This window comes from Paraburkholderia sp. GW821-FHT02A12, from assembly GCF_059422005.1.
Genome location: NZ_JBWKWA010000001.1, coordinates 2,876,469 through 2,991,811 on the forward strand (window position 1 = coordinate 2,876,469; position 115,343 = coordinate 2,991,811).

Here is a 115,343-nt window from a genome sequence, read left to right on the forward strand (position 1 = left end):
TGCAAGGACTGGTCGCCGACTTTCAGCACCGGCAAATCGGCGGCATACGCGGACACCGGCGAGGACGCGGCGCACACGGCCAGCAGCGCGGCAACGACTGGTCTGAACCACAACGCGCGGCGCACGCATCGCACGGCGGATGAGACTGCAAAAGAAAAGCGGGTGATCGTCATATCGGCGCTTACGCGATGCATACGGTGAAAGTTTGAAGCGACGATAAGGCACGCATCTGCATAAGGCAAACGCATTATTCTTCTAAGCAAATATGCGAATTTTCCTGGCACCCGCTTCGTGCGCGCAGACCTGTTCAGGTATCGTCGTGCCCACGAAATGCCCGCGTCAGATCACATGAAAACCGTGCGTGCCGTCGCGCCTGAGTTGCGCGACGAGGCCGTATTCCCACTCCAGATACGCGTTCATCGCTTCACGCCCGTTATCGGTGCCTTCATACGGACGCCGGTAACGGTCGATGCGCGGCGAAGCGAGCCTCGTCTCGCCGCTTTCGACCGGCAAGCCCGCTTCGATCCATGCGCTCGTGCCGCCGCTCAGCACCTGCACCGGTTTGCCCGTCAAGGCGGCGACCTCGGGCGCGGCGAAACGCGCCAGCAAACTGCTGCCGCAGGTCACCACATAGCGTTGCGCGGCGGGCAGCTTGCGCACGGCGGCGTCGAGCAGCGCGCGAATCGCGTACCACGCGCCCGGAATATGGCGCTTCACATAGTTCGCGCTCGTCGTGAAATCGAGCACGGCGGTGCCGGGCGCTTGCAGCAGCGCCGCCAGTTCGGCGGGCGAAATCTCATCGGCGTCCGGCGGCGTGGGCGCGTTCCGCGCAGCGGGCGCCGCGCCTCGTTCGCTGAAGTCGGCGGCGCTCAGGCCATCCACCACGTACACCTCGACGTTCATCTGCGCGAGCCACGATGCGCTCATGTTCGCGCGCACGCCGTCGTTGTCCGCGAGGATCACGCGCGCGCCGCGCACCGGCGCGAACATGTCGGTCTCCTGCACAAGCTGGCCGCCCGGCGCGCTGCGAAAACCGGGCACGTGGCCCGCTTCATATTCTTCCGGCGTGCGCACGTCGAAGCGATAGACGGTGCGTACCGCTTCGTCGGCCCAACGGCGCGCTTCGTCACGCGACGTGCGGCCCACTTGCGCGCGATCCGCCACCTTGCGCGCGGCGTCGGCGGCGGCCAGACGGACTTCGTCGTCGAGATTCGGATCGAAGCGGCGCGAGCTGCCATGCGCGAGCGGCTGCCCGGCGAGCGTCCAGCCGATTGTGCCGTTGCGCAGCGCCGCAACCGGATTGGGCACGTCCGCATTGATCAGCGACTGCGCGCCGATGATGCTGCGGGTGCGGCCCGCGCAATTGACGATGATGCGCGTGGCCGGATCGGGTGCAAGCTGCCTGGCGCGCAGCACCAGTTCGGCGCCCGGCACGCTGATGCTGCCGGGAATGTTCATGGTCTGGTATTCGTCGAAGCGGCGCGCGTCGAGCACCACCACGCCGGCCTCGCGATCGAGCAGCGCCTGCACGTGCGGCGCGTCGAGCGACGGCGTATGCCGCTCGCTTTCGACCAGTTCGCCGAATGCCTTGCTCGGCACGTTGACATCCTGGAACAGCTCGCCGCCGGCCCTACGCCAGCCTTGCAGGCCGCCTTCGAGCAAGGCGACATTGGTATAGCCCAACTCGCTCAAACGGCGCGCGGCGCGTTCGGCGAGTCCTTCGCCGTCATCGAATACGACGATCGGCACGGTAAGACGCGGCAGGCGCAGCGGCGCGTCCAGTTCGAGCCGCGACAGCGGCAGGTTGGCGGCAAAGAGCGGATGACTGCGTGCGTGCGGATCTTCCTCGCGTACGTCGACGAGCGCGATTTCCTGGCGCTCCAGCAGCGCGCGGCGCACGTCCTTGAATGAAAGGGTACGGAACTCTGTAGTGAAACTCATGGGATCGGGAACTCCTTCGAAACATTCCAGATATTCGGCAACACGTCGTTCGAGTAGCCGGAGATGAAATTTTTACGACCACCGCCGGCCGGGTACACCGAGCGCGTCACCGCACCGATATTTGCACCGTACACGTGAATGCTGATCGATGTACGGTCATCGTATGCATTGCTCACGCGATGAATGTCGCCGATACGCGGCGACACGGCATCCACTGCGCCAGCGGCGAGGCGCCGCGGCGCGCCCTCTTCCGCCAGCGTGCCGGTCGGCGTGACGCGATAGTTCTGAGCAATTTCCGCGCCACGCAGCACACCGATCAAACCCCATACGGTGTGGTCGTGCACCGGCGTCGCTTGCCCCGGTCCCCAGACAAAACTGACAACGGAGAAACGCTGCCGCGCATCCGCGTGCAACAGGAATTGCTGATAGCGCTCGGGATCGGGCTGCGCGAAAGCGTCGGGCAGCCAGTCGTCGTGGGCTACCAGTTCGCGCAGATACGCGCCGCCGGCTTCGAGGCGCTGCGCTTCGGGCACGGCATCGTCGACAAGGGACGCGATCCGGCTGACGAACGTGCGCAGCCGGTCCGCTCTTAAGGCAGCGCTTAAGGTTTGAGTCATCGAAAGTTCAAGGATGGGGTGACGGGAATCCGGAATCGGCTCAGGCGCCGTGGGCGAGCGCAGCGTTGAAGGTGTCGGTCCACAACGGCGCGACGTCGACGCGCCGATCGATCACGGCCGCACGCGCAAAGGTATCGGCAACCTGCTGCTCGCTCGCGATGTCCGCCGCCGTGACGCCGGTGATGCGGCGCGCCTGGCTCTGATTGCGGTACAAGGACAGAATCGCTTCTTCCGGCACGCGCAATTCGGCGGACAACACCTTCGCATACGCATCCTGATGCTGGCTGAACCACGTGCATGCGCGTTGCAGCCTCACCAGCAGATCCGCGGCAGCGGCGCGCCGCAGCGGGTCAGCCAGGGCCGCCGGGTGACCGTAGTACAGATAGTTGCCGGACAGGTAGCCGTTGGCGTTTTTCAGCACGCGCGCGCCCGCCTGCGAGATCGCGAGCGGCACGTTGTAGCCGTAGATCGCCCATGCGTCGAGCGAGCCGGCGTTGAAGGCGGCGAAGCCGTCGCGCGGTGCGAGCGACGTCGCCTGGATATCGCTGAACGACAGCCCCGCTTCTTCGAGCATGCGCAGCAAGTAGTAATGCGTGGTGGTCGCGCGCAGATAGCCGACGCGCTTGCCCTTCAGATCAGCGATCGAGCGGATCGACGAGCCCTTCGGCACCAGCACGACCTGGTTGTTGACGTCGTCCTTGTAGACGGCGATCACGCGTACCTGGGCGTTTTGCAACCGCGCGAAGATCGGCGGAATCTCGCTGCCCGAGGCGATATCGAGCGAGCCGCCGTTCATCGCCTCGACCATCGCGTTGCCGGACTGGAACTCGGACCAGTCGATCGCGTAAGGGGTGTCCGCAAGGCCAGCTGTTTTCAGCAGCGTGGCGTCGCCGCCTTTGTAGGTCGCGACACGCAGATGGACTTTGCTGAGGTCGAGGCGCGGGTCGTTCCGGCCCGCTCCCGCCCATGCTGCCGATGCAGCTTGCGCCGCTGCCGAAACGAGGCTCGTGCCTGCGCCGGCTAGTGTCGCGGCGGCCACGGCCGCAGCGGGCGGCAACGCGGACATGAGCCGGCGGCGCCGGAGCGAAACCGGCGGATCGAAACGTTGGGTCATATCGGGAGTCGCTCAGGTCAGTACGTCGGGCTCGGCTTCGACGAGCCCTTCCAGCAGGCTCTCGAACGCGAACAGCGCGCCGCCGGGACGGCCCACCTGCTGATGCGTGAGCGTGGCGACATCGTGCGGGATGGCTTGTGGCGTGCCGGCGGCTTCGGCGAGCAATTGCGCGTGGCAGGCGCTATCGAGCGCGATGTACCACCATGCGGCGGCCTCGACGCTCGGGCCGGCCGTGAGGATGCCGTGATTCTTCAGGATCACTGCGCGTCGCTCGCCGAGCGCCGCCGCGATGCGCGCGCCTTCGCCGGTGTCGAGCACGACGCCGCGAAAATCGTCGAACAGCGCGTGGTCCTGATAGAACGCGCACGCGTCCTGCGTCAGCGGATCGAGCGTGCGGCCGAGCGTCGACCACGCTTTGCCATAGAGCGAATGCGTGTGCGCCGCCGCGACCACATCGGGGCGCGCCTCGTGAATCGCAGCGTGAATCGCGAAGGCCGCCTGATTCACCGGCCCCTCGCCGACGACGATCTCGCCCTGCGCATTCACCAGCAGCAGATCGGACACGCGAATACGGCTGAAGTGCTTGCCGAACGGATTGACCCAGAAGTGATCGGGCCACTCGGGATCGCGCGCGGTGATGTGTCCGGCGAGCCCCTGGTCGAAACCATAGCGCGCGAACAGACGAAACGCCACGGCGAGGCGTTCTTGCCGATGGCGGCGTTCATCCGCGATGCTTTCACGCGGCGGCACGTCGTCGAACCAGAACTTGCGTAGGGGTTCGTGACGCTGGAGCGCCGTTGCATTGCCCGCAGGCGTGTTCCTGAAGGCGGCAGACAGATCGGTCATTGGGGCTCCGTTCAGGCGGCTACGCGCTCGACGCGCGCGATCCGTTCGCGGGTGGCCGGAATCAGTTCACGGCCGTAGTCGATGGCGTCTTCGAGCGGATCGAAGCCGCGCACGAGGAAGGTCGAGACGCCGAGCGCGTAATAGTCGGCGAGCGTATCGGCGACCTGTTCGGGCGTGCCGACGAGAGCGGTCGAATTCGAGCGCCCGCCGATTTCCCTGGCGATGCCGGTCCACAGGCGTTCGTCGACGCGGTCCGATTCACCGGACGCCGCCAGCAGACGCCGCGCGCCTTCGCTTTGCGCCGGGCCGCCGACGCCGAGCCCTTGAGCCGCGCGCAGCCGGCGGGTTTCTTCGAGGATGCGATCCGCGCGCTCCCAGGCGGCGGCTTCGGTGGCGGCGAGGATGGGCCGGAACGACACCGAGAAGCGCACCGTACGGCCATGTTTGGCTGCTTCGGCGCGCACGCGGGCGACCTGTTCGCGCACTTGCGCCTTCGATTCGCCCCACAGCGCGTAGACATCCGCGTGACGGCCGGCGATTTCGAGCGCGGGCGCCGACGCGCCGCCGAAGTACACCGGGATATGCGGTTGCTGAAGCGGCTTGACTTCGGAGAAACCTTGTTCGAAGCGGTAGTACTGGCCCGCGTGATCGAAGGGTGTGTCTTCGGTCCAGATGCGGCGCAGGACGTGCAGATATTCGTCGGTGCGCGCGTAGCGTTCGTCATGCGAGAGGTAGTCGCCGTCGCGGCGTTGTTCTGCATCGTCGCCGCCGGAGATGATGTGGACTGCCAGGCGGCCACGCGAATAGTGGTCGAGCGTTGCCAGCTGACGCGCGGCCAGCGTGGGTGCGACGAAGCCCGGGCGGTGAGCCAGCATGAAGTGCACGTTTTCTGTGACGCTGGCCGCGTGGGCCACGGTCAGGAGCGCGTCGGGGCTCGTCGAATGATGCGGCACGAGGATGCGGTCGAAGCCCGCGGCTTCGTGGGCGCGGGCGAATTGTCCGATGTAGTCGAGGTCGATGCTCGGGCCTTGCGGCGCGTGAGTTTCAGACACCTTGCGGGTCTGGATCATGCCGATGAATTCGATTGACACGGTGGTGTCTCCCAATCATGTTGGTTTTGCCCGGCGGGGCGGTGGCTCTTCTTTTGCCGCAACGGCGGTTGCTGCCGCGTTCGAGGGGTTTAAGGTAGCAGCGCTACATGCGGTTGTTAAATATTGATCAGCCATATCTATATCGGCTTTGCATGTATTGGGTTTTGGTTTCTTGCCTTTGGCAGCCCCCTTGCCGCAAACCCCCTTCGATGAACGTGGACATCCCCGTGCCGTCAGCAGGAAAACAAAACCTTTGCCACAATGCCCCGTCGCGCGAAAGCGCAAAAAGCAGCCATTGAACAGACAATGATCCCCTTCTCGGTCCTGGACCTATCGCCCGTCACCGCAGGCGCCACCCCGGCACAAGCCTTCAGGAACACGCTGGACCTGGCGCAGCATGCGGAAGCCTGGAACTATCGCCGCTACTGGCTGGCGGAACACCACAACATGACCGGCATCGCCAGCGCCGCCACCTCGGTGGTGATCGGCTACGTCGCCGGCGGCACAACGAAAATTCGCGTCGGCTCGGGCGGCATCATGCTGCCCAACCATGCTCCGCTAGTCATCGCGGAACAATTCGGCACCCTCGCCTCGCTCTATCCGGATCGCATCGACCTGGGCCTCGGCCGCGCACCCGGCACCGATCAAACCACCGCCCGCGCGCTGCGCCGCGATCTGCAAAACAGCGCTGAGTCGTTCCCCGACGATGTCGTCGAGCTGCTACGCTATTTCGCCGATCCCGTGCCGGGCCAGCGCATTCGCGCAGTACCCGGCGCAGGTCTCAATGTGCCGCTGTGGCTGCTCGGCTCGTCGCTCTACAGCGCGCAACTCGCCGCGGCGCTCGGCCTGCCGTTCGCGTTCGCGTCGCACTTCGCGCCCGATCACATGCTCACCGCGCTGCAGCTCTATCGCGCGCAATTCCGGCCGTCGGCGACGCTCGATAAACCCTACGCGATGGTCGGCGTCAATCTGTTCGCCGCCGATACCACCGCCGAAGCGCAGCGTCTCTTCACCTCGCTGCAGCAACAGTTCATCAATCTGCGCCGCGGTACGCCCGGTCAGTTGCAGCCGCCGGTCGAGCGTCTCGAAGCAGCGGAAATGGAGTTGAACAGCGTCGCGCATTCGCTCGCCTGCACCGTGCTCGGCGATCGCGATGCGGTCCGCGAAGGTCTGCTGTCAGTGATCGAACAGACCGGCGCGGACGAGCTGATGCTGACCGCGCAAATCTACGATCACGCGGCGCGCTTGCGATCGTTCGAAATCGCCGCGCAAGTGCGCGAGGAATTGATCGTCGGCAAGTAACAAAAAGGGCGGCTCGCGGCCGCCCTTCTTCTCGCTGACTGTTCGAGCGCGGGTCCGGGCTCAGCGGTTCGCCGGCACCGCCGCCAGGCCGTCGAGCAGCGCCTGATGAAATGCCTGCGGATCCTGCATCTGCGGCGCGTGCCCCAACGCCGCGAATTCGACGAGCGTCGCATGCGGAATCGCCTTGGCCGCGGCCTTGCCTAGTTCCGGGTAACGACCGATCTTCGCGCGCACCTCTGGCGGCGCTGCGTCCTTGCCGATCGCTGTGGTGTCCTTCTGGCCGATCAGCAGCAGCGTCGGCATCGTCAGCTGGCCCAGCTCGTATACCACCGGCTGCGTGTAAATCATGTCGTACAGCAACGCGGAATTCCACGCGACGATCTGTTTGCCGGGACCACGGTACATCCCCGCCAGCATCTGCACCCACGGTTCATAGTCCGCGCGCCACTGGCCCGCGTAGTAGGTCGACTGCTCGTAGCGACGAATGCCGTCGGCGGTGGTCTTCAGCTCGCGCTCATACCATTGGTCGACCGATAGCGACGGCACGCCCTTCGCCTTCCAATCCTCGAGCCCGATCGGGTTGACCAGCACCAGTTGCTGCGTCTCATGCGGATACGTCAGCGCATAGCGGATTGCGAGCATGCCGCCAGTGGAATGGCCGATCAGGGTCGCGTCGGTGACGCCGAGCGACTGGAGCAGCGCGTGGGTATTGCGCGCCAGTTGCTGAAAACTGTACTGATAGTGCTCAGGCTTGCTCGATTTGCAGAAACCGATCTGGTCGGGCGCGATCACGCGATAGCCGGCGTCGCTGAGGCGGCGGATCGTCGTCTCCCACGTCGCCGCGCAGAAGTTCTTGCCGTGCAGCAACACCGCCGTGCGGCCGTTGGCGTGCTCCGGCTTGATATCCATGTACGCCATATGCAGCGCCACGCCTTGCGAGGTGAAGTCGTACCGCTCGACCGGCGCCGGATAGTCGAAGCCCTGCAACTCGGGGCCGAACGCGGGACCGACGTGGTCGGCGGCGCTGGCCACGCCCGGGTTGGCGGCGCTGGCCGGCGAGGCGGTCAAAGCGATGGCAGTGGTGGAAGCGGCGGTTGCAGTGGCGGTTGCAGCGGCGAAGACGGCCGGCGAGGCAGCCAACGCACTGGCGCTCAACATGGCGAGCAAAGAAAAGCGGCGCAAACTCATCGATAGGTTTTCTTGCAAGGAGAGAGCAACGGAAAACGTGCGGCTCACGCACGAGCAATCGCGCTCGAGCCCCGTTCACGAGCCGACGATTCTACGACGCTCCGCCAGACTCCGCCGCCACCCGCGCACGCTCATGGCTGCAGTGGTCGCAGCGGTCGTAGTGGTCGCAGCGGTCGTAGTGGCCGCAGTGGCCGTAGTGGCTGCAGTGGCTGCAGTGGCCGTAGTGGCTGCAGTGGTCGCAGTGGTCGCAGCAGTCGCAGCAGTCGCAGCGGTCGCAGCGGTCGGCATGGCACGCATATTGCGGATAATCACCGCGCACGCTATGTGTCGTGGCGCACGGATGCATCGTGTGCAAGGGTTGATCGTGCAGATCGTGCACAAAGGCGCAGCGCAAGCGGCATCCGCACAATTCAGACTACGCGCCCGCGGCAAATCGGTGCTAGAACTAGCAGACGGAGCCAAAAACACCGAGCCACCCGACAGCACGATCCAGAAGCGGACAGGAAAGCGAACTAAAACCATCCGGGGCAAACGCTCGAAACAATAGTTGGAAGCGAGCGCTTGAACCCATGGCGAGAACACATCCAGCATGGCCATCCGGGGTATACCAACCAGGGAGACAGACATGGAAAGTCCGGCACGCCTGAACGATCTGCAACGCACCACCCTCGCCATCGTCCTTGCGGGCGGACGTGGCACGCGGCTCGGGCCGCTCACCAACAAGCGCGTCAAACCGGCAGTGCACTTCGGCGGCAAATACCGGATCATCGACTTCGCGCTGTCCAATTGTCTGAACTCCGGCATCCGCCGCATCGCGGTAGTCACGCAGTACAAGGCGCACTCGCTGCTGCGCCATTTGCAGCGCGGCTGGGGCTTCCTGCGCGGAGAATTCAGCGAATTCATCGACCTGTGGCCCGCGCAGCAACGCGTGGAAGGCGCACACTGGTACCGCGGCACCGCGGATGCGGTGTTCCAGAACCTCGACATCATCCGCTCGATCCGGCCGAAATACGTGGTGGTGCTCGCGGGCGATCACATCTACAAGATGGATTACACGCGGATGATCGCCGACCACCAGGAAAGCGGCGCGGATTGCACGGTCGGCTGTATCGAGGTGCCGCGCATGGACGCGGTGGCCTTCGGCGTGATGGCGGTGGATGAACACCGCCGCATCACCGGCTTCGTCGAAAAACCGGCCGATCCGCCCGCGATGCCGGGCCGCCCGGATACGGCGCTCGCCAGCATGGGCATTTACGTGTTCAGCGCCGATTATCTGTACACGCTGCTCGAAGAAAACATCTCCAGCGTCGACACCGATCACGACTTCGGCAAGGACATCCTGCCGCGCGTAGTCACGCAAGGTATGGCGATCGCGCATCCGTTCAGCATGTCGTGCGTGTCGTCGGACCCGAATGTGGAGCCGTACTGGCGCGACGTCGGCACGATCGACGCCTACTGGGCCGCCAACCTCGACCTCGCCTCGACGATCCCGACGCTCGACCTGTACGACCGCAACTGGCCGATCTGGACGTATCAGGAGCAGTTGCCGCCGGCCAAGTTCGTACGCGACATGAAAGGTCTGCAAGGCAGCGCCAACAATCTGATCCTGTGCGGCGGCTGTGTGATCTCCGGCTCGCAGATCGCGCGCTCGGTGTTGTCGTCGAATGTGAAAGTGAATTCGTTCTGTAACATCAATGAGGCAGTCTTGTTGCCGCAAGTCACCGTCGGCGCGAGTTGCCGGCTGCAGAAAGTCGTGATCGACCGCGGCTGCACGATTCCGGACGGCACGGTGATCGGCGAGGATCCGGTGAGCGACGCCGAACGTTTCTACCGTACCGACGACGGCGTCGTGCTGGTCACGCCCGAGGCGCTCAGGCAGAAGGCCGGCTGATTCTCGAACCGTTGATGAATGCGCCGCCCGCGCCGCGGCTGAACGACGTCCCGCACTAACAGGAATGAGACAGAGTCTATGACGATTCGCGCCCTGCACGTCGCAAGCGAGCTGTATCCCCTTCTGAAAACGGGCGGTCTCGCCGACGTCGCGGGCGCATTGCCGCCTGCGCTGATCGAGCTCGGCGCCGACGCGCGGGTGCTGCTGCCCGGCTTTCCCGCGGTTGCCGCCGGCTTGACCGACGTGCGCACGGTGGTGCAACTGGGCCGCCGTTTCGACGCGCCCGCGGTCACGCTCGAACAGGGCACGCTGCCCTCGAACGGCCTCACGGTCTATATGATCCGCGCCGCCACGCTGTACGACCGGCCCGGCAATCCTTATCTGAACGACGAACATGTGCCCTACGGCGACAACGCGCAGCGCTTCGCCCTGCTCGGCTGGGTCGCCGCGCAACTGGCGCAGCAACTCGATCCGGCGTGGTCGGCGCAGATCGTCCACGCGCACGACTGGCATGCGGGGCTCGCGCCAGCCTATCTGAAGGCGGCCGAACGCCAGCATGGCCGCTCGTTCGCGCGCAGCATTTTTACGGTGCACAACCTCGCGTATCAGGGCATTTTCCCGGCTCACCAGTTCGGCCTGCTCGGTCTGCCGGACGACTTCTTCAGCATGCACGGCGTCGAGTTCTACGGGCAGTTGTCGTTCCTGAAAGCGGGCCTCTACTACAGCGACCGCATCACCACCGTCAGTCCGACCTACGCACGCGAAATCCAGACGCTCGCCCAGGGCGGCGGCCTCGACGCGCTGCTGCGCCATCGTTCGCACGACCTGAGCGGGATCCTGAACGGTGTCGACTACACGGTGTGGAACCCCGCCACCGATCCGCTGCTCGACAATCACTACACCGCTACGCGCCTGGCCGGCAAACAGGCGTGCAAAGACGCCTTGCAGAAGCGTTTCGGCCTTGCGCAGAAAAGCGATGCGCTGCTGTTCGGCGTGGTGAGCCGGCTGACCGAGCAGAAAGGCCTCGACCTGCTGCTCGCCGCGTTGCCCGAAATCGTCAAGCGCGGCGGCCAGCTGGTGGTGTTCGGCACCGGCGACCCAGCACTCGAAAACGGCTTGAAACGCGCCGCACAGGCGCATCCGGAATCGGTCGCGGTCGAACTGGGCTTCGACGAAGCGCTGGCTCATACGATCGTCGCGGGCAGCGACGTGATCGCGGTGCCGTCGCGCTTCGAGCCGTGCGGGCTCACGCAGATGTATGCGCTGGCGTGTGGCTCGCTGCCGCTCGTGCACCGCGTCGGCGGTCTGGCGGATACGGTGGTCGACGCGTCGCTCGAAAATCTCGCCGACGATCTCGCCACCGGCTTCGTATTCGAACGCTTCGAACCGCAGGGCCTTGCCGCCGCGATCCGCCGCGCGTTTGCGCTCCATGAGCGGCGCACCGAATGGAAAGCGACGCAGCGGCGCGCGATGCGCCAGGACTTCGGCTGGGGCGCATCGGCCGAGCGTTATCTCGCGCTGTATCGCGAACTCGCGTGAGCCGCCAGGCCCCGCTGCCCCGCTGCCGATACGTTTGATGGTTCGGCGCAACAACACGGGGACGGACCAACTCGGGCGCGGCAAACTCATGTATTGTTTCCTGACTACGCAGACGGTACATTTTTCTTGCATAGTCTGAAACAGTCATGCCGCAACAGCCGCCCGGCCAAGGCCGGTGCACCGCCGTCGCGCATCCTCCCCGTTCTCACTTTTCGCGCATCAGGGCTTGCGCGAGCCGACACCATGACGAAAAACGTTCTGAGCATCCAGTCACATGTCGTGTTTGGGCACGCCGGCAACAGCGCGGCCGTGTTCCCGATGCGCCGGCTCGGCGTCAACGTCTGGCCGCTCAATACCGTGCAGTTCTCGAATCACACGCAATACGGCCATTGGAGCGGCAGCGCGATCGATGCATCGCAGATGGAAGACCTCGTCGAAGGGATCGGCGCCATCGGCATGCTGCCGCGCTGCGACGCCGTGCTGTCCGGCTATCTGGGCACGCCCGAGCAAGCGCAATCCGTACTGGAAATCGTCAAGGCCGTGAAGGCCGCCAATCCACGGGCGTGGTATTTCTGCGATCCGGTGATGGGCGCGGCGAGCGGCTACAAGGTCGAGCCGGGCATTCAGGAATTCCTCGTGCGCACGATGCCGGAAATGGCCGACGCAATGGCGCCGAACCATACCGAGTTGCAACGCCTGGTGGGCCGCGAGATCGAGACGCTCGAAGAGGCCGTGACGGCCTGCCGCGAACTCATCGCCCGCGGGCCGAAGCTCGTGCTGGTCAAGCACCTGCTCGACCGCGACAGTCCCGCCGACCGTTTCAACATGCTGGTCGTCACCGAGCGCGAGGCATGGATGAGTCAGCGCCCGCTCTATCCGTTCGCGCGGCAGCCGGTGGGTGTCGGCGATCTGACGAGCGCGGTGTTCGTCGCGCGCACGCTGCTCGGCGACTCGATTCGCGCGGCTTTCGAGCACACGCAGGCCGCCGTGAATGCGGTGGTCAAGGCGACCTGGCAGGCGGGACGCTACGAGCTGGAACTGGTTGCCGCGCAGAACGAAATCGCGCAGCCGCGCGAATGGTTCGACGCGTGGGTGGCCGAGACGGCATAGACCATCGAGATTGCGGTTGCGCCAGTGGCTGGCCAAACCCGCGCCCGGCTGATTGGCCACGTCGGCGGTGCTGGCCGCGTCGGTCGCCTGTAAGAAAATCCCACGCGCGCGGAAGGCACTGTTCCGCGCTGCGTGGGCAATCCACGGCGAGCGCCGTGGGGCATACGGTCCGCGATTGTCATCCGGGCGTCCTATAATGCCTGCCGCGTGGACGAAGCAGCCGCCCGTCCACAGCGCATTTTCAGCATCCGGCATTCAGCATTCAGCATTCAGCAGACGAGGCATCGATGGACGGTTATATCCGCAGCGAGCGGGAAGAATATTTTGAGCAGTTGTGCCTCAGCGTCGACGCTGACGAAACTCACGAGCAGGAAGCGATCGAGTACTTCGAGAACCAGTTCGACGAAGCCGACTTCGATCCGGCGCAGTGGCTCGACATCGCGCTCTACTACTCGCCGGCGGTGGCGCGCGGCATCATCGACATGGTGACGCCCGACGACAAGGCGCGCAGCAACATCGCCGCAGTGATCGCCGACAACCTCGACATCTCCTACGGCGAGGACGAATGCCAGCAATTCGCCGAGACCATCGAGTTCGCGCTCAACAACGGCGTGCCGGTCGATCTCGACCTGGTGCTCGACGGCTGCCAGCGCGCGATCGACGACCTCGACACGTGGGCCGACGAAGACACCAAGGCGCCGCTCCTGCGTCTGCGTGAGGAGTTGCTGCGCCAGCAAGGCGAGCACTGAGGGCCTGGCTTTGACCCGCTGATTTTTCGGCGCAATCGCGGCTTTGCGTCCGTGGGCGCGCTGTTGTGATATAGCCGGCGCGCTCGCGCCGGTTTTCTGAGCTGCCGCGGTCTTCCTTAAGCATGTGCCGCAATCCGCATCTGCGCGTCTGACCTGACAGGCCGCCAGCCAAAGCGCTGTGCGATCTATGCCGAAATGCTCATTCAAAGCGCCGCGAACTGCCAAGACGGCTGCAAATTGGCTTTTTATATTCGCGCCAGATTGACCGACGCGCGCTGGCTACTCCACGTATTCCAGCATTGTTTATGGCGACGGAACATCCGTAGTCTGACGATGCGCGTGAGGCGGGCAGCCGCCGGTTCGCGCGCTTCGATCCAGCGTTACCGCCTTGCTGCTTTCACACCTGAAAACTGTCGATGGAAGGAGAGACCATGAGTCTTCGCAACACGCTGAAACCGCTTGCACTGTTCGTTGGCGCCGTCTTCGCGACGGGGCCGCTGGCCAGTTTCGCCGATGACCTGCCGGTCAAGATCGGCTTTGCTGCGCCGATGACGGGGGCCAACGCCGGCTACGGCAAGGATCTGGAAAACGGCGTACGGCTTGCGATCGAGGAAGCCAACGCGCAGAAGGTCAAGATCGGCGACAAGGTCGCGCAATTCCAGCTTGTCTCCGAGGACGACCAGGCCGACCCGCGCATTGGCGTGCAGGCCGCGCAGAAACTGGTTGACCAGAGCGTGTCGGCGATCGTGGGCCACTTCAATTCGGGCACGACGATTCCGGCCTCGCAGATCTACGAGCAGGCCGGCATTCCGGTGATCGACCCGGCCGCGACCAACCCGATCATTACCGGGCGAGGTTTTGCGAACACCTTCATGGTGATTTCCACCGATGCGCAAAACGCCGGCAATGCGGGGATGTATGCCGTCGAGGTGACGAAGGCCAAACGGATTGCGATCATCGACGACCGCACCGCGTTCGGCCAGGGCGAGGCCGACGAGTTCGAGAAAGCGGTGAAGGCGCACGGCGGCAACATCGTGGCGCGCGAGTACACCGACAATCACGCGGTGGATTTCAGCACGCAGCTCACCAAGATCAAGTCGACGAATGCGGATTTGATTTTCTTCGGCGGGCTCGATACGCAGGCTGCCGGGTTTGCGAAGAAGATGAAGCAATTGGGGATGAACGCGCAGTTGGTGGGCGGCGGTGGCGTGGTGGATCCCGAGTTCATCAAACTGGCCGGCGACGCGGCTGAAGGCGTGATGGCATGGGAATATGGCAGGCCGTTGGCCCAGTTGCCTGGCGGCAAGGATTTTTCTGCCAGGTTCAAGAAACGGTTTGGGGTGGATATCCTGTCGTACGCGCCGTTTGGGTATGACGGAGCCTGGGCGGCGATTCACGCGATGCAGCAGGCTAAATCCAGCTCGCCGACGGTTTATCGTCCTGTGCTGAAGGCGATTGATTTTGAAGGCGTCACCGGAAAGATTTCGTTTGATGGTACCGGCGCGTTGAAGAGCGGTGCTTCCACGCTGTATCAGGTTAAAAGTGGGGGCTGGGTGCCGGTTGTTACCAAGAGCGGGAGTTAAGGTCTTGTTGCGTGCGCGGCGCCAGGTTGCGCCGCGTGCGTATCTACTTCAAAACCTTGACGACAACCACGGCATCCAGATCCCTCTGAATCCGGACCAGATCGGGCTTCAAATCGGCAAACTCATCAGGGGAACACATCTGATGCCCAAATCCGGCCAGAAGGTGCCGCCTGATCTGCAATACCCGCGCCGCGGCATCCAACACATAGTGCGAAGAAAAATCTAAAAACCGATCCTTCACCACCGCATCAGGCGGCACATCCGTCACCTGGCCAAACCCTGGCAGCGTCATCTCCAGAATCTCATCGAACTCCCCGCCGATACACGCCCACGGCTGGGTCCGTAAAGGCTCCGCAAGCCACGCCTGCACCTGACTCTCCATGCCGCCGGACAAGCTGGTCAAAGCCGGCACAGCCGTCGTCCCGTCCTTCCAGACGAAATGCTCCACCCGTCCCTGCATCGAAGTAAAAAATGGCCCATTCGTAGCGGCCACATCGCCCGTGCGCAATTGCGCAGTGCCATGCAATCCCGCCTGCAATAGACGGCTCGCGGCAATCTGCTGGGTCCGCTGCCGCGTCGCCCGGCGAAACATATTGCGCTCCAATTCAGCCGTCGAACCGGCATCCTCCACGCGATAAGCGTAATCAGCTGCCCCGCCGTCATCGATATCGATCTGCAAGCGCGCAGTCCGCTCGCGCATCTGCATGGCCGGCGTGCGCGACAGCACACCCTCGTCGACCAGCAACACGGGCCGGTCCATCACGCTCGGCGGCAAATAGCCAAAACCGACGCCGCCCGCGGTCGTGTCGGCATACAAGGACAACTCAGGAATCCAGACGATCGCATGATTGATCGCGCTCCCGCCATACCCCGGCACATCCGGCAAACTATAGTACGGGCCGAGATTGAGCAGCACGGCTTCACTGCGGATGCCGACCGCGGCCAGCAACGCGCCGTACAACGCAACGTGATCCTTGCAGTCGCCGTAGCGGTTGCGCAGGATGTCGACCGCCTTGTGCGGGATCGCCGCCGTCTCGCCGAGAAACAATGCGACGTAGCGAATATTCAAGCGCATCCAGTCGTACAGCACCTGCGCTTTCGCGCGCGGATCGGCGGCCTGTGCGGTCAGACTCTGCGCGAGCCGCACGATCGCCGGATCGCTCTTCGTCGGGTCGACGGCCGGGCCGCGATAGCGCGCCGCAAAACCCGCGAAGTCGGGCACCGTCGATACCATCAGCCGGTCACCCCAGTTCGCGTAGCCGACCGCGCCCGCTTCGAGCGGTGCATACGGGCCGTGCCGGTAATCGAACTCATAGCGGGTGCGGCCGTTCTCCGTGACCGGCGGCAACGCGACATAGCCACGCGCGTCGGCATGAAACGGCACGTCGGCGGGCAAATCGAAGATCAGGCGCTGCATCTCGACCGGCTCGCGTGTCGGTTCGACCAGGTACGCAAAAGTGCCGGCTTGCAGAGGTTGAGTGCGTGTCTTGCGAAACGACAGATGCACGCGTGAGCCGGGTTCGACGCCCGGAAAGATCACCGTGCGCAATACGGCGTCTTCGAAACTCGGCGCATCCGCCGAGCGCGGCTCCTGCACGTCGCGGATCGCTTCCGGCCCGACCGGGTGCGCCACGCCGTTCGGGTCGATCGTTTCCGCGCCCAGCAATTGCACCTGCTCGATGTCCTTGTTGAACCACACGTAGCGTTGCGCGATATCGTCGACGCCGCTCGTCGTGTTGGCGCGCAAGATCGTATCGTCGTGTTCTTCGACGGAGCCGTCTTTCTGGATCACGAAGAGGTGGACGTCGCGCTCCATCGTCGACGGCGCGAGGTCATCGCCGGAAGGGCCGTCGCCGGCGTGCACGGCGGCGACGGCCGCACCGAGTGCTAACGCGGCGGCCAGCCTCATGAACGAGAAACACCGGGTCATGCGCGGCGCGCCCTGCCCCGCGCGCGCCATGTCCGCGGATTCGAAGCGAACTCCGCGCGAAACGCGTGATTGAAATTCGACAGATCGTTGAAGCCGCAATCCAGCGCCACGTCGACAATCTTCGCGCTGTCGTCGTGAAGACGCAGCGCCGCCGCTCGCAAACGCGCGCGTAGAAGATATTGATGCGGCGTCACGCCGGTCACCCGCTGGAAGGTCCGCAGGAAGTAGAACTCGCTCAGGCCTGCCGCGGCGGCGAGGCTCGCGAGCGTATGCGGCGCGCCAGGCGCGTCGTCGATCAGACGCACGGTCTGCGCCACGCGCGACCATGCCGCGGCGCTGGCCGGCTGCGCTGCACGCGTCAATGCACCGGTCGCATCCAGGGCCGCGACGGCCAGTTCGACAGCGAGTTCATCCCACACCGGTTCGCCCACCTCCGAGGCCCCGGCGCAAGCTAGCGCGATCAACGGCGACAGCGAACGCAGTGACGGCACCCGCGCGCGCCTGAAGTTCAGATTGCCGTTCGAGATGCCTGCATCGGCGGCGATCTGCTCGAAGTAAGCCGGCGCATAACGGAACGCGATGCAGCGATCGCCTGCCCCATGCCGATGCCCGCACTCGAAACAGTCGCCGTTGTTGCCGAGCAGCAGCGCACCCGGCGTCAGCAGCTCGCGCCCCGCCGCTGCCCGGTAGCCGAACGAGCCGGCGACCACCATCGCGATGCACACGCCGCCGTGCCGTTCCTCGAACGGCTGGTCGCGTGGTCCGAACGTGCACAGTATGTCCGCGACGTCCCAGCCCGCGCCCTGCGCCAACGGGCGCGCGGCTGTGCTGCCGCGCGTGCCTTCGCGTGCGCGTTGCGCGAGCGCCTGCTGCAGAGTGACGGCAATTTTCCCCAAGATGCACCTCGGCTGAGTCCGTATTCTGTTTTTAGCACATCGGCGGCGCCCGCGGTTTTCCCGCTTTCGACGCCGCCGACTCGCTATACACCCGAAGGAGGACACGCGATGAACATGCTGGACAACGAGATGGCGCGCGGTTTCCAGGACGCGCTGGGCGCGCCCGCGCGCGCCGCCGACATAGACGCCGCCGACGACGTCTATGGCTGGCTGATCGGCAGTTGGGACATGGATGTGGTGCACTATCGCGTCGACCTCGGCAGCGAACGCCGACGCGGCGAGATTCATTTCGGCTGGGTGCTGGAGGGCCGCGCCGTGCAGGACGTGTGGATCATGCCGCCGCGCGGCGAGCGCCACGCGGGGCTCGCCGCCATCGACAACATGTACGGCACCACGCTGCGCGTGTGGGATCCGGCGCTGCGCGCGTGGCGGGTCACCTATATCAATCCGCTGACTGGCCAGCGGGATGAACTGGTCGGCAGGCGTGTCGGCGACGATCTCGTGCAGATCGGCAGGCATGCCGACGGCACGCCGATTCGATGGAGCTTTACGGATATCACGCGGGATACGTTCCGGTGGCGTGGCGTGGCGCTCGCGGAAGATGGCGTGACCTGGCGGCTGGAGGCGGAGTTCCATGCCCGGCGCCGACGCGCCTGAATACCTGGGGTGTCGGCCGGTTTCAATCCCCGATTTGTCCCAGCAGGGCCTGCAATTTCTCCACATGCCGCAACAACAAATGCCGATGCTTCTCAATCTGCTCGAGCCGCCCGGCAAGATCAGCCTGAATCGGGTCATCCAGATCAGCAGCGGCAATCACCTCTTCCACTTTCGACCGCATCGCCGCCAACTCCACCGGCGCATGGCTCAAATGCCGCTCAAAGCGCCGTACGTCCTGCACCGCCAGGTCGCGGACCTTGCGGAAATGCGCCTGGCGCCGATGCGCTTCGGCGTCGAGCGTCTCCTCTTCCACGCGCCTGGCCGGCCCCGCCTGACCGAAAATCGGTTCGGGCGGACGTAACACCGTTTTCTTGCGCACCGGATGCGCGGTGCCGCGAAACCGCGCGAGCGGCATTTCGTTGTCGATCGCCTCGCGCGCATTGGCCGGTATCTCCTGCTCCGTGTGCGGCGCGTTCATCCAGCCGTTCGGCAGGCCAGTGACCGCCTCGATGCCGCGCACGAATTCCTCGCTGAATTCACGCTGGCCGGACAATATCAATTTCAGGTAGCTCGCGGAGAAGGTCATCATGCGCGCGAGACGGGTCGCCGCGCCAACCTCACGGGTCAGCAGCACCAGGTTCGCTCGCCAGACCGGGAGCAACAATTCGTCGGAATCTTCCATCGCTGGGTCTTCCATCTCGTTTGCCCGAGGTACGGATGATGCGCTCGCACGCTCCATCGTCCTGAAAGGGTAGCCGCTTCACCGCATCGCGCGCAATCGCGGCGCACCCAGTTGGCGGCTGTCGATGTGCCGGGGTAACACGCGCCGGCGTACCGCCGTGCTTCGCCCGCCGGCACTGCCTCGTGCACCACTACCCCATAGACCTAAGGATTTTGTAATAAAAGGTCACCGGCAAATGTTGCGGCGCGCTATCCGGCCCTATACGTTCTGCGCGAAACCGGCGGCATGCAATCACGGACACACGCTGTTACACCTTTGCCGCGTAACTTGCCGCGTAACTTGCCGCGTAACTTGCCGCGTAACTTGCCGCGTAACTTGCCGCGTAACTTGCCGCGTAACTTGCCGCGTAACTTGCCGCGTAACGGCGGTCAGGTGATCAAGGCGGATGCTAGCAAACCGCGGACCAACGTAATCAATGCGCTGGCGGAGATGATACGAACGCTGACGCGGCGCGGGGGTTGGCGCCGCTCGAGGGATACGCGTGTTGTGAGGCGTGTTGTGCGCCGCAGCGTAAATCGTCAGGCCGAGCCGACCCGCTCCAACGCGGTCGTCACCAATTTTTCCAGCAAAGGCTCGACCTTCGCGGCCAGCGCTTCGTCATACGCGTACGGCATCTGTTCTTCCATATACGTAATCTGCGACAACTCGAGCTGCACCGCGTGCACGCCCTGCGCCGGCTGCCCGTACTGGCGCGTGATATAGCCGCCTTTGAAGCGCCCGTTCGCGACCGCCGAATAACCGCCATGCCGCTCGACCACAGCGGCCAACTCCTCGCCCAGTCCCGCCGCCGCACTCGCCCCGTTGGACGTGCCAAAGTTGAAGTCCGGCAGACGTCCCTCGAAAAAGCGCGGCACGTGCGAGCGGATCGAATGCGCTTCCCACAGCAGCACCTTGCCGTGCCTCGCCTTCAACGCGGCAAGTTCGCCTTGCAGCGCCTCGTGATACGGCTTCCAGTACGCATCGCGCCGGCGCGCGACTTCGACTTCGGTCGGCAAATGGCCTTCGCGGTACAACGGTTCCTTGTCGAAGGTATCGACCGGCAGCAAACCGGTGGTGTCCTGGCCCGGATAGAGATTCGCGCCATCGGGCGGACGGTTCAGGTCGATCACATAACGCGCGTACGACGGCGACAGGATCGACGCGCCCATGCGCTTCGCGAACGCATACAGACGGTCGAGATGCCAGTCGCAGTCGTCGGTGCGCTGCGCGACGGGCGTCATCGTTGCGGCAATGTCAGCGGGAATCTGCGTGCCCAGATGCGGGATCGAAATCAGCAGCGGCAGGCTTCCTCGATGCAGCGTGACAACCGGCGCAATAGCCGGAGTAGTTTGAGTAGACGAAGCAGTCATGTCAGTCCGGAATCAATGGGATCGAAGGCTCAATCACTCTGTAACTCATTTCTATAGTTCACTTCTGTAGTTCACTTCTGTAGTTCACTTCTGTAGTTCACTCTTATAACTCGCTTCTATAACTCGCTTCAGCAATTCATCTCAGGAATTCACTTCAGCAAGCCGGCAAGCGCCACGCGATAGCGCGCATAGGCGCCCTCTTCGTCGCGATGCCGGCGGTTATCGACGACCTTGTCGCCGCCCGCGTAGACGTCGCGAATCGGCGTCTCGCCGTGCTCGCAGAATACAACGCCAGAAAACCAGGCGTGGGGGGCGTGCTCGGCGATGCTCGAATGATCCGCGTCGAGCACCAGCCAGTCGGCGCGCCGGCCGGCCCGCAAGGCGCCAACCGCGCGGCCCGTCGCGTGCGCGCCGCCTTCAAGGGCGGCGTCGAACAGGCGGTCGGCCACATGCGAGGCTTGCGCCGACGCCAGCACATTGCGTTGACGGCGCATGAGGCGCTGGCCGTATTCGAGCAACCGCAACTCGGCGCGCCAATCGACGCCGATATGGCTGTCCGAGCCGACGCCGATACGTCCCTGCGCTTCGAGATACTCCTGCGCCGGGAAGATGCCGTCGCCGAGATTAGCTTCGGTAGTCAAACACAATCCGGCGACCGCGCCGCTTTTTGCGAGCGCCGGCGTTTCGTTCGCATCGACGTGCGTGGCATGCACGAGACACCATCGGCTATCGACATCGAAACGATCGAGCAGCCATTGCACCGGCCGCGCGCCTTCGGTTTCCAGACAGGCGTCGACTTCGGCGGTTTGCTCGGCGATATGAATATGAACCGGCGCGCTCGCCTCGATGCCGCCCAGCAGCGCGCGCAACGAATCCTCGGATACCGCGCGCAGCGAATGCGGCGCCACGCCGTAACGCAACGCGGCGCTTTCAGGGCGCGCCGCGCGCAACGTGCCGAGCAGTTCGAGCAGACTGTCGGGCGTATTGATGAAGCGCTGCTGATCTTCACGCGGCGCGCGCGAGCCGAAACCGCTGTACTGATACAGCACCGGCAGCATCGTCATGCCGATGCCGCTCGCCGATGCGGCGTCCACCACACGCTGCGCGAGTTCCGCCTGATTTGCATAGCGGCCGCCATCCGGCGTGTGATGCACGTAGTGAAACTCGCAGACCGACGTATAGCCCGCTTTCAGCATTTCGATGTAGAGCCACTGCGCGACGGACGCAAGCCCTTCCGGCGTGATCTTTGCCGCGAAGCGATACATCAGATCGCGCCAGCTCCAGAAATTGTCGGTAGCCGCGGTGCCGAAAGCAGCGCGATATTCGGTGAGGCCGGCCATCGCGCGCTGGAACGCATGCGAGTGAAGGTTCGGCATGCCAGGCAGTACGGGACCGGCGGCCTTTTGCACGCCGGCAGGCACGGCCGCCGTATCGGGCGTGACCGACGTCAAGGTGCCGGTTGCGTCCCACTCCAGCAGCACGTTGCGGCGCCAGCCATCCGGCAGGTACGCATGGTCGGCGAATAACGATTGCTTCGATTGCGTCATCTTCAAGCCTCAGCTCAATTCACGCCGCGTATAAACCGTCTCGCCCGAGCGCACGACCCGCGCGCACAACGGACGCCCAATCCAGTAAGCCAACTCCGCGAGCGACTCGACCGACCACACCGCGAAGTCCGCTGCGCGCCCCGCTTCCAGCGAGCCGTGCGTATCCGCCTTGCCGAGCGCGCGCGCCGCGAGCGACGTTACGCCCTGCAGCACTTCGGGCACGGTCATGCGGAACAGCGTGGCCGCCATGTTCATCATCAGCAGCAGCGAGGTGGCGGGCGACGTGCCGGGGTTGCTGTCGGTGGCAATCGCGATCGGCACTTGATAGCGCCGCAGCAAGTCGAGCGGCGGCAATTGCGTCTCGCGGATGAAGTAGTACGCGCCGGGCAATAGCACGGCAACCGTGCCCGCTTCTTTCATCGCGGCGACGCCGGCTTCGTCGAGGAATTCGAGGTGATCCGCGGACAGCGCATGGTGACGCGCGGCCAAGGCCGTGCCGCCGCCATTCGACAACTGCTCCGCATGCATCTTCACCGGCAGCTTGTAGCGCCCGGCGGCTTTGAACACGCGCTCGCTTTGTTCAAGCGAAAAACCAATGCGCTCGCAGAACACGTCGACCGCATCGACGAGGCCTTCGTCGGCGAGCGCCGGCAGCATCGTGTCGCAGACTTCGTCGATGTACGCATCGGCGCGGCCTGCAAATTCAGGCGGCAATGCATGCGCGCCGAGAAAGGTCGTGTAGACCGACACCGGATAGTGTTCGCCCAGGCGGCGCGCGACGCGCAGCATCTTGCGTTCGCTCGCGAGGTCGAGGCCGTAGCCGGATTTGATTTCGACAGTGGTCACGCCTTCAGCGAGCAGCGGTTCGAGCCGCGCGGCGGATTGACGGAACAGCGAATCTTCGTCGGCCGCACGCGTGGCGCGCACCGTGGAAACGATGCCGCCGCCCTGCCGCGCAATCTCTTCGTAGCTGACGCCGGCCAGACGCTGCGCGAATTCGTCGGCGCGCTGGCCGCCGTACACCAGATGCGTATGGCAATCGACGAGACCCGGCGTCACCCACGCGCCGTGCAGATCTTCGCGCGGCCACGCGGCGTATTCGGCGGGTAGTCCGGAGGCTGCGCCGAGCCACGCGATCTTGCCGTCTTGCACAGCAATCGCGGCGTCGGGCAACGTGTGTTGGGGATCGCCCTGGGGGCAGAGTTTGAGGTGATGCCAGACGGTTTGCTTCATCGCGTGCTCTTTGCAGCTCGTTGCGTGTCTGTAGTGGTTCGCGGCGCGCTATCTATTCCAGCGTGACCGCGCACCGTCGTCATCGTTGCGCGTAACGCAGGCTGATGGCGAGCAAGGCGCCCGCGCCTTCGACCGTGCATGACAGCGCGTTCGGCGCGTCGATGCGCAGCGTGTCGCCGGTATCGAGCGCGAACGGCTGAACCCCGGCGCCGGGCGAAATTTCAACCGGCCCGCTCGCGCAGAACAGCAGCACGACGTCGGCGGACAAGTCGCGCTGCGTATCGCCGCGCCATACTTCGACCTCGCTCGCCGCCGCACCACGCCGCACCATCAGGTTGAAGTCGCGCGTCGCACCGTCGACCAGACGCGCGTCGATGTGCGCTTCGCCCGCGAACCGCGCGATATCGAGCGGTTGTGTCAACGCATGCGTATTCAGCACGCTCGCGTTATCCCTCGCGTTATCCGATTCATCGAGCAACATGCCTGCGCCGGACAACAGCACGAGCGTGCGGTCGATGCCAGCGAAACGCGAGAACGGCCCGGCCTGAGCCACGTCGGCCACGCTCACGCGCCACACGAACGTGTCGAGCCCGGCGCCTTCGGGAAACGCCGCCACTTCGCGCGTGATGCCGCCGCCGTTCTTCCACGGCGTCGCCACGAGGCCAGCGCCGCGGATCAGCGTGGTGCTGGCCGGCTGCGCCGTCGTGCTGTCACGCGTGCCGTGAAGCGTGCTATGAAGCGTCATGATCAACGGCCCAGCATCGGCAGATTCAAGCCTGCCTCGCGCGCCGTTTCCTGCGCGAGTTCATAGCCCGCATCCGCGTGGCGCATCACGCCGGTCGCCGGGTCGTTGAACAGCACGCGGCCGAGACGCTCTTTTGCCGCATCCGTGCCGTCAGCCACGATCACGACGCCCGAGTGCTGGCTGAAGCCCATGCCGACGCCGCCGCCATGATGCAGCGAAACCCACGATGCGCCGCCTGCCGTGTTCAACAGTGCGTTGAGCAGCGGCCAGTCGCTCACTGCGTCCGAGCCGTCCTTCATCGATTCGGTTTCGCGATTCGGGCTCGCCACCGAACCGGTATCGAGGTGATCGCGGCCGATCACGATCGGCGCCTTCAGCTCGCCGTTCCTGACCATTTCGTTGAACGCCTGGCCCAGACGATAACGATCCTTCACGCCGACCCAGCAGATCCGCGCCGGCAGACCCTGGAACGCGATACGTTCGCGCGCCATGTCGAGCCAGTTGTGCAGATGAGGATCGTCGGGGATTAGTTCCTTGACCTTCGCATCGGTCTTGTAGATGTCCTCCGGATCGCCCGACAGCGCGACCCAGCGGAACGGACCCTTGCCTTCGCAGAACAACGGGCGGATATACGCCGGCACGAAGCCCGGGAAATCGAACGCGTTTTCGACGCCCATTTCCAGCGCCATCTGGCGGATGTTGTTGCCGTAATCGAGCGTGGCCGCGCCGCGTTCCTGCAGCGCCAGCATCGCCTGCACTTGCCTCGCCATCGACTGCCTGGCGGGCGTGACGATCGAATCCGGCGCGGTCTTCTGACGCTCGCGCCAGTCTTCGACGCTCCAGCCTTGCGGCAGATAGCCGTGAATCGGATCGTGCGCGCTGGTCTGGTCGGTCACGCAATCCGGCGTGATGCCGCGTGCGACGCATTCAGCGAACACGTCGGCTGCATTGCCCAGCAGGCCGACCGACACCGGCTTGCCGGCCTGCTTCGCTTCTTCAAGCATGGCGAGCGCTTCGTCGAGCGTCTTCGCCTTCTTGTCGACGTAACGCGTCTTCAGACGGAAATCGATGCGCGTCTCGTCGCATTCGACGGCGATCATCGAGAAGCCTGCCATCGTCGCGGCGAGCGGCTGCGCGCCGCCCATCCCGCCGAGGCCGCCCGTCAGGATCCAGCGGCCTTTCGGGGCGCCGTTGAAATGCTGGTTCGCCACCGCGAAGAACGTCTCGTAGGTGCCCTGCACGATGCCCTGGCTGCCGATGTAGATCCAGCTGCCCGCGGTCATCTGGCCATACATCATCAGGCCCTTGCGATCGAGTTCATGGAAGTGTTCCCATGTCGCCCAATGCGGCACCAGATTCGAATTTGCCAGCAGCACGCGCGGCGCGTCTGCATGCGTGCGGAACACGCCGACCGGCTTGCCCGATTGAATCAGCAGCGTTTCGTCTTCGTTCAGCTCCTTCAGCGACGTGAGGATCTGGTCGAAGCAATCCCAGTTACGCGCGGCACGGCCGATGCCGCCGTACACGACCAGCGCATGCGGATGCTCGGCGACTTCCGGGTCCAGATTGTTTTGGATCATCCGGTACGCGGCTTCCGCGATCCAGGTCTTGCAGGTCCTCTCCGCGCCGCGCGGTGCGCGGATCGTGCGGGTCGGATCCAGACGCGGGTCGATGTGCTTCGGGTTGTTCATGATGGCCCTCGGAATGCTTGAAGATGTTCGGGAAATGTGCGGAAAAGGTCTGGAAAATGCGGCGAAATCAGAAATGTCCGGTGAAGCGATAACGGCTGCCGGGATGCCAGAGATTGGCGACCGAGGCGACCTGGCTTTGCGACCACGTGCGCCGATGCAGTACGAGGCAAGGCTCGGTGTCGTCCATCGTCAGCAACTGGCGCGTATCGGCGTCGGCGGCGAGCGCTTCGATGCGGTACTCCACGCGCTGCAACGGCGCCACTCTCACCAGATACTGATTCGGCGTGGTGTTCGTGAAGTCCTGCAACGCATACTCGGGCGCGACCGCCGGATTGACCCAGCGCTCTTCGAGCTGCACCGGCTCGTCGTTTTCGGAATGCAGCACGCGCGAATGAAACACCGGGCTGCCCTCGCTCACCTGCATTTCTTCGGCGAGCGCTTCGTCCGCGATGGTCGCGCCGATGTGCAGCACCTTCGCCTGATAACGATGACCGCGCGCGACGATTTCGTCGGAAATGCTGCGGATCGCCACCAGCGTCGATTCGTACTTGGGCCGGGCCACGAAGGTGCCCGAGCCCTGCACACGCGTGAGGACCTGCTCCGAGGTCAGCTCGCGCAGCGCGCGGTTGACCGTCATGCGCGCGACGTTGAATTCGCGCGCGAGCTCGTTCTCGGAGGGCACCTGGTCGCCTTCAGCCCATTCGCCCGCATGGATGCGCGCGAGGATGAAGTCCTTGATGCCCTGGTAGGCCGGTGCGTTCATTGGCTTGTTCTGCCTGACTGTGTGCTGGGTGTTCGCTTACTGTTCGGACACGAACGAGAACGGGCTCAGCTTCGCGATGGTGCCGTCCTGCACGAGACGCGCAACGGCCGCGATGTCCGGCGCGAAGTAGTGATCGAGCTCGTAGTGCGCGACGTCCTTGCGCACCGCTTCCATCACCTTCTGCAGGCTCGGGCTGGTCTTGTGCGGCGCGCGCAGATCCACACCTTGCGCGGCGGCGAGCAGTTCGATCGACAGGATGTTCGCGGTGTTCTCAGCGATGTCGCCAAGCTTGCGCGCGGCGAAGGTCGCCATCGACACGTGGTCTTCCTGGTTCGCGGAAGTCGGCAGCGAATCGACCGAAGCCGGATGCGCGAGCGTCTTGTTCTCCGACGCGAGCGCCGCAGCCGTCACGTGAGCGATCATGAAGCCGGAGTTCACACCGCCGTCGCGCACGAGGAACGGCGGCAGGCCCGACAACGTCGCGTCGATCAGCAGCGCGATGCGGCGTTCGGCCAGCGCGCCGATTTCGGCGGCGGCAAGCGCGAGATTGTCCGCTGCGAACGCCACCGGTTCAGCGTGGAAGTTGCCGCCCGACAGCACTTCGCCGGTGTCCGGGAAAATCAGCGGATTGTCCGACACGGCGTTCGCTTCCAGCAGCAGCACGTCGGCCGCATGGCGCATCTGGTCCAGACACGCGCCCATCACTTGCGGCTGGCAGCGCAGGCTGTACGGGTCCTGCACCTTGTCGCAATCGGCGTGCGAGACGTTGATGCCCGAGCCTTGCAGCAGCGAACGGTAAGCGGCTGCCGCTTCGATCTGACCTTGATGGCCGCGCAGTTCGTGAATGCGCGCGTCGAACGGCTTGACCGAACCCTCCGCAGCGTCCACCGACAAGGCGCCCGCCACCAGCGCGGTGCGGTACAGGTCTTCGATCGCGAACATGTTGTAGAGCGCGAGCGCGGTGGAGGCTTGCGTACCGTTCAGCAGCGCGAGACCTTCCTTGGCTTGCAGCGTGAGCGGCTTGAGGCCGACCAGCGCGAGGCCTTCGGTAGCCGGTATGCGCTCGCCCTTCGCGAACACTTCGCCGACGCCGAGCAACGCTGCCGACATATGCGCGAGCGGCGCGAGGTCGCCCGATGCGCCGACCGAGCCCTTGACCGGAATCACTGGCAGCACGTCGGCGTTGTACAGCGAAATCAGCGCTTCCATCACTTCGCGGCGGATGCCCGAATGACCGCGGCCGAGGCTCGACAGCTTCAGCGCGATCAACAGACGCACCACCGGACGCGACATCGGCTCACCCACGCCGACCGCGTGCGACAGCACCAGATTGCGCTGCAGCAGTTCGAGCTGGTCGTGCGGGATGTGCGTGCTGGCGAGGCGCCCGAAGCCCGTGTTGATGCCGTAGGCCGGTTCGCCCTTGGCGGCGATATCGGCCACGGCTTTCGCGCAGGCGTCGATGGCGGCGTGGCTGGCGGGATCGAGTTGCAGCGCGACGTGTTCGCGGGCGATCTGGCGCAGTTGCGGAAGGGTCAGGTAGCCGGGCTTCAGAATCATCATGGTTTTGTGTCCTGTCTATACAATTTGAGAGAAGTCTAGCGGCACCACCTTGTATATACAACTTGTTTTTGCAGGTTTCGGCCCAGGGCTTTCCATTAGGGCGGGATGCTTGCGTGGCGCTTGGGCGGCGCCTGCCTGGCGCTTACTTGACAGCTTGCGTGGCTCTTGCGTAGCTGGAGTCGCCTGAACCCGGATTGCGCGCACCGGGAGCACCCGGCACAGCATTCGGCCCCTCACGAACATCAACTTGTCTATACACGTTACACGTTCAAAATGTCCCCCGGCAAGCGGACAAAAAGATTTCGCGCGCCCGGCGCAACCCGCTCGAACTTCGCCCGCGCCGCCACGAGACAGGGTCCAGGCGCGGTGGCTGGCCCCTTGTGGGACTTCCTTCGGGGCGCCCCCCAAGGGGACTTCCTTCGGGGCGTAAGCTGTGTAAGCGGCGGCGTTGCGAATCCGTAAGCTCGGCTCGTTAGAATCGCGCCCAGTTAATAGTGCGATTCGATCATCCGGGTCGCGCGCGAGCCCGGAATTGATCGATGAACTTGGCGCTGAACTTCGACTGGCTGACCAATCTTCTGGCGATTCTTTTCGTCGTGGCATGCCTGTACGATGCACGCTACGACGAATACGGCACGCTGACACTGTCGGCGGCCGCAATGGGCCTCGCCGTGATGGCGATCGAAGTCTTCCTCAAGCCCGCGTTCGAGATGGCGCTATAAGCATCAAACCGCGACTTCCGGCGGCGCCCGGCGAAAGCCGCGCGTGAGCCAGCCGAGATAGCGGGGTGAATGCGAGAAACGCGCCGGGAGCGGGCAAAAAAGATACGCGGCGCATCGCAGACAAACACTGCAACGCGCCGCGTCAAGGTGGAGAACAACCGACTACACGTTCGAGCAAAGCAGCCGGAGCAGCCGGAGCAGCTGGAGCAGCTGGAAGAGACCGCCCCGCTCTCGCGCGACAGCAAAATTCAGCACACTCAGATCGCCCAGCCGCCGAGATAGAAACCGACCAGCACGATCGCGATCGCGACGGTGCCGACGTTCAGCTTGCGATACTCGCCGCTCACCACGCGGCCGATCACCAGTGTCGCGAAGCCGAGCATGATGCCCGTCACGATATTGGCCGTCAGCACGATGAACACCGCGCACATGAGGCCCGACATCGCGTCGACCATGTCGTCCATATGCAGCTTGCTGACGTTGGACAGCATCAGGAGACCCACGTACATCAGCGCCGGCGCGGTCGCATACGAAGGCACCAGGCCGGCGAGCGGCGAGAAGAACATCACCACCAGAAACAGCAGACCGACCACCGCCGCCGCCATCCCCGTCTTCGCGCCGGCTGCAACGCCAACCGTCGATTCGATGTACGCAGCCGCCGGTGCGCCGCCGAGCAGGCCCGAGAAAATCGAGCTCAGCGAGTCGGCCGTCAAGGCGCGGCCACCGTTGATGATGCGGCCGTTTTCGTCGAGCTGGCCTGCTTGTCCGGCGACGGCGCGGATCGTGCCGGTGGCGTCGAACACCGCGGTCATCACCAGGGCCAGCACGCTGGGCAAAACCGCCATCGACAGCGCGCCCTTGATGTCCATCGCGCCGATCAGCGAAGCATGGCCCGGCGCGCTCAGCGACGGCAGCGCGAATACGCCATGAAACGCCACCGCCGGATCGACCAGCAAGGCGATCGCCGAGATCGCGACGATCACGATCAGGATCGAGCCCGGCACGCGACGGCGCACCAGACCGAAGATCGCGGCCAGACCCGCCACCGACATCAGCGCCGGCAACGCCGTGATATTGCCGAGCGACACCGGCAAACCGGCGCCCGGATTCTTGACGACGAGCCCGACGTCGTTCGCGGCGATCAGCAGCAGGAACAGGCCGATACCGATGCCCGTGCCGTGCGCGATGCCCGACGGCAGATTGCGCAGGATCCACGAACGCACGCCCGTCACCGAAATCGCAGTGAAGACGACGCCCATCAGGAACACCGCGCCGAGCGCGACGTTCGGATGCAGGCCTTTGCCGAGCACGAGACCGAACGCGGTGAACGCGGTCAGCGAGATCGCGCAGCCGATTGCGATCGGCAGACGCGCCCACGCGCCCATCAGCAGCGAGCCGAACGCAGTGGTCAGGCACACGGCGACGAACACCGCGCTGGTATCGAAGCCCGCTTTGCCGAACATGCCCGGCACGACGAACACGGAATAGACCATCGCGAGGAAGGTCGTAATGCCTGCGACGATTTCCTGACGCTGCGAACTGCCGCGCGAGGAGATTTCGAAGTAGCGGTCGAGAAAGCCCTTTCCGTCGAATGATTCGGCGCCGACTTCGGAAATCGGTTGGGCGTGGGGTTCCATCATGATGAGTGCCTCCTTTATCAGCGTACTGAAACGGCCGTCGATCCGGCCGCCATCAGGTTCGTCTCGTTACGTTTGTCTAATCTTCTTTTGCTGTCCCGAAATGTAGGGCAACACAAATATGTCTCCCATCGCATGAATGGCATGCTCGGCATGTCACGATGCTTATATCGTTTAAGCGACGGCAGATCACACGCGCGGTCCGCGCGTTTACACCTACGGTTTGTCATCGAACGGTGAGGCGGGTTTTTTTGGGTTTCTCGCCGTTTTTCTTGCGGTTTTGAGCGGCTGAACGACGTGCAAAGCCACGAACGGCGGCACGGAGCGTGCGTGCAGCGGACCTGCCGGATGGCCTGCAAAACCGGCCGGCCCGGCGTCGCGGGTTACACTCTGGCCCGTAACGGTCTTGATTGCGCGCCTTAACCGCGCGCCTTAATTGCGGCGGTCCACAGCGCCCGTCCGCACTGGTCCATGGAGTCCTTCTTGATGAGTGGCGGTTTCGCACGTCCTGCCTGGCGTCTTCTGATTCTTGCTGTGTTCGCCATGCTCGCGCTGTCCGGTTGCAGCCTGCTGTGGGGTCCGGTGCAGGCGCCGATCGTCGAAGCGACGGTCATGCCCGTCGAACCCGCGAGCGCGCCGGTGGCCGCCTCCGAACCGGAACCGGCCGAGACCGAAGCGGCCGGGCCCGAGCAGCCGAGAAAGCCGAAGAAGCCGGTCGTCAAGCCTCACAAGGCCGAACCTCCGCCGCCGGTCGCCGCGCCCGCGCCGCCGCCTCCGCCGCCCCCGCCGCTGATCGTGTTGCGCACGATCGAGCGCAACGAAGCGCACGGACTGCTCGATAGCCCGGTGCAGAAAGCCGACGGCAAGGTGGTCGGCCGCGCGGTCGACATGCTCACGGACGCGGGCGGCAAGCCACGCGAGATGGTGGTCAACCTGCAGGGTTTCCTTGGCGTCGGCGATCGCAAGGTGAATTTCCCGTGGAGCGCATTCCGCTTCACGCCGACCGCGAAGACCGCGCCGATCACGCTCACCGCACCGGCCGTGCCGGCGCCCGCGGTCAAGTCCAACGTCGCGCAGTTGCCGTTGCTCGACGCGACCGTCGAGCGTTCGAATGGCGCGAAAGTCGGCCGCGTGATCGACGTGCTGATCGACGGCAACGCGCAACCGCAGGCCGTCGTGCTCGACGTCAACGGGATGGTCAGCACGGAGCGGCGCACGATTGCCGCGAACTGGTCGGCGCTGCGCTTCGTCACCAAAGACAAGGAACTGCATCCGCTGATCGATCTGAGCGACGCGCAGATCAACGCGACGCCGCCTTACGCCAGCGACAAGCCGATCCGCGCGGTGTCGCCCGCGCCGGCGCCCGCACCTGCGCCGCCCCCGGCGCCCGCTGCCGCGGCGGCGCCGGCCACGGCCACGGCGGTTTCCAGCGCACGGGTGGCCCGATGACAGGCCGCACTCTGGTCACTGCGCGCAGCCTGCGCGCGCTCGATTGGCTGAACTTTTTCGTCGCCAATGTGCAGACGGGTTTTGGGCCGTTCATCGCGTCGTACCTTGCGTCGCACAAGTGGACGCAGGGCGAGATCGGCATGGCGCTTTCGGTCGGCACCATCAGTGCGATGGTGAGCCAGGTGCCGGGCGGCGCCGCGGTCGACGCATTACGCAACAAGAAAGGCGCTGCCGCCTGGGCGATTTTCGCGATCATCTTCAGCGCGGTGCTGCTGGCCGCGAGTCCGACCGTGCTGCCCGTGATCGCCGCCGAGGTATTCCACGGCTTTGCCAGTTGCATGCTGACGCCGGCGCTCGCGGCGATCTCGTTCGCGCTGGTCGGACGTGCGAATCTTGGCGACCGGCTCGGGCGCAACGCGCGCTGGGCGTCGATCGGCAGCGCGGTCGCGGCCGGGCTGATGGGCGTATTCGGCGAATACTATTCTCCGCGGGCCGTCTTCTGGCTGACTGCGGCGCTCGCGCTCCCTGCTCTCTTTGCATTGACGATGATCCAGCGCACCGACACGGTGGATCTGCCGAAGTCCGCGCCCACGCCGGAGCAGATCGAACGGCGTGAGAGCTTGCGCGAGCTGCTGCGCGACAAGCGAATGCTGCTGTTCGCTGCGTGCATCGTGCTGTTCCATTTGTCGAATGCGGCGATGTTGAACCTTGCCGCCGGCGAGGTGACGGCCGGCATGGGGGACAACGTGCAGCTCGTGATTGCTGCCTGCATCATCCTGCCGCAGGCGATTGTGGCGATGATGTCGCCGTGGGTCGGGCGTTCCGCCGAGCGATGGGGACGCAGGCCTATTCTGCTGCTCGGGTTTTCTGCACTGCCGATACGGGCGTTGTTGTTTGCCGGGATCAGCAGCCCTTATCTGCTCGTGCCGGTGCAGATGCTGGACGGCTTGAGCGCCGCCGTGTTCGGCGTGATGCTGCCGTTGATTGCCGCCGATGTGGCCGGCGGGAAGGGGCGGTATAACCTCTGTATTGGGCTGTTCGGGCTGGCTGCGGGGATTGGGGCCACGTTGAGCACAACGGCTGCTGGGTTCATTGCCGATCACTTTGGCAATGCTGTGAGCTTTTTTGCCTTGGCGACGGCCGGCGCGATGGCCGTGCTGCTGGTTTGGGCAGCGATGCCCGAGACGCGCGATGCCGCGGCCGACGAGGAAAAGGCCGACAAGGAAAAGGCCGCTGTGCCTGATGGAGGGAAGCCAGCAAAAGGTTAGGTTTGTTTTTTGCCTTTGGCGGCGAGGGTGTAATCAGTTTCCCGTCAAAGGCAAAAACAAGCCTCAATCAATAGCTTTTCCGGCGGTCTCCCGCATAAACGGAAGCGGCAACAACGACACCGCCCCACATCCAATCAAATACCACGCAGGCGCCAGATTATGTGAAGTGATCGACGAAGGGGCGCGCTCGCAAGACCCCGAGCAGCGCCGCCTGTTTCATTCGATCGAACTGCTGCTTTAGGCGAGGCGCTGGCGCCGCCGCTTTGCCGCCGCCAGGGTGGGCAGCGGAATCGGCACTGCGCCGGACACGCCCTGCTCGATCAGAAAATCGCGGAACAGGCTGGCGACATGCGGCAAGCGTTTATCGGACACGTGCATCACATACCAGTCGCGCTCGATCGGATTGGCGGGCAACGGCAGCAACGCGAGCAAGCCGGCCTGAAACTCCAGCGAACAGGCATGCAGCGACAGAAACGCGATGCCCAATCCCGCTTCGACCAGTTGCTTGATCGCCTCGTTGCTCGACAGCTCAGAACCGATATGCAGTTTGTGACCGGCTTGCCGAAACAGATTCTCGACAGTCGAGCGCGTGCCCGAGCCCCGCTCCCGCACGAATAGATTCGCGGATTGCAGGTCGTCGAGCGACAGGCGCTTTTTTTTCATCAGCGCATGCGCGGGCGAGGCGACGAACGCCATCGGATGCTTCGCAAACGCGGTGGCCACCGTGCGCAATTCGCGCGGCGCGCTGCCCATCACCGCGAGATCGATCTCGTGCGTGGCGAGCATGCGGATGATGTCGGCGCGATTGCCGACCTTGAACTGCACCTTCACTTGCGGGCGCAATTCGGTGAAGCGCACCAGAAACGGCGGGATCAGATATTCCGCGGTGGTGATCGCGCCGATCCGCAAGGTGCCGCCCTGCTCTCCGTGCAACGCGGCCAGATCGTCCGCCGCGCCGTTCCATAAATCGAGAATCTCCAGCGCGTAGCGCGCGAGGATTTCGCCCGCCGCCGTCAATTGCACGCCACGGCCGACCCGCTGCAATAGCGGCGCGCCGGCGGCGTCTTCGAGCAGACGCACCTGGAGCGATACCGCCGGCTGCGTGAGGCGCAATTCTTCCGCCGCGCGCGACACGCTGCCGAGTTTCGCGACGGTATGCAAGGCCTTCAATTGGCGGAACGTGGCTGCCTTTAGCATAAGTCCTAACCTATATGTTCTTCATAAACATTAAATTGTGCTGCTGATTAGGCCGATTCTATACTGACCCTGACAGATGAGGCCTGTGCATGTTTTGTATGGCGCGCTGACACGTTGACGCCGTCTCCGGCTCATTGGGCTCATTGTGAATAACCAGTGCGGATAAGCAGCTCGGATAACTTCGGGAGGATACGGATCATGGGCGCAGTCGATCGGCAGGCAAGCTCTACAGCATCAGACGCCACGCGAAGCGCGGCACACAGGATCGTGATCGTCGGCGGTGGCGTCGGCGGCCTTGGGCTCGCTACGCGTCTGTCCGAAACGCTCGGTCGCGAGGGGCTCGCGAAGATCGTGCTGGTCGACCGCTGGCCGACGCATTTCTGGAAGCCGTTGCTGCACGAAGCCGCTTCCGGCCAGCTCGATCCGGCCACGCATCAACTGCAATACGCAGTGCAGGCGCAGCGGTACGGTTTCGAATTCGAACAGGGTGAACTCGCGGCGCTCGATCGCGCGCAACAGCACGTCACCGTGAACGCACTGCACGACGCCGACGGCCGCGAAATCCTGCCCGCGCGTCAGCTTGGGTTCGATACGCTGGTGCTGGCAATGGGCAGCGTCACGCAATATTTCGGCGTGCCAGGCGCGGCAGAACACGCGTTGCCGCTCGAATCGGTCGCGCATGCGGAAGCGTTCCGCCGCAAGCTGCTCGACACCTGTCTTCGCGCAAACCATGCGCGCCGCGCTCGCACTTCGCAGGCGGACACGCCCGTGTCGATCAACATCGTCGGCGCGGGCGCAACCGGCGTCGAACTCGCCGCGGCCTTGCGCGACACTGTGCGTCTGCTGAAGCGCTATAGCCCGTTCGCACTCGATCCGGTGCATGACTTTCGCGTCCGTCTGATCGAAAGCGGCGAGCGCGTGCTGCCTGCGTTGTCCGACACGATTTCGACGCGTGCACAACGGATGCTCGAGAACCTCGGCGTCGAAGTATTGAACGCGACGCGCGTCACCGAAGTGCGGGCCGACGCCGTGTTGACGAACGACGGCGCACCGCTCGCGAGCGACATCGCGATCTGGACCGCGGGTATCGCGGGGCCACCGGTGTTGCGCACACTGGACGGCATCGCGGTCAATCGCAACGCCCAGGTGCTGGTGAACCGCACGCTGCAGTGCACGAATGACGCGAACATATTCGGGCTAGGCGATTGCGCGGCCTGCCCTTCTGAAACCGCGGGTGCGTTTCTGGCGCCGCGCGCCCAGGTCGCGCATCAGCAGGCGCTGTTCCTCGCGCGTGCTTTGAAGTGCCGGGTGGCCGGCGAGGCGTTGCCCGAGTTCGCGTATCGCGATGCTGGCACGCTGGTCGGTTTCGGCCGTGAAGGCACGATCGGCAACCTGAGCAGCAGCTTGCTGACGCGGCCGGTGTTCGTCGACGGCTGGCTGGCAACGGCCGTCTACAAGCTCATCTACCGCCGCCACGTGATGACGCTGACCGGCTTCGCGCGCATGGCGCTCGATACAGCGAGCCACTGGTTGCGCAGGCGCGTGCATCCGGTGATCCGACTTCACTGAAGCCGGCAAGCATCGAAAAGCGCCGCGGATCTTCTTCGAAAGATCCGCGGGCGGCCTCAGTCGAGAAACTCGGCCGCCCGCTTGCGCAGCACCACGCCGAAATCGTCGAGCCAGCCGATCGAGAGGCGCCAGCTCTGCCAATACAGATCGATGTCGAGATGCTTGCCGGGCGCCATGTCGACCAGTTCGCCGCTGGCCAGATGCGGCGCGATCATCCGTTCCGGGCACATGCCCCAGCCGAGCCCGGTCACGCAGGCGCGCAAGAAGCCGGCAACGTGCGGAATCCAGTGCAGCGGCGGATCGAGTTCCGCCCGTGTGATGCGGCGCATGAAGCGCTTTTGCAACTGATCCTTCGGATTGAAATCGACGCACGGTGCACGCCGCAAGGTCTCGCGCGTGATGCCGCCGGCAAAATGGCGCGCCAGAAAGTCGGGCGAACAGACCGCCAGATAGCGCATCCGGCCGAGGCGCGTCGAGCGGCAGCCCTGCACCGGCTCGGCTTGCGTCGTGACCGCGCCCTGCACGCTGCCGTCGCGAATCCGCTCGGCCGTGTGGTCCTGATCGTCGATCACCAGATCGAGCAGCATTTCCCGCTCGGCACAGAAACCCGCCACCGCATCGATAAACCAGGTGCCAACACTGTCGTCGTTGACGGCCACGCGCAGCGCCGGCCACGGCTCGACCAGCGCGCCGGGCAGCGCCGGCAGCCGGCCGGTCAGCTCCGCCTCCAGTAACTGCACGCGTTCGGTATGGCGGCACAGCAGCGCGCCCGAGGTGGTCGCGACGCACGGCTGACCACGCTTGACGAGCACGCTGCCCACCCGCTCCTCCAGCAGCTTGACCCGTTGCGATACCGCGGACGGCGTCACATTCAGCTCGCTGGCCGCGCGGTCGAACGAACCGTGACGCACCACGGCGGCCAGCGCATCGAGCAGTGCATAGTCGAGCATTAGCGCTCCTTAATCTGCATTAAGTAAATTAGCTTCTCTTAGGCGAAGCAAAACCGCAGACTAGCGCTGTTCGTTTCTCCCGTCTACTGGATCGATTATGAATTGGCTGTCTTTTTCCCACGGTGCAGCGCTGTGCGCGTCGCTGATCGTGACGATCGGCGCGCAGAATGCGTTCGTGCTGCGGCAAGGGATCATGCGCTCGCACGTCGGCAAGATCGTCGCGTTGTGCGTGCTCTCGGACTTCATCCTGATCGGCGCGGGCGTCGGCGGCGCGTCGGTGCTGGTCGAGCGCTATCCGGTGTTCGTGCACGCCATGCTGTACGTGGGGCTCGCCTATCTGGCGTGGTTCGGCATCAATGCGCTGCGGCGCGCGCTGCGGCCGGGGCATGCCGTTCTGGACGCGAACGCGAATGGCACGGTTACGCCTCCCGTGCAACGCGCGATGCCGATCATCCTGATGACGCTGGCCTTCACGTGGCTCAATCCGCACGTGTATCTCGACACGTTCCTGCTGATCGGCACGGCCGGTGCGCGTGAACCGGAAGGCGCACGCGTGGCGTTCGCGCTCGGCGCGATGGCCGTGAGCGGGATCTGGTTTCTCGGCCTGGGTTACGGTGCGCGAGCGTTGGCGCCGCTGTTTCGCCGCGCAACCGCGTGGCGCGTGCTGGACGGTGCGATCGGCAGCATGGTGTTGCTGCTCGCGGTGACGCAGCTTCGTTGAGCCGTTCGGATGGGTTGCTGCTTCGTTGCACGTCGCCCGCGCCTGGCGCCGCCTGGCCGTAATCCGTCGCCGCCTGCGGTTGCATGAACTTGCATGAAGTTGCCTTCGCTGCTTCGGGTTGCCGCGCGCCGCCGTCAGGCGATGTTTTCCGCTTCGTAGAGCCGCCGGCCCGCTGCATCCTTCGCGCCGAGGGTCGGCGTGAAATCGATCGGCCACTCGATGCCGATGTCCGGATCTCTCCACAAAATGCAGCGCTCGAGTTCGGGGAACCAGTATTCGGTGGTCTTCCACAGGCATTCGGCACTGTCGGACAACACCACGAAGCCGTGCGCGAAGCCCGGCGGCACCCATATCTGCCGATGGTTGGCCGCGCTCAGATACACGCCGCACCATTTGCCGAAGCTCGACGAACGAAGCCTTACGTCCACGACGACGTCGAATACCTCGCCCACCACCACCCGCACGAGCCGCCCTTGCGGGCGCTGCACCTGATAATGCAAACCGCGCAGGACGCCACGCACCGCACGCAGATGACGGTCCTGCACGAAGCTGAATCCGTGCGCCACATCGTCGGTAAATTCGTCCGCGCTAAAGCTCTCGAAGCAGAAGCCAAATTCGTCGCTGAACACCTCGGGCTCGATGACCTTCACATCCGGCAATGCCGTCGCGGTTACCTTGTTGCCCATTGCCACTGTGCCCGTAAGAAGCCTGCCCGGCGAAAGCACGGCCGGCAATCCAGCCATGTCGAACGGTTTGAACGGTTTGAACGGTTTTTTTACCCTGCGTCGTCGGCCCGGCGCCGGCGCATGTCTACGCCTCGCTCGCTACCCGGCTGCGCGCACGATATTCGGTGGGCGACAACGCCATACGCTTGCGAAAGATCTTCGCCAGACGATCGCCGTTGCCGGTGCCGCTGCGCCGCGCGATCTTGTCGACCGGCAATTCGGTTTCGGTCAGGAAGTTGCAGGCAATGCGCAGCCGCACCTGCAGCAGATAGTCGGATGGCGTCACCTGCATTTCATGCTTGAAGCGGCGCAGGAAATTGCGCTCGCTCATGGCCGCCACCTGCGCGGCATCGGCAACCGACACCGGACGGTCGCAGTTCGCTTCCATCCATCGCGCGGCGGCGCGGATTTTTTCGGCCACGCTGAGCGTGCCGCCTTCAGCCGGCAGCGGCACCCATGTGGCGGCCATGCCCGGCATCACACGATCGGCGACGCTGCGCGCGAGTTCCGCGCCGAGATCGCGCTTGATGAACATCAGGGCGCTGCGCGCGCAGTCGTGACGGTCGTCGGCGGCGTTGAGCGCGGCCTCGGCCGCAACGTGGCCCAAATGACGGCTCGCCTGCAGGCCGTCATGCTCGAACGGGCCGGCGGCTTCGAGCACGAGACGGCCCTCGCCGATCGTTTCGATCGTGCGGGTGCGCGTTTGCACCGATCGCAGCCAGCTCAACAGCCGCTCGTCGCGCGCGGCCACATGCGCACCGTAGCCTCCCGCGATGAACAGCACGTCGAAACCGGCGCCGTAGCGCGCATCGATACGGTCGGTCCAGATGCGTACCGACGAAGAACTGGTGACGCTGCCGCCGTCCATCGATAGAAACTGCACTTCATACGGCGGGTATTCTCCGGCCCTTGAACCGGCGAGTTCGTTGGCGGTCTGGAACATCTCGACCACCGTGCCGGGTCCGAGCAGCCAGAAACCGTCGAACAGCAATACGCCGATGCGCCGCGCGGCAGAACGCACGTTCAGGTTCGGCGTGTGCAACCAGGTGATCCTCGCAGTATCGATGCTCATGTGCGGCATGATCTTTCCCCAAAGCGGTAATGCATTGCGGACCCCGTTGAACCGTCAGGCCGGCCGATATGCGTGCGTTTATTATGGCTGCTTAAATCCGCCGGCAACGTTGTTTGGCGGATTATGCGAGATGTTAGCGGAATGCACCGCTATAGTAAATTTGAAAAACAGTCAGTCAGTGCGAATCCGAAGGTATGAAGAAAACCATTTGCTGCGCGCGTTTCATATGAGAATAAGGAGATAAGCTCGCGAAACCGCAGACTACGACGGATTCGCGGCAAAGCGCGCCTCGCTTCAATCTCGCAGACACGCATGCACATTACCTTTCAAGCCGAGTCAGACAACCGCCCAGCTTATTCCCACACTGTGAATTCGTCGATTCGACTCGCGATTCCGGCAGACAAAAGTGTTTCAAACCTGAAATACAAACCTCACAGATAATACACATTCAATCCGGTTTTCAATTCGCAAACCGGGAATTTATTGACTCGACCAGCGCGGTAATCCGCGCATTATATTGCTTCATGCCGGATTAAGTAATTCGGTGCCAGATTTGAAACGAGCAAAATCGTTTCATTATTGAAACATCAGAGACCTTAATATCTTACATAACTTGACAATCTTGCATCGCAAAATCGAAAACATCAGACGATTGAGCGGTCCGAATATCCCTTCGCGCTCCCGTGCTTAAACAGAGTTTCATCCGCGGATCGCGCCCTTCAAGACTTCGCGCCGGCTGGCGGCGCCATCATTTGCGCATCGTGAGAGCCGGAAGGGCTTCACCGACGACCGGCGGGTCGAACCGTGCGTTCAACCCCGCGGCCGCACGGGTTCATGCTTCCACGCTGTCACCGGCCATTGGTCAGGCGGCCGGCTTCGCTTTCCGCGCGGCGCTCACGCCGCTCGATGCGCCTGCGATTCAGCTCCGCGAGCCGCCGCCTGCCATGCGTGAGCGACACGACCGCATGAAACGCAACAGGCGCGAACACGAGCCCGAACAGCGTGGCAGCGAGCACCCCGCCGAACACGCCGGTACCGATCGAGCGGCGGCTTTCGGCACCCGCGCCGCTCGACACCACCAGCGGCACGACGCCGAGCAAAAACGCCGCCGAGGTCATCACGATTGGCCGGAAGCGCGCGGCGGCGGCCTCGGTCACGGCACGCGTCAAAGGCAAGCCGCGCTGGTGCAGATCGCGGGCGAACTGCACGATCAGAATCGCGTTCTTCGCTGCGAGGCCGATCACGGTAATCATGCCGACCTTGAAGTAGACGTCGTTGGGCATGCCGCGCAACAGCACCGCGGCGACTGCGCCGATCACGCCGAGCGGCACCACCATCAAGACCGAAAGCGGAATCGTCCAGCTTTCATAGAGCGCGGCCAGCGCCATGAACACCGCCAGCAGCGACAAACCGATCAGCAGCGGCGTGAGCCGCGCCGCCGCGGTTTCCTCGCGCGCCGCGTCGACCCAGTCATAACCGACGCCCACCGGCAGCGCCGCCGCAAGCCGTTCCATCTCGGCCATCGCCGCACCTGAGCTATAACCCGGCGCCGCGCGGCCGCTGACGTCGAGCGACGGATAACCGTTGTAGCGGCTCAGCATCACCGGGCCGATGGTCCAGTGGCGCGTCGCAATCGCCGACAGCGGCACCATCCCGCCCGTGGCGTTGGGCACCGCGAGCGCCATCAGATCGTCGTCGGTCATGCGGGTGGCCGCGTCGGCGGCGATCATCACGCGGCGCATGCGGCCGCCTGCCGGAAAATCGTCGATGTAGGTCGCGCCGAACGTGCTGCCCAGCACTTCGGCAATGCGCTCGAACGGCACACCGAGCGCGTACGCTTTCGCGCGGTCGATATCGAGTTCGACGCGCGGCGCGTCCGGCAAATCTTCGGAGTGCACTGAGGCCAGCACCGGGCTTGCCTTGGCCTGCGCAAACAGCTGCTCGCGTGCGGCCTTCAGCGTATCCAGACCGACCCCGCCGCGATCTTCGAGCCGGAACACGAAACCGTCCGAATGCCCGAGACCCGGCACCGAAGGCGGCAATTGTGCTTCCACATTGCCGTCGAGGATCTTCCCGAACTGCTCGTTGAGCTTGTCGCGCAACGCCAGCGCACCGGTGTCGCGCTTGTCCCAGTCCTTCAGTTCGACAAATGCCATCGCCACGTTCTGGCCGCTGCCGGTAAAGCTCCAGCCCATCACACTGGTGACGTTCGAAATGGCCGGCTCGGCGTGCAGAATCTTTTCCATGCGCTCGACCGCCGCCAGCGTGCGCGCCTGGGTCGCGCCGGCGGGCAACTGCACCGTCACCTGCAACTGGCCTTCGTCCTCGCTCGGCAGAAAGCCGCCGGGCATCTGCCAATACAGCACGCCGCACACGCCGACCAGCACCGCGTAAATCGCCAGCATCGGCGCGACGCGGCGCAGAATGCGCGCCGCGAGCCCGCGATAACCGCTCGCGGCGCGCTCGAAGCCGGACGTGAAACGGCTCGCCGCGCGTGCCGCCAAACCGGGCAAGCCGCGGCGCGCATTGCGCTGACGGACCGAGTGCTTGTGCGCCTTCAGCAAGTTGGCGCACAACGCGGGCGTCAATGAAAGCGCCATGAACGACGACACCAGCATCGACGCGATCATCGCCACCGCGAACTGCCGGTAGATTCCGCCGACGCCGCCGGGAAAAAACGCCATCGGCACGAACACCGCCGTCAACACCGCGGTCACGCCGACGATCGCGCCGCCGATCTGCGTCATGGCTTGGCGCGTAGCCTCGCGCGGCGGCAGGCCCTCCTCTTCCATCACGCGATGCACGCTTTCGACCACCACGATCGCATCGTCGACGAGAATGCCGATCGCCAGCACCAGGCCGAACATCGTGAACACGTTGATCGACAGACCGCACACATACATCGCGAAAAACGCGCCCATCAGCGTGACCGGGATCACCACGGTCGGCACCAGCGTGTAGCGCAGATCGCGCAGGAACAGCCACATCACGAAGAACACCAGCACCACGGCTTCGAGCAGCGTCACGAGCACGTCGTGAATCGCGATCTGCACGAAATGCGCGTTGTCGAAGGGAATGTCGACGGCGACGCCAGGCGGCAAACGTTTCGACAATTCGGCGAGCCGCGCGCGGATCGCGTTGGATGTTTCGAGCGCATTGCCGCGCGGGCCGAGTTGAATGCCGACGGTGGCCGCGGCTTTTCCGTTCAGGCGCGACCAGTACGAATAGTTGTCGCGGCCGAGCTCGACGCGCGCGACATCGCGCAGGCGCACCGCCGAGCCATCGGGATTCGCCTTCAACACGATCTCGCCGAATTCGGCGGGCGAGATCAGTTGGCCCTTCACGCTCACCGAAGCGGTCAATTGCTGACCCGCGACGAACGGCACATCGCCCAAAGTCCCCGCCGTCACCGTGGCGTTTTGCGCGGCGATCGCGGCGTTCACTTCGGCGGCGCCCAGGCCGTACTCGCGCAGCTTCATCGGGTCGAGCCAGATGCGCAGCGCTTCGTCGGCGTCCCACAACTGGGCGGAGCCCACGCCGGGCGCGCGCTTCAGTTCGCGCATCACGTAGCGGCTCAGATAGTCGCTCAACTGCACGGAGTCTCGCGTGCCGTCGGTGGAGGTGAGCGCGACCAGCATCAGGAAGGTGTTGGCCGCCTTGAACACGCTGATGCCCTGCTGCACGACTTGCTGCGGCAGGCGCGACTCGATCTGCTTCAGGCGGTTCTGCACGTCGACCATTGCGAGATCGGGATTGGTGCCCGGCGCGAAGGTCACGGCGATTTCGAGTTCGCCGAGGTTGTCGCTGGTCGTTTCGTAGTACAGCATGTTGTCGGCGCCATCGAGACTCTCCTCGATGATGCTGCCGACGTTCGCGTCCACGACTTCAGTCGACGCGCCTGGATAGGTGGCGCTGATGACGACGCGCGGCGGTGCGAGGCGCGGATACTGCGCGACCGGCAGTTGCGGAATAGCGAGCGCGCCCGCCACGACAATGGCGAGCGCGACGATCCATGCGAAGACCGGGCGGTCGATGAAAAAAAATGGCACGCAAAAGTCCGTTCAAGTGGCAAGAAAGCGCGGCGCGTCGACCAGACGGGCCACATGCAGCACATCGGCCAGCACACCGTCGCGCATCGCATAACCACGCGAGCGGCCTTCTTCGACGAAACCGAACTTGCGATACAGCGCGATGGCCGGCGCATTGTCGGTGAACACGGTGAGTTCGATGCGGCGCAAACCGAGCGACGCATCCGCGCATTCGGTCAGCGCCTGCAGGAGCGCCGTGCCGACACCGCGCCCATGATACGCGTCGTGCACCGCCAATCCTAACTCCGCGCCGTGTGCACGGCACGGCCGAAAAACCGTAAGTCCGGTCAGTCCCTCGGGCAATCTCTCAGGTTTAGATTTTGTTTTTATGTGTTGATCCATAGGCTCATAAGGTCAATTCAAAAGATCGCGCCAGAATGCCGGGCAATTGCACGCCGCCGGTTGCGCGCTCGCCCCATGTCGAATCGCTCAGCAGCAACTCGGGTTGCGCGCCGAGCTGTTCGAGTTCGCCGCCGAGCAGCCGGTACAGGCTGTCGTCGAAACGCATCGCTTCGAGCGGCGCGACGATCTGTCCATGTTCGACCCAAAAGGTCGCGAAGCGCGTCATGCCGGTCAGGCGGCAATTCATCCGGTCCGAGAAATTCACGTACCAGAGATTGCCGATGTAGAGGCCGGTATCGAGTTTCGCCAGCACGTCCTGTTCCGCCAGATCGCCGCCTTCCATCGAGAGCGCCGCCGGCGATTCGTTCGCCAGCGCGCCGTTGGGCGTCAAACCGTACTCGCGTGCGCTGCGGGCATTGGTCAAGCGCTCGGCGCTTCGCCCCGCCTGGATCAGCGGCACGCTTTCGCGCAGATAGCCGTCGTCGTTAAAGCCCGGCGTGATGCCGAGATCGAGGTCTTCGCTCAAGCTCACGCGCGGATCGAGCGCGACTTCGCCGGTGTGCAGTTTGTACAACTCGCTGCGTGAGCTCGCCTGGGCTCGCGCGGAGAAACCGCTCCATGCGCTCACACCGAGCAATTCCGCAAGTGCCGCGGGCGCCAGATACGAGCGGTAACGCCCCGGCGCCAACGCACGCGGCATGCGCGCGAGCACGGCAAGGCGGCCCGCCGCCTGCTCGACTTTGCGCGCGAAGATGGCGTCGCTCCAGTCGTCGCCGGCGTAGGTCGTTTTGATCGCGCGGCCGCTCGGGTCGTACAGCGACCAGCTGAAATTGAAGTTGTCGACCTCGTACCAGCCGCGGCTGCCGCTGGTGGACGCGAAGCCGCGGACGATCGTGCCGCCCGCGTAAAAGCCGACGAAATCCAGCCCTTGCGCGCATTCGGCGACGGTGCGCAACAACGCTTGCGGGTCCGGCAGCTTGCCAGAACGCTGCGTGGCGCGCTGCCATCGCGATGTATCGAACAGCAGATGCGGATCGTCCGCCGCATTGCGCAGGCCGTCGCGCAAGGTGGCGAGCGCCGCGCTCACCTCGTCCAGATCCTGTTGCAGGTCGCCGCATACGGTCAGCGTCGAATAGGCCTGGCGCGCGCCGTCGATCAGCCGCAAGGTCAGCTTGCCTTGCGACACGCTGCCGATCTGCCGCACCTTGCCGGCATTGAAGCGGATGAAGTCCGACTGCTCGCCGGCAAACGAACTCAGCGTGATTTCACTACCCTTCCGCATGTGCTCGATCGCGTCGGACAGCGCCGTGAAATGCCGCTGCCAGTCGAGCGATGCACCGGCCCGCGAGGACATGAATTGGCTCATCAGGCGCCTCCGAACACGTCGACGTTGCTGAACACGCAAGCCGGCGATGCATGACCGACGCGAATGAGCTGCGCCGGTTCACCCTTGCCGCACATCGAGGTGCCGTACACCTCGCGCGTGCCCGCATTGCCCACCGCGCTCAGGCTGCGCCAGAAATTCGCCGAGATGCCGCGATAGTTCGGCTGCTTGACGACCTGGGTGAGCTTGCCGTTTTCGATCAACTGCCCGAACTCGCAGCCGAACTGGAATTTGTTGCGATGGTCGTCGATCGACCAGGAGGTGTTGGTTCGCATCAGAATACCGTGCTCGATGTTGCCGATCATTTCGTCCAGCGAACTATGGCCGGGCTCGACGTTCAGATTCGCCATGCGGTCGATCGGCGGCCGGTTCCAGTTCGACGCTCGCGAATTGGCGACGCCCGGCATATGCGCGCGTTGCTGCGAGAGCGCGCCGCCAAGCGGCCGTTCGAGCACGCCGTCGCGAATCAGATACTGCTTGCGCGCTTCGGTGCCGTCGTCGTCGAACGCGTACGCGGCGGCTTCCTCACGCAATTCCGGGTCGAAGGTGACGTTCAGCAGCGCCGAACCGTAGCGGTACGAACCGAACATCTCCTGCTTGACGAAGCTCCAGCCCGCGAAGTTGCGCTCGTCGCCGAGAATGCGGTCGAGTTCGAGCGGATGGCCGATCGACTCGTGAATCTGCAGCATCATCTGATCGGGCATCAGCAGCAGATCGCGCTTGCCCGAAGGGCAATTCGGCGCGGCCAGCAACTGCACTGCTTCACGGGCGACCCGTACGCCCGCGCCTTCGAAGCCGAAGCGCGCCAGCACTTCGATGCCGCCCTGACCGAGCGTGCCGTAGTTGCCGCCGAGCGTGCGCACCTGGGTGTCGCCGTTCGCATGAGCGGCCACGCTCAATTGGGGCATGACAAAGCGGAACTGCTGATCGATCCGCACGCCGTCGCCAGTGATGTAAAGCTGATCGGCATGCGTGATCTGCACAGCCGCCACACGCTCGACAATACGGGCATCGAGATTCGCGCTCGCGCATTCCACGCCCAACAGGTCGAGCCATTCGGCGCGGCCGGGTAACGCGTGCTGCGCATTCGGCGACACATAGCGGCCGCTCGCAGCCGGACGCACCACCTCGCGATGATCGATCAGCGATAGCGCGGCGCTCGCTTCCGCGCGCGCGGTCGCGATGTCGAGCGCGGCCTGCAAACCGGCGGCGGACAGATTCGCCGTGGCCGCATAGCCCGCTCCCGCGCCAGCCCATGCGATCAGCATCGCACCGCGATCGCGCACCGTGCGCAGCGGCTGGGCAATGTCGTTGCGGACTTCATGGTCGTCGATCTGTTCGTCGACAATGCGCAGCGACCAGAAGGCCGCGCGGCTCGTCAGCGACCGGGCGGCTTGCGCCCAACGTTCGTCAATCATTCGAGGTTCCCGTATGAGTCGGTGCTCAGCCAGGCGCCGGCAGAACCAGCGACGACGCCAGCAGCGACTGGGTATAAGGATGCGAAGGCGCGTGCAGCACGTCGAGCGTGTCGCCGGCTTCCACGATGCGTCCCGACTTCATCACGATTACGCGATGCGCCATAGCTCGCATCACCGCCAGATCGTGCGTGATGAACAAGTAGCTAAGCTTGTACTTTTTCTGCAGGTTTGTCAGCAGGTTCAGCACCTGCTTCTGGATCGACACGTCGAGTGCGCTGGTCGGCTCGTCGAGCACCAGCAACTCGGGCTCGACCGCCAGTGCGCGCGCAATCGCAATGCGCTGGCGCTGCCCGCCGGAAAACTCATGCGGATAGCGCAGCATCGCGTCGGCGGGCATGCCGACCTCTTCGAGCAGACCGGCGACGCGCGCGCGCCGCGCCTTCGCATCCACTTCCGGCCGATGCATCGCGAGGCCCTCGCCGACGATCTGCTCCACCGTCATGCGCGGCGACAGCGAACCGAACGGGTCCTGAAACACGACCTGCATACGCGCATACAGCGCGCGGCGCGAGGTGGCGGTCTTCAGCGTCGACAACGGCATGCCGTCGATGTGGATATGGCCCGCGGCCGGCTGCTGCAAACCGAGCACGGTGGCCGCCAGCGTCGACTTGCCGGAACCCGATTCGCCGACGATGCCGAGCGTCTCGCCGCGCTGCACGCTCAAATCGACCTCCTGCACCGCGCGAAATGTGGAGCGCTGGAACAGCGAACGCCAGCCTTTCGCGGACGTGCGGTAATCGACCGCGAGCCCCTGCACTTCGAGCAGGCGCCGCGCGCCGGCTTCGATCGGCTCGACCGCGCGTTGCGGCTCGCTGTCGAGCAGGCGCTTCGTGTACGGATGCTGCGGATCGGCGAACAAGGCTTCGGTCGTATTGGTTTCGACCAGCACGCCCTTCTCCATCACCGCGACGCGCTGCGCGAAGCGCCTGACCAGATTCAGGTCATGCGTGATCAGCAGCACGGCCATGCCGCGCTCGGCCGCCTCCTGTTCCTGCAACGCAATCAGCAGATCGACGATTTGCTGGCGCACAGTGACGTCGAGCGCGGTAGTGGGTTCGTCGGCGAGCAGCAGGCGCGGACGGCACGCGAGCGCCATCGCGATCATCGCGCGCTGCCGCTGGCCGCCGGATAGTTGATGCGGAAAGCTGTCGATGCGCCGCTCCGGCTCGGGAATGCCGGTCCGTCTGAGCAGTTCGATGCCACGCTCGCGCGCCGCGTTCGGCCGCAGGCCCTCGTGCAGGCGCAAGCTCTCGGCGATCTGCTTGCCGATCGTGAAGAGCGGATTGAGCGCCGTCATCGGTTCCTGAAACACCATCGCGACGTCGGCGCCGCGAATCCCGCGCATCTGCTGCTCGGTTTTTTGCAGCAGATCTTCGCCGTCGAGCAGCATGCGGCCGCTCAACCCGGCATGCTCGACGAGGCGCAGAATCGACAATGCGGTGACGCTCTTGCCCGACCCCGATTCGCCGACCAGCGCGACCCGCTCGCCGCGCGCGATCGAAAGGCTCAGTTCGTGCACCGCGACCTTCTCGCCGAAACGCACGGAGAAGCGGTCGATTTCCAGCAAGGGTGGGTTCAGCTTCGAGTCGCTCATCGCGGACCTCCGCCGAAGGCCGAGCCGCGCGAGCGCGTATCCAGCGCGTTGCGCAGCGCGTCGCCCATGAAGGTCAGCAGCAGCAGCGTCATCACCAGCGCCGCAAACGCCGACATCGAAATCCACCAGGCGTCGAGATTGTTCTTGCCCTCCTGAAGCAACTCGCCGAGGCTCGGCGTCGGCGGCGGCACGCCCAGGCCGAGAAAGTCGAGACTCGTCAGCGAGAGGATCGCCGCGCTCATGCGAAACGGCAGAAACGTAATCACTGGCGTCAGGCTATTGGGCAGTACATGACGCCACATGATCTGCCAGTTCGACAGCCCCATCGTGCGCGCTGCCTTCACGTAATCGAGCGAACGGTTGCGCAGGAATTCGGCGCGCACGTAGTCGGACAGCACGAGCCAGCCGAACATCGAAAGAAGAATGAACAGCAGCCACAAAGTCGGCTCGAAAATCGACGCGAAGATGATGAGCAGATACAGATCCGGCATCGAGCTCCATATTTCGATCAGGCGTTGCCCGATCAGATCGGTGCGTCCGCCATAAAAACCCTGCACCGCACCGGTCAACACGCCGATCAGCACGCCGGACACGGTCAGTGCGAGCGCCATCAGCACGGACAAACGGAAACCGTACAGGAGCCGCGCGAGCACGTCACGGCCGTATTGATCGGTGCCGAGCCAGTTGGTCGTCGTCGGCGGTGCCGGATACGGATGCGCGGCGAAGTAATCGATCGTGTCATAGTGAAAATGATTCGGCGGATATATCGCGAAGTTGCCGTTCGATTCGAGCCGCGAACGGATATACGGGTCCAGGTAGTTCGCGCGGGCCGGAAAATCACCGCCGAACAAGGTCTCCGAATAGTCCTTCACGATCGGGAAGTAATAGTGGCCTTCGTATCGGACCACCAACGGGCGATCGTTGGACAGCACCTCGCCGAGCAGGCTGATGACGAACAGCGATATGAAGATCAGGAGGCTCCAGTAACCGAGCCGCTGACGCTTGAAGCGCAGCCACGTGCGCCGCCACGGCGACGGCGACGCCGCGTGCGCGACGCCCGCCGCGTCAGCGGTCCAGGCGGTTGAATTGGATGCGGGGGTCGACGAGGACATAGCAGACGTCAGCAATGAGTTTGGTTACGAGGCCGATCAGCGTGAACAGAAAGAGCGAGCCGAGCACGACCGGATAGTCCCGGCGAATCACCGAGTCGTACGAGAGTTGGCCCATGCCGTCGAGCGAGAACAGCGTTTCGATCAGCAGGTTGCCGTTCAGGAAAGCGCCGACAAACGCGGCGGGCAGGCCTGTCAGCAACGGAATCGCGGCGTTGCGCAGCACGTGCTTCCACAGCACGTCGCGCTCCGGCGCGCCCTTGGCGCGCGCGGTCAACACATACTGACGGCCGATCTCTTCGAGGAACGTGTTCTTGGTGAGAATCGTGACGATCGCGAAGTTGCCGACCACCGAGGCCGTCACCGGTAGCACGATGTGCCACAGATAATCGAGCACTTTGCCGAAGGTGCTCAGCTCGCCGAAGTTATCCGACGTGAGACCGCGCATCGGAAACACCTGCCAGAAAGTGCCGCCGCCGAACAGCATCAGCAGCAGCACGCCGAGCACGAAGCCGGGAATCGCGTAGCCGGCCAGCACCAGCACGCTCGTTACCGTATCGAAGCGCGAGCCGTTGCGCACCGCTTTCGCAATGCCCAACGGCACCGATATCAGATACGTGAGCAGCACCGTCCATAGGCCGAGCGTGATCGACACCGGCAGCTTCGAGCGGATCACGTCCCACACGCTGTCGTGCTGGAAGTACGACTGACCGAGGTCGAAGGTCGCGTAGTGCCTGAGCATCAGCAGATAGCGCTCGAGCGGCGGCTTGTCGAAGCCGAACTGTTTCTTGATCTGTTCGATCTGCTGCGGATCGACACCCTGGCTGCCGTGATACCCGCCCGCGCCCGCCCCCGCCTCTCCGCCACGGCCAGTGCCGTGGCGGAGTTGCGTCATCACCTGTTCGACCGGCCCACCCGGCACGAACTGCGTGACGACAAAGGTCAGCGTGACCACGCCGAGCAGCGTCGGCACCATCAACAGCAAACGTCTGAGAATGTAGGCGAGCATGCTGGTCCTCAGTGGGCCGTAGCCGTGGTTGAGACAGCGGACGGCGCCGCCTGGGTTCGCGTCGCTTGTGTGCGTGGCGCCCTTGCGTACCAGTAATCGATGACCCAGTCTTCGTACAGGTAAGACGTGGGTACGATCTTCGGGAACGCCAGCGTCGTCTTGTAGCCGATGCGCGCGCCCGGCGCGTAGTACTCCGGCACCAGATAGAACGAGTAGATCAGGACGCGGTCGAGCGCACGGGTCGCCGCCTCCAGATCGTCGAGATTGGTGGCGGAGAGCGCGGAGCGAATCAGCGAGTCGACCGCTTTCGATCGAATACCCGGATAGTTCTCGGAGCCGATTTCGGACGCGGCCGCACTGCCGAATCGGCGCGTCAGTTCGGCGCCCGGAATCGTCACCGGCGGATAGATAAAGGTGGTCATGTCGTACTCGAAATTGTCCAGACGCTTCTCGTACAACGCACTGTCGATTTCGCGCATATGGGCCTGGATGCCGAGTTCGCCGAGCGCCTGCATATACGGCAGGATCAGACGATCCATACCCGGCTGATCGTCCATGATCTCGATCGTCATCGGCGTGCCGTTCGCGTCGCGCAATGCGCCGTCGCGATAGTGCCATCCAGCCTGCGCCAGCAGATCGCGTGCGACGCGCAGATTGCCGCGCAGGGAATCCGGTGGAATCGTAGTGGGTTGCTTGAGCATCGGACCGAATACTTCGGGCGGCACACTGGCGCGCAGCGGTTCAAGCAGCGCCAGTTCCTTGGGGCCGGGCATGCCGGTTGCGCCGAACGGGCTCGCCTCAAAATAGCTGCTGGTGCGCCGGTATTGGCCGTAGAACATCATCCGGTTCATCCAGTCGTAGTCGAAGGCCAGCGTGAGCGCGTGGCGCACGCGCGGGTCCTGGAACATCGGCTTGCGCATATTCATCAGCATGCCCTGCATCTGCGCGGGACCGTCGGCGAAATCACCCTTCTTCAGCAGACCGTTCCTGAAGTTCTTGCCGACGTATTTGCGCGCCCACTGGGTCGCGCTGTATTCGACGATGACGTCCGCGTCGCCGGCCTTGAAAGCTTCGAGCTGCGTGTAGTGATCGTGATACAGCTTGAACGTGATGCTCGCGAAGCGATACATGCCGCGCCGCGACGGCAGATTCGCGGCCCAGTAGTTCGGGTTGCGGCGATAGGCAATCTGCTTGTCGTTCTTGCGCGCTTCGATCAGATACGGGCCGCTCGCGATCGGCGCCTGGTTCGCGATCTGATCGAACGGCGGACGGGTGCCGTCGGCGCGCATGCCCCACTTCGGCGAGAAGATCGGCAGGTCGCCGGCGATCAGCGGCGCGCCCCGCTCGGCGTGCTTGAAATCGAAGCGCACCGTGGCCCGGTCGACCACCACGGCGCGCCTGATGACCGAGAACTGCGCGTTGTATACCGGTGAAGCTTGTGGGCTCGTCAACGTATCGAACGAATATTTGACGTCGGCAGCGGTGATCGGATCGCCGTTTGAAAAGCGCGCAGCCGGATCGATGTGGAAGGTCGCCGAACTGAGGTCCGGCGCCACTTCGACGTCATCGGCGATCAGCGGATACTCCGAGGCCAGTTCGTCCCAGCTGCGCTGCATCAGCGTATCGAACATCAGATGCAGTATGTCCGGTGCAGGCGCGCCGCGCACGAGGAACGGGTTCAGCGAGTCGTAGCTCTGCAGCTCGTCGAAGTTCTGAAAACTGAGCGTGCCGTCGGCCGGCGCCGTCGGATCGGCGTAGTCGAAGTGCGTGAAACCAGCGGGATATTTGGGCTCGTCGTATTGGGAAATCGACGCTTTGGCCTGCGCGGGCGCCGCGCTCAGGCTCAGGCTCACGCCGACGCACAGCGCGGCCAGCCATGCAGCGCCCAAGCTCGGCACCGGCGCGCGCGAGATCGTCCACACGGCGCGCGGCCAGCGAAACTTCACAAGTCTCATCTTCGGAATGCGTGAGGACGCACGCCGGCTTCGAGCCGGCGCGCGGTACGTCGAATCGGCGCGAACGACAGCCGATCGCCATCGCTCGCGTTGCTTTCCCCGGAAGCGCAGCACTGCGCCCCGGTTTACTGGTCGTCGTCGCTCGGTGCGGTCTTGAACGAGAACGCGACTTCACCGACATAAGCCTCCGCGTTCTTCTCGCATCGATACGACTTCGCCGCGGCGATGACCGCCTCGTTGAACACCGAAGTGGGCGGTGTCACGCGCATGATCTTCACATCGCTGACGCTGCCGTCAGGGCTGATCGACAGATGCGCGATCACGGTCGCCGAAATCCCTTCCTGCAGCGCGCGCCGCGGGATCTGCGGCTGCACGGCCTGACAATGACCGCGGCCGTCGACCACACCGTGCAACGCGGGTGGCGCCGCCGGCGCGGGCGGCGCGGCGGGCGCCGTGGCCGGACCCGGCGTCGCGTTCGCGGTAGCCAACGCGGGTGCGTTCGCGTTCGGATTGGCGGCTGGCGCGATGTTGGCCGGCTTCGGCGTGGGCGACGGCACGGCAGGCGGCGGCCTGGGTGTCGGCAGCGGCTTGGGCTGGACCTGCTTCGGTACCGGCTTCACGGGTGTGGGCGCGGGCGGCGGCTCGAGCTTCTTCACCTCGGGCGGCGGAGGCGGCGGCGCCATCTCCACCTGCATCACCTTGCGCTCGGGCGGCGGCGGCTGTTTGAAGCTCACCTGCGAAAGCCCGACGATCACCAGCAGCTCCACCACGAGCGCGATCCCCACGGCCGTCTTCATGGACATGCGGCCATGATGCGCCGGCGTTGACGATGCCCAGAGAGCGCCGTTCAGGCGACTTTGCGGGTCTTTCATGTCGAGTACCGGAGAGCTCATGTCGTCGGATTTGTCGCCAGTGCAACCGAACTGATGCCCGCCGCGCGCACCAGGTCCATGACCTTGACGATGTTCTTGTAGCTCGTGCCTTCGTCGCCGGCGATCGCCACGTCGACCTTCTTCGAGTCGTGCACCAGTCCTTCCAGGTGCGCGGTCAGTTCAGTCGGCGTAACGGGTTTCGCGTCCAGGTAAATCTCATCGGTCTTGGTGACGCCGATCGACACCTTCACCGTCTGCTGCAACTGCTCCGCCGTGCTCGATTGCGGCAGATCGAGTTTGATGCCCGCGCCCTGAATCATCTTCAGCGTGGCGAGCATGAAGAACACCAGCAGGAACATCATGATGTCGATCATCGGAATGATCTCGATGCGCGCCTTCTCTTCCGCGCCCAGGTAATGGCTGCGATGGTTACGCATGATCCTTCTCCTTCGATGCGAATTTTCAGGCGGCGAACCGCGACACGAGCAGCGACTTGATCAGGTCGAACTGGTTGACCGTCATGCGGATACGCTTGTTGAAGTAGTTCAGGAAGATCACGCAGATGATCGCGATCGTCAGGCCGCAAGCGGTGGCCGTCAGCGCGTGGCCGATGCCGCCCGTCACGCCGTTCGGGTTCGCGGTGCCGCTCGTGCCGAGCACGTTGAACGACTCGACCATGCCGATGATCGTACCGAGCAGACCGAGCAGCGGGCCGAGCGTCACGGCTGTATCGAGAATCCACAGATTGCGGTCGAGGCGCGGCATCTGGAACATGATGGTTTCCTCGAGCTCGCGCTCCACCACCGCTTCCGGTTTGCCCTGCACCTTCAGCACGCTTTTGACGAGTTCGCCTTGCACGGTCTGCTTGTAGTGTTCGGCGACCTTCTGTGCGTCGGACAGATTAGCCGGCTCGACCAACTTCAGATCATGTTCGAGCGTCTTGCCCGCCTTGACCGCTCGCGAGAAGAACATGAAGCGCTCGACGATGATCGAGATGCCCAGCAGGAAGATAAAGGCCAGCAACGGAATCAGGCCCATCGATTGAACTGAATAGTTGATAAGGGTATTGAGCACGGGGAACTCCAAAGTACGTCTATAACAAAGTTAAGCCGCTCCGGCGGGGATGACCGGGAGCCGGAGCGGCCGACCGACTAAACAGACTGCGGGTGCATCAAAAGCGTTAGAAGCGGTACGTCGCACCGACCTGGAAGAAGCGGCCGATGTTGGTGTAGAGCGACTGGTCGTAGCCCGTGATATCCGGCGTAGCCTGCCACTCGACGTCGAACGGCGGCTTGCGGTCGAAGATGTTGTTGATGCCGCCGTAGATCGTCCAGTTCTTGAAGCCGCGATATGTGGCCATCAGGTTGAACTGGCTGTACGACGCCACCGACAGCGTGCCGCCGTCGCCGAATTCGGCTGCCACCGCGTTGGTGTACGGCCCCGTGTATTGCCACGTCAGCGTCGTGGTGAACTTGCGGTAATCCCACGTCAAGCTCGTGTTGCCCTTCCAGCGCGGATTGCTGGCGCCGAACGGCTGCAGCAGCGCGAGGTTGTTGCCGGCGAAGTCCTGCGTCGGCGCGCCCGGGCTATTCAGCTTGAAGTGCCACACGTAGGTCCAGTCGCCTGCCAGCGTGAACGTGCCGTACTTCGTGCCGACCGACTTGCGGAAGTTCATGTCGAAGCCGTCTGTGTCGAGCGAACCGAGGTTGATGAACTGTTCCTTGATATAGGCCACCGTGCCGTCCGGATTGCGGATCACCGTGGACGGGTTGTTCGCATCGATCACTGCATTCGGATCGTTGGTGCCGATCACGCCGTCGATGTGAATCTTGTAGAACGCCGCACCGATGTCGGTCGACGAATCCGGCGAGAGCTGGAAGCCGATGTTGTAGTTTTTGGTGTGCTCGGGCTGCAGATTCGGATTGCCGTTGACCTGTTCGGTCGTGAAGTGCTTGGTCGGCACGCCGCTCGGATCGTTCGGATCGACCAGGTTCTGGTGCGCGAGGTAAGTCGCCTGCGAGTTTTCCACCAGCGTCGGCGCGCGGAAACCGCGGCTATACGATGCGTAGGTCGTGACTGCCTGCACCGGCTGATAGCGCAGTGCGAAGCTCGGCGAGAACGCACCGCCGAAGTCGTTGTAGTGGTCGTAACGGCCCGCTTGCGTGAAGGTCAGGTTGCGGATGATCGGAATATCGACCTGATAGTAGACCGCGGCCACGTTGCGCGAACCGTCGACCGTCTGCACGTTGGCCGGCGCGCTGATACCCAGCGCGCTATAGGTGCGCGAGTTGATCAGCGAGCTCTCGTGACGGAACTCGGTGCCGAAACCAACGCCGACCGGGCCACCCGGCAGATTGAACAGGTTGCCGGTCGAGGTCTTCGCCGTGACGCTGTCGAGCTTCGAGATCGCCTGATCGTAGTCGCTCATGAAGACGCCGTTCAAACCGTTCGGCGTTGCCGACGGGTTCGAGAAGTTGAACACGCCGTTCTGCAGAATGTTCTCGACGCCCGCCGCGTTCAACACGTTCGAATAGTGCGTGTCGACCGTGCTCTGCGAATGACCATAGTCCGCGGACCAATCCCAGTCGCCGAACTTCTGCGTGGTGAACGAGCCCTTCACGCCGGTCGATGCCTTCCAGAAGGTGGATACCGTGTCTGCCGAAACGGTATCCGGGAACGTGTAGTTGATTTTCGCAGGCAAACCGAACGGGTTGTATGGATTGCTCGCTGGTACGGTGCGCGACAGCGGCAAGGCCGAACCAGTGGCCGGATTGAATGCGTTGGTGGTGCTGCTCAGCGCCGCCGGACCCTGGTTCTGCACGGTTTCGTTGCGGCTCACCCAGAAGTCGGCATACGCCTGCGTCTCGTCGTTGATCTTGAAGGTGCCGCGCACCTTCGCGTTCAGGCGCGTGGTCGACGGCATCAGCGACGTGGCATTGGCGGGATTCGACTTGCACTCCGCGCCGCCGTCCGCCGATACGCTGCCGGGCGGGCATGGGTTAAGCGCCGTCTTGGTGCCGTCCGGCGCTGTCCAGTACGACTGCTGATTCGGGCCGAGCGGACCGGCGAGGCCGCCAGGGAACTGGCTGAAATCCTGGTTCGCGGTGAAATCGCGGTCGCCGAGCGACGAGCCGGTGTCGCGATAGTAGCTGGCCGCGGCCGTTACGTTGAAGCGATCGGAATTCAGATCGCCAAAGCCGCCGAGCACGCTGAAGGTACCCTGCGCATCGCCCGGATGCTGCGCCTTGCCGAGCTGACCATCGATCTGCAAACCCTGGAAGTTCTTCTTCGTGATGATGTTGACCACGCCGGCAATCGCGTCGGAACCGTACACTGAAACAGCGCCGGTCTTCACGATGTCGATGTGGTCCACCATGTTGAGCGGAATCGAATTGACGTCGAAAAACGTGTCGGTGAAGTTCACCGCCTTGCCGTAGTTCGCCACCCGCTGTCCGTCCACCAGCACCAGCGTGTACTTTTCACTGAGCCCGCGCAACGCGATCCCTGCACCGCCCTGCGCGGAGCTGTTCATGTTGGTTTGCCCCCAGCTGCTGGCCGAGTTCACGGACGTGCCGCGCAGGAAGTCAGCGACCGTCGTGTAGCCGCTCTGCTCGATTTCCTTCGGCGTGATGGTCTGCACTTCCGTGTTGCCGACCTTGTCCGACGTGCGGATCAGCGAGCCGGTCACTTCGACCCGTTGCATCTTCGTCACGTTGCCCGAGTCCGTCGCGGCCGGTGTGGCTTCCGACGTCGGTGCTGCAGCAGTACTACCGGTCGTGGCCGGCTGGCTTTGTGCGAACGCCGGAGAGGCAATAGCAGCCGACAACGCGAGTTCTGCCCAAAGTATTCTTTTGATGGCCAATGCCAATGCCTTTTGTTTCATTTTCCCCTTCTCACTCGTCAGTAAGACCCACACCTGTTGTGCAAAGAAAAGTCTTGTGAACTTCTCCGCTCGATTTGCAGCGACGACGCACCACGTTTAGCCAAAGTTGCCCCGTATCTGTGCAAAAACGCCTAATCGATTAAAGAGGTCTAAACCGATTCGGCAATACGTGAGCACTTCGGTTCTTTTTTAATATCGCAGTCCTAATTTCTTACAAAATAATGCAGGAGTAGCTTTCCAATTCATTTCAACCCACGCAAATCGACTCACTCACGAAATGCTTCTTTTCCATGGGACTTCAGTCATTGGTATTGAAATAAACAATTCTGTATAACTAATCTTTATTTCTTGATTGCTTCGCAACTTCGGCTGTGCTTACCCAGCTAGAACAACCTCGGCGTGCCGACCCAGACCAGCACAGTCTCTTCACCTGCGGTGTTGGTCCATGCATGCGGGACCGTTGACTCGTAATGCGCGGTGTCACCCGCCTGCAACACAAATGTCGTACCTTCGAGTGTGAGGGAGATCTCTCCGCTCATCACGTACAAGAACTCTTCGCCGGCATGCGTCGTCACTTCCGACGGTTGCTGGCCCGCCGGCATCCTCACGAGGATGGCTTCCAGCTTCCTGCTATCCGACAGATTCGTCAGCCTGCCGAACAGGTTGGCCGAATCGGCAAAACCAAAGTACTTCAACTCGGCGCCCCGGCATACCGACCCGGCTTCAGTCGGCGTGTCGATGAAGTACTGCACCGTCACACCTAACGCACGCGCAATGCCGACGAGAGAGGTAATCGACGGCGCCGCCTGACCGCGCTCCACCTGCGACAGAAACGGTTTCGATATCCCCGCAGCGGTCGCTGTGTCTTCAAGCGTGCGCTTGAGCCTGTGGCGCAAAGCGCGAATCTTTCTACCTATCGCCCGCGTTGCAACCGCGGCTTGTTTCTTGTTATCGGGTGGCGGAAACATAGCAAGACAGAATCATGTAGTCAAAATTTGTTTGATATGAGCAAATATTGTTTCATTGGGCGCGACGTACCGTACCTGAGACTTGTATGAAATGAACGGCGCTCGCCTGTAGCGGAAGCTGGATTGACATCCGCCGCCCCCGGACCATGTCTATAAGAATCAGATAACACGACAAGTAGTCTGACGCCGCTCGCCCAGGCGACGGCGAGAAAATCCAGCGCGAGCGAAAGACGCTGCCCGAATGCGGTCGCGCGACTTTTCAATCGACGTGGAAGCTTGAAGACAAACGATGCGCAGAGCTCGCGCGTGTCTCGCCAGCCAAGCGCTAATCGTTGTAAAGGCGCTCAATGGAAGGGGACAATATCAAGCCAAAATCGCACGTCAAACTTTTTTTGATGAGGACATACCTTATTTGGAACCACGGCTCCAATTAGAAGCACGCCTCTAAATAGAGGCATCTCTCTAAAAACATGAACGTGATGCGCATGCCGCCGGGTGAACAGATCGGGCCGCAACTAAACAACGTGCCGCCGGATACTAAACAATTCGTATGGGTCACAAAGCACACGGCCTGCATCGCGTTACCGCGATGCAGGCCGTGTGTTTGCGCTGGTTTGCATCGCGCGTTCGTGCTAACCGTTGGTGCCTTCGCCCGCTTCGACTGGCGCGACGTGCGCGCTTTCGGCGCGAGCCAGCACCGGTCTCAACGCCGCCCCCGTGTGACTCTCGGGTACTTGCGCGAGTCCTTCGGGATCCATAGCAGCCACGATTGTCCCACCGCCTACGCCCCCTTCAGGACCAAGATCGATGATCCAGTCCGCCTCTGCAATCACGTCGAGATCGTGCTCGATGACGACGACGCTATGGCCGCCGTCCGCGAGACGGTGCAGCACGCGAATCAGCTTCGCGACATCCGCCATATGCAAACCGACGGTCGGTTCGTCCAGCACATACAGCGTATGCGGCGGCTTCTGACCACGCCGCGTGATGTCGTCGCGCACCTTGCTCAACTCGGTGACCAGCTTGATGCGCTGTGCTTCGCCGCCCGACAACGTAGGCGACGGCTGCCCCAGCGTGAGATAACCGAGCCCGACGTCCTTCATCAATTGCAAGGGATGCGCGATGTTGGAAATCGGCGCAAAGAACTCGACGGCTTCGTCGATTTCCATGGTCAGCACGTCGCCGATGTTCTTGCCGCGCCAGGTGACCGCGAGCGTCTCCGGATTGAAACGTTGACCGTGACAAACGTCGCACGGCACTTTCACGTCGGGCAGGAAGCTCATGCCGATGGTGCGCACGCCTTGCCCTTCGCAAGCGGGACAGCGGCCTTCACCCGTGTTGAACGAGAAGCGCGACGCCGTGTAGCCACGCGCGCGCGCTTCGAGCGTGCCGGCAAACAGCTTGCGGATCGCGTCCCACACGCCGATGTAGGTCGCCGGACATGAACGCGGCGTCTTGCCGATCGGGGTCTGGTCGACTTCGAGCACACGGTCGATGGTTTCCCAGCCGGTCACCGCGTCGCACCCTTGCCATGCATGCGTGACGTTGAGCGGCGCGCGGGGCGCCGTGCGCGCCAATACGCTCGAGCGCCGGTTCGCCGCCGGCTGCTCCTGCGCCGCCGCGCGCGCACGCCGCGTAGCCGGCGACGACAGCACCGAGCGCCCGACCGCATCCAGCAGATTGGCCATCAGCACATCGCGCGCGAGCGTCGACTTGCCGGAACCGCTCACACCCGTCACCGCGACTAGCCGCGATAGCGGAATGCCGACCGTCACGTTGCGCAGGTTGTGCAGCTTGCCGCCATGCACCGTTAGCCAGTTCTCGGGTACGGCCGCTGCGCGTTTGGTCGGCGCGACCACCTTGCGGCGCGGCTGCAACGGATGCACGATCGGCTGCGCGAGAAACTGCCCGGTCAGCGAATCGGATTGCGCCGACAGATCGGCAACACTGCCTTGCGCGATGAGCGTACCGCCGCGCTTGCCCGCACCGGGCCCGATATCGATGATGTGATCGGCACGCCGAATGGTGTCTTCGTCATGTTCGACCACCACCAGCGTATTGCCCTTCTCGCCCAGCTTGCGCAATGCGTTCAGCAGAATCTGGTTGTCGCGCGGATGCAGACCGATAGTGGGTTCGTCGAGCACATAGCACACGCCTTGCAGATTGCTGCCGAGCTGCGCGGCGAGCCGGATGCGCTGCGCTTCGCCACCCGACAAACTCGGCGCCGCGCGATCGAGACTCAGATAGCCGAGCCCGACTTCTTCGAGGAACTGCAGACGGCTGCCGATTTCGCTGATCACGTCGCGCGCGATTTCCGCCTCACGGCCCGTCATTTCCAGCGTGTCGATCCATTTGCGCGTATCGGAAACCGTCCACTGCGCGACCTCGACGATCGCGTGCGCATCGAACGCGACCGCGCGCGCGGTCGGATTCAGACGCGTGCCGGCGCAATCGGGACACGGTTCGTCGACGACTCCTTCCGGTTCCTGCTCCTCCGACGGCAAGCTTTGCTCGCGGCCGCGATTGTCGTCGACGATCACAGTGTCGTCGTATGCCGCACGTTGCTCGCGCGTCAGCGCGAGGCCCGTGCCGACACAGGTGGTGCACCAGCCATGCTTGCTGTTGTACGAGAACATGCGCGGGTCGAGCTCGGGATAGCTCGTGCCGCACACCGGACACGCGCGCTTGATGGACAGCACCTTCACCGCGCCGAGCGTGGCCGTGGGATGACCGCCGCTGATCGCGTCGTGCAAACCGTCGAGGGGCGCAAGCAGATGCATCACGCCATTGCCGATTTCGAGCGTCTCGTCGAGCGCGCGGCGCAATTCAGCTTCGTTGTCCGGCGACACGACGATGTCGACCACCGGCAACTCGATCGTGTGCTCGCGAAAGCGGTCGAGCTTCGGCCAAGGGTCCACCGGCACAAACTCGCCGTCCACGCGCAGATGCGTATTGCCGCGCGCTTTCGCCCACTTCGCGAGATCGGTATAGACGCCCTTGCGGTTCACGACGAGCGGCGCGAGGAAACCGACGTGCTCGCCTTTGTGATCGCGCAGCAGCTGCGCGGCAATCGACTCGACACTCTGCGACGTGACCGGCGTGCCGTCGTGAATGCAATGTTGCAGACCGAGCTTCACATACAGCAGACGCAGAAAGTGCCACACTTCCGACGTGGTCGCCACGGTACTCTTGCGGCCGCCGCGCGACAAACGCTGCTCGATCGCGACAGTGGGCGGAATGCCGTACACCGCGTCGACTTCGGGGCGGCCGGCCGGCTGCACGATCGACCGCGCGTACGCGTTCAGCGATTCGAGGTAACGGCGCTGCCCTTCGTGGAACAGAATGTCGAAGGCGAGCGTGGATTTGCCCGAACCGGACACGCCGGTGATCACGTTGAACTTGCCGTGCGGAATATCGACGTCGAGCGCCTTCAGATTGTGCTCGCGCGCGTTGACGATGCGCACCACGTCCTCGCCTTCGATCGCCCGGCGCGCACGCGCTGCACTCAGCGCCTTTTGCAACGGAATACCTTGTGGCGACGGCTCGGCCGCGGCGCTCATCGCGCGGTCGTATTGCAGCAGTGCCTCGCCGGTATGCGATTGACCGCAATGCTTGACGTCTTCGGGCGTGCCCGCGCACAGCACCCGGCCGCCGCCGTCCCCGCCTTCGGGGCCGAGATCGATCAGCCAGTCGGCCGCGCGGATCACGTCGAGATTGTGCTCGATCACGATCAGCGAATGGCCGCTTGCGAGCAGCTTGCCGAACGCCTGCATCAGCTTGGCGATGTCGTCGAAATGCAGGCCGGTGGTCGGCTCGTCGAACATGAACAGACGTTTCGCGACCGCCTGTTTTGCACTGCGCGCGGTGCGCGCCTGCGCCGATTCCGCGAGAAAACCGGCGAGCTTGAGCCGCTGCGCCTCGCCGCCGGACAGCGTCGGCACAGGCTGGCCGAGCTTCACGTATTCGAGGCCCACGTCGACGATGGGCTGCAGCACGCGCAACACTTCGGCATCCTTCGCGAAGTAGGCGGTGGCTTCGCTCACCGTCAGTTCCAGCACGTCGGCAATGCTCAAGGCGCGCGCCGGCTCGCCTCGCTCGATCTTCACTTCGAGCAGTTCGGCGCGATAACGGCGGCCGTCGCAATCCGGACAGCGCAAATACACGTCGCTCAGGAACTGCATTTCGATGTGCTCGAAGCCCGAACCGCCGCAGGTCGGGCAACGTCCTTCGCCCGAGTTGAAGCTGAACATGCCGGGGCCGTAACCGCGTTGCTTCGCAAGCGGCGCCTTGGCGAACAGCTTGCGGATTTCGTCGAACGCGCCGACGTAACTGGCGGGATTCGAGCGCGCGGTCTTGCCGATCGGCGACTGGTCGACGAATATGACGTCCGTGACCTGACCGGCGCCCGTCAGGCTCCTGAACGCGCCGGGCGATTCAGTGGCGAGACCGAAGTGCCGTGCCATGGCCGGATACAAAACGTCCTGCAGCAAGGTGGATTTGCCGGAACCCGACACGCCCGTCACGCAGACGAGGCATTGCAACGGAATCTCAACCGTGACATCGCGCAGGTTATGTTCGGTCGCACCCTCGAGCACGATGCGCGGCGTGCCTGCATCCACCGGACGCTGCGACCAGTGCGCCGCGTCCGCCACGTGCCGGCGCCCGCCCAGGTACTCGCCGGTCAGCGTGCCGGACGAACGGATCGCCTCGGGCGAGCCGTCGTAAATGATCGAGCCGCCGCGTTCGCCCGGCCCCGGGCCCATGTCGATCAGGCGGTCCGCCGCGAGCATCACCGACGGATCGTGTTCGACCACCACCAGCGTATTGCCCGCATCGCGCAGCCGGTGCATTGCTTCGACGATCCGGTTCAGGTCGCGCGGATGCAGGCCGATGCTCGGCTCGTCGAGCACGAACAGCGTTTTGGTGAGCGATGTGCCGAGCGCCGTGGTGAGGTTGATCCGCTGCACCTCGCCGCCCGACAGCGTGCGGCTTTGCCGGTCGAGCGTCAGATAGCCCAGACCGACGTCGCACAGATACTTGAGGCGCGTACGCACTTCGGCGAGCAGCAGCTTGAGCGCGTCGTCGAGCAATGCGCTCGGCAGGCTGATCTCGTCGAAGAAACGCCGGATGCGCTCGATCGGCAGCAGCATCAGATCGTGCACGGTCAGACCCGGCAACGCCTCGAGTTGCGCGCGCTGCCAATCGACGCCGCGCGGCATGAAGCGCCGTTCGGGCGCGAGCACCGAGTCGGCATTCGCCTGGGTGCCGAGGCGCCACAACAGCGATTCAGTTTTCAAACGCGCGCCGCCGCAGGTTTCACACGGCGTATAGCTGCGGTACTTCGACAGCAGCACGCGAATGTGCATCTTGTACGCTTTCGATTCGAGATATTCGAAGAAGCGTTTGACGCCGTACCAATGGCTTTGCCACTTGCCGTTCCAGTCTGGCGAACCGTTGATGACCCAGTCGCGCTCGGCATCCGTCAGTTCGCCCCACGGCGTGCCGCGCCGGATATCGGCTTTCGCCGCGTAGCGCATCAGATCGTCCTGGCACTCCTTCCAGGCCGGCGTCTGCATTGGCTTGATCGCGCCTTCGCGTAGCGTCTTGCGCGCGTCGGGGATGACGAGACCGAGATCGACGCCGATTACCCGGCCGAAACCGCGGCAGACTTCGCACGCGCCGTAAGCCGAGTTGAACGAGAACAGCGCCGGTTGCGGGTCAGCGTATCGCAGGTCGCTTTCGGGATTGTGCAGACCGGTGGAAAACCGCCAGATTTGCGGCTCCGCTTCGTTAGCCTCCGGCGCTGCCGGCGCTTGCGGCAGTACGTAGAGGTTGACGCGGCCACCGCCGCGTTTGAGCGACGCCTCGATCGCTTCGACCACCCGCTGCTTGTCGACCTGGCGCAAACGGAAGCGGTCGGCCACCACGTCCAGCAGCTTGCGCTTGCCGGTGGGCGAATCGACTTCGCGCTGCGCCTGCACCCGCGTGTAGCCGCTCGCGGACAGCCATTGCTCGACTTCCTGCTCCGACGCGGACTCCGGCAACTCCACCGGGAACGTGACGACCAGCCGCGGATCGTGCTCCGCGGTGCGCGCCAGCAGATCGGCGTAAATCGTTTCCGGCGTGTCGTGGCGCACCTGCTGCGCGGTCTTGCGATCGAACAGCTCGGCCGCCCGCGCGTAGAGCAGCTTCAGATGATCGTTGAGCTCGGTCATCGTGCCGACCGTGGAGCGCGAGCTGCGCACCGGATTGGTCTGGTCGATCGCGATGGCGGGCGGCACGCCGTCGACACGGTCGACTTGCGGCCGGTCCATGCGGTCGAGAAACTGCCGGGCGTAAGCGCTGAAGGTTTCGACGTAGCGCCGCTGCCCTTCCGCGTACAGCGTGTCGAACACGAGACTCGATTTGCCGGAACCGGACGGGCCGGTGACGACCGTCATTTCGCCGGTTCGCACGTCGAGATCGACGTTCTTCAGGTTGTGCTGACGCGCGCCGCGAATCTTGATAATGCCGTTAGATGCCAATTTATCCGACCGTCTGAATGAGTGGGCCACCTCTCACGGACGCCTCGCGACCGCGCAAGTTCGGGGCACCCCGGCCGCGCGGGACGACACGCGGAGGGCCGGGCTGCAACGGGATACTATACTGTACATTTATACAGTTTTCCATGACGCGGCACGGCCTCGCTGCGGCACCGCTTCCGACAATGACAGGCGACGCCGGACGCGCGCCGTCTGGCCGGTCAGCGTGGGGTCAGCATGGGTTGGGAGCGATTTGAAAGGGTGGCGCAAAGCCGTGAGAGGTGGCGGTACGGCCGCGGCCGTACCGCCGCCGCGGGTGAAGCGATCGAACGCACTGCGGATTCATATCCTGCGCATCCGCAAGCCCGATCTAGCCGTAGACGCTCGCCATGCTGAACCGGTCCACCGTGGGGGCCGCCGAATCGACCAGAGTATCGGCCGGCGCATCGGCACCCGAACCATCAGCCGCCCTATTGCGGCCCAGTGCATAAGCCACACAGCGTCTCGCCAGCACCTCGGCGGGATCGATCAGCCGCACCACCAGTCCGCCGGGCCGCGCCAGCGTCGAGCCGCGCAGCAGCAGCGGCAGTTCGGTGCAGCCCAGCACGATCACCTGCACGCCTTGCGCGACCAGATCGTCGACCGCGGCGGCGACGTCGTCGCTGCACTCGCCCGACGTATGGCCGGCCTTGGCGCCATGGCGCCCGTAGACCGCGTTCATCAGCCGCGCCTGTGCCGCCGCGGACGGCGCGACCTGCACGAGGCCGCGCACCTCGAGCGCTTTCTCGTAGACGCGGCTTGCGAGCGTGCCTGAAGTCGCCAGCATGCCGACTTCACGCAGGGTCGGGAACGACTCGCGCAGATAATCGACGGTACAGGTCGGCATATTGACGATCGGAATGTTCAGCGCAGGCTGGATCCGCTCGACAAACGCATGCGCGGTATTGCACGGAATCGCGATGATATCCGCGCCGCCCTCTTCGAGCGTCTTGCAAGCCGCATAGAGGGCGAGCGTCGGATCGTCGCCGTTGCCGAGCAGGGCTTCGGTGCGATCCGGAATCTGCGGATTCTGCTCGACCATGACCTTGATATGGTCCTGATCGCGCGCAGCCGGCGTGTTGCGCACCAGCTTCGCCATGAAATCGACGGTCGCCGCGGGTCCGACACCGCCCAGCACGCCCACCTTGAAGCGCCGCTGCGGCTGCGGGAATTGCGCCGCCGCGACGTAGCGCGCGTAGACCCGATTGGCGTCGACCAGCGGCACGTCCAGCGTGCCGAGCGCGCGCGCGACCATGGCGATTTCGGCGAGCCCCGGCAGGATGATTTGCGCGCCTTGCGCGACGAGGTCCGCGCAGGCCGCCCGCAGCAACTCGACTGGCCGGCCGTAGAGACGGCCGCTATTGATGCCGTCGTCGCCATACACCGCGCTGGTGACGCGATCCACGCCGTGTTCATTGCGCGGATGCAGCACGTCGAATTGCGCGGCGTCGAAATAGCGCTCGAAAAGGCCGTTGCCGCGTATGTACTCGGAAGTAAGGACACCGACACGCCGAACCGACGGAAAGGCTTGCCGCACATGCAGCGAAAGCGCCAGCATGATGTCGGCGATCGGGAGGGACGCGTTCGCCGTCAGCTCGTCGATGAAGGTATGACTGAGGAAGCAGGGCAATACGATGGCATCGACTCCGCGTTTTTCGAAGGTACGGATCGTGTCGAATACGTGGAGTTTGAATGCGGCGTTCGCCGCGTCGATCAAGGCCGAGCCATGCCACGGCTGTTGCTCGAGCACAAGGTCGAATCGTCCTGCGGCGCGCGAACGGCGCCAGGCGGCGGTCATCTTGCTCAATACGTCGGCGCTCGCCAGCGGCGCCGCACCGGTCACGATGCCCAGCGAACGATAGCGTTGCATGATGACCCCCGTCAGCTTGGTTGGCTTTGATATTAGGCCGCTTTTGCGCGGTTTGAAGATGACACTATGGGGTTGTGGTTTGACATGGGGTTAACGTTGATTCTTTCCTTTGGCGGCGGCAAAAAACATCAACCCTCGTCGTCCCGCGAACCATAAGCCGCCAGCACCTTGTGCGCAACCATATCCATAGCCGGCTTGACCAGGCCATTCTTGTCAGTCCAGACCTTGGGCGTCAGCGCCCCGCTCAGGGCGACGCTATCGGCATCGCTCAGCGCCAGCAGTCCACGTTGGACATCGTCATCAAACGCAATCACATTGACGAAAACCGTATCGCCGTCATTGGTGGCAGCCCGCACCTTGCAGGTCACAAACCGCTTGCCGTTTTGCCCCGTGCGAATCTGCGCCTCGCCGAACAACCGCCCGCCCACCAGTCCATCGATCATTGCCCTGCTCCTCTTATCCGCTCACCGTGCAAAAAGCAATATTGCCAGCACGGCACGTATGATCCCACGATAAACAGCGCCGCCGGCGCACAACAAGAAACCCGCCGCGCGTCAAACGCCAACAACCCTATCCACACCCCGCACCAATCGCCTGGCCAGGCGGGGCTGCCGCAACTGCTCGAGCCACCACCGCAACGCGCGCCCTTCCTGATCGCCGCGCCACGCGACATACATCACATGCGCACCACCGGCATCAGCAGTTCGAATAAATGGGACTTTTAGTAGACGGTCAATCCGCGCCGGCGGCTTCGAAGATATCGCGCAGCCACTGCGCAAACACCCGCACGCGCGACGACAACTGGCGGTTCTGCGGATAGAGCACCGACACCGGCATCGGCGGCGGCGGAAAGTCCGGCAGGATGATCTTCAGCCGCCCTGAGGCCAGTTCTGCCGCCACGCGGTATTGCGGCACCTGCACGATGCCGAGGCCGGCCACCGCCGAGCCGGTGTAGAGATCGGCGCCGGTCACCGACACCGCCGCCGGTAGATACACCGCCCTCTCGCGGCCGTCGACGGTGAATTCGAGCGGCACCGGTTTGCCAGTCGCGCTCGACAGGTAGTTGACCGCCCGGTGCATGGACAGCTCCGCTGGGTCGGCAGGCTCGCCGTGGGCCGCCAGATAGGCCGGGCTCGCCACTGTCACTTGTGGCAGTTGCGCGACGCGCCGCCCCACCATCGACGAATCCTGCAAATTACCCGCCCGCAGCACACAATCGATCCCCTCGCGCACCAGATCGACCAGCCGGTCGTCTTCGCCGATCGTCAGCTCGATCTCGGGAAACTGCGCAAGGAACGCCGGCAGCGCCGGCACGACGAAGTGCCGCGCCAGTGTGCTTTGCAAATTCACCCGCAACAAGCCCTTCGGCGCGATGTTCGTGAACGAGCCCTCCGCCTCCTCCATATCGGCGATGAGCCGTACGCAGCGCCGGTAATACGCCTCGCCGTCATGCGTGAGGCGCACCGAGCGCGTGGTGCGCTCCAGCAGCCGCGCGCCAAGCCGCCGTTCCATGCGTTTCATCAGATTGGTGACGGTGGCGCGCGGAATCTGCAGATCGTCTGACGCCCGCGTGAAGCTCTGCCGCTCGGCAATCCGCACGAACACCCGCATTTCCTCGAAACGATCCATGTTCAACGCCTGTACGACGGATCCGCCGGGAGGCCGCCGGGTAATTATTAAAGCAAATGGAATGATGATAGCAAGTGTAACCAGATTATCTTTAACAAGAAAACGCCCATGATTCGTCTCACCCACACACCACACAGAAGGAAACGAATCATGAACACGATCAAAAACGCTCAAGTCGCCATCGTGACCGGCGCATCCCGCGGCATCGGCGCAGCTGTCGCGCAACGCCTCGCCAAAGACGGTTTCGCAGTCGCCGTCAACTACGCATCGAGCTCGACGGAAGCCGACGCGCTGGTCGCCGAACTCGAGGCTGCCGGCGCCAGGGCGATCGCAGTGAAGGCCGACGTCTCGAAGGCCGACGAGGTACGCCGCATGTTCGAAACCACCGAACAGCAACTCGGCAAGGTGGACGTACTGGTCAACAACGCCGGCGTGCTCAAGACCGTGCCGCTCGCCGACACCAGCGACGCGCTGTACGACCAGACCTTCGACATCAACGTGCGCGGCACCTTCAACACCTTGCGCGAAGCCGCGGCCCGGATGAACGACGGCGGACGCATCGTCAACTTCTCGAGCACCACGCTCGCGCTGAACATGCCTGGCTATGCGGTCTACAACGGCACGAAGGCCGCCGTCGAAGCGTTCACGCATGTGTTCGCCAAGGAACTGCGCGGCCGCGACATCACCGTCAACGCCGTAGCGCCGGGCCCGATCGCCACGTCGCTGTTCCTCGACGGCAAGACCGAAGAGCAGATCCAGACCTTCGCGAAGATGCCGCCGCTGCAACGCCTTGGCCAGCCGGACGATATCGCGTCGGTGGTGTCGTTCCTCGCCGGTCCGGACGCCGGCTGGGTTAACGGCCAGATCCTGCGCGCCAACGGCGGCGTCGCGTGAAGTGCTCGAAGTGTCGGAGCGCGTGGGCATCGACTTCGCCCGGCGGATCGGCATGGCCGATTTGCTGGAAGCAAAGATCAAGCGTTGAGCACGATAGCTGGGGGCGCCGAGCTGGGGGCGCCGAGCTGGGGGCGCCGAACTGGGAGCGCCGAACTGGGAGCGCCGAGCTGGGAGCGCCGAGCTGGGAGCGCCGAGCCGGGGACGTCAAACTGCGGGCCGAGCCGGTGACGCCGATGGCACGGATAGCGCCGCCGGAGATCAAGGCGTGTGGATTCCGCTGGACGGTGACTGGCAGGTCGAGTACGACCGGCATACGTATCGGGCGGGCCATGCGAGCGCCGGCAAATGGTTCAGTGCGGGAGTAGCGGACAAGCCATACAAGCTCGTCACCAGCGAGCATAGCTATGTGATGACGATCGAACGCGTCGATTTCGACGCGATGCTCGCGCAGGGCTTTGCGTTCGACGCGCATCTCGACGCCGGCCGCCGCTACTACGGCGAACTATTCGCCGCTCCGGCCGAACTCGTGAAATGACGTCGGGCCGGAGCGCGTTGGCGCTTATTGCAAAGCGCTTAAACAGGCTTCGGATTGCGCTCGGCAAATCCTTCCTGATGCCAGTACGGATAAGCCGGACGCACGGCGCTGGCGGCATCGAGTTTGGCCACCTGCTCGGGCGTCAGATTCCAGCCGACCGCGCCGAGATTCTGCCGCAACTGCTCCTCGTTGCGCGCGCCGATCAGCACCGTGGATACCGTCGGACGCTGCAACAGCCAGTTCAGCGCGATTTGCGGCACCGTCTTGCCGGTTTCGGCGGCGACCTCGTCGATCGCATCGAGCACGCGGAACAGATACTCGTCCGGTACCGGCGGGCCCATGTCGGCGGTCTTATGCAGACGGCTCGTATCCGGCAGCGGCTGGCCGCGTTTGAGCTTGCCGGTGAGACGGCCCCAGCCGAGCGGACTCCACACCACCGCGCCCACGCCTTGATCGACGCCGAGCGGCATCAGCTCCCACTCGTAATCGCGGCCGACGAGCGAGTAGTACGTCTGATTCGCGACATAGCGCGGATAGCCGTAGCGATCCGCGATGTCCTGCGATTTCATCAAATGCCAGCCGGAGAAATTCGACACGCCGGTGTAGCGGATCTTGCCGGCGCGCACGAGATCGTCGAGCGTGGACAGGACTTCGGCGATCGGCGTCTTCGCGTCGAAGCCGTGCAACTGGAACAGGTCGATGTAGTCCGTTTGCAGGCGCCTGAGCGCCGCATCGACCGCCTGAACCAGATGAAAGCGCGATGAGCCGACATGGTTCGGATCATCGTCGAAGCGGAAGGTCGCCTTGGTCGAGATGATCGCTTTGTCGCGCTTGCCCTTGAGCGCTTCGCCGAGCACCGACTCGGAAGCGCCTTTCGAATAGATGTCGGCACTATCGAACAGGGTGACGCCCGCGTCGAAGCAGATGTCGATCAAACGGCGCGCCTCGGCCACGTCGGTGGCGCCCCACGCTTCGAAGAATTCGCCCTTGCCGCCGATGGTGCCCGTGCCGAAACTCAGCACCGGCACCGTGAAACCGGACGCGCCCAAATGTCTGTATTCCATTGAAGAATCTCCATGGCATAGCCGTCGATAAACGGACATTCAGTCTACGCGCGTCTGCGCCAACGCGTCGGCTGGCTCGCCGCCCCGCCCGCGCCGCGCCGTCGATAGTCGAGTTTTTATCTTTGGTCTGCCGCCGGCACGGCCGGCGTACTCAATGCGGCCAGCGCGTCGCGCGCGGCCCGAATCACGCTGTCCCAATCGCCCAGGGCGGGCTGCCGGAACAGGGTCGCGCGAGGATACCACGGCGTATCCGTGCGCTCGAGCATCCAGCGCCAGCATGTGTCGAAGCGATTCAGAATCCATACGGGCTTGTCCAGCGCACCGGCCAGATGCGCGGTGGACGTGTCCACCGAAATCACCAGGTCGAGGTTCGCCACCAGTGCCGCGGTATCGGCGAAATCATCGAGTTCCCCGGTGTAGTCGACGACGCGGTGAGCCGATTCGTTAGCGGGCAGTTGCTGCGCCGCCGGACCTTTTTGCAGGCTGAAGAACCGCACGTTCGGCACGTCGAGAATCGGTGCGAGCCGCTCGAACGTGATCGAGCGGCGCGCGTCGTTCTTGCGGAGTTCGGCGACATGCGGCCGATTTCCGCCGGCCCAGACGAGCCCGACTTTCAGGCGGCCGTCCGCGTGTGCTTCGATACGGTCGTGCCACAAGCGGGCGGCCTGGGCGTCGGCGAATAGATAGGGCGTCTGCGACGGAATGCTCGCGATGCCGGTTCTGAATGCGAGCGGCAGACTCAGCAACGGGCAGTGACAATCGAACGGCGGCAGCGCCTGGCCGGATTCGACCCATTGATCCACGCCGTCGAGTGTGGACATGAGCCGCATCAACTCCGGCGGCACTTCGAGCACGACCTTGGCGCCGAGCTTCGACACCAGCGCGGCATACCGGCAAAACTGCAGCGTGTCGCCCAGGCCCTGCTCCCCGTGCAGGAGAATGGTTTTGCCGTCGAGCGAAAAATCGCCCAGCCAGAGGGGTTCGGCAAAGCGGCGCTTGCTTTCCTTGATCCGGCCGCGTTCCCAACGCCACTCGTACTTCTGCCACCCCGCTTCGAGCCGCCCCATTTGCAGCAGACACAGCGCTTCGTTCCAATGCGTCTCGGCGGAAGCGGGATTCACCGCCAGCGCGCGCTCGTAGCTGAGCAACGCCTGCGCGTGCTCGTTGAGATCGATCTGGGTCAGACCGAGATTGTTCCAGGCGTCGGCAAACGCGGGCGCGAGTTCGAGCGCGCGCCGATAGCTGCGTTGCGCCTCTTCCGGCTGGTTCAGATCGCTGAGCGCATTGCCGCGATTGCTCCAGGCGTCGGGATAATTCGGCTGCAAGGCGAGCGCGCGATCGCAGCTTGCCAACGCATCGGCGGGACGGCCCAGATCGCGCAGCACGCAGGCGCGATTATTCCAGGCTTGCGCGAAATCCGGCCTCAAGGCGAGCGCGCGATCAAAGCTGCCGAGCGCCTCCACGGGCAGATTCAGACCCGCCTGCGCGTTGCCGCGATTGTTCAATGCGTCGGGAAATCTGGCCTGAAGCGCCAGTGCGCGATCGGCGTTCGCGAGGCCTTCGTCGAAACGCTGCAACGCGTTGAGCGCATAGGCGAGATTCGAATGGATCGGCGCCTGTTTCGCATCGATGGCGATGGCTTTCCTGAGCAGCTCGATGCCCTCTTGCAGCCGGTCCGCTTGCAGCGCGAGTGCGCCCAGCAGTTGCAGCGCGCCGACATGGCGTGGCTTGAGTTCGAGAATCTCGCGATAGAGTTCTTCGGCCTCGGCGAATGCGCCGTTCTGCTGAAGCGCGACGGCTTGCCGAAGCATGTTGTCCAACTGTTGCGGCAGATTGGCAGGCTTGCTCATGGATGAGCTTTTATTGAATGCGTGTGGAATCGGAAGACAGCTTTCGAATTGCTGAACCGCGCCAAACGCCGCGCAACCCTGGCTCGAAAGAACGAAGCCGATTATCGCCGAAAAGAACGCATTCGAACTGCCGCAACCATGCGATTTGAATAACCGCCCGTGGAATGGGCGATGGTAGCGCGCGTCACGCCGCTACGTGACGCGCTTCAGGCATTACTGTGCTGCTGCGTGCAGATGCTTGCGCTTAGCCAGTTCCTGAGCCATTGCGTAGTGTTCCTGGATGGTCGGGAGCGCCTTCTTCGCTGCGTCCTTCAATTGTTCATCGCGGCCTGACGCGATTTCCGCCTGAAATGCCGAGAGTGCTTTTTGCTCGCCGGCGAGTGCGACCTGCTCGATGTAGACCTTGTCGAATTCGGCGCCGCGCAGGTTGTTGATGCTCGCGAGCACCGCGGTGTCCGGATCGTTCTTCGGCACGTCGACGCCGCGCGGGCTGGCGGCGCGCAGGGCTTCCGACAGTCTGGCGTTGTCGTTCGACACGCGTTCGGCAAATGCCTTGACGTCCCTATCGGTGGAGCGCGACGTGGCGATGCGCGCGGCATCGCGCTGCGTGGAGACGGCCCTGGTTGCATCCGCGATGAACGCCTGATCGGCGGCATGCAGACGGCCGGCCTCCGGCGTGGCCGCCGACGGCGCGGCTGGCGAAGTTTGAGCGCTGGCGGCGGTAGCGACAACCAGAAGACTGGCCATGCAGGCACTGGTGATGGCGAGAGGCAAGCGGATCATACGTTCTCCTTGTAGTGGAAGCGAAAGAACACCGATGCGCGGTGCATGGCTACTGGCTTGCAGTTGACATGCTGGTGAGTAGCGATGCCGCGATCGATCGCTGTGCATTCTAGGAGGCGCTTTACGTGGTGTGTGAAACGGTGCTGTCGTTTCTGTAACCGTAGGTAACGGTTTATTTTTTTGATTTTTTTTAGTTTTTTTGCCTTACGAAGCGTGTATTTTTGCGCCCCGCCTTATCGCAGCCGCGTCGCGGATTCGCGTTCCAGTCTTTGCAACAGCACGGCAACGAAGGCATCCGTTGCCGGCGACAGCGTTCGTCCGCGCTTCTTGACTAACGCGATCGGCCGCACGAAGGCCGGATCGTCGATCGGTCGGGCCACCAGTTTCGGCTCCGCCAGCACTTCGCGCGCGGCGCCCGGCAGAATCGTCACGCCGAGGCCGCCGCGCACCATCGCGACCGCCGTCATCATGTAGGTGGGCTCGCAACTCACCTCGGGCGTGCAGTGAGCGTTCGCCAGCGCGGCATCGACGACCGCGCGCACGCTCGTGCCGCGCGCCGTCAACACAAGCGGCACGCTGACGAGATCCTTCAACGTGATGCGGCGCTTGCGCGCCAGCGGATGATCCTTTGGACAGACCACGACCAAACGGTCTTCCGCGACGTGCAGCACCTCGAGCGTCGAATCGGATAGTTCGCCGCCGGTCAAGCCAACGTCGACCTCTTCGTTGCGCACCAGCGTATTCACCATCCCCGCCACCACGTCACGAATGTGAAATCCCACTCGCGGGAAATCGTGTTTGAACGCGCGAATCAGATCGGGCAGCAGGCTCGCCGCAAACGACGGCAAGCACGCAACGCGCACCGTCCCCGTCGAACCGTCGCCGAGCGCGCGGGCATCGAGCAGCACATGCTCCATGTCGTAGAGCGATTTTTGCAGCACCGGCAGCAGTTCGCGTCCTGTCGGCGTCAACGCCACGTTGCGGCTATTGCGATCGAACAGCCGCGCGCCGACCGTCTCCTCGAGGCGGCGGATTTGCACCGTCAAAGCAGGCTGCGACAGATGCAACTGCGCCGCCGCGCGCGTGAAGTTGCCTGTCTGCGCCACAGCGATGAACGCCCGGATATCGCGAAGATTCAGATCCATTACATTCTGTGATTGCTGCAATCAAATCATTTCAATTGCTTTATCGTCGTCACGAAACTACGCTGGAATGCACTAAAAAACAAGTTCGGAGACACGCAGATGCTGCCATTGCTGGGGCTCGCCACCATCGCCGTCCTGCTCGGGGCGATCCTTTCAAAACGCATGTCGCCGCTGGTCGCGCTGATCATCGTGCCGATTGCCGCGTCGCTAATCGGCGGCTTCGGGTTGCAAACGAGCAAATTCGTCATCGACGGACTCAAAAGCCTCGCGCCGGTAGTCGGCATGTTCGTGTTCGCGATCCTCTACTTCGGCACGATCACCGATGCCGGCACACTCGATCCGATCATCGATCGCATCCTCCGCGCGGTCGGCACGAAACCGACGCGCATCGTGGTGGGCACCACACTGCTCGCCCTGCTGATTCACCTTGACGGCTCCGGCGCGGTCTGTTTTCTGGTGACGATTCCCGCGATGCTGCCGCTCTACGACCGCCTGAACATGGATCGGCGCGTGCTGGCCGCGGCGGTGTCGATGGCGGCGGGCATCAACTTTCTGCCGTGGACAGGACCGATGATCCGCGCGTCGGCATCGCTTCATCTACCCATTTCCGCGCTGTTCAATCCGCTGATTCCAGTGCAGATCGCCGGCCTCGTGTTCGTCTTCGGCGTGGCGTTCTGGCTCGGCCGGCGTGAAGAAAAGCGCCTCGGCTTCTCCGCCGCCGACGGCGCCATCCCGATGCCGAAACGTGAACTCACGCCGGAAGAACAGGCGCTGCGCCGCCCGCAAAACTTCTGGTTCAACATTGTGCTGACGCTGATCGTGCTGGGCACGATGGTCGTGATGGGCGAGAAAATCCCGCCGGCGATCATGTTCATGGTCGGTTTGTGCATTGCGTTGATGGTGAACTATCCGAACGTGGAGATGCAGCGCAAGCGCATCGATGCGCACGCGCGCGCCGCGCTGATGATGGCGGGCATTCTTCTCGCGGCAGGCGTATTCACCGGCATCATGCAGGGCAGCGGCATGCTGAAGGCGATGGCGCAGGCTGCCGTCGGCTTCGTGCCGCCCGCCATGGCCGGCCACATTCCGGTTGCGCTCGGCCTCGTTGCGATGCCGCTCAGCATGCTGTTCGATCCCGACTCGTTCTATTTCGGGGTGCTGCCGGTCATCGCCGAAGTGGCGGCGCAACTCGGTGTGCCGGCAGTGCATGTCGGTCAGGCGGCGCTGCTCGGCCAGATGACCACGGGCTTTCCGGTCAGTCCGCTGACGCCCGCTACCTTCCTCGTGGTCGGCTTATGCGGCATCGATCTCGCGGATCACCAGAAATTTACGTTCCCGCTTCTGTTCGGCGCATCGATCGTGATGACGATCGCGTGTGTCGTGCTGGGCGTTTTTCCTCTATGAGCGCATTCACGGGCGATACCAGCATGGCGGCAACTTCACACGCGCGCGTTGTCCGGCTTGGCGCGGGCGCCGGCTATTCAGGCGACCGCATCGAACCCGCGGTCGAACTGGCGGAACACGGCGCACTCGATTACCTCGTATTCGAGTGCCTGGCCGAGCGAACCATCGCGATTGCCCAGCAGGCGCGGCGCAAAGATACCGAGCTTGGCTATGACCCGCTGCTGACGGCACGGATGAAGGCGGTCTTGCCCGTCGCCGTACGCAATGGCGTGCGGATCGTCTCGAACATGGGCGCCGCCAATCCGCGCGCCGCGGCGCGCGAAACGGCGCGAATCGCACGCGCGCTCGGCCTGCCCGGCTTGAAGATCGCCGCGGTCACGGGCGACGACGTGCTCGACGTCGTGCGGCAAGGCGATTTCCACTTCGAGGAATCGGGCGAAAGCGTCGCGTCATTTCATGACCGCCTCGTCTCGGCGAACGCCTATCTCGGCGCCGCGCCGATTGTCGAAGCGCTGGCGGCCGGCGCGGACATCGTATTGACGGGCCGGGTCGCCGATCCGTCGCTCTTCACCGCGCCGCTGATTCACGAATTCGGCTGGAATATGGACGATTGGGCGACGCTGGGACAGGCGACCGTCGTCGGCCATCTGCTCGAGTGCGCGGGACAGGTGACGGGCGGATACTTCGCCGATCCGGGCTTCAAGAATGTGCCGAACCTTGCGCGCCTCGGCTTTCCGATCGGCGAGGTCAGTGCCGATGGTTCCGTCACCATCGCGAAGGTGCCGCATGCGGGCGGCTGTGTCACCGAGGCGACCTGCAAGGAACAATTGCTCTACGAGATTCACGATCCGCAACGCTATCTGCAACCGGATGTGGTCGCCGACTTTATGCAGGTTCGCGTGGTTCAGCAAGCGCATGACCGCGTGCGTGTCACCGGCGGCCGCGGCACGCCGCGCACGGATACGCTGAAGGTATCGGTTGCGTATGTCGATGGTTTTATCGGCGAAGGGCAAATTTCTTACGGCGGTCCGGGCGCTGTCGAACGGGCGCGGCTCGCACTCGATATCGTTCGGGAAAGGCTCGAACTGAGCGGCGTCGAAACGCGCGAATTGCGTTTCGACCTGATTGGACTGAACGCTTTGCACGGCGAGACTGCGGGAACGCGCAGCACCGGGCCGCATGAGGTCCGCGCTCGCGTAGCCGGGCGCACGGCATCGGTCGAGCAGGCCGCGCAGATCGGCAACGAGGTCGAGACGCTTTATACCAATGGCCCGGCAGGCGGTGGCGGCGTCACGAAAGCAACCCGCGAAGTGCTTGCCGTGCAGTCGATTCTGTTGCCGAGGACGCACGTCAGCCCGTCGTTCGAATTTGTGGAGACTTGAGATGAAACTGCGGGACCTCGCCCATTCGCGAACCGGCGACAAAGGCAATACGCTGAACGTTTCGGTGATTTGCTACGACGCGCGGCATTATGAGCATCTGCGGCAGCAGGTCAGCGCTGAACGCGTGAAAGCCCATTTGGCCGACGTCGTGCAAGGTACGGTGACGCGTTTTGAATTGCCGAACCTCGGCGCGTTCAATTTCGTGCTGACGGAAGCGCTAGGCGGCGGCGTGACGCGCTCGCTCGCACTCGATGCGCACGGCAAGTCTTTGAGTTCCGCGTTGATGGATCTGGAGATCGACGCACCGTAAGTATGCGGACGCAACAAACTGGAGCCGCCGCCCGGATCGTGGCAAAAAACCTGCCTGGTCCACTCGACAGCTGAAGAGGTTTCTGTGCAGCGCCGCGATGTTGTGCGAACATCCGAAAACCTCACTGCGGCACCGGAGTTGGCAATGACTGACCACGACACGCTGCATCCGTTACGTCCCTTCCTGAAGAATTACGTGTGGGAGCATGGCCGGGTCGGGACGCGCTATCTCGATTGCGTCGATGGCGAAATCAAGTTCGACGACGGCAAGAAGTCACGTTTCGCCGTCGAAAAATATGTCTATGTGGCGCTCGGCAAAGACGCCGACGACGATCCGAAGGCCGAAGGCCCCGCCATTCAGGAGGCGGGTCTCGCCCGCTTCCTGCGCGCCGCCCAGTTCGGCAAACCGGAAGAAGCCGGTTCGGCGGCCGAGGTACAACGCGCGGTGCACGATTGCATCGAGCTTGGCATCTTTAGCGCCTATCAGCTCGATGCCCAGCAGGCGATGGCACGCTACGCGCAGGAAGCGATGTTCGACGACGAGATCCGTGCCGCCGTCGTCGCCGATATTCGGCGTGTGTATGTCGGCATGCGTGAACAACTCGCGCTTTATGACTTCACCGTGCTGCACGGCTTGCCCACGCCTCTGCTCTTTAGCGAAACACCGTTTATCGATTGGCGGGTGCGCGCGAGCCCGGCTCTGCCGCTCGTCTCGCTTCCGCTTGGGCCTTATTCCCTGCTGGTCGGCACGCCGTCCGGAAGAACGAGCCGTGCCGCGCCGGTGGCGTGGAAAACCGCGGTCTCGATGGGCTCGTTGAAGGATCACAACCGGCATATGGTCGAGCGGGCGCGCTTGTGGCTCGTTGCCACCAGCGACGATCAGCTCGTTGCCGTGCAAAGCCGCTTTAAGCCGGCCGACCCGGGCGGCGCGAAGCCCGCTTGAAGATGACGCGCACGACGCGTTAACCAACGCTCGTACACGCGCCCTTACTTACTGCGGACGCGGTTCGAGCGCGAGTGCGATCGCAAGATGTCCGGTCTCGATGCCCATCGTGTTGCGCATCGGCGGTGCGCGGTATGCATCGAGCGGGGTGCGTTGCTGCGCGCTGATCGTCGCGGTGTCGATTCCAGTGACGGTGCGATGGACGGCGTGGCGGATGAGCGCAGCCCAGGCACGAAAGCGCCTGGGCCAGCCGCTGCTCACCACCGGCATCACCGCGCTATGACGCGGCCCCGCTCGCTCACTACCTCGCCACGCTGCAGCACATACTCGAGGCGCTCGCCCTGCCCGGTCAGCACGCCGATATCCTTGAGCGGATCGCCGTCGACCACCAGCACATCCGCAATCGCCCCTGCCTGGATCACGCCGAGCTTGCCGCGCCGATCGACGATCTCCGCCGCGATCGTGGTGGCCGACCGTAACGCTTCCAGATTGCCGAGCACGTCGGCGCGAATGCGCAGCTCGTCGTTCTGGAAGGCGTGCATTTCGCCGAGCAAGTCCGAGCCGAATCCCATCGGCACACCCGCGTTCGCATAGATCTGCAACGAGTCGCGCCCTGCTTGCCGCACGGTTTCGACCTTCGCGATCGAATCCGCGGGCAAGCCATAATCGGCGCCGTGCCTGGCCAACGCATCGTAGGTGACAAGCGTGGGCACGACGAATGCGCCGTGCTCATGCATCAGTTTCGCCGCGGCTTCATCGACCAGGTTGCCGTGTTCGATCGTGCGCACTCCGCAGCGAATCGCTCGGGAAATCGCGCGGCCGGTGTACGCATGCGCCATCACATAGGTATTGGCCGCCTCCGCTTCGGCGACGATCGCGCGGATTTCATCCTCCGAGTACTGCGTGTTGCCGATCGGATCGGTCGGCGAGGCAACGCCGCCGGAGGCCATGATCTTGATCTGCGTGGCGCCCTTCTGAATCTCCTCACGCACCGCGAGCCGCACCGCATCCACCCCGTCGACAACCCGCGCAATCGCGCCGGCGCGAAAGCAGCACGAACACGGTTCGAGCATGTCGCCGCGCGGCCGGAAGTCGCCGTGCCCGCCGGTTTGCGACAACGCCTTGCCTGACGGGAAAATACGCGGCCCCGGAATCAGCCCGTTTTCCAGCGCTTGCGTCAGACCCCAGTCCGCGCCGCCCGCATCGCGCACGCTCGTAAAGCCGCGGCCGAGCATCGCCTTCAGAATCGGCAGCGCGCGAATCGCAGTGAGGATATTGGGCTGCGTTGCATTCAAGCCGAGGTTCGCGCGCGAAGCCAGCACGTGCACGTGACAATCGATCAGACCGGGCATCACCGTCTTGCCGCGCGCGTCGATGATGCGCGCGTTCGGCAGATCGACCGGACGATCGGTGACTTCGACGATATGGCTGCCTTCAATCACCACATGACGATGCTCGAGCAGCGTGCCTTGCGACATATCCAGCACGTTGCCGCCGCTGATTACCGTAATGCTCATAGATATCTTCCTGACTTGATGAAGGAGTCTCGCTGCTTTCCGTCAGCCGCGGCCGCGGCGCGTATCGCGCACATAGAAAGTGCCGACGAGGCTGATGCTTGCCGCGATCATCACGTAGATCGCGGGCGCCATATTGCTGCCCGTCGACGCGATCAGCCATGTGATGAAGAACGGCGCGAAGCCGCCGAAAATCGTCACCGCGAAGTTGTAGGCGACCGAGAGGCCCGTCGACAGCACCCTGGTCGGAAACAGTTCGGAGAACGCCGCGAGAATCGAGCCGGTGTAGGTGGCGATCAGCAAGCCGAACACGCCCTGGAACACCAGCAGCGAAGCGAGGCCCGGCGCGCGGTTGATGTAGGCGAACATCGGCCAGGCGAGCAGCAGGATCGACGCGGCGGCGCCGGACAGAAAGAAGCGGCGGCCGAAGCGGTCCGAGAGTTTGCCGACCACCGGCGAGAAGCACATGATCATCAGACCGCCGAACATGCCGGCGCGAAAGCCCGTCGATTGCGGCAGATGCAGCGTGCGCACCGCATACGTCGGCGTATAGAACAGCAGCACGTAGGTGCAAACCGTCCACAGGATCACCATCGAAAAACTGGCGAACGTCTCGCGCGGAAAGCGGCGAAATACTTCCATCAGCGGCGAATCGTTCTTTGCCTCTTCCGCGATCGCACTGAACACCGGCGTTTCGTCCATGCGGCTGCGAATGAAATAACCGACCGGGCCAATCAGAATGCCGATCAGGAACGGCATTCTCCAGCCCCACGAATGCAGCGCATCGGCGCTCAGACTCGACGTCACGAACGTGCCGACCGCCGCGCCCAACAGCACCGAAAACCCGATGCTCGACTGAATCCAGCTCGAGTAGAACGCGCGCTTTCCCGCCGGTGCGTATTCAGTGAGAAACGCGGTGGCGCTGCCCATTTCGCCGCCCGCCGAAAAACCTTGCAGCAGGCGCGCGATGACGATCAAAACCGGCGCCCACAAGCCGATCTGGTCGTAAGTCGGCGCGAAGCCGATCAGCGCCGTGCCGCCCGCCATCAGAAGAATGGTCAGCGACAGCGCAGCCTTTCGTCCGACTTTATCCGCGTACACGCCGAGTACGATGCCGCCCACTGGCCGCATGAAGAAACCCACGCCGAAGGTGGCGACGGCGAGCAGCAGCGAGGTCAGCTCATTGCCGGTCGGAAAGAACAGCTTGGCGATGATCACCGCAAAAAAACTGTAGACGGTGAAGTCGAACCACTCGAGTCCATTGCCGAGCACGGTGGCGATGATGGCGCGGCGCCGTTGCCCCGCGAGCGTATCGACGGATATCGCGACGTTGGATGAAAGCGTTCCTTGCATGGTCTCTTTCCTCATCTGGCTGCGTGTGTGGCTGCCGTGCGGCTTCTCGCGTGGCCGCTGCACCGGCGGATCTGTCAGCAAGGCGACGCATCGGAATCGGGCGGCGCTTTCGCATGCACAATGCCGATCCTAGAAGAGACCTGATTTGTTTTCGAAACGAAAGATTCGCATGCATGCATGCGCGTAGCGCATGCGAACGGCAGTCAGGCGGCTTACGCTTTGCTCATCTGCGTGCTGATCCGGGTGCTTAGCTGCGCGTTATTCTGCTCGTCTGCCTGCTCGAAGAGCCAGCGCGTAAACAAACGCGCCGCCTGATTCTGCGCGCGGTCGTTCGGCGACACGACGTAATAGCCGCCGCCGTGGCTCGCCGAAGCACGCGTGGCGCGTACCAGCAGCCCCTCGTTCAGACACGCGTCGATCATGTGACGCCAGCCGAGCGTCACGCCCTGGCCGAGAATCGCCATTTGCACCAGTTGCGGATAATGATTGACGACGACCGACTGCGGCGAATTCGGCATCGCCACACCATTGAGCCGGAACCATTCGGACCACGACATCCATTGCCGCTGACCATCTTCCTGCATCAGCAGCGTCTCGTGCGCGAGGTCGGCGGGTTCCAGCGCGCGGCCCGCCAGATAGTCCGGCGCGCAAACTGGATACACCTCTTCGTCGAAAATGCGACGAGCGGTGAAATGCGGTTCCGCGCGCTGGCGGATGTAGTACAGGCCCACATCGAATTCCGCGGGCGATAGCGACGCGAGTCCGTCGCGCACGATCATCCTGATCTTGACGTTCGGATGCGCGGCGCGAAAGGCGCCGAGCCGCGGCGTAAGCCACAGCACCGCGACGCCCGACGAGCAGGCAATCGTCAACTCCAGATCGCCGTATCGCTTCATCACGTCGAGCGTGGCTTCCGAGCAATTGGCGAGCAGCCACTGCACGTGCTTCGCATAGCCTTCGCCGGCGATCGTCAGACGTAACGCGCGGTGCTCTCGCACGAACAGCGAGCGGCCGAGGAAGTCTTCGAGCTGCGCGATCTGCCGGCTGACCGCGCTTTGCGTCAGATGCAGTTCCGCGGCCGCTTTGGTGAAGCTGGCATGCCGCACGGCCGATTCGAAGGCGATCAGGCATTGGAGCGGAGGTAAAGGAGCAATGCGCATGATGGTGACGACCGAGTGGCGTTGACACCATCATAGCGGGTCGAAGCCCGCATCAAATCATGCGCGCGACGCTTTCCGCAGTTGCGCGAGTTCCGCCTCGAGCGCTTCGATGCGCCGGTCGCGTTCGTCCAGCGCGGCGGCCACGTCCGCTGCGTCGAAACGCTGCGGAATATGCTGCGGGCAGTTCACGTCCCACGCGCTCACCGTCATCACGATCGCGCGTTCGCCGCGCGCTTTGTACTCTTGCGGCATCAGCTTTGCCAACAGAGCGGGATCGTCTTCGACCACGCGCGCCTCGCCCCAGATCTTGATGCGCTGCTGGTGTGCGTAGTCGATCAGGAACAGGTACGCCTTCGGATTGTCGGCGAGATTGCCCAGCGTGATGTATTGGCGGTTGCCGGCGAAATCGGCGAACGCGATCGTACGGTCGTCGAGCACGTGCAGAAAACCCGCGGGGCCGCCGCGATGCTGAATGTAGGGTTGCCCTTCGTCGTTCGCGGTGGCGAAGAACACGCTCGTCTGGCGTTCGATGAAACTCGCGACATCCGGCGTGATACGGGTCTGCCAGCCGCGTTCGGTTTCCATGCGCGCATAGGCGGCACGCGAACCGTTGCGGGTCTGGATCGCCTTCACTGTGGGCGTGAAGGCGATGTCGCTCGAATACGGATGTGGGCGCATCATTGAACAGCTCCTTTTTCGCGGATGGCACGTCCAACGTTACAGGCTTCCATGTTCAAGGAGAACCCGGCGATATCGGGAACCCGTCTTTCAAAAACTGAGAACATGGCATGGCGCCTGGCCGGATCGAGACGACAGCATCTCCGGCCTGTCATTCGCGCGCGCTGGCGGCGCCTCGCAGCGCGCGGCGGAATGGCGGTTCTACTGTTCAGCCAGCCTGCGTGCCGTATTCCGTAATGACCGCCGGTTTCGGCTTTGGCGGATTCGGGACGCTCTGCTGCGGCGCGTCCCGCCTCACCGGTTCCGTTTTCGCGCCCACCAGTTGCAGTGTGTTGTCGCGCACCTCGATCTTCACCGGGTCGGTCTGCTTCCACTGTTTTTTCGGCACCACCAGCTTCCACGTCGAATCCTTGCCCGCGTCGCGGAAAAACGCGACCACGCCGACATACTCCGCATCGCTGTTCATCGGTTCGGCAACGCTTGCGCTCGCATCGGGCCGCAGCACGACATCCTTCGTCGCCAGCAGGTCGGCTTTCAGCGCGTCGAGATCATTCGTCTGCAGTTGCATGTAGTCGAGCTGCTCGAACGCCTGCGGCGTTTTCAACTGATAGATCCGCACCACCGTCGACAACGATTGTCCAGCGCCGTTTGTGTTTAATGACGACCGGCTGACGAGGTCCACGTTCATCGTCTTGATCTGCGTGGTGAACGCCCATTTCGCTGCGTCCACTGTGCTGTCCTTCACCGCCTGCCCAACTCCGCAGCCTGCGACGGCAAAGGTGGCCAACGCCACTGCGCCGGTTCGAAGTGCTCGCATCATCCTGTTGGTTCTCCTGGTGTTCCGTGTTCATGAATCGTCGAGTCGCTGACTGTGTCAATGCCCTGGACGGTGTTGAACCGCTTGCCGGTCACTGCCACCCGTCCAGACGCCCAGTTGCACCCGCGTGACCGTGTCCGTTCGACCACGTGCGCGCAGCTGCGGCAACTGCGTTGTGTAACCGAGACTGACCTGATCCGAATTCAATACCTGCGCAGGCATCAGTTCCGGGCGCACGTGCATCTCCAGATGCGCCTGCGCCTCGTAGCCGAGATAGAACCGCAGCAGCGCCATCACTTCGCAGTGGTTGCCCTGCCCCGGCATCAGGCCGAGCACCGATTCGCGCGTCTGCGGGGCAATAACGACCCGCACCGAATTGCCCCGAGCGTAAAAACCACGGCCGAGCAGGCAGTTCTCGCCCAGCTCAGTCGGCTCGTAGTCTTCGACACTGATCCACACCGGATAAAACTCCTCGACGGTGATCCGCGCATCCGGCACCGCGTGCTGCAGTACGCCCGCGAGCCCTTCGGCCGTCCGCGTCTTCTGGCCCGCGAGCCCCAGCATCGACAGTAGTTTTCGAGTGCCGACCGCCTCCCCGGTTTCCGGGCTGCCGATGCCCAGCCCGGCGAAGCTCAACAGGTAACGCGAGATATCGTCCGTTCCGCCGCTGCGGAAGCCGGCCGGGTAGCGGTACTTGCGCCACACACGGTAGTACTGCGTGACGACGCGGTGATGGAACAGATCGAGGAAAGCCGACATCGGCTCGTCGCGCTGACGCAACCGCAGGCGAATGATCGCTTCGCGTCGGTCGGCATGCCAGTGAGATACATCGAAAAACCGCATGGCATCGCCTTGCAAGTGCGCGTGCGCGATTTGCAATCGACTGAACACATTCTTTCCGAGAACGGCGTAACACATGCGGGAACCGCGCGCGGTATCGCCGTCACGCCAGAATCTGCTGGCAACACCATCATCGAGTTTGTTGAGTGAGCGTCAGGTGGTTTCTGCCTGGTTTGGCAGCGATGGAGTCGTTGAGCCCTCTTGCTGAATGCATCGCTATTGTTCTTGCCACGCGGCAACTCGGGGAACAACCTGCCAGTCGCCATTGCTGTCTGGCGCGCAGCGACAAACTCCGCCCAGCCGAAGTCAAGAAGCGTCTGGCGCACCGGTAGCCAGCGCTGTGAAGCGCGCGACGGGTAGACGTTCGCGGCAGTACCTTACGTCGTGCTCGATAGTCAGGGTTATATCAACCTGAGCGCCTACGCGTGGGTTCACGGTGGGTTTTCGAAGCGTCACCGTGCGTCACACGGCGTGACACGGCGTCACGTGACTGGCAACGTTACAGTAACGGCGCGAGCGTTACCTGATTAATGTGCCGCGCTCGCTCATCTTCGGTGGCCACCATGCCTGCCATAGAAGCCGAAGCCGATGCCGACATCGACGGCCGGCGCCGCGTAATAGCCAGGCGCATAGCCGTAGTAGCCAGGCGCATAGCCGTAGTAGGCTGGCCCATATTCATATGCGGGCGCTGGCGCGTACCCATAACCGTACGGCGGAGCGACGACGCAGCCCGCGAGGCCAGCCGCCAGTGCGAAAATGCTGAATAGTCTGATCATGATGTCTCTCCCCACCTAAATTAGATAGACATGGGGTGGCATTGGTTCGGAACTGATGGGGAGGGCCGCAACCAGTTGTATCGAAAAGTTACGTATGACGCGAAGGAGATCGTCGCCTCGCGCAAGCTGACGGCAGAGCCTGTCCGCGCTCTGTGACAGAACGTGTCCCAAGGGACAAAAGCGCGTTGTCCCTTGGGGCGTCCCGATTCGGGACGCCTGCGGCCACGAAGTGGAACAGTCCCAAAAACGGAACTCTTCCGAAACTGGGACTGTTTTGGGATGCCATGCAACGCAGCGCAACGCGATGCAACGAAGATGCTTGAAGGAATGCATGCAGGATGCTTCAAGCATCTGCTATCGGAGTGCTAGCAACTGCTCACGGATGCTTGCACCAATGCCAGCACCCAAGGTAGGCAGCGGCACAAGCTTTCGCCTAAAATTTAAGCGTGGCTGTGACTTTTGGAGGCTGCCATGAGTGACTCGATGTTAGCGATTTTGATGGGGATCATCGTGGTTGTGTTTGGCACCGCGATCTGGGTCGCATCCGAGAATCGGGAGCGACTAACCCACTGGTTCCAGGAACATCATCTTCGGGACTTGATGCACCACAAGCATTGATGGCGCACCCAAAGGACATTTCAATGTTTGGCGGGTTCTTTGGCGGGTAGAAATGACTACGGGCCTAAAGGCCCGTAGTCATTGGTTTCCTGGCGGAGAGACGGGGATTCGAACCCCGGATAGGTTATTAACCTATCGACGGAAATCGAAACATTTATTATCTATCAATGACTTAGGAGTAGCATGACGTGCCATTGGCTCCATAACCTTGCAGGTACAAAGTCATGATTTTATTGGCTTATCCATCTCGCAATGGCACAGCCGCCGACGGCTCTCGCGACGTGCAGAACCACAAATTATTACAGCCTTCGCGTGCAGCCGCATACATTGGTAAAGCGACTTCCGCCCAAGACTCTTACCCGTCACAATTCATCGGCCAGATGCGGCATCCGGCCCTCTACACGAGCACCACCGGTTGCAGTGACACAGCCTTCCGCCCCTTGGCAGATCCGATTGTCGTGGCATCACTATCACCATGCGTTACGATCTCAAACTGGTTTTATCTCTGCGCCACCAGGAACAACGCCGTCCTTCAGGTAGCGCCATAGCGCGATCACGAGTCGCCGCGCGACTGCGACGATGGCGATCCGCCTCGCCCGGCGGTTGGGCCCGGTGCCCTGGGTGCGCTGGTTGAACCACCTCGTCAGCGCACTCCCGGGTTGATAGCGCAGCCACTGCCAGGCCGTCTCGATAAGCTGCGTGCGCACCCATCGGTTGCCTTGCTTGCTGATGCCCTGGTCTACCGGGGTCTCGGCGCTGTCGTACGGTTGCGGCACCAGCCCGACACATGCACCGACCTGCCGCCGGTTATTGAAATCGCGCCAAAAGAGTTCGAGCACCAGACGTGATGCGCCGATTTGACCAATGCCTCGGAGCTGCGTGAGGTGATTAATGCGTTCACGCACTGGCACTGGCAGGCGCTCCTGCAAGGTCCCCTCCAGCGCGGCCAGTTGACGCTCAGCCAGCGCGATCCGTTCTGCCTCGCGTAGCAACCGTTCGCGCAGCTCAGCTGGTAAGGCCGCACCGTCGTGACAAATGATCTCACCGCGTTCCGAGGCGGTCAGCAAACGCCTTATGGTCGACTTCGCCCCAGCAGCCAAAGGTTATCAGCAGTTTTCTCATGCGATCGCGATGCTGCAGCACTTCCTTTTGCAGTTGACCTCGATCACGCATGAGATGACGCGAGGCCTCGTCTTGTAGCGACGGTACACGAACCATACGCATGCGATCGCGTTCGCCATGCAGGCGTGACGGCGCGCTGTAGAGGATGCCGCGCACGGTGAACGTGCTGCAGCGGGTCACAAGCGCTTCTTCCTCGGCGAAGTCAGTGGTGCGACGTTCAGGCAGATCCAGCAGTTGTTCGCGCTCGATGCGAAACGCCGCGGCGTTGCGCCGGTTCCGACGGAGCACCACCTCGCGTACGAATTCATCGTAGGCGGGTCGGTCAGCGAAGTCGCGACGGCCACGAAGCATCAAGGCCTGGTCGACCGCTTCCTTCAGATACCGATGCGAGGTTTCCACACCATACTCTCGGTCGACTATCCAGGCAAATGAAACGCTGCCACTGGACGTCTTTCATCGATAAATGCGCTCCGGAAGTAATCCGCTCTGCTGCGGTCGCCTGTTTGTGACATCGCCCGGGCCAGACGCGCCCCCCAGTTGGGATTGCGCTCATGTGAGCCACCACCAATAGCGTGCACCTGACTTGCGTTTGCAAAAACCCATGTGATCCTGAATCTGTCCTCGCACTCGATCACGCAGGGACCGTCAGCCAGCGGGCATCCCTTCGATGCCCTCTGGCTGACAAACATTCACAACCAGATGGGATATTCAAATGCCAAATGCAAATCTGAAGTGGTTCGGCGCTGCAGCCTTCGCCGCCGCGCCGGCCAGTGCCTTCGCCAGCCCGGCCGGCGGATCTTCACGCCCCGTCACCGGGTTCGACCTGATAGATCGCGGCCGCGGACCGGCAAACATCGTGACACCTGGCAACGACATGTCAGCACAGCACCGTCACACCCAGCAGGTCACGCTCACCGTGCTGGATCCAACTGGCACCGTTGGTCCGGACGCCGCCTGCACGCTCAGCAACGACAAGGACTCGTGGTGTGGCCAGACGGGAGGCACGCTTACGCTTGGCCGATCAGTTGGGCACCTGCGCGTCACGTGCGTTACTGATGGCAAGACAGTCGCGTCGGCCACGGACCCCGCGGCACCGGCACAGATCAGTGTAGCCACAGGACCGTTCGGCCATGCCGCGGCAACCGTACCACAGTATCCCGGCGCGCTCGTCCTTGCTCCGGCAAGCGCAACCGTCGCGTCGGCCGCCTATCGCTGAGCAGCCGGCCTCCCTTCCCACACCTGAGCCAACCCATGGTCTCACTCCCACAAGGACATCCCTATGGGCAATCCCCGAAAGGGCCTCTGGCAGATATTCGTAGATGAATGCCGGCAGTGCCTCATCGACTACTCGACGCCGCTCATCGTCTTCGCACGGTGGATACGGCGCCATACGCACAAGTGAAACGTGACGGGTACACGCACGGAGATCCCGAATGGAAAACACACGCTTTACCGCAGCCAACGGCTGCGAGGTCATCAAGGTCGTGACCGACTCGGGTGTCACAGGCTATATCGACGCCAGCATCCCCCTCGATGCGATTGAGGCCTGGCACCGGCGCCTGGGTGCCGACCTCAGGCGCCCGATCGCACACTCGAGACGAATCCTGCGGCAGAACCGACGCCGCGTGTTCAGGCCGGCGCGAACCCGCACGTGCCGGCGGCGTCCAGGTCCGAGCCTGTGGCTGCCCAGACGCGGTCGCCCGCTCATCGTGCTTCGCTAGCGCAATCCGACTTGCGTTCCCGTCTGGCCATGTGAACCTGGATCTGTTCCGGCCCGCCGTCTGGTTGCGGTGAGCCGGACAGATCCAAGCCACTACCTATATGGAGCTTCCTATGCATAACGATCAACAGCACACGTCGTTTTTCAACTTCATCCACCCGGATCACGCGTGCCTGCCCCGCCCCGTCAGGATGTTCTGGAACACCGCGGCCGTACTGGTCTTCTTTATGCCAGCCTTCATGGCCTGCACCTCATGCCTTGGAATCGTGCTAGGACTCGACGCACTGCAGGGGGCTTGCCCGGCGCTGGTACAAGGTCTCGCCCTCGTAGTACTCGCAATGATCAAGGCCGGCTCCATTGCGTTCGCGGGTCTGTTCGTCACGGTTGCTTTCTGCGAACGCCATGGGCTGGCGCAACTTATCCGCGATGAGCTGTACGACACGATCGAGGAGGACGTCATCCCCTCGCTTCGCTAGGCACCCTGTGTATCTCTGCGCCTGTGACCAGTCTCTTCGCGATCATCGCCCCGCTTCCACGGAGAATCATCCATGAAAGACGCCATCGTATCTACGGCCCGCCTGTTTCCACCCATCCTGACCGGGACCCTCGCAGGTGCCGACCTTGGGTCAGTTCTTCACCTCAACGACATGCGGTTGCTATTCGCCATGCTGGTCTGCGTCGGCCTTGCGCTCGCGCTCCACCGCTACGTCCCCATTGCCCGCTGGCTGATGGCGGCAGGGACCGTGGCCGTCCTGCTGTTTGCGGTGGCTCAGTCTTCCGTACAGACGGCAGTCTTGCTCGGTGTCGGCATCGTATGCCGGCTGGCGTTAAACGCCGTGTACCGGTATCTTCAGGCTCTACGATCCGCCCCGCGGCCCGTAGAACAACCCACCCTACGCTCCCCTGCGCAGGCAGTCTCCGGCCAGCCCACGCCGCAGCGGGCGAATCTTTTGGACGGACGTGTGCAGCGGGCGCGATTTTCTTTTGACGCTATAACGGGCATGGCCGAAACGAAAGACCGGCTGCTCAATGCGGCACGTGACATCCTCACTCGCCCGGAGCAGGCAAGAAACGGCATCCTGCTCTCCGGTGAGCCAGGCAACGGCAAGACGATGTTCGCAGAAGCGTTGGCCGGTGAGCTGGGGATTCCGTTTTTCTCGATTTCCTACCAGGACATCGCCTCGAAGTGGATCAATGAGACACCTGAACGTGTGAAGGCGGCCTTTTCCCAGGCAACACGATTAGGACACGCAATTTTTTTCATCGATGAGATCGACGGATTTATCAAGTCACGCAATGACGCCCATGCGATGGATCGCGATCTCACCAATACCATGCTCACCGAGATGGTCCGCGTTCGCGGCACACCCGTTGTGCTCGTCGCCGCCACGAATGACCTCAGCTGGCTGGACGGGGCCGCGATCCGCGAGGGCCGCTTTGACTTCAAGGTGGAGGTCCCGCCACCAGATGCGCCGGCCCGTGAAGCGATCCTTCAGCGTTCAGTCGGCAAGACGCTTGGGTCGAACGCGCTCAGCGTACCGGTGCTCAAGAGTCTCGGAAAACGCTGGGCAGGCTTCAGTGCCGCGCGCCTGACAGCTATCGGACCGCAACTCGCCGACATGCGGCGGGAAGGTCTCTTTGGAAACGGCCAGGTGTCATTTGAAATTGCCATGCAGGCCATGCGCCGTGTCCAGGGTTCGAAGGGACAGCTGCCGGAGAAAGTCAAGGCAATCGAAGCGATCATCATGCCCGACGGGTCGCGCGACCACCTGAAGCGGCTCGGGCTGCGCCTGAAACATGTTCACCGGATGGAACAGCTCGGTAGTGCGCTGCCAAGGGGTGTGCTGTTCTATGGACCGCCGGGCACGGGCAAAACCCAGGCTGCAATGGCACTCGCAAAATCCAGCGGCTGGGCATTCCTCAAAACCACCGGCGCAGAACTGCTCCATAGCCATACCGCATGGGACCGGCTCTACCGTCAGGCGAAGGACCTCCGACCATGCATCGTGTTTGTCGATGAGGCGGACGACGTGCTTAGTGACCGGCGTATGTCCGGCGTTGCACCCGTGACCAACCGGATACTTGCCTCGATCGACGGCGCCGATGGCCGGGTGCCTGACGTACTGGTGATTGCCGCAACCAATCATCCTGAAACGCTGGATCCAGCCGTGCTGCGCGGCGGTCGCCTTGAGCAGAAGATCCGCTTTGATGTGCCCTCACGCGAATCGCTTTCGGCTTACATACGTGCCCAGCTGAAGCTCAAGGCTGGTGACACATTTGCATTCTCGCGGCATACGGTGGAATGCGTGACCACTGGTCTCGAAGGTTGCTCGATCGCTGACGCTGACGCCGCGCTGCAACGGATCGTCGACGAAGCAGCGGCGCGGCATATCGAGTCGGGAGCCACCACCATCACGACAGCCGACGTGCGTGCGGCACTCTCGACCCTAGATGTTTCTATCGGCTGACTCACTGCAGCGTATTCGCGTCGGTTGCCATGGCGAGTGTGGTGGCGGGCCTATAAGTCGCGCGCTCCCGCTCGTTCATGTTGGTCTGGAACTGGACGCTATTCTTCCTGACCGCCATTACCATCACACCGGGACACTAGGGTCTGTTTACATTTGAAAAAATGTGTTTACATCCTGTCTTTTGCGCTACGAGACGGGATGGTACGCACGTTACTGAGCGACGAAGTATGGAACAAAGTCCAAGCTATCCTGCCGGGCAAGGAAGGCGACCGTGGCCGAACGGCATCCAACAATCGCTGGTTCCTCGAAGCAGTGCTATGGATTGCCCGAACCGGCAGTCCGTGGCGCGATCTTCCCGCGGAATTCGGCCGATGGCATACGGTATATATCCGTTTCTCGCGCTGGCGAAGCAAGGGTGTATGGGCGCGGGTGGCGAATGCTTTGGCAGGCGAGACGGAAATCGAGCACATCCTGATCGATTCGACGATCGTGCGAGCGCACCAGCATTCGGCCGGGGCCTTAAAAAAAGCGGGCCGCAAGCGCTCGGACGTTCCCGAGGCGGATTGAGCACCAAAGTGCATCTGGCGGTAGATTCGAAAGGTCGCCCGTTGCGACTGATCGTCACTGAAGGACAGGTCGCCGACATCTCGTGCGCCGCGCAACTGGTCGAGCATCTGCGCACCGGAGCGGTTATCGCAGACAAGGGCTACGATGCTGACCACTTCGTGCGACGGATTCGGGCTACCCGGGCAAAGGTCGTGATTCCCCCGCGTTCGAATCGCAAGACAAAGCGCCGCTACAACCGTGCGCTGTACCGTACACGCAACCTGGTCGAACGGTTTTTCAATCGCATCAAGCATTTTCGCCGCGTCTCCACTCGATATGACAAGCTTGCCGAGAGCTATCTCGTGTTTGCATCGCTTGCCTGCGCGTTTGGGCCAGTCGTAAATGTGAACACTGCCTAACGAATACGGTTCTCACGACGCCAGACCGCGAAGACAATGGCTGCCGGGACATCATCTACATCGCCGCGACGAGCGGCTGTCGTAATGGACCCTGCGGTATTCGTTGGGAAACGCTGTGAGGAGACCCGGACGACTGGTTCCCGACGTCCGGGTAACGGTCCGTGGACAAACTGCAGTTCAACTGGCACCATGCCGATATATACCGTACACAACCGCCGCCTTCGCACTTGAGCACCTGATGAATACCCGGAATTTCGTGACCAACGCCCGCTTGATGTGCATGCACCTGGAGATACCTTATCCTGGGCGTTGAAAGCTTTTTTTGCTTTTTTTGAAAAGGGACGCCGCAGCGTCCCTTTTTCTTTTCTGGAGCGGCCATGACCTATCGATACATCACGACCCCCATCTACTACGTCAACGACCGTCCACACATGGGGCACGCCTACGCGAGCATTCACGCGGATGTCGTCGCACGCTACTTCCGTGCAGCAGGAGACACGGTGATGCTGCTGACGGGCGCGGACGAACATGGGGAAAAAATCGCCAGGGCGGCCGCACAGGCTGGAGAAGATCCCCGGATTTTCACGGACAGACACGCAAAGCTATTCGAAACGGCATGGCAACGACTTTCTGCTAGCCCAGACTGCTTTGTGCGGACCAGTGCTCCGGCCCACGCGAAGGTTGTATCTGACTGCCTCACAGACTCTTCGACGACGGTGAAATCTATCTGGCTGACTACGAAGCGCTCTATTCAGTAGCGCAGGAGCGTTTTGTGACCGAAAAGGAACTGGTCAACGGGAAGCTGCCCGAAGACCTGGATCCTCCGGTGTTACGTCGTGAGCCAAACTACTTTTTCCGGATGGAAAAGCACCGTCACTGGATCAGGCAAGTTCTCCTGGATGCGCCCCACCTCATCCAGCCAGCACAATACAGGAACGAAATCCTGAGGCTACTTGAAGAGCCTATCGGCGATCTGAGCATATCCCGTCCGCGCGAACGGCTTGAGTGGGGCATTCCCATTCCGTGGGACGACCAGCACGTTACATACGTATGGTTCGATGCGCTGTTGAGCTACGTGTCCCCATTGGGATACCCGGATCATCGCTCCTTCCATGACTTCTGGCCGGGTGTCCGGCACGTGATTGGAAAGGACATTTTGCGCACGCACACACTGTTCTGGCTGAGCATGTGTCATGCGCTGGGCATTCCACTATATCAGCGCCTTTTCGTTTCAGGCCATCTGCTCGGTCACGACGGGCGGAAAATGAGCAAGTCACTCGGCAACGGCGTGGATCCACTCATTGCGGCTGATACCTATGGCACTGACGTACTGCGCTATGCGTTGATTCGCGAGATCAGCTTCGGTGGGGACGGCATCATCAGCAACGAGATCATTGAAAAGCGGCTGAACCGGGATCTTGCGGATGATCTGGGCAATCTCGTGTCGCGCACACTGGCAATGATCGTGAAATACCGTGGTGGCCGTGTACCGGCACCCAAAGGCTATGGGCGGCTCGAGAACGAAATCATCACGCGCGCCGCCATCCTGCCAGGCGAAATTCTCGCACTCGTCGACAACATGAAACTCGCACCCGCAATGGAGCGGATTTTTGAATTCGTACGACACCTTAACGGCTACGTGTCAGTCGCCGCGCCTTGGGCACTCGCAAAGAATGAAGCAGCATCGGATCGAATCGACACGGTGCTCTATACGCTGGCGGAAGCAATTCACAGCGTCGCCATCCTCCTTGCGCCAGCAATGCCGGAAAAGATGCGTGAACTGCGGTGGTTGCTCGGGTGCTCCGCCGAGCCTGTTTGGGGCGCTCTATGGAGCAAAGGCGTCGCGCCAGGCAATCAGGTCCGCAATGGCGTTCTGTTTCCGAAGCGACCGCCGCTGAGTTGATCTTGAACACGATCGGATGGGTTTCGGTCCACGAACCGAAACTTCCTCCCTGCCTCGCTCGACCTTCTGTACACGATTAACACGAACGTCTCGGAGGTCCCTTTTTCGGCCTTATGGAAAGCTTCACATAAGGCCGAGCTGCAGCCCTTCCGTCGCACAGGACACCGTCTTAGGAAAACGCAAACGACAGGCGCCCTACCCCGGCCCGTTTGCCACGGTATTGCCACCATGCGATTGCGGCGATAACGGGTGTTGCAGCCAGTGCGGAGCACCGTTAGCAGCGTCGAAACCAGCACTTGCAGAACCTGAAACTGCCGTCCCCCAATTGCTCGCAAATTTTGCATAATTCTTTTAATCAACCGAGCTAGTTGTTAGGGCTTTTTGATAATGTCCGCTTTTAGCTGCATAGAAATGTCCGCTTTTGATGCCGTCGTATGCTAGCCAGCCGCCGTTTTTCCGGCGCTGGAGACTTCGATGGCTGTGACAGAACGGATAAGAGGGGTGGCCGGGATTCGCAAATATCTTAAGGTTCAGATATTAACGAATCCCGGTCGGACCTCAGCCTGGCCTGCTGCCGCTCAACAACGCTGAGCGGCAGCAGGCATAACAGGGCTGTTCCGACCACATACAAGAATTCGCTGGCAGTGTCCGGTGATACGAAAGTCAATCCAATGTTGTAAACGGGAGACACAAAAATTGAAAACAGGTCCCGATTTAATTTGACGGAAATATCATTGCGCGCAGGCCAAAAGCCGCGCATGAACCGCAGCGGTTATATAGACCAGCGGTTTGCCTTACAACTAAACATGGGGAGAGACTCTGTGAAGAAAACCATCAGCGCCATCGGTGGCGCACTTATCGCCGTCGCGGCCCAATCCGCTTTCGCGCAAAGCTCGGTCACCCTGTACGGCATCGTCGACACGAGCGTCCGCTATCTCACCAACGCCAATGCGAACAACGACAGCCAGGTATCGATGGGCGTCGGCCCGATCACCGGAAGCCGTTGGGGCTTGAAGGGTTCTGAAGACCTGGGCGGCGGCTTGTCTACGGTGTTCCGGCTTGAGAACGGCTTCAACCTGTGGAACGGCCAGTTTGCGAGCCAGAATACCCTCTTCAACCGGATGGCTTATGTTGGGCTGTCTAGCAACCAGTATGGCACGGTGACCTTCGGTCGCCAGAATACGCCGCTATTCGACCAGCTAGGGAACGTCTACGACCCGCTGACCGTCGGTAACTACGATCAGGACGGCTGGCTGCCTGGCGCACTCGGATACGGCCTGCGCCAGAACAACTCCGTCAAGTACAACGGCCAGTTCGGCGGCCTGAACGTGGAAGCCATGTATAGCTTTGGCGGTGTGGCCGGCAGCACCGGCGCGAACAACATGTACGGCTTGACGGCGTCCTATACGTACGGCGGCTTGTCCCTTGATGCAGGCTTTCAGCAGAACAGCGATGCACACAACAACAAGTTCAATGTTGTCAACGTGAGCGCTGTCTATGCGTTCAGCACGGTCAAGGCCTATGCAGGCTGGCTGCATGCGCAGGACAATACCGGCATCGTCGACCTTTACATGGCGGCCGCAAACTCGCCGGCTGCTGGCTTTTCGACGCCGGTGACGAATACCAACCGCGTCGACGACGGCTTCTACGTCGGTACCACCTGGCAGGTCACGGCGCCGCTGCTGTTGACTGCGGCGGCCTACTACGATCATTCCCGCAATGCGTTGGACGCCGACGGCACCACGCTCGGCCGCGGCGTCCGCTACTCGGGCGTGCTGCTAGCCGAATACTCGCTGTCCAAGCGGACCGAAGTGTATGGCACGGTCGATTTCATCCGCGGCACTGGCGCGGCGAAAGCAGACTTTCCAGGCCGCAACAACCAGACCGGCGTCGCGCTCGGCCTTCGCAACATATTCTGATTCGTGCTGACCGGTTTGCCGCCGGGCATCGCGCTTCCGAACCACCTGCGCGTGCTTTTTCTATACGCGCGCAGGTGGGGCGCAATGTGCTGCGGATGACCGGTCCGACCGCCAACCTCGCCCTCAGCCGCGAAAATCGAGTTTCCACACGCCCTCGGCCGCGTGCTGCCTCATGCAAAGGGCATACGCAATGTGAGCCGCGTAAGTCTGTGATCGGCGGCACGACCCTCTCCTGCCGTTGGCCCCGAGCAATCCCGATGGCGGCTTCTGAGGTGGAGCAGCCATCGAGTTGGACGACAGCCGCCTAACATCGGCGATGGCCGATGACGTGTCGGCGAGGAACACGTGCGATTGATCGTTGCACTTCATCAAAAGACGTTCAACCAACTGAGCGTCTAACGGCCGAGGTGGGCCGTCGAGACGCGACACTGGGCCCGCGCCGTCGTCATCACTGGCGAGTACCGCTGCGAACCTCTGTATTGGTCGCATAGCTCAAGGAGAAGAGTCGAGTTGGCCTATGGGGCGTCGAACGCATATTAGTCACGCCAGCGGCGAGCCTGATCCTCGTGCGGCTAGGCCGCCCGATCATGTTGCTGAGTCCGACGTGCCGCGCGACCGAAGAGACCGAGGACACGCTTACTAAAATCGCGCTTACAAGCCAAACAGCAGTCGTGTCCGGGTGGCACGGTCGCCCAACGGAGCATCCAGCCTCCTGTGCCCCAACTGGCGACTCTGCGTAAAACCGCCACCTTGCAACCGGCCGCATGCTTGCCTCAAATCGCTCCAACCGCGACATACGTCGGCTCGCATCCTATTGCGCTCAAGAAGCCATCCCAACCGTCGCGTGCCAGGGCAATGGTTGACGTGTTCACGAGCGGATGAAATAGCAGCCGGGACATTTCGCGCAGACTCTCGTCGATCACGAGTTCCACTGCCCTTTCCTTATCATTGATCAGAGCGAGCGGCGACAACGCACCCGGCACGACGCCCAAACGGTCGCGCAGGACATCCGCTGAGCACAACGAAAGCCGCCCACACCCTAGCCTGCGTCCTAGCGATGCCGCATCGACTTGGTGATCCGCTTGCGCGACGACCAACAGTAAACGCAGCTTCTTCTTGTCCTGCATCAGGAGGTTCTTACAGCGCGCCCCCTCGATGTCAAGGCCTAGCCGAGCGGACTCCTGCATCGAAGTCACGACGGCATGAGGTGTTTCCTCGTAAGCAATCGCGTTCTTATCGAGATACGCTAGCAACTCGTGCCTGCCTGCAAGCTGTTTTTGTTCGCTATAGGACATGGCTGAGAAACTCCCGCGTTCGCGGATCCCGGGGAGCATCGAAGAATTCCTTCGGCGATCCGGATTCCACGATCAGCCCTTTATCCGTGAAAAATACCTGATGCGCAACCTCGCGCGCGAAGCGCATCTCGTGTGTCACCAGGATGCTGGTCATGCCCTCCGACACGAGGTCCCTTATCGTGTTCAACACTTCCTTCACTGTCTCAGGGTCGAGTGCTGCAGTCACTTCGTCGAAGAGCATGACGCCGGGGCGCATCGCCAACGAGCGCGCGATGGCAACACGCTGCTGCTGCCCTCCTGACAACTGCCCGGGAAAAGACTTCTCTTTGCCGGACAAACGGACCTTGGCAAGCAGTTCAACCGCGCGCGCTTCGACTTCTTCTTTCGACTGACGCAACACGTTGATCGGCGCAAGCATCACGTTTTCCAGCACTGTCATATGGGGGAAAAGGTTGTATTGCTGAAACACCATCGACACGTCCTTGCGCAGCGCGATGCGATCCTTGTCGTTGCGCAGGGTGTGAACCGCATGGCCCGCAGCATAGACTTCACCATCGTCGATGTCGACGAGGCCGTTGATACAGCGCAAGAGCGTCGATTTGCCCGATCCGGATGGACCGATCAAAGCCGCCGCGGTCCCCTTTTCCACTTCGAGGGACACGCCGCGCAACACTTGATGCGTCCCAAAGGCCTTCTTTACATCGCGCACCGACACGATGGGCTCCGCCGCCGACGCTAAAGGCGGACGTGCGCTCGATGGCGCCAGTTCAATTCGCTGAGTGGCCGTCATATGTCTCTCCACATTCTTCCTGTATTCGTTGGCGCTCGTCGGCTTATCGATAGCACCGCTCAAGCTGCTTCGTGAGCATCGCAATCGGGGCGCAGTAAGCAAAGAAAAGCACGAGAATGAGACCGTATACGGGCATCATCAGCGCGGGATTGGCGAGCGCCGACAGCACTGAGCTCGCGATGCTGACGCTCTCGTCGACACCTACTATCGAGACCAGCGGCGTCGACATCATCAAGATTGCGTATGTGTTCATCCAAGGCGCGGCCATGCGCTTGACCGCTTGCGGCAAGATGCAGAGCTTGAGCGTTTGCCCGCGCGTGAGGCCGAGCGCGGCCGCGGCCTCCCATTGCGCGGTAGGCAAAGACTGAATGCCGCCGCGAACCACTTCGGACACGTTGCCCATTACCGGAAAAGAAAGCCCCACGATGCCCTTGACCCAGGCAGGAAACGGCACCGACAAACCCAGCACGTTGATCTGATACGGCATCAGGTAAATGCAGAAGAACAAGATGACGAGCCATGGCGCGTTGCGGAAGAATTGGGTAATCCACCGGCTCGCCACCCGCACGCCTCTATGGTGCGATATCTGGCCAATGCCGGCAGCCGTGCCCAAAACCGTTCCAATCGCCATCGCTACGAAGCTGATCAATACGTCGAACGCAAAACCTTTGAGAAGAACGGGAAGCCATGGAATCAATGTCGTCCAGTGGGCACCGTCCGCGCCGGCGGCAGTAGTTTGCGCGCTCGCCACCGCCGGGCAAGCCAGAGCGAGCAAGGCGGCAGCGCCAACCAACAACGACGGCGACGACCAAATGGAATGACGCGTACTCATTGTTTCCCCCAGCCCGGTACGGCAATCGACTTTTCCAACCTATTCATCAGCATCACGAAGAGACCGATGACGCCCAGATAGAACACCAGCAAAACGATCATCATCTCGAGTGTGTTCAGGTCTTGAGCCCAGATCTGCGACGACACATACAGCAGCTCCGGTACCGCGATGGCGTATGCGTTGGTTGTTGTCTTGATCAGATTGATCAAGTTATTGCTCAACGCCGGCAAGCTGATTCGCAGCGCTAGCGGCATCACGACTTTGCGAAAGGTTTGCAGATGGCTCATTCCGAGTGAGGACGCAGCCTCCAACATCGAATGCGGTACTGCCTCGATTCCGGAGCGGAAGATTTCGACGTTGAATGCTCCCGCAAACAGGATCAGCGAGACAACGGCCCATCCGATATTCCCGAGCAGCGGCGTGGGAGCGCCGGCCAGATGAGTCAGAAAGGGACTCAGTGCGAAGTAAAAGAAGTACAGCTGCACGAGCGGTGGCGTGTTCCGGAATATCCACACATAGGCGTGCGCGCACAGGCGCAGCCCTCGTGAATGCGAGCGCTGGAAAAACGCACCGATCGCGCCCAACACGACGCTCCCCGCGATCGATGCGGCCGACAGCACGAACGTCATCGCGATGCCACGCACGAAGGTATGCCATTCGAATGCGTCGTAGAACACCGAGAAGTTGACGCCGTAGTGCGCGTTCAACCACTGAAATAATCCAGCGGTATTGATCATCTATTTGCTCCTCTCCAAGGCATCGCCCACTGGCTTGTATCATCTCCATCGGAGCGCTGCCCCCGGTCTCCACCGCTACTAGTTTTACGAAACCTCAAAACGTAGGACGCGTCGATTCCTCGATATGACGGCGAGCCTCGGTCGCGCTCAGTACGCCGCTCTCCTCGAGGATCTTGATCAGCGGCTGCCCTTCCTGCACGGACTGCCTGGCCAATTCGCTGACCTTCGCGTATCCGAGCGTTGGCACGAGCGCCGTGGCCACGGCCATCGATTCGAACACGTGCCGCTCGTTGACTTCGACGTTTGCCCGAATGCCTTGCACGCACTTCTCGCGGAATAGACGAACACCGTTCGTCAGCAACCCCAACGATTCGAATAACCGATCGGCCACCACTGGCTCGAAGTGATTGATCTCCAACTGACCGCATTGGACGGCTTGGGCGACGCAGTTATCGTTGCCGACGACCGCGAACCCCAACTGCACGATCGACATCGGCACCACGGGATTGACCTTGCCGGGCATGATCGACGAACCCGCCTGCACCGCCGGCAACGTGAGCTCCGCGAGTCCGCCAACAGGGCCCGACGAGAGCAGAATCAAGTCCGAAGCGATTTTTCCGAGCGACGTGCCGCACACCCGCAGTTCGGCGGAAATGCGCGAGAACACATCGAGGTTTTGCATCGCATCGAACGCGTCGTCCGGCGCACGGTAGGCAATGCCAGTCAGAGAAACCAGGTGAGCAAGTGCCGCGCGCCGGTAGCCTGCCGGCGAGCCAAACCCCGTACCGATGGCGGTACCGCCGAGCGGCAAAGCGAGCAGGTTTTCGCGAGCAGCTAGCAACTCATTGGCGAGTCGCTTCGTCAGCGCGGCATAGCCGCCGAACACCTGACCCAATCGCATCGGCTGCGCATCCTGCAGACACGTTCGGCCCAGATGCAGCACGTCGCCGAACTCGATGGCATTGGATTCAAACGCCTGAGCGAGTTGCGACAACTCGGCTGCGAGCGGCACGATCAGTTCGTAGACCGCCATCTTCATCGCGGCCGGATAGACGTCGTTCGTCGATTGTGAGCGGTTAACGTGATTGTTCGGATGCACGAAGTCGTAGCGGCCAGGCACGCCGCCGAGCAACTGTTGCGCACGATTGGCAATCACTTCATTGAAATTCATGTTGGTCGACGTGCCGCCTGACCCTTCGAGCAGATCCACCACGAACGAGCTGGCGTGCAGCCCATCGACGATCTCGCGACATGCCCCGACGATTGCCTGGCACTGCTCCTCCGTCAAGACACCCAGATCTCGATTCGCCAGCGCGGCGGCCCATTTGCATCGTGCGAACGCCCTGACGAACTCGGGCACGTCTGCGATCGTCCGCTTCGACACGCGCAAATTCTCCACGCCTCGCACGGAATTCACGCCATACAGCTCATGGTTCGGGATGCTGACATCGCCCCAATAGTCGCTTTCCGTTCGTGTCAAAGCCTCTGTGCTACCGCTCATGTTCAGTCTCCGTTTCGATGTCGATCAGTTTGGGAAGGTCGGCATGGATTTGTGCAAGCCGTTGCAATAGCGACGTCGACACGATCGAGTGAGCGATCGCATAGACGTCGTTGAATAAATGATTGTATTCATCGCGGCGTGCGACGAGATAAAGCGAGCGGCCGGAGGTCGATGCACTCAGGAAATGCAACTTCACTTTTCTTGCGTACTCCCCGGCTTGCAACAGGCACATGGGTGTCGTGATCGCCCAGCCGATGTCGCCGGCGACCATCGATGTCAGTGTGTCGGCCGTATCGACTTCAAGGCGGCGAGCAATCCGGACATCGATACGCCGTAGGTAACGTTCGATTTGTGCCCCGATGTGCGACTGCCGATTGAAGCGGACGATCGGCAATGCCTCCCCCAGCGCGCGCAAATCCGCAGGCGTATGTACGGCGCCCGATTGCTGCTTGGGTGTGATCACCACGAAGGGTTCGGACAGCAGCCGCCGACGCTCGATGCCGTCAAGGTCCTCCAATGGATCCGTCGAGATGACGAGATCGAGATCGCGCCCGACGAGCCCCTCGCTGTGATATGGCGAGAGTCCCGTGCGAATCGAAAGCGTGGTGGACTCATTTAACATCGCTTTGATGAACGCGGGCCCGCATGTCCCGGCAAAGGAATCGACGAGGCCGACGCGCACATCGGGTTTGATGCCTTTGCTCGCATCGATGACATGCGCCTTCAAACGATTCAAATCCTCCAGGAGCGCCATGCCGCGATTGCGTAACGCCAAGCCGGCCGCCGTGAGGGTCAGCGGGCGCCGCTCGCGATTGAACAGCACCACCCCGAACTGGTCTTCAAGTTGCCGGATGCTTTGCGACACTGCGGACTGAGTCAGGCCGAGCCGCTTCGCGGCGTTCGACATGTTTCGTTCCTCAGCCGTGGTCACGAAGATCTGAAGGGTTTGCATATCCAAATTCTTGAAGGCGAGCACGATGTTCCCTCTCTTGGTTGGACTTTAAGCGCGACTCAGTAGACGATCAAATGATAGGTCGACACTATCAGCAACGCTAATTCTGTCCCCCAGTTTTCCTAATAGCACGCCCCGATCATTTGAAAATCGACATTTGGCTGCGTAGGCTGGAATCGCTCGGACGCCTTTGTGGCGGTCCGATCGAGAGTCACACAAAACCGGCGTTAGCCTGAATCCTGGAGGAGTCCATCGTGAAATCGCTGTTTGGAATTGCCCTGTCGCTGTGCGTGGCGGCTTTCAGCATGCAGGCGCATGCGGGTGCGGATGCGTTGAGTCAGATCAAGAGCGCGGGCGTCATCAAGATCGGCGTGAACACGGACTACAAGCCGTTCGGCATGCGCGATCAGAGCGGTCAGATCGTCGGGATCGAGCCTGACTTGGCGCGCGATATCGGCAAGCGGCTGGGGGTAAAGGTCGAAATGGTCCCGGTGCAGCCGGCGAACCGGATTCAGTTTCTGCAGCAGGGACGCATCGACGTCATTCTGGCGAGCCTGACGTACAACCAGGAGCGGGCGAACGTCGTCGACTTCATCCAGCCGTTCTACTACGCCGGCGGTACCGGCTTCATCGCACGTAAGGGCTCGAACTTCAAGAATTGGACCGATCTTCGCGGCAAGACGGTGTGCGGCGTGCAAGGCACCTACTACAACCGAGCCGTCAGCGAGAAGTACGGCGTAAACATCGCCGCCTTCGCGGACCTCACGCAAGCAATCAATGCGTTGATGAACAACTCTTGCGTCGGGTTCGTCGAAGACAGCACGGTGACCGGGCAGTTACTGAACGACAGCAAGCTGAAGGATTTCGATGCGCCACTGCCGCCAGACGACGTGCAGCCGTGGGGCCTGGCGGTGGCGAAGGACAACGCGGACACGCCGTTGACCAAGTTCTTGTCGAGCACAGTCGCCTCTTGGCACAAGAGCGGCGAGCTGATCGACTTGGAAAAGAAGTGGGGCCTGCCGGCCTCGGGATGGCTTCAGGCCGAGCATAAGAAGCCGATGTAAGGGGTATCGCGATTGATCGAGCGGAGGCGCGTCGGCCGGGCGCGCCGTTGGGTTCGAAAGGCGTGGTTGGCGATCATCACGGGTACCGCTCCGAAAAGTCCCGTCTACCGGTGTAGCGTTTCCGCAACAACCAGAGAAAGCCAGCCTCCGTTGAGTACGCTGGTGAGTACACCGATGACCGAAACACACTAGCAGCTCTTTGAGAGTCCTAAGAACTGCTAGATTCCGCGCTGCAGTGAATGAGGAAACGACTTCGGTTCAACGATAGAACTGGCGCCCCTACCTGCGTGGCGAGTTGCTGGCCGAATCGCGCACCGACCAGATGCAGCATCAGATCAAGTGGCGCGGTGCCGCCTGTGCATGTGAGGCGGTCGCGATCGACAACGAACAGTTCGTCGGAGAAATACACCTGCGGAAACTCGTCGTGCAGCGCCGACAGATTTTCCCAGTGGACGACGCAGCGGTAGCCGTCGAGCAGTCCGCTCGACATCAGCGCATACGCGCCCGTGCAGATCCCCCCGAGGGGCAGTCCGCGCTTCGCCGGCATGGCAAGTTTCGCGCGCGCGTTTTTTTCGTCGACGACCTCGCGAATGCCGACCCCGCCGCAGACGATCATCACATCCGGCATCGCTCCCGAATCGAGCGTTTGGGTCGGCCACACCGCAATCCCGTTGCTTGCGTGGACCGGTGCGCCGTCGAGCGAATAGATCGACCACCAGTAGTGATCGGCGCGTCCGACGTAGTTCGCCATGCGCAATACTTCCACCGCACTCGAAAACGCGATCATCGAGAAATTCGGCAACGTCAGAAAACCGAAGTGCGCGAGAGACGTGGCCGTAGATGCGCAGTCGACAGGTTCAGCGGCAACGGAAATCACAGCAACCTCCTGAAGAACGGGTCGTGCTATACCGGCTCCGCGGCGAAGGTGGGGAAAGCCGGCACTCGGCTGCCGGGCGCCGCAACGGGCGCCCGGCGCAGCCCTCGCTGAATCAGGTACCCACAGCGGTAGGCTTGGCGCGGAACAACGCCTTGAGGCCTGAGAACAGCGGCGCTTTCGCGGCGCCCGGCGCGCGGCCGAAGCTTTCGGTGATGCGATCGAGGATGATGGCGAGCAGCACCACCGACAAGCCGCTTTCGAAGCCGAGCCCGATGTCGAGACGCTGGATGCTCGCGAGCACGTCGTTGCCGAGGCCGCCCGCGCCCACCATCGACGCGATGATCACCATCGACAGCGCCATCATGATCGTCTGGTTCACGCCCTGCATGATCGAAGGCAGCGCGCTGGGGAACTGCACCTTGTACAGCAGTTGCAGCGGATTGCAGCCGAACGCATGCCCCGCCTCGACGATCTCGATGTTGACGTGGCGAATGCCGAGGCTCGTCAGGCGCACCGCGGGCGGCATCGCGAAGATCACCGTCGACAGAATCCCCGGCACGCGGCCGAGACCGAACAGCATCGCTGCCGGGATCAGGTAGACGAACGCCGGCATCGTCTGCATCAGGTCGAGGATCGGGCGCACGACCGCGGCGACCCATTTGCTCTTGGCGGTCGTGATGCCGAGCGGGATGCCGAGCACGAGGCTGATGATCGTCGACGACAGCGTGAGGCCCAGGGTGACGACCGTTTGGTCCCAGAAGCCCGTGGCATAGATCAAGAAGAGCGCCAGCGTCGTGAAAATCGCAAAGCGCCAGCCCACGCGCCACAGACCGATACCGATGAAGAACGCCATCATCGCCCACATCGGCACGGCCTGGAGGCCATGCTCGACGAGCGCGGCAAGCGTCTCGATTGCGTGGCCGATGGCATCGAACGTCTTCGCATCGTGGTCGAGCAAGTAGTGAACGGATTGGTCGACCCAACTACCGAGGGGGATCATTTCAGACATGGGAACCTCGCGAACGCGTGATGGCCTTCAGGATGAGCGCGCGATCGACCGAGCCGCAGTAGCAGCCCTGGTCGTCGACGACGGGCAGCGCATTCGGACTCGCGACCACGCGCGCGACGACATGTTCGAGCGACGCGTCGCGCCGGATGCTTTCGACCGGCCGCAAAGCCGGCGCGGCATTGCCCGCGCCGTTGCCCAGCGCATCTCGCGTGACGAAGCCGCGGATCTTGCGTTGCGCGTCGAGCACGAACGCGCATCCGGCGCTGCCGTTGAGCGCCGCCGCGACGTTCGTGGCGTCGGCTTCCGACACGAGCGGCACGGCGCCCGTTTGCATCAGATCGCCCGCCGTCAGATAGCGGCTCGTATCGATGCCATGGAAAAACGCGCGCACGTATTCGTCGGCCGGGTTCGCGATGATCTGCTGCGGCGTGCCGACCTGAACGAGGCGGCCGCCTTCCATGATCCCGATCCGGTTGCCGATGCGCAGCGCTTCTTCGAGATCGTGCGACACGAACATGATCGTGCGGCGATGCTCCTTTTGCAGCTGCAGCAGCACGTTCTGCATTTCCTTGCGCTTCAGGGGATCGAGCGCGGAAAACGCCTCGTCCATGATCATCAGCGACGGGTTCACCGCGAGCGCGCGAGCGAGGCCGACGCGCTGCTGCATCCCGCCCGACAGCTCGCGCGGCAGCTTCTGCGAAAACGGCGCGAGGCCCACCTGCTCGAGCACGTCCATCGCGCGGCGCTCGCGCTCCTTCTTGCCCATGCCCGCCACCTCGAGGCCGAATGCGGCGTTCGACAGCACGGTGCGATGCGGCATGAGCGCGAACGACTGGAACACCATGCTCATGTCCTTGCGGCGCAGCGCGGTGAGTTCCGAGCGGCGGGCGGTGGCGACATCGCGGCCGTCGATCAGCACCTTGCCGGCGCTCGGGTCGACCAGCCGGTTCACGAGCCGGATCAGCGTGGACTTGCCGGAGCCCGAGAGGCCCATCAGCACGAAGATCTCGCCTTCCTGCACATCGAACGACACATTGTGCACGCCGACGACCTGGCCGGTGCGCTTGAGTACTTCATCCTTCGTCGCTCCGGCGGCGAGCATGTCGAGGGCCTGCTTCGGGTTGTTTCCAAATACCTTGCAAAGACCTTCGACTACGACCTTGGGGGGTTGCATCGAGACCATCTCCTCATCTATCTGAAATTCGTGCGCCTCACTCCGATGCCTACATAGTTGCCCAAAAAAACAATGGCCTTTCGAAGTTTTGCGACTAGCGCTTGCGCTCTTGCGACACGTCATCCGGGAGCGGCTGGAGGAACTCGCTAAAGAGCGGGGTGGGTTCTCGACACAGAAGTGTCTGCGCACAAGAAAAAGGCCCAATCGACTGGCGTCAATAGGGCCTCCTTAGCCGGTCCAACGGCCCTGAGCACTCGGTTCAACGCCCTGTCCGGCGCGCCTTCCGATGGACAGGGATCTCGCCGCAGGGCGATCCTGTCACTGCGCGCCTGCGACCCAGGCACTGACGCGGTCAGGGTGGTCGGCGATCCACTTGTCGGCGGCGGCCTCCGGTTTCGCGCCGTTCTGGATCGCCAGCATCACGCTATCGATTTCGCCCGGCTTCCACTGAAATTTCTTCAGGAACGCCACGACGGGCGGCGCCTTCTTGTCGAGAGCCGGGTTGACCACGCTATCCACGTGCTCAGCACCGCCGAAGACCTTCTTCGGATCGTCGAGGAACTTCAGCTTCCACTTCGCGAACATCCAGTGCGGCGCCCAGCCGGTCACGATAATCGGCTTGTTGGCGTGCATTTCGCGCGCCAATTCCGAGGTCATCGCGCTGCCCGAGCTCGGCATCAACTGATAGTCGAGGTTGTAGGCCTTGATCGCCTCATCCGTTTTCTTCATCACACCGGCCCCCGCATCGATGCCGACGATGCGGCCGCCGAAGTCCGCCTTATGACCCGCCAGATCGGGAATGCTGTTCTCCGGCAGGTCCGCCGGAACGATCAGGCCGATCTTCGCATCCGGGAAGTTCACGCCCACGTCTTCCACCTTCGACTTGAACTGCTCGTAGTACGCGGCGTGCGTGACCGGCAGCCACGCGGAGAGCGTCGCGTCGAGGTCGCCACGCGCCACGCCCTGCCACATGATGCCCGCGGCGACCGGCACGAGTTGCACCTGGTAGCCGAGCTTCTCTTCGATGACGCGCGCGGCGACGTTCGACGTCGCGACGCTATCGTCCCAGCCTTCGACGTAGCCGATCTTCAGCGTCGGCTTGCCGTCGGCGAACGCCGGCGCGCTCAACGCCACCATCGCCGACAACGCGCCGGCACACAACAGTTTTCCCCAAAGCTTCATGCTCAATCTCCTCTGAATAGGGCAGGCGCCCCGTTGCCTCACTAGGGTCTTCCGCCGTAAATCGGCGGTATCGTTGTTATGCGACACACGTTTGTCCTGCAGCGACTTCCTGCAGCGACGTCCTGGTTATTTATCGACGACGAGATCAGTGAGCGGCTTGCTGCAGCAGAGCAGCACCATTCCCTGATCGATTTCGCGCTGACGAATGCCGCCGTTGTGCTTCATCTCGACCTGGCCCGACACGAGCTTCACCTTGCAGGTGCCGCACATGCCCTGTGTGCACGACGCGGGCAGGCGCACGCCGGCTTGCTTTGCGGCGTCGAGCACGTGCTGCTCCGAGCCGCAGACGATCTCGCGGCGGCTCTTCGCGAAGCTGACCGCGAACTGCTTCGTCTCGGCGCCGCCGTTCATCGCGGGCGCGACTTCGGCAGCCGGCTCGTCGCTCTCGGTCTGCGCGAGCTGCTCGAACGAAAAGCTCTCTTCGTGATACTGCTTGCGATCGAAGCCGGCCTCGTCGAGCAGGTCGCGCACCGCCTTCATGTACGGCGCCGGTCCGCATGTGAAGACTTCGCGTTCCATGAAATCCGGCGCGATCAGCTTCAGGAGCGGCAGCGTCAAAAACCCTGTGATTCCAGGCCAATTCGTACGCGCCCCTGCCCGTTCACAAACGAACGACGTGCGAAAGCGCGTGTGGTTCGAGGCGATCAGGTCGAGCTCGCGCGCAAAGATGATGTCGTCGGGGGTTCGTGCGCTGTGCACGAACACGATGTCGCGGTCCTCGGCGAGATCGTGGTGCGCGCGGCTCATCGACATCAGCGGCGTGACGCCCGAACCCGCCGAAAGAAACAGATACTTGCGCGCCGGATGCCGCGCGCAGGTGAATTCGCCCGCCGGGCCCAGCACGCGGATCGGCGCGCCCGGCTGCAGGTTGTCGTGCAGCCAGTTCGACACCTTGCCGCCTGGCGTGCGCTTCACCGTGATCGAGATCGTGTGCGGCCGCGCCGGCGACGAAGAAATCGTGTAGCACCGGTTGATGGTCTCGCCGTCGATATCGAGCTCGAGCGTGATGAACTGCCCCGGCTCGAACACGAATGCACGTCCTTCGGGCGACCGGAAGAAGAAGCTCTTCACGTCGTGTGTTTCCTGCCGCACGTGGCAGCACACCAGCGTCTCCTCGGCGTCGCTCGTCCAACGCTCAGGAAGTGCGCTCCAGAACGCAGGCCGGGTGACCCTGCTGTCCGCCGCGTCCAATTGGGCCGCCTCTCGCATCATGTAAAACTCCGCTCCTCAAGCCTCTTGCGATGCGTCGATCTGCTCGGCAAGCCGACTGGTGTACCAGTCGCAGAACTTCTCGACGAGACCTTCCGTGTACGGCGAATACGGGCCCGGCTCGTAGGCGCTGCTCGTCGCGCCGCGCTGCGAATACTCGACGAGCGTGCGGTCTTGATCGTTGGTCGCGTTCCACACCGCCGTGAGATTCTTGACGTCGTAGTCGGCGCCTTCGACCGCATCCTTGTGCACGAGCCACTTCGTGCGCACGAGCGTCTCGCCCGCGGACAGCGGAATCACCGAGAACGTCACGATGTGATCGCTCATGAAGTGGTGCCACGAGTTCGGCTGCGTCCAGAACGACAGGCCGCCGAGATCGGCTTGCTTGAATTCGCCGAGCAGCTTCTTCGAGGCGACCTTCGCGTCGAGCGTCTGCGACTCGCCGCTACGGTCGAGCGGCAGGCGCTGCGTGCGAAAGCCGGTCGTATCGAGCAGCCGCTCGATCTCGGCCGACGGGAGGTTCAGTTCCGCCCATTCTTTCGCCCGCGCGATGCAAGTCTGTGCAAACGCTTCCATCCCTTCGGCGTTGGCCGGCGAGCGCTGATAGCCGAAGCCATATTCATAGAGCGAGATGGTCAGCTCGGGATGGTTCGCGACGCAGTGATAGCACTCGCGATTGTTCTCCATCGTGAGCTTCCAATTGCCCTTTTCGATGATGTCGATCTGCGCCGCGATCTTCGCGTTCGGCAGATCATGCGGCAGCAGGTACGGTTCCATTGCCGCGCGCATCGCAGCGAAATCGGCAGGCGGTTCGTCGGCGAGGCAGACGAAGATCAGGCCCGCGAGGTTCTGCACGTGAATCGATTTCAAGCTGTGCTTGCAGCGGTCGAACTGCTCGCCATGTGCTCCGCAAACAGCAATTGGCCGGTGAGGTTGTAAGTCCAGCTGTGGTACGGGCACACGATATTGCCGACCGAACCCTTGTCTTCATTGCACAGGCGCGCGCCGCGATGGCGGCAGACGTTGTGGAACGCGCGGATCTTCATGTCGTCGTCGCGCACGATCAGGATCGAATCGTGACCGAGCTCGACCGTCACGTAGTCGCCCGGCTCCGGAACGTCCGGCTCGATGGCGACGTGAATCCAGTGCTTGCGAAAGATCGCTTCCATGTCGAGCGCGAAAATCTCGTCGCTCGTATAAAACGGCGCTTCGAGGCTGTAACCCTTTTTGCGCCGATCGACCAGCGCGCGAATGTCTGCCGATACTTTCATATCGTTGGCTCCGGATTCGTTACGTCTCTGTGCTTGAGTGCCTGGCTGAACGCAGGCACGTCAGTAATCGATGAGTTGGTGCTCGCGCAAATACGCGAGGATCACTTGTGCTTTTTCGACCGAACTTCCGTCAATTACGACGCTGCCGCCGCGGCTTTCGGTTGTCGTCGCCGAGAGCATCCGGGCATGCCCGGAGCGCTTTTCGGCGGCGGCGAGCTTCACAGGCTTGCGCTCGATCGGTCCCACCTTCCATGCGCCGGCGTCGGTGTCCGCGCCGGGCACGACACGCACCGGCCGGACCGCGCCGGCGCGCAGCCTTGCATACGCGTAGCGCGGCTGTGCGTTGGCGAGCGGATGCACGGCGACGACGGCCGGCAGCTGCGCGTCGACGCGCCGTCGCAATCCCTTCGGCAAAAACTGCCGGATCGTTGCGCGACCGTTGTCGACCGATACGTCGACGGCCGCGCCGACAAGCGGATAGCCGAGCGCTGCGGCAACACAGTACGGAAGCATGCCGGTGTCGTACGCGCCCTCAGCGCGCGTGCCGGTCAGCACGAGGTCGCAGCCCTCCAGGCGCGCCGCGAGCGCGCTCGCGGCGTCGCCGTCGCGATAGGTCAGCACCTCGACCTCGCGTGCGCCGAGCGCCAGGTATTCGGCGAGCGCGGGTGTGATCGGGTCGCCCGCATGGAGCACGTCGAGTTGCGCTTGATGGCGCTCGGCCAGCGCGCGGCCGATCTCGAGCGCGATCGCGTCGTTGCGGCTGTAGCGCGATTCGCCGCTGACCGGATGGCGGCCGACGGACACCAGCACCGCGATGCGTCTCAACAGTCGAGGGGCATTCATGCTGCGACTCCTGCCAGTTTCGGTTCGCCGGCCACGGCCGGCGTTTGTCCACGCGCTGCGCGCGCGGCCTGCACTTGCTCGATCAACGCGGCAATCGTCGCCTGCGCGTCGCCGACCACCGTCAGGTTCGCGCGCTTCGCGATCGGCGCGCTGCCGTCGAGGTTCACGGCGATCACGTGCCGGCAGTCTTTGATGCCCTGCAAGTGCTGCACCGCGCCGGAAATGCCGAACGCGATGTAGACGCTTGCCTCAACCGTCTTGCCGGTCGCGCCGACCTGCTTGTCGCGCGCGAAGTGGCCGTTGTCGACTGCGACGCGGCTCGCGCCGATCGCCGCGCCGAACGCACCGGCTAAATGCTGGAACGCCGCGATGTCGGTTACGCCGTTGCCGGCCGACACGATGAAATCTGCTTCCTCGAGCGCGACCTGCGCGGCGTCGATTTCCTCGAGGCCGAGGTCGCGGCAGGGCTGCGCGGCTTGATCCGCCGGTCGAACGAAATCGCCCGACAGACGCTCGCCCGAGCCGACGAAGGGCAGCTTCGCCTCGACCGCGTTTTGCGCGAGCAGGATCACTTCGGGCAGCGCGCGCGTCGCGAACGCGCGTTTCGCTTGCGCATACGCGCCGACGTGGTGCGCATCGATCTCGACGACGTGCGTCGCGACGCTCGCCCCGGCGGCGGCCGCGTAACGGCGGCCGAGATCGCCATCGCCGGTCGCGTTGTCCGGCACGAACACGTGCTTCGGCGACAGCGCCGCGGCACATGTCTGCAATGCCTGCAATTCGCGCTCCGGTGCGAAGGTGCGCCGGTCGAAGCCGGGCAGCTCGATCAGCTTGTCGACACCCAACGACGCCACGTCGTCCTTCAGTTCACCGAACACCAGCAACGCGACTTCGGTATGCGCGTCGGCAAGCAGTGCCGCGGCGGCGAGCGCCTGACGTGCGTGGTCGTCAAGCGCGCCGCGCTCGCTGTGCGCGACGACGAGATGGCGGCGCGACACGTCGCGCAGCGCGCGCACGGGCTTCGCTTGCTGAGCGCCGCCGTGCGCATGGCCGGCCCATTGGGCCGCGCTGGCGTCGGCACTGCCTTCTTCGCCCAGCGTAATGCGCTTGAGCCCAGCCGGCGTGACGACGAACGGCCGGCGCGGATCGATTCTCTTGATCGTATTCATCGATTCACTCCAGCGAGGCGGCGACGAGTTCGGCTACATCGAGCACATCGGGGCGCGGCCCCACGACGCCCTCGAGCATCGCCGTGCAATTCGGGCATCCGACCGCGACGACTTCCGCGCCGATCGCACGCGCATCGGCGATGCGGATGTCGGGAATCCGCTGCTTGCCGGGGATATCGGTCAAAGGCGCGCCGCCGCCACCGCCGCAGCAGCGTCCGCGCATGCCGTTGCGCTCCATTTCGACTACCTGGATGCCGATCGTTTTCAGCAGCTTGCGCGGCGCTTCGGTCTCGCCGTTGTAGCGGCCGAGGTAACACGGATCGTGATAGGTGGTGCGCTTCTCGCGCAGCGCTTCGACTGCCTTCGGCGCGATGCGGCCGCTCGATGCGAGTTCCGCGAGGAACGTCGTGTGATGCAGCACGTCATAGCGTGCGCCCAACGCACGGTACTCGTTACGCAGGCTGTGCATCACGTGCGGGTCGGCGGTCACGATGCGCTTGAAATTCAGCGTCGACAGCGTGCTCATCAGTTGCTTGGCCATACGCTGGAACGTGGCTTCGTCGCCGAGACGCCGCGCGACATCGCCCGTATCGGTTTCGATGCCGCCAAGCACCGCGTAATCGACGCCCGCGCGGTTCAACACTTTGACGAGCGCGCGCAGCGTGCGCTGGTAGCGCATGTCGAACGCGCCCTCGCCCGCGACGATCAGCACGTCGACCGCCTTGCCCGGCTGCGCGACCGGCGCGTCCAGGTCGACCGACCAGTCGTAGCGCGCGGCTTTATCGTAGCCGCCCGCTGTGCCCGTCTCGCGCAGGTTGGCGAGCACCTCCGGGCCCTTGCCCGGCACTTCGCCGTGCACGAGCGTCTGGTTGCGGCGCATGTCGACGATCGCATCCACGTGCTCGATCAGCATCGGGCACTCCTGGACGCACGCGCGGCATGTCGTGCACGACCAGAGCGTCTGCGCCTCGATCAGACCCGATACGATCGGGCCGTTCGGCGCGCCGCCATGCTGGCCTTCCGCGATGCCTGGCGTCGGGCTGCCCGCATAAGCGGCATCGGTGCCGCCCGCCAGCCCGACAACGAGATCCTGAATCAGCTTCTTCGGATTGAGCGGCTGACCGGACGCGAACGCCGGGCATGCCGCCTCGCACTTGCCGCATTGCACGCACGCATCGAAACTCAGCAACTGGTTCCAGCGGAACTCGACGGGCTTTGCCACGCCGTATTCCTGGTGCTCAATGTCGGGCAGCTTCAGCGCCGTCGGCGGCGTGGCCGTGCCGTTGCCGGTGAACGATTCGCGCGTGGCCGCAAAACGCTCCTGGCGCGGGTGGAAGGCGAGATGCAGCAGGCCGGCCAATGCGTGTTTCATCGGGCCGCCCTTCGCGGCGCCGAACGTCATCGCGAAGGCGCCGATGCCGATCAGTACCGCGCAGCTCACCGCGAACGCCTTCGACATCGCGGAAGCCGGCACGACGATGAACAGCAGGAGCCCGAGCGCAAACGAGCCGAGCAGCCACGGCAGCGTATTCCAGGGGCCCTTCGACAGCCGCGTCGGCACATCCTTCGCATGACGGCGGCGCCACACGAACACTGCACCGACCAGCATCGCGAGCGCCGCGAGGAAGATCAGCTTGTCGAGCCACGGCGAATAGATCGCCAGCCCGTAGTTGACGAACACGAGCGCGAACGCGGCGATCGCGCCGCCGGCGGTCGCGACGTGTGTCTTCGCGATGTACGGATCGCGCGCCACCACATGGTGCAGATCGACGAAATAGCGCTTCGGAATCGCGAACAGGTTTGCGACGCCGAATGAGCCGGGCGCGGTGGCGCGCCCGAGACGCCAATACGCTGAGCGCTTCGCGAGCGCGAACGCAAGCCCCGCCACCGACAACCACAGCAACGCGGTAATGAGCAACGCCGGGCTCATGATCAAAAGTCCTTGCAAAGGCGCAGCGCGTCGTAGATCGCGCCGTGGATGTTGTGCATCGAAATGCAATCGCCGACGCGAAACAGCAGGAAGCGGCCGTCGCCCAGCGTCTCGGCGAGCGATGGCTGCGGCTCGGCCGCAAAGAGCTTGTGCACGTCGACCTGTCCGCGGTTCACGGACTCGGGCTTGAGCTTCCAATAGAGGGCGTCGTTGGGCGTGACGCCGTTTTCGATCACGACCTGATCGACCGCGCGCTCTTCCTGCTCCTCGGTGTATTCGTTGCGCAGCACGGCGATCTTCTTGCCGTCCTCTTCATACACGCTATCGAGCCAGTAGTTCGGCGTATGGATCACGCCCTGCGCATACAGGCGGCGATAGAAGATCGGGAACGTGGTGCCGCCGACGTCGTCGGCCACCTTGACGTCAGGCGTCACGATCTCGACTTTCGAGCCGCGGCTCGAGATGAAATCGGCGACGCCGGCGCCCGCATGCGTGCTCACGCCGTCGTAGACGAGCACGTTTTGTTTCGGCTCGACCCGCCCCGCGAGAATGTCCCATGAGCTGACCGCGAGCCCCTCCTCGACGCCCCACGCCGGCACCTGGTTCGTGAAGCTCGAACCGCCCGTCGCCAGCACGATGATGTCCGGCTTCTCCGCAAGAATCATCTTTTCGTCGGCCGCGACGCCGAGGCGCCGGTCGACGCCGATGCGCTTCGTCTCCATGTCGAACCAGCGCACGATGCCGGCCATCTGCTCGCGCTGCGGCGCTTTCGCGGCCAAGAGGATCTGCCCGCCGACTTCGTTCTGCTTTTCGAACAGCACGACGTCGTGCCCGCGCAAACGCGCGACGCGCGCGGCTTCGAGCCCTGCCGGCCCCGCACCGACCACCACCACTTTGCGCTTCGGCCCGCGCGACTTCTCGACCACGTGCGGCATTGTCGCTTCACGCGAGGTCGCCGCGTTTTGCACGCACAGCACGTCGAGGCCGTTGTATTGGCGGTCGATGCAATAGTTCGCGCCGACGCACTGCTTGATTTCGTCTTCGCGTCCGTCGCGGATCTTGATGACCATGTGCGGATCGGCGATCTGGGCGCGCGTCATGCCGACGAGATCGACCATGCCGCTCGCGAGCAGGCGCTCGGCCTGGCCCGC

Annotated in this window: 90 protein-coding genes and 7 pseudogenes (2 of these 97 cut by a window edge); 29 read left to right on the forward strand and 68 right to left on the reverse strand. The window is 63.2% G+C overall.

Annotation, left to right across the window (positions count from 1 at the left end; translation table 11 throughout):
* The 6 genes from AC07WT_RS13060 to AC07WT_RS13085 form a co-directional block, all read right to left on the reverse strand.
* Positions 1-173 carry the beginning of an ABC transporter substrate-binding protein gene (locus tag AC07WT_RS13060; RefSeq protein WP_494947420.1) on the reverse strand. 826 nt of this gene lie to the left of the window's left edge, so the window shows 173 of its 999 coding nt (coding positions 1-173); its start codon is at positions 171-173; its stop codon lies off the left edge, out of view.
* A 166-nt stretch (positions 174-339) separates the two neighbouring features.
* The gene (locus AC07WT_RS13065; RefSeq protein ID WP_494947421.1) at positions 340-1,941 is read right to left on the reverse strand and encodes a rhodanese-related sulfurtransferase; all 1,602 of its coding nucleotides are present in this window, start codon (positions 1,939-1,941) and stop codon (positions 340-342) included.
* Positions 1,938-2,558: a cysteine dioxygenase family protein gene (locus AC07WT_RS13070; protein ID WP_494947422.1), complete on the reverse strand. Its 621-nt coding sequence runs from the start codon at positions 2,556-2,558 to the stop codon at positions 1,938-1,940. The genes AC07WT_RS13065 and AC07WT_RS13070 overlap by 4 nt, the downstream gene beginning before the upstream one ends.
* Positions 2,559-2,598: 40 nt before the next feature.
* Complete coding sequence (locus AC07WT_RS13075; RefSeq protein ID WP_494947423.1) at positions 2,599-3,672, reverse strand: ABC transporter substrate-binding protein; 1,074 nt, start codon at positions 3,670-3,672, stop codon at positions 2,599-2,601.
* A 12-nt stretch (positions 3,673-3,684) separates the two neighbouring features.
* The gene (locus AC07WT_RS13080; RefSeq protein WP_494947424.1) at positions 3,685-4,518 is read right to left on the reverse strand and encodes a class II aldolase/adducin family protein; all 834 of its coding nucleotides are present in this window, start codon (positions 4,516-4,518) and stop codon (positions 3,685-3,687) included.
* A gap of 11 nt (positions 4,519-4,529) precedes the next feature.
* Positions 4,530-5,609, reverse strand: coding sequence for an LLM class flavin-dependent oxidoreductase (locus AC07WT_RS13085; RefSeq protein ID WP_492593587.1), 1,080 nt, complete (start codon positions 5,607-5,609; stop codon positions 4,530-4,532).
* Between AC07WT_RS13085 and AC07WT_RS13090 the strand changes: the two genes are divergently transcribed.
* Together AC07WT_RS13090 and AC07WT_RS13095 are read left to right on the forward strand one after the other, a co-directional pair.
* Positions 5,593-5,736: a hypothetical protein gene (locus AC07WT_RS13090; protein WP_494947425.1), complete on the forward strand. Its 144-nt coding sequence runs from the start codon at positions 5,593-5,595 to the stop codon at positions 5,734-5,736. The genes AC07WT_RS13085 and AC07WT_RS13090 overlap by 17 nt on opposite strands.
* A gap of 179 nt (positions 5,737-5,915) precedes the next feature.
* Positions 5,916-6,911: an LLM class flavin-dependent oxidoreductase gene (locus AC07WT_RS13095; RefSeq protein ID WP_494947426.1), complete on the forward strand. Its 996-nt coding sequence runs from the start codon at positions 5,916-5,918 to the stop codon at positions 6,909-6,911.
* Positions 6,912-6,971: 60 nt separating this feature from the next.
* On the opposite strand, the gene AC07WT_RS13100 is transcribed toward AC07WT_RS13095, so the two are convergent.
* On the reverse strand, positions 6,972-8,099 hold the full coding sequence (locus AC07WT_RS13100) for an alpha/beta fold hydrolase (RefSeq protein WP_494947427.1): 1,128 nt from the start codon (positions 8,097-8,099) through the stop codon (positions 6,972-6,974).
* Between the two features lie 625 nt (positions 8,100-8,724).
* Between AC07WT_RS13100 and glgC the strand changes: the two genes are divergently transcribed.
* The 5 genes from glgC (at position 8,725) to AC07WT_RS13125 (ending at position 14,971) form a co-directional block, all read left to right on the forward strand.
* Positions 8,725-9,990, forward strand: coding sequence for a glucose-1-phosphate adenylyltransferase (glgC, locus tag AC07WT_RS13105; RefSeq protein ID WP_494947428.1), 1,266 nt, complete (start codon positions 8,725-8,727; stop codon positions 9,988-9,990).
* A gap of 78 nt (positions 9,991-10,068) precedes the next feature.
* Positions 10,069-11,529 (forward strand): glycogen synthase GlgA, encoded by a 1,461-nt coding sequence (gene glgA / locus AC07WT_RS13110; RefSeq protein WP_494947429.1) that lies wholly within the window; start codon positions 10,069-10,071, stop codon positions 11,527-11,529.
* Between the two features lie 243 nt (positions 11,530-11,772).
* Complete coding sequence (pdxY, locus tag AC07WT_RS13115) at positions 11,773-12,639, forward strand: pyridoxal kinase PdxY (protein ID WP_492593594.1); 867 nt, start codon at positions 11,773-11,775, stop codon at positions 12,637-12,639.
* Between the two features lie 287 nt (positions 12,640-12,926).
* Positions 12,927-13,388 carry a hypothetical protein gene (locus AC07WT_RS13120; protein ID WP_492593595.1) on the forward strand — a complete coding sequence of 154 codons (462 nt, stop codon included), beginning with the start codon at positions 12,927-12,929 and terminating at the stop codon, positions 13,386-13,388.
* Between the two features lie 431 nt (positions 13,389-13,819).
* Entirely contained in the window at positions 13,820-14,971 is a 1,152-nt protein-coding gene (locus AC07WT_RS13125; RefSeq protein WP_494947430.1) for a branched-chain amino acid ABC transporter substrate-binding protein, read from the forward strand.
* A 43-nt stretch (positions 14,972-15,014) separates the two neighbouring features.
* Here AC07WT_RS13125 and AC07WT_RS13130 read toward each other — a convergent pair whose 3' ends face one another.
* Positions 15,015-16,901: a DUF3857 domain-containing transglutaminase family protein gene (locus AC07WT_RS13130; protein WP_494947431.1), complete on the reverse strand. Its 1,887-nt coding sequence runs from the start codon at positions 16,899-16,901 to the stop codon at positions 15,015-15,017.
* Entirely contained in the window at positions 16,898-17,797 is a 900-nt protein-coding gene (locus tag AC07WT_RS13135; RefSeq protein ID WP_494947432.1) for a helix-turn-helix domain-containing protein, read from the reverse strand. The genes AC07WT_RS13130 and AC07WT_RS13135 overlap by 4 nt, the downstream gene beginning before the upstream one ends.
* Before the next feature lie 108 nt (positions 17,798-17,905).
* Between AC07WT_RS13135 and AC07WT_RS13140 the strand changes: the two genes are divergently transcribed.
* Positions 17,906-18,454: a hypothetical protein gene (locus AC07WT_RS13140; protein ID WP_494947433.1), complete on the forward strand. Its 549-nt coding sequence runs from the start codon at positions 17,906-17,908 to the stop codon at positions 18,452-18,454.
* A gap of 22 nt (positions 18,455-18,476) precedes the next feature.
* Here the strand turns inward: AC07WT_RS13140 and AC07WT_RS13145 are convergent, their stop codons facing one another.
* The 8 genes from AC07WT_RS13145 to hutH form a co-directional block, all read right to left on the reverse strand.
* A complete protein-coding gene (locus AC07WT_RS13145; RefSeq protein ID WP_492593629.1) occupies positions 18,477-19,136 on the reverse strand; it encodes a hypothetical protein in 660 nt (219 codons plus the stop codon).
* A 578-nt stretch (positions 19,137-19,714) separates the two neighbouring features.
* Positions 19,715-20,545: an N-formylglutamate deformylase gene (gene hutG, locus AC07WT_RS13150; RefSeq protein ID WP_494947434.1), complete on the reverse strand. Its 831-nt coding sequence runs from the start codon at positions 20,543-20,545 to the stop codon at positions 19,715-19,717.
* Between the two features lie 149 nt (positions 20,546-20,694).
* On the reverse strand, positions 20,695-22,092 hold the full coding sequence (locus AC07WT_RS13155) for a formimidoylglutamate deiminase (RefSeq protein WP_494948430.1): 1,398 nt from the start codon (positions 22,090-22,092) through the stop codon (positions 20,695-20,697).
* Positions 22,093-22,101: 9 nt separating this feature from the next.
* On the reverse strand, positions 22,102-23,325 hold the full coding sequence (hutI, locus tag AC07WT_RS13160; RefSeq protein WP_494947435.1) for an imidazolonepropionase: 1,224 nt from the start codon (positions 23,323-23,325) through the stop codon (positions 22,102-22,104).
* Between the two features lie 79 nt (positions 23,326-23,404).
* The gene (locus AC07WT_RS13165; protein ID WP_494947436.1) at positions 23,405-24,070 is read right to left on the reverse strand and encodes a HutD/Ves family protein; all 666 of its coding nucleotides are present in this window, start codon (positions 24,068-24,070) and stop codon (positions 23,405-23,407) included.
* A 2-nt stretch (positions 24,071-24,072) separates the two neighbouring features.
* On the reverse strand, positions 24,073-25,761 hold the full coding sequence (gene hutU / locus AC07WT_RS13170; protein ID WP_494947437.1) for a urocanate hydratase: 1,689 nt from the start codon (positions 25,759-25,761) through the stop codon (positions 24,073-24,075).
* A gap of 67 nt (positions 25,762-25,828) precedes the next feature.
* Complete coding sequence (gene hutC / locus AC07WT_RS13175) at positions 25,829-26,524, reverse strand: histidine utilization transcriptional repressor HutC (protein WP_492593606.1); 696 nt, start codon at positions 26,522-26,524, stop codon at positions 25,829-25,831.
* A 36-nt stretch (positions 26,525-26,560) separates the two neighbouring features.
* A complete protein-coding gene (gene hutH / locus AC07WT_RS13180) occupies positions 26,561-28,084 on the reverse strand; it encodes a histidine ammonia-lyase (RefSeq protein ID WP_494947438.1) in 1,524 nt (507 codons plus the stop codon).
* A gap of 539 nt (positions 28,085-28,623) precedes the next feature.
* Here hutH and AC07WT_RS13185 point away from each other — a divergent pair.
* Positions 28,624-28,806, forward strand: a complete 183-nt coding sequence (locus AC07WT_RS13185) for a hypothetical protein (RefSeq protein ID WP_492593608.1) — start codon at positions 28,624-28,626, stop codon at positions 28,804-28,806.
* Between the two features lie 257 nt (positions 28,807-29,063).
* Here AC07WT_RS13185 and AC07WT_RS13190 read toward each other — a convergent pair whose 3' ends face one another.
* On the reverse strand, positions 29,064-30,446 hold the full coding sequence (locus AC07WT_RS13190; RefSeq protein ID WP_494947439.1) for an NCS2 family permease: 1,383 nt from the start codon (positions 30,444-30,446) through the stop codon (positions 29,064-29,066).
* 483 nt (positions 30,447-30,929) lie between these two features.
* Here AC07WT_RS13190 and AC07WT_RS13195 point away from each other — a divergent pair, with 483 nt between their 5' ends.
* Positions 30,930-31,892: a PRC-barrel domain-containing protein gene (locus AC07WT_RS13195; protein WP_494947440.1), complete on the forward strand. Its 963-nt coding sequence runs from the start codon at positions 30,930-30,932 to the stop codon at positions 31,890-31,892.
* The gene (locus AC07WT_RS13200) at positions 31,889-33,160 is read left to right on the forward strand and encodes an MFS transporter (protein WP_494947441.1); all 1,272 of its coding nucleotides are present in this window, start codon (positions 31,889-31,891) and stop codon (positions 33,158-33,160) included. The genes AC07WT_RS13195 and AC07WT_RS13200 overlap by 4 nt, the downstream gene beginning before the upstream one ends.
* Positions 33,161-33,397: 237 nt before the next feature.
* Here the strand turns inward: AC07WT_RS13200 and AC07WT_RS13205 are convergent, their stop codons facing one another.
* Positions 33,398-34,357 carry a LysR family transcriptional regulator gene (locus tag AC07WT_RS13205; RefSeq protein ID WP_492593615.1) on the reverse strand — a complete coding sequence of 320 codons (960 nt, stop codon included), beginning with the start codon at positions 34,355-34,357 and terminating at the stop codon, positions 33,398-33,400.
* A 198-nt stretch (positions 34,358-34,555) separates the two neighbouring features.
* Here AC07WT_RS13205 and AC07WT_RS13210 point away from each other — a divergent pair, with 198 nt between their 5' ends.
* Positions 34,556-35,926 carry an NAD(P)/FAD-dependent oxidoreductase gene (locus AC07WT_RS13210; RefSeq protein WP_494947442.1) on the forward strand — a complete coding sequence of 457 codons (1,371 nt, stop codon included), beginning with the start codon at positions 34,556-34,558 and terminating at the stop codon, positions 35,924-35,926.
* A 56-nt stretch (positions 35,927-35,982) separates the two neighbouring features.
* Here the strand turns inward: AC07WT_RS13210 and AC07WT_RS13215 are convergent, their stop codons facing one another.
* Positions 35,983-36,876, reverse strand: coding sequence for a LysR family transcriptional regulator ArgP (locus tag AC07WT_RS13215; RefSeq protein ID WP_492593617.1), 894 nt, complete (start codon positions 36,874-36,876; stop codon positions 35,983-35,985).
* Positions 36,877-36,973: 97 nt separating this feature from the next.
* Here AC07WT_RS13215 and AC07WT_RS13220 point away from each other — a divergent pair, with 97 nt between their 5' ends.
* Complete coding sequence (locus tag AC07WT_RS13220) at positions 36,974-37,597, forward strand: LysE/ArgO family amino acid transporter (protein ID WP_494947443.1); 624 nt, start codon at positions 36,974-36,976, stop codon at positions 37,595-37,597.
* A 134-nt stretch (positions 37,598-37,731) separates the two neighbouring features.
* Here the strand turns inward: AC07WT_RS13220 and rfbC are convergent, their stop codons facing one another.
* The 19 genes and pseudogenes from rfbC to AC07WT_RS13315 form a co-directional block, all read right to left on the reverse strand.
* The gene (gene rfbC / locus AC07WT_RS13225; protein WP_494947444.1) at positions 37,732-38,283 is read right to left on the reverse strand and encodes a dTDP-4-dehydrorhamnose 3,5-epimerase; all 552 of its coding nucleotides are present in this window, start codon (positions 38,281-38,283) and stop codon (positions 37,732-37,734) included.
* 124 nt (positions 38,284-38,407) lie between these two features.
* Positions 38,408-39,403, reverse strand: a complete 996-nt coding sequence (locus AC07WT_RS13230; protein ID WP_494947445.1) for a GlxA family transcriptional regulator — start codon at positions 39,401-39,403, stop codon at positions 38,408-38,410.
* Positions 39,404-40,242: 839 nt separating this feature from the next.
* Entirely contained in the window at positions 40,243-43,443 is a 3,201-nt protein-coding gene (locus AC07WT_RS13235) for a multidrug efflux RND transporter permease subunit (protein WP_494947446.1), read from the reverse strand.
* A 12-nt stretch (positions 43,444-43,455) separates the two neighbouring features.
* Positions 43,456-43,776 (reverse strand): annotated as a pseudogene (locus AC07WT_RS13240) (GNAT family N-acetyltransferase); the annotation flags it as partial.
* Positions 43,777-43,828: 52 nt separating this feature from the next.
* Positions 43,829-45,190 (reverse strand): TldD/PmbA family protein, encoded by a 1,362-nt coding sequence (locus AC07WT_RS13245; protein WP_494947447.1) that lies wholly within the window; start codon positions 45,188-45,190, stop codon positions 43,829-43,831.
* Positions 45,190-46,626, reverse strand: a complete 1,437-nt coding sequence (locus AC07WT_RS13250; RefSeq protein ID WP_494947448.1) for a TldD/PmbA family protein — start codon at positions 46,624-46,626, stop codon at positions 45,190-45,192. The genes AC07WT_RS13245 and AC07WT_RS13250 overlap by 1 nt, the downstream gene beginning before the upstream one ends.
* A 25-nt stretch (positions 46,627-46,651) precedes the next feature.
* Entirely contained in the window at positions 46,652-48,280 is a 1,629-nt protein-coding gene (locus AC07WT_RS13255) for an ABC transporter ATP-binding protein (RefSeq protein ID WP_494947449.1), read from the reverse strand.
* Positions 48,277-49,392, reverse strand: a complete 1,116-nt coding sequence (locus AC07WT_RS13260) for an ABC transporter permease (protein WP_494947450.1) — start codon at positions 49,390-49,392, stop codon at positions 48,277-48,279. The genes AC07WT_RS13255 and AC07WT_RS13260 overlap by 4 nt, the downstream gene beginning before the upstream one ends.
* Entirely contained in the window at positions 49,346-50,398 is a 1,053-nt protein-coding gene (locus tag AC07WT_RS13265; RefSeq protein ID WP_494947451.1) for a microcin C ABC transporter permease YejB, read from the reverse strand. The genes AC07WT_RS13260 and AC07WT_RS13265 overlap by 47 nt, the downstream gene beginning before the upstream one ends.
* 8 nt (positions 50,399-50,406) lie before the next feature.
* Positions 50,407-52,353, reverse strand: coding sequence for an extracellular solute-binding protein (locus tag AC07WT_RS13270; protein ID WP_494947452.1), 1,947 nt, complete (start codon positions 52,351-52,353; stop codon positions 50,407-50,409).
* A gap of 125 nt (positions 52,354-52,478) precedes the next feature.
* A complete protein-coding gene (locus AC07WT_RS13275; RefSeq protein ID WP_492594886.1) occupies positions 52,479-53,246 on the reverse strand; it encodes an energy transducer TonB in 768 nt (255 codons plus the stop codon).
* A complete protein-coding gene (locus AC07WT_RS13280) occupies positions 53,243-53,662 on the reverse strand; it encodes an ExbD/TolR family protein (protein ID WP_494947453.1) in 420 nt (139 codons plus the stop codon). The genes AC07WT_RS13275 and AC07WT_RS13280 overlap by 4 nt, the downstream gene beginning before the upstream one ends.
* 25 nt (positions 53,663-53,687) lie before the next feature.
* Positions 53,688-54,299: a MotA/TolQ/ExbB proton channel family protein gene (locus AC07WT_RS13285; protein WP_492594885.1), complete on the reverse strand. Its 612-nt coding sequence runs from the start codon at positions 54,297-54,299 to the stop codon at positions 53,688-53,690.
* A 106-nt stretch (positions 54,300-54,405) separates the two neighbouring features.
* Positions 54,406-57,108 (reverse strand): TonB-dependent receptor plug domain-containing protein, encoded by a 2,703-nt coding sequence (locus AC07WT_RS13290; protein ID WP_494947454.1) that lies wholly within the window; start codon positions 57,106-57,108, stop codon positions 54,406-54,408.
* 383 nt (positions 57,109-57,491) lie between these two features.
* The gene (locus tag AC07WT_RS13295) at positions 57,492-58,076 is read right to left on the reverse strand and encodes a helix-turn-helix domain-containing protein (RefSeq protein ID WP_494947455.1); all 585 of its coding nucleotides are present in this window, start codon (positions 58,074-58,076) and stop codon (positions 57,492-57,494) included.
* Between the two features lie 632 nt (positions 58,077-58,708).
* The gene (gene uvrA, locus AC07WT_RS13300; protein ID WP_494947456.1) at positions 58,709-64,600 is read right to left on the reverse strand and encodes an excinuclease ABC subunit UvrA; all 5,892 of its coding nucleotides are present in this window, start codon (positions 64,598-64,600) and stop codon (positions 58,709-58,711) included.
* A 367-nt stretch (positions 64,601-64,967) separates the two neighbouring features.
* Positions 64,968-66,506 (reverse strand): cysteate racemase, encoded by a 1,539-nt coding sequence (cuyB, locus tag AC07WT_RS13305; RefSeq protein WP_494947457.1) that lies wholly within the window; start codon positions 66,504-66,506, stop codon positions 64,968-64,970.
* Positions 66,507-66,634: 128 nt separating this feature from the next.
* Positions 66,635-66,949, reverse strand: coding sequence for a single-stranded DNA-binding protein (locus AC07WT_RS13310; protein ID WP_494947458.1), 315 nt, complete (start codon positions 66,947-66,949; stop codon positions 66,635-66,637).
* Positions 66,950-67,238: 289 nt separating this feature from the next.
* Positions 67,239-68,135, reverse strand: a complete 897-nt coding sequence (locus AC07WT_RS13315) for a LysR family transcriptional regulator (RefSeq protein ID WP_494947459.1) — start codon at positions 68,133-68,135, stop codon at positions 67,239-67,241.
* 150 nt (positions 68,136-68,285) lie between these two features.
* On the opposite strand from AC07WT_RS13315, the gene AC07WT_RS13320 reads away from it, so the two are divergent.
* Positions 68,286-69,029 carry an SDR family oxidoreductase gene (locus AC07WT_RS13320; RefSeq protein ID WP_494947460.1) on the forward strand — a complete coding sequence of 248 codons (744 nt, stop codon included), beginning with the start codon at positions 68,286-68,288 and terminating at the stop codon, positions 69,027-69,029.
* 265 nt (positions 69,030-69,294) lie between these two features.
* A complete protein-coding gene (locus AC07WT_RS13325; protein WP_494947461.1) occupies positions 69,295-69,564 on the forward strand; it encodes a hypothetical protein in 270 nt (89 codons plus the stop codon).
* 38 nt (positions 69,565-69,602) lie between these two features.
* Here AC07WT_RS13325 and AC07WT_RS13330 read toward each other — a convergent pair whose 3' ends face one another.
* The 4 genes from AC07WT_RS13330 to AC07WT_RS13345 all read right to left on the reverse strand — a co-directional run bounded on the left by AC07WT_RS13330 (position 69,603) and on the right by AC07WT_RS13345 (position 74,406).
* On the reverse strand, positions 69,603-70,628 hold the full coding sequence (locus AC07WT_RS13330) for an aldo/keto reductase (RefSeq protein WP_494947462.1): 1,026 nt from the start codon (positions 70,626-70,628) through the stop codon (positions 69,603-69,605).
* A gap of 116 nt (positions 70,629-70,744) precedes the next feature.
* Positions 70,745-72,478, reverse strand: a complete 1,734-nt coding sequence (locus AC07WT_RS13335) for a tetratricopeptide repeat protein (protein WP_494947463.1) — start codon at positions 72,476-72,478, stop codon at positions 70,745-70,747.
* A 213-nt stretch (positions 72,479-72,691) separates the two neighbouring features.
* On the reverse strand, positions 72,692-73,261 hold the full coding sequence (locus AC07WT_RS13340; protein WP_492594874.1) for a DUF4142 domain-containing protein: 570 nt from the start codon (positions 73,259-73,261) through the stop codon (positions 72,692-72,694).
* 233 nt (positions 73,262-73,494) lie between these two features.
* A complete protein-coding gene (locus AC07WT_RS13345; protein ID WP_494947464.1) occupies positions 73,495-74,406 on the reverse strand; it encodes a LysR family transcriptional regulator in 912 nt (303 codons plus the stop codon).
* Positions 74,407-74,505: 99 nt separating this feature from the next.
* Between AC07WT_RS13345 and AC07WT_RS13350 the strand changes: the two genes are divergently transcribed.
* The 4 genes from AC07WT_RS13350 to AC07WT_RS13365 all read left to right on the forward strand — a co-directional run bounded on the left by AC07WT_RS13350 (position 74,506) and on the right by AC07WT_RS13365 (position 78,444).
* Positions 74,506-75,810 (forward strand): CitMHS family transporter, encoded by a 1,305-nt coding sequence (locus AC07WT_RS13350; RefSeq protein ID WP_494947465.1) that lies wholly within the window; start codon positions 74,506-74,508, stop codon positions 75,808-75,810.
* 23 nt (positions 75,811-75,833) lie between these two features.
* Complete coding sequence (locus AC07WT_RS13355) at positions 75,834-77,192, forward strand: acyclic terpene utilization AtuA family protein (protein WP_494948431.1); 1,359 nt, start codon at positions 75,834-75,836, stop codon at positions 77,190-77,192.
* A 1-nt stretch (position 77,193) separates the two neighbouring features.
* Positions 77,194-77,502 (forward strand): AtuA-related protein, encoded by a 309-nt coding sequence (locus tag AC07WT_RS13360; protein ID WP_494947466.1) that lies wholly within the window; start codon positions 77,194-77,196, stop codon positions 77,500-77,502.
* A gap of 144 nt (positions 77,503-77,646) precedes the next feature.
* Complete coding sequence (locus tag AC07WT_RS13365) at positions 77,647-78,444, forward strand: hypothetical protein (RefSeq protein WP_494947467.1); 798 nt, start codon at positions 77,647-77,649, stop codon at positions 78,442-78,444.
* 48 nt (positions 78,445-78,492) lie between these two features.
* On the opposite strand, the gene AC07WT_RS13370 is transcribed toward AC07WT_RS13365, so the two are convergent.
* The 7 genes and pseudogenes from AC07WT_RS13370 to tssG form a co-directional block, all read right to left on the reverse strand.
* Positions 78,493-78,714: a hypothetical protein gene (locus tag AC07WT_RS13370; protein WP_494947468.1), complete on the reverse strand. Its 222-nt coding sequence runs from the start codon at positions 78,712-78,714 to the stop codon at positions 78,493-78,495.
* Complete coding sequence (locus tag AC07WT_RS13375; protein WP_494947469.1) at positions 78,714-79,961, reverse strand: metal-dependent hydrolase family protein; 1,248 nt, start codon at positions 79,959-79,961, stop codon at positions 78,714-78,716. Before AC07WT_RS13375 ends, AC07WT_RS13370 begins: the two co-directional genes overlap by 1 nt.
* Before the next feature lie 42 nt (positions 79,962-80,003).
* Positions 80,004-81,311 (reverse strand): MFS transporter, encoded by a 1,308-nt coding sequence (locus AC07WT_RS13380; protein ID WP_494947470.1) that lies wholly within the window; start codon positions 81,309-81,311, stop codon positions 80,004-80,006.
* 212 nt (positions 81,312-81,523) lie between these two features.
* Positions 81,524-82,471, reverse strand: a complete 948-nt coding sequence (locus AC07WT_RS13385; RefSeq protein WP_494947471.1) for a LysR substrate-binding domain-containing protein — start codon at positions 82,469-82,471, stop codon at positions 81,524-81,526.
* A 57-nt stretch (positions 82,472-82,528) separates the two neighbouring features.
* Positions 82,529-83,152, reverse strand: a complete 624-nt coding sequence (locus AC07WT_RS13390; RefSeq protein WP_494947472.1) for a pyridoxamine 5'-phosphate oxidase family protein — start codon at positions 83,150-83,152, stop codon at positions 82,529-82,531.
* A 205-nt stretch (positions 83,153-83,357) separates the two neighbouring features.
* A complete protein-coding gene (tssJ, locus tag AC07WT_RS13395; protein ID WP_494947473.1) occupies positions 83,358-83,969 on the reverse strand; it encodes a type VI secretion system lipoprotein TssJ in 612 nt (203 codons plus the stop codon).
* Between the two features lie 54 nt (positions 83,970-84,023).
* Positions 84,024-84,743 (reverse strand): annotated as a pseudogene (gene tssG, locus AC07WT_RS13400) (type VI secretion system baseplate subunit TssG); the annotation flags it as partial.
* Between tssG and AC07WT_RS13405 the strand changes: the two are divergent.
* Positions 84,699-84,956: a hypothetical protein gene (locus tag AC07WT_RS13405; protein ID WP_494947474.1), complete on the forward strand. Its 258-nt coding sequence runs from the start codon at positions 84,699-84,701 to the stop codon at positions 84,954-84,956. The pseudogene tssG and the gene AC07WT_RS13405 sit on opposite strands and share 45 nt — an antisense overlap.
* A 395-nt stretch (positions 84,957-85,351) precedes the next feature.
* Here AC07WT_RS13405 and AC07WT_RS13410 read toward each other — a convergent pair whose 3' ends face one another.
* Complete coding sequence (locus AC07WT_RS13410; RefSeq protein ID WP_494947475.1) at positions 85,352-85,582, reverse strand: hypothetical protein; 231 nt, start codon at positions 85,580-85,582, stop codon at positions 85,352-85,354.
* 471 nt (positions 85,583-86,053) lie between these two features.
* Here AC07WT_RS13410 and AC07WT_RS13415 point away from each other — a divergent pair, with 471 nt between their 5' ends.
* Positions 86,054-86,200: a hypothetical protein gene (locus tag AC07WT_RS13415; RefSeq protein ID WP_492594847.1), complete on the forward strand. Its 147-nt coding sequence runs from the start codon at positions 86,054-86,056 to the stop codon at positions 86,198-86,200.
* Between the two features lie 488 nt (positions 86,201-86,688).
* Here the strand turns inward: AC07WT_RS13415 and AC07WT_RS13420 are convergent.
* A pseudogene (locus tag AC07WT_RS13420) lies at positions 86,689-87,445 on the reverse strand (IS110 family transposase); the annotation flags it as partial.
* A gap of 589 nt (positions 87,446-88,034) precedes the next feature.
* On the opposite strand from AC07WT_RS13420, the gene AC07WT_RS13425 reads away from it, so the two are divergent.
* From AC07WT_RS13425 to AC07WT_RS13455, 7 genes and pseudogenes are all read left to right on the forward strand, one after another.
* Entirely contained in the window at positions 88,035-88,538 is a 504-nt protein-coding gene (locus AC07WT_RS13425; protein ID WP_494947476.1) for a hypothetical protein, read from the forward strand.
* A 617-nt stretch (positions 88,539-89,155) separates the two neighbouring features.
* Positions 89,156-89,518, forward strand: coding sequence for a hypothetical protein (locus AC07WT_RS13430; RefSeq protein WP_492594845.1), 363 nt, complete (start codon positions 89,156-89,158; stop codon positions 89,516-89,518).
* 72 nt (positions 89,519-89,590) lie between these two features.
* On the forward strand, positions 89,591-91,510 hold the full coding sequence (locus tag AC07WT_RS13435) for an AAA family ATPase (RefSeq protein WP_492594844.1): 1,920 nt from the start codon (positions 89,591-89,593) through the stop codon (positions 91,508-91,510).
* A gap of 198 nt (positions 91,511-91,708) precedes the next feature.
* A pseudogene (locus tag AC07WT_RS13440) lies at positions 91,709-92,475 on the forward strand (IS5 family transposase).
* Positions 92,476-92,852: 377 nt separating this feature from the next.
* Positions 92,853-93,233, forward strand: coding sequence for a class I tRNA ligase family protein (locus tag AC07WT_RS13445; RefSeq protein WP_494947477.1), 381 nt, complete (start codon positions 92,853-92,855; stop codon positions 93,231-93,233).
* A gap of 14 nt (positions 93,234-93,247) precedes the next feature.
* The gene (locus AC07WT_RS13450; protein WP_494947478.1) at positions 93,248-94,378 is read left to right on the forward strand and encodes a class I tRNA ligase family protein; all 1,131 of its coding nucleotides are present in this window, start codon (positions 93,248-93,250) and stop codon (positions 94,376-94,378) included.
* A gap of 821 nt (positions 94,379-95,199) precedes the next feature.
* Entirely contained in the window at positions 95,200-96,297 is a 1,098-nt protein-coding gene (locus tag AC07WT_RS13455; RefSeq protein ID WP_494947479.1) for a porin, read from the forward strand.
* A gap of 773 nt (positions 96,298-97,070) precedes the next feature.
* On the opposite strand, the gene AC07WT_RS13460 is transcribed toward AC07WT_RS13455, so the two are convergent.
* The 6 genes from AC07WT_RS13460 to AC07WT_RS13485 form a co-directional block, all read right to left on the reverse strand.
* On the reverse strand, positions 97,071-97,592 hold the full coding sequence (locus AC07WT_RS13460) for a prolyl-tRNA synthetase associated domain-containing protein (protein WP_494947480.1): 522 nt from the start codon (positions 97,590-97,592) through the stop codon (positions 97,071-97,073).
* Positions 97,582-98,382, reverse strand: a complete 801-nt coding sequence (locus AC07WT_RS13465; protein ID WP_492595461.1) for an amino acid ABC transporter ATP-binding protein — start codon at positions 98,380-98,382, stop codon at positions 97,582-97,584. The genes AC07WT_RS13460 and AC07WT_RS13465 overlap by 11 nt, the downstream gene beginning before the upstream one ends.
* Positions 98,383-98,425: 43 nt before the next feature.
* Positions 98,426-99,214, reverse strand: a complete 789-nt coding sequence (locus AC07WT_RS13470; RefSeq protein ID WP_494947481.1) for an amino acid ABC transporter permease — start codon at positions 99,212-99,214, stop codon at positions 98,426-98,428.
* Entirely contained in the window at positions 99,211-99,951 is a 741-nt protein-coding gene (locus AC07WT_RS13475) for an amino acid ABC transporter permease (protein WP_494947482.1), read from the reverse strand. Before AC07WT_RS13475 ends, AC07WT_RS13470 begins: the two co-directional genes overlap by 4 nt.
* A gap of 94 nt (positions 99,952-100,045) precedes the next feature.
* Positions 100,046-101,452 (reverse strand): aspartate ammonia-lyase, encoded by a 1,407-nt coding sequence (locus AC07WT_RS13480; protein ID WP_494947483.1) that lies wholly within the window; start codon positions 101,450-101,452, stop codon positions 100,046-100,048.
* A complete protein-coding gene (locus AC07WT_RS13485; RefSeq protein ID WP_494947484.1) occupies positions 101,442-102,428 on the reverse strand; it encodes a LysR family transcriptional regulator in 987 nt (328 codons plus the stop codon). Before AC07WT_RS13485 ends, AC07WT_RS13480 begins: the two co-directional genes overlap by 11 nt.
* Positions 102,429-102,658: 230 nt before the next feature.
* Between AC07WT_RS13485 and AC07WT_RS13490 the strand changes: the two genes are divergently transcribed.
* On the forward strand, positions 102,659-103,468 hold the full coding sequence (locus AC07WT_RS13490) for a transporter substrate-binding domain-containing protein (RefSeq protein ID WP_492595466.1): 810 nt from the start codon (positions 102,659-102,661) through the stop codon (positions 103,466-103,468).
* Between the two features lie 280 nt (positions 103,469-103,748).
* Here the strand turns inward: AC07WT_RS13490 and AC07WT_RS13495 are convergent.
* The 10 genes and pseudogenes from AC07WT_RS13495 to AC07WT_RS13540 all read right to left on the reverse strand — a co-directional run.
* Positions 103,749-104,345: pseudogene (locus AC07WT_RS13495) on the reverse strand (AraC family transcriptional regulator); the annotation flags it as partial.
* 112 nt (positions 104,346-104,457) lie between these two features.
* A complete protein-coding gene (gene choW, locus AC07WT_RS13500) occupies positions 104,458-105,354 on the reverse strand; it encodes a choline ABC transporter permease subunit (RefSeq protein WP_492595467.1) in 897 nt (298 codons plus the stop codon).
* A pseudogene (locus AC07WT_RS13505) lies at positions 105,347-106,648 on the reverse strand (quaternary amine ABC transporter ATP-binding protein); the annotation flags it as partial. The pseudogene AC07WT_RS13505 and the gene choW, both read right to left, overlap by 8 nt.
* 198 nt (positions 106,649-106,846) lie before the next feature.
* Positions 106,847-107,710 (reverse strand): glycine betaine ABC transporter substrate-binding protein, encoded by an 864-nt coding sequence (locus tag AC07WT_RS13510; RefSeq protein WP_492595468.1) that lies wholly within the window; start codon positions 107,708-107,710, stop codon positions 106,847-106,849.
* Between the two features lie 126 nt (positions 107,711-107,836).
* The gene (locus AC07WT_RS13515; RefSeq protein WP_492595469.1) at positions 107,837-108,982 is read right to left on the reverse strand and encodes an FAD-binding oxidoreductase; all 1,146 of its coding nucleotides are present in this window, start codon (positions 108,980-108,982) and stop codon (positions 107,837-107,839) included.
* Positions 108,983-108,997: 15 nt separating this feature from the next.
* Positions 108,998-110,250 (reverse strand): annotated as a pseudogene (locus AC07WT_RS13520) (aromatic ring-hydroxylating oxygenase subunit alpha).
* 60 nt (positions 110,251-110,310) lie between these two features.
* Entirely contained in the window at positions 110,311-111,093 is a 783-nt protein-coding gene (locus AC07WT_RS13525; RefSeq protein ID WP_492595471.1) for an electron transfer flavoprotein subunit beta/FixA family protein, read from the reverse strand.
* A complete protein-coding gene (locus AC07WT_RS13530; protein WP_492595472.1) occupies positions 111,090-112,262 on the reverse strand; it encodes an FAD-binding protein in 1,173 nt (390 codons plus the stop codon). The genes AC07WT_RS13525 and AC07WT_RS13530 overlap by 4 nt, the downstream gene beginning before the upstream one ends.
* A gap of 4 nt (positions 112,263-112,266) precedes the next feature.
* Positions 112,267-114,192, reverse strand: a complete 1,926-nt coding sequence (locus AC07WT_RS13535; RefSeq protein WP_492595473.1) for a (Fe-S)-binding protein — start codon at positions 114,190-114,192, stop codon at positions 112,267-112,269.
* 2 nt (positions 114,193-114,194) lie between these two features.
* Positions 114,195-115,343 carry the 3' portion of an oxidoreductase gene (locus AC07WT_RS13540; protein ID WP_494947485.1) on the reverse strand. 915 nt of this gene lie beyond the right edge of the window, so the window shows 1,149 of its 2,064 coding nt (coding positions 916-2,064); its start codon lies off the right edge, out of view — the gene reads right to left on this strand; its stop codon occupies positions 114,195-114,197.

Excerpts from the sequence above, each read along its gene's own strand:
- AC07WT_RS13195 (WP_494947440.1), top strand. The coding sequence starts at position 30,930 with ATGAGTGGCGGTTTCGCACGTCCTGCCTGGCGTCTTCTGATTCTTGCT.
- AC07WT_RS13380 (WP_494947470.1), bottom strand. The coding sequence starts at position 81,311 with ATGCAAGGAACGCTTTCATCCAACGTCGCGATATCCGTCGATACGCTC.
- AC07WT_RS13280 (WP_494947453.1), bottom strand. The coding sequence starts at position 53,662 with ATGCGTAACCATCGCAGCCATTACCTGGGCGCGGAAGAGAAGGCGCGC.
- AC07WT_RS13200 (WP_494947441.1), top strand. The coding sequence starts at position 31,889 with ATGACAGGCCGCACTCTGGTCACTGCGCGCAGCCTGCGCGCGCTCGAT.
- AC07WT_RS13445 (WP_494947477.1), top strand. The coding sequence starts at position 92,853 with ATGACCTATCGATACATCACGACCCCCATCTACTACGTCAACGACCGT.
- AC07WT_RS13530 (WP_492595472.1), bottom strand. The coding sequence starts at position 112,262 with ATGAATACGATCAAGAGAATCGATCCGCGCCGGCCGTTCGTCGTCACG.
- AC07WT_RS13065 (WP_494947421.1), bottom strand. The coding sequence starts at position 1,941 with ATGAGTTTCACTACAGAGTTCCGTACCCTTTCATTCAAGGACGTGCGC.
- AC07WT_RS13075 (WP_494947423.1), bottom strand. The coding sequence starts at position 3,672 with ATGACCCAACGTTTCGATCCGCCGGTTTCGCTCCGGCGCCGCCGGCTC.
- AC07WT_RS13080 (WP_494947424.1), bottom strand. The coding sequence starts at position 4,518 with ATGACCGATCTGTCTGCCGCCTTCAGGAACACGCCTGCGGGCAATGCA.
- AC07WT_RS13295 (WP_494947455.1), bottom strand. The coding sequence starts at position 58,076 with ATGTTTCCGCCACCCGATAACAAGAAACAAGCCGCGGTTGCAACGCGG.
- AC07WT_RS13335 (WP_494947463.1), bottom strand. The coding sequence starts at position 72,478 with ATGAGCAAGCCTGCCAATCTGCCGCAACAGTTGGACAACATGCTTCGG.
- rfbC (WP_494947444.1), bottom strand. The coding sequence starts at position 38,283 with ATGGGCAACAAGGTAACCGCGACGGCATTGCCGGATGTGAAGGTCATC.
- AC07WT_RS13345 (WP_494947464.1), bottom strand. The coding sequence starts at position 74,406 with ATGGATCTGAATCTTCGCGATATCCGGGCGTTCATCGCTGTGGCGCAG.
- AC07WT_RS13330 (WP_494947462.1), bottom strand. The coding sequence starts at position 70,628 with ATGGAATACAGACATTTGGGCGCGTCCGGTTTCACGGTGCCGGTGCTG.
- AC07WT_RS13425 (WP_494947476.1), top strand. The coding sequence starts at position 88,035 with ATGCCAAATGCAAATCTGAAGTGGTTCGGCGCTGCAGCCTTCGCCGCC.
- AC07WT_RS13355 (WP_494948431.1), top strand. The coding sequence starts at position 75,834 with ATGGCGGCAACTTCACACGCGCGCGTTGTCCGGCTTGGCGCGGGCGCC.
- AC07WT_RS13320 (WP_494947460.1), top strand. The coding sequence starts at position 68,286 with ATGAACACGATCAAAAACGCTCAAGTCGCCATCGTGACCGGCGCATCC.
- AC07WT_RS13255 (WP_494947449.1), bottom strand. The coding sequence starts at position 48,280 with ATGAGCGACTCGAAGCTGAACCCACCCTTGCTGGAAATCGACCGCTTC.
- AC07WT_RS13265 (WP_494947451.1), bottom strand. The coding sequence starts at position 50,398 with ATGCTCGCCTACATTCTCAGACGTTTGCTGTTGATGGTGCCGACGCTG.
- hutU (WP_494947437.1), bottom strand. The coding sequence starts at position 25,761 with ATGAACAACCCGAAGCACATCGACCCGCGTCTGGATCCGACCCGCACG.
- AC07WT_RS13340 (WP_492594874.1), bottom strand. The coding sequence starts at position 73,261 with ATGATCCGCTTGCCTCTCGCCATCACCAGTGCCTGCATGGCCAGTCTT.
- AC07WT_RS13230 (WP_494947445.1), bottom strand. The coding sequence starts at position 39,403 with ATGCCGCACATGAGCATCGATACTGCGAGGATCACCTGGTTGCACACG.
- AC07WT_RS13190 (WP_494947439.1), bottom strand. The coding sequence starts at position 30,446 with ATGATGGAACCCCACGCCCAACCGATTTCCGAAGTCGGCGCCGAATCA.
- AC07WT_RS13470 (WP_494947481.1), bottom strand. The coding sequence starts at position 99,214 with ATGAGTACGCGTCATTCCATTTGGTCGTCGCCGTCGTTGTTGGTTGGC.
- AC07WT_RS13365 (WP_494947467.1), top strand. The coding sequence starts at position 77,647 with ATGACTGACCACGACACGCTGCATCCGTTACGTCCCTTCCTGAAGAAT.
- AC07WT_RS13245 (WP_494947447.1), bottom strand. The coding sequence starts at position 45,190 with ATGAGCCAATTCATGTCCTCGCGGGCCGGTGCATCGCTCGACTGGCAG.
- glgC (WP_494947428.1), top strand. The coding sequence starts at position 8,725 with ATGGAAAGTCCGGCACGCCTGAACGATCTGCAACGCACCACCCTCGCC.
- AC07WT_RS13210 (WP_494947442.1), top strand. The coding sequence starts at position 34,556 with ATGGGCGCAGTCGATCGGCAGGCAAGCTCTACAGCATCAGACGCCACG.
- AC07WT_RS13260 (WP_494947450.1), bottom strand. The coding sequence starts at position 49,392 with ATGTCCTCGTCGACCCCCGCATCCAATTCAACCGCCTGGACCGCTGAC.
- AC07WT_RS13315 (WP_494947459.1), bottom strand. The coding sequence starts at position 68,135 with ATGGATCGTTTCGAGGAAATGCGGGTGTTCGTGCGGATTGCCGAGCGG.
- AC07WT_RS13310 (WP_494947458.1), bottom strand. The coding sequence starts at position 66,949 with ATGATCGATGGACTGGTGGGCGGGCGGTTGTTCGGCGAGGCGCAGATT.
- AC07WT_RS13405 (WP_494947474.1), top strand. The coding sequence starts at position 84,699 with ATGGAACAGATCGAGGAAAGCCGACATCGGCTCGTCGCGCTGACGCAA.
- choW (WP_492595467.1), bottom strand. The coding sequence starts at position 105,354 with ATGTCTGAAATGATCCCCCTCGGTAGTTGGGTCGACCAATCCGTTCAC.
- AC07WT_RS13090 (WP_494947425.1), top strand. The coding sequence starts at position 5,593 with ATGAATTCGATTGACACGGTGGTGTCTCCCAATCATGTTGGTTTTGCC.
- AC07WT_RS13375 (WP_494947469.1), bottom strand. The coding sequence starts at position 79,961 with ATGAGCATTACGGTAATCAGCGGCGGCAACGTGCTGGATATGTCGCAA.
- AC07WT_RS13270 (WP_494947452.1), bottom strand. The coding sequence starts at position 52,353 with ATGAGACTTGTGAAGTTTCGCTGGCCGCGCGCCGTGTGGACGATCTCG.
- tssJ (WP_494947473.1), bottom strand. The coding sequence starts at position 83,969 with ATGATGCGAGCACTTCGAACCGGCGCAGTGGCGTTGGCCACCTTTGCC.
- AC07WT_RS13215 (WP_492593617.1), bottom strand. The coding sequence starts at position 36,876 with ATGCTCGACTATGCACTGCTCGATGCGCTGGCCGCCGTGGTGCGTCAC.
- AC07WT_RS13460 (WP_494947480.1), bottom strand. The coding sequence starts at position 97,592 with ATGTCCTATAGCGAACAAAAACAGCTTGCAGGCAGGCACGAGTTGCTA.
- AC07WT_RS13095 (WP_494947426.1), top strand. The coding sequence starts at position 5,916 with ATGATCCCCTTCTCGGTCCTGGACCTATCGCCCGTCACCGCAGGCGCC.
- AC07WT_RS13220 (WP_494947443.1), top strand. The coding sequence starts at position 36,974 with ATGAATTGGCTGTCTTTTTCCCACGGTGCAGCGCTGTGCGCGTCGCTG.
- AC07WT_RS13070 (WP_494947422.1), bottom strand. The coding sequence starts at position 2,558 with ATGACTCAAACCTTAAGCGCTGCCTTAAGAGCGGACCGGCTGCGCACG.
- hutH (WP_494947438.1), bottom strand. The coding sequence starts at position 28,084 with ATGATGATTCTGAAGCCCGGCTACCTGACCCTTCCGCAACTGCGCCAG.
- cuyB (WP_494947457.1), bottom strand. The coding sequence starts at position 66,506 with ATGCAACGCTATCGTTCGCTGGGCATCGTGACCGGTGCGGCGCCGCTG.
- AC07WT_RS13125 (WP_494947430.1), top strand. The coding sequence starts at position 13,820 with ATGAGTCTTCGCAACACGCTGAAACCGCTTGCACTGTTCGTTGGCGCC.
- AC07WT_RS13145 (WP_492593629.1), bottom strand. The coding sequence starts at position 19,136 with ATGGAAGATTCCGACGAATTGTTGCTCCCGGTCTGGCGAGCGAACCTG.
- AC07WT_RS13410 (WP_494947475.1), bottom strand. The coding sequence starts at position 85,582 with ATGATCAGACTATTCAGCATTTTCGCACTGGCGGCTGGCCTCGCGGGC.
- hutC (WP_492593606.1), bottom strand. The coding sequence starts at position 26,524 with ATGAACGCACCGGCCTACCAGGGCATCAAGGACTTCATCCTCGCGCGC.
- AC07WT_RS13350 (WP_494947465.1), top strand. The coding sequence starts at position 74,506 with ATGCTGCCATTGCTGGGGCTCGCCACCATCGCCGTCCTGCTCGGGGCG.
- AC07WT_RS13370 (WP_494947468.1), bottom strand. The coding sequence starts at position 78,714 with ATGCCGGTGGTGAGCAGCGGCTGGCCCAGGCGCTTTCGTGCCTGGGCT.
- AC07WT_RS13465 (WP_492595461.1), bottom strand. The coding sequence starts at position 98,382 with ATGACGGCCACTCAGCGAATTGAACTGGCGCCATCGAGCGCACGTCCG.
- AC07WT_RS13360 (WP_494947466.1), top strand. The coding sequence starts at position 77,194 with ATGAAACTGCGGGACCTCGCCCATTCGCGAACCGGCGACAAAGGCAAT.
- AC07WT_RS13185 (WP_492593608.1), top strand. The coding sequence starts at position 28,624 with ATGAACTTGGCGCTGAACTTCGACTGGCTGACCAATCTTCTGGCGATT.
- AC07WT_RS13435 (WP_492594844.1), top strand. The coding sequence starts at position 89,591 with ATGAAAGACGCCATCGTATCTACGGCCCGCCTGTTTCCACCCATCCTG.
- AC07WT_RS13475 (WP_494947482.1), bottom strand. The coding sequence starts at position 99,951 with ATGATCAATACCGCTGGATTATTTCAGTGGTTGAACGCGCACTACGGC.
- AC07WT_RS13535 (WP_492595473.1), bottom strand. The coding sequence starts at position 114,192 with ATGAGCCCGGCGTTGCTCATTACCGCGTTGCTGTGGTTGTCGGTGGCG.
- AC07WT_RS13390 (WP_494947472.1), bottom strand. The coding sequence starts at position 83,152 with ATGATGCGCCCACATCCGTATTCGAGCGACATCGCCTTCACGCCCACA.
- AC07WT_RS13515 (WP_492595469.1), bottom strand. The coding sequence starts at position 108,982 with ATGATGCGAGAGGCGGCCCAATTGGACGCGGCGGACAGCAGGGTCACC.
- pdxY (WP_492593594.1), top strand. The coding sequence starts at position 11,773 with ATGACGAAAAACGTTCTGAGCATCCAGTCACATGTCGTGTTTGGGCAC.
- AC07WT_RS13165 (WP_494947436.1), bottom strand. The coding sequence starts at position 24,070 with ATGACGCTTCATAGCACGCTTCACGGCACGCGTGACAGCACGACGGCG.
- AC07WT_RS13130 (WP_494947431.1), bottom strand. The coding sequence starts at position 16,901 with ATGACCCGGTGTTTCTCGTTCATGAGGCTGGCCGCCGCGTTAGCACTC.
- AC07WT_RS13100 (WP_494947427.1), bottom strand. The coding sequence starts at position 8,099 with ATGAGTTTGCGCCGCTTTTCTTTGCTCGCCATGTTGAGCGCCAGTGCG.
- AC07WT_RS13205 (WP_492593615.1), bottom strand. The coding sequence starts at position 34,357 with ATGCTAAAGGCAGCCACGTTCCGCCAATTGAAGGCCTTGCATACCGTC.
- AC07WT_RS13250 (WP_494947448.1), bottom strand. The coding sequence starts at position 46,626 with ATGATTGACGAACGTTGGGCGCAAGCCGCCCGGTCGCTGACGAGCCGC.
- AC07WT_RS13480 (WP_494947483.1), bottom strand. The coding sequence starts at position 101,452 with ATGAGCGGTAGCACAGAGGCTTTGACACGAACGGAAAGCGACTATTGG.
- AC07WT_RS13140 (WP_494947433.1), top strand. The coding sequence starts at position 17,906 with ATGAACATGCTGGACAACGAGATGGCGCGCGGTTTCCAGGACGCGCTG.
- AC07WT_RS13385 (WP_494947471.1), bottom strand. The coding sequence starts at position 82,471 with ATGCGCATTGCTCCTTTACCTCCGCTCCAATGCCTGATCGCCTTCGAA.
- AC07WT_RS13525 (WP_492595471.1), bottom strand. The coding sequence starts at position 111,093 with ATGAATGCCCCTCGACTGTTGAGACGCATCGCGGTGCTGGTGTCCGTC.
- AC07WT_RS13275 (WP_492594886.1), bottom strand. The coding sequence starts at position 53,246 with ATGAGCTCTCCGGTACTCGACATGAAAGACCCGCAAAGTCGCCTGAAC.
- AC07WT_RS13290 (WP_494947454.1), bottom strand. The coding sequence starts at position 57,108 with ATGAAACAAAAGGCATTGGCATTGGCCATCAAAAGAATACTTTGGGCA.
- AC07WT_RS13155 (WP_494948430.1), bottom strand. The coding sequence starts at position 22,092 with ATGACGCAATCGAAGCAATCGTTATTCGCCGACCATGCGTACCTGCCG.
- hutI (WP_494947435.1), bottom strand. The coding sequence starts at position 23,325 with ATGAAGCAAACCGTCTGGCATCACCTCAAACTCTGCCCCCAGGGCGAT.
- AC07WT_RS13430 (WP_492594845.1), top strand. The coding sequence starts at position 89,156 with ATGCATAACGATCAACAGCACACGTCGTTTTTCAACTTCATCCACCCG.
- AC07WT_RS13120 (WP_492593595.1), top strand. The coding sequence starts at position 12,927 with ATGGACGGTTATATCCGCAGCGAGCGGGAAGAATATTTTGAGCAGTTG.
- hutG (WP_494947434.1), bottom strand. The coding sequence starts at position 20,545 with ATGACTGCTTCGTCTACTCAAACTACTCCGGCTATTGCGCCGGTTGTC.
- AC07WT_RS13415 (WP_492594847.1), top strand. The coding sequence starts at position 86,054 with ATGAGTGACTCGATGTTAGCGATTTTGATGGGGATCATCGTGGTTGTG.
- AC07WT_RS13510 (WP_492595468.1), bottom strand. The coding sequence starts at position 107,710 with ATGAAGCTTTGGGGAAAACTGTTGTGTGCCGGCGCGTTGTCGGCGATG.
- glgA (WP_494947429.1), top strand. The coding sequence starts at position 10,069 with ATGACGATTCGCGCCCTGCACGTCGCAAGCGAGCTGTATCCCCTTCTG.